Here is a 113,735-nt window from a genome sequence, read left to right on the forward strand (position 1 = left end):
GCGGCGGTGGACCGCCCGGAACCCGGTGGTCCGGTGAACAGCCAGGCATGGGTCATCTTCGAGCCCTGCTCCAGCGCCTCACCGTCGGAGACGGCCGTGACCAACGCATCGGCGTCCCTGGCGGCAGCGGCGAGCTGTTCCCTCACTCGGTCCTGTCCGACCAGGTCGTCCCATACGGTCATGGGTCACCGCCCTTCCGGTGGTGTCGTGCGGGTGGTGCGGAGACGTGCGGCGGCAGCGCCCTGTGCATACCCGTCGGATGCCATCGCCCGTCGGATGCCAGCCCTCGTCTGCCGTCCCTCGTCGGATTCCATTGTGGGGGACGCCACTGACAAGTCCGGCCCGCCCACCCCTCAGGGGCGGACGGGCCGGACTCCGGACAGGTTCCGGTCAGCCGCGCGGACGGCGCCCCCGGCCTCCGGCGGCCCCGTCGCCCTCGTCGTCATGACCGCCGAGCAGCTCGTCCGCCAGGGTCGGCAGATCGTCCAGCGGAGTCTCTTCGGCCCAGTCCGGGCGGGGGCGCTTGCGGCCCGGCCGCTTCCGGTCCGAGGACTCCGCGGCCCGCGGGTCCTCGACCTGCGGCAGCTCCCGGGTGCGCTCGTTCTCGCTCTCCGCGGGCGAGGGCTCAGGGCCCTCGTCCCGGAAGAAGCCCTGGGGCACCCGGTCGGAGGGCTGTTCCCCCCGCACCGGCGGCAGCACTGCCGTCTCGTCCGCGTCCCGGGCGTCCCAGGCGCCCGCGTCCGGACGCCGGTCCGTGACGCGCGGCAGCATCGCCGTCTCGTCCTCCCCGGCGGGAGCCCGGCGGCCGGACGGTGCGTCGCCCTCCGGTCGGGGCGGGTAGGCCGTCGGCACCGGCTGCGTGATCTCGTTCGGGTTCACGATCGGCGTGGGCACCGTGATCTCGTTCTCCGGCACGGACCGCCCGGCGGAGCGCGAAGTACCGGAGGGGCCGGAGGAGTCCGAAGTGGAAGTACCGGAGGAGCCGGAGGAACCCGAAGCACCAGCGGCCCCGAAAGCCCCGGCAGCCCCCGGCCCCGACCGCGATCCCGATCCCGCCGGACCGAAGCCCTCCGAGCGCGAAGACGCCTCTCCACGAGCCGCCTCCCCACGAGCCGCCTCCGCACGCGCAGCCGCGGCACGAGCCGCCTCAGCCCTCGCAGCCTCAGCCCTTGCCGCCTCGACCCGCTCGGCTTCCGCCCGCGCGGCCGACGTACGGGCCGCCGCCTCCTCCTCGGCACGGCGGCGGGCCTCCTCGGCGCGCAGCAGGGCTTCCTCAGCCTTGCGCTGCTTCTCCAGCCGCTGCACCTCGGCCTCCTTGCGGAGCCGCGCCTCCTCCTCGGCCTGCTTGCGCAGACGTTCCTGCTCGGCCTCGCGGACCCGCTCCTCGGCCTCCAGCCGGAGCCGGTCCTCCTCGGCGCGGCGGCGGGCCTCCTCGGCGCGCTGCCGGGCCTCTTCCGCCTGGCGTTCGGCCTCGCGGCGGCGGGCCTCCTCCAGCTCGCGCTGCTTGCGCTCCTCCTCCTCGGCGCGCAGCCGGGCGAGCTGCTCCTGGCGCTCCTTCTCCAGGCGCTCCTCCTCGGCCTTGCGGGCAGCCTCTTCCTCCGCCTTGCGCCGGGCCTCCTCCTCGGCCGCCCTCCGCGCCTCCTCGATGGCCTCGATCTCGGCCTCGGAGAGCGGGAGGACCTGGTCGAGCCGGTGACGTACGACCGTGGTGATCGACTCCGGTTCCTGCCCGGCGTCCACCACCAGGTATCGCGTCGGGTCGGCCGCGGCCAGGGTCAGGAACCCGGACCGTACGCGCTCGTGGAACTCGGCCGGCTCCGACTCCAGCCGGTCCGGCGCCTCCGTGAACCGCTCCCGCGCGGTGGCCGGGTCGACGTCCAGCAGCACCGTCAGATGCGGTACGAGGCCGCTCGTCGCCCACCGCGAGATCCGCGCGATCTCGGTGGGGGCCAGGTCCCGGCCCGCGCCCTGGTAGGCGACGGACGAGTCGATGTAGCGGTCGGAGATGACGATCGCGCCGCGCTCCAGGGCCGGGCGGACGACGGAGTCGACGTGCTCGGCGCGGTCGGCGGCGTACAGCAGGGCCTCGGCCCGGTTGGAGAGACCGGCGGAGGACACGTCCAGCAGGATCGACCGCAGCCGCTTGCCGACCGGGGTGGCCCCGGGCTCGCGGGTGACGACGACCTCGTGGCCCTTGGCCCGGATCCACTCGGCGAGCGCCTCGACCTGGGTGGACTTGCCCGCTCCGTCGCCGCCCTCCAGGGCGAGGAAGAAGCCGGTGGCGGCGGGCGCGACGGCCGGTTCGCCGCCGCGCAGCGCCTCGCTCAGATCCCGGCGCAGCGGCACGCCCGCCCGGTCGTCCGTCTTGGCGAGGACGACGGCGGCGACGGGCAGCAGCAGCGCGCCGAGCAGCATCAGGGTGAAGGCGGCCCCGCCGTGGGCGAAGACGAAGTCGCCCGCGACCAGGCGGTGCTGCCCGATCGCGGCGGCCAGCAGCGGCCCCGCGACCGCGCCGAGCGCGACGAGCACCCGGACGACGGCCTGGAGGTGCTCGGTCGTCCGGGCCTGCCGGAACGCTTCGGTCTCCTGGTCGATCAGGGTGTGCCCGGTGTTCGCGGCGACCCCGGCGGCGTAGCCGGCGAGCAGCGCGATGGCGATCCCGGTCGCCGTGTCCGGCACCAGGCCGAGCGCGAGGAGCGCCAGGCCGGTGACGGCGATGGCCAGCGCCAGCAGGCGGCGGCGCGACAGGGTCGGCAGGACGTGGCGCGCGGTGCGGATGCCGAGGGCGCTGCCGCCGGTCAGGCCGAGGATCAGCAGGGCGAACGTGACGGGCCCGCCGCCGAGGTCGTAGGCGTGCAGTACGGATACGGCCGCGGCCGCGGCGACGGCTCCGGCCACGACGGCGCAGGCGGCCACCAGCAGCGGAACGGCGCCGGTGCGGCCCTTGTCTGGCCCGTCGCCGGTGGCGGGGCGGCGCAGGCCCTCCAGCGGGGAGCGCGGCCGGGGCGTCTGGGTGGCCGGGAACTCCAGGAAGTACAGGGCGGAGATGGAGGCGGAGAAGAGTCCGGCCGCGACATACGACCCCAGGGCCGCCTGGTGGAAGGAGAACCACTCCAGACCCGAGCCGAGGAGGTTGCCGACCAGCGTGGCGGCCAGCAGGACCGCCGCGGCAGCGGGCAGCGCGAGGAAGTTCGTACGGAGGGACAGCCTGCGCAGGGCGTCGTGGTGGTCGGGCAGCGGGCGTACCGCGGCGCCTTCGAGGGGCGGGGCGGGGAGCAGTGCCGGGGCGGCGCTCTCCTTGGCCACGGCCCACAGGCGCTCGGCCGCGCCGGTCACGAAGACGGTGATGAGGACCATCATGAGCGCCTTGTCGGGCATCCAGTCGATCCACAGCGGGGCGATGACCAGGAGCACCAGGCGCAGCCCGTCGACCCCGATCATCAGCCATCGCCGGTCCAGCTTGCCGCCGGGCACCGTGAGCGAGGTCAGGGGCCCCAGGAGTACGGCTCCGAAGAGCAGGGTGGAAAGGATCCGGACGCCGAACACGGCGGCGACGGCGAAGGCCACCCCGCGGTATCCGGCCCCGAATGAGCCCTCAAGGACCGCCGCTTGCAGCGACAGCAGCACCAGCACGAGAAGGGCGAGTGCATCGCCGATACCGCCGACGAGCTGGGCGCTCCACAACCGCTTCAGCGGGGGAACACGCAACAGGGCTCGTACGGCGCGCTCGCGTGAGTCTGCGGCAAGTGTGTCGGAGGTGGGGCTCACGACCGTTGGCTGCTCGGCTCGCGTCATCCGCCCAGCCTATCGGCAGTGGTGCGGTGGCTGTCGGCCCGTCCGAACATACGGCCGCAGACGGCTTCCGGCCACGCTCGTCCCGGGCCTCCGACGCACCGCCGCCCGACACCTGCAGTGAGGTGCCGGGCGGCGGTGGCGGTGCGCGTGCCCGATGGCGGTGCGGGTACGCCGTGACGCGTATGCGGCGGCGGTGGCGGTGGCGGTGTGGGTGCGGAGGTGACGGGCCCCTGTCAGTCGTCCGACGAAGCGGCGGAAGAGGCCGAGGCCGTCTTCTTCGCCGTCGTCTTCTTGGCGGCCGTCTTGGTGGCCGTCGCCTTCTTGGCCGTCGTCTTCTTCGCCGCGGTCTTCTTCGCGGCCGTGGTCTTGGCGGCCGTCGTCTTCTTCGCGGCCGCCTTCTTGGCCGTCGCCTTCTTCGCCGGGGCCTTCTTCGCCGTCTTCTTCTTGGCGGGTCCCTTGGCGCGCTTCTCGGCGAGCAGCTCGTAGCCGCGCTCCGGCGTGATCTCCTCGACGCTGTCACCGGTCCGCAGCGTCGCGTTGGTCTCGCCGTCGGTGACGTACGCGCCGAAGCGGCCGTCCTTCACCACGACCGGCGAACCGCTCACCGGGTCGGTGCCCAGCTCCTTCAGCGGCGGCTTGGCGGCGGCCCGGCCGCGCTGCTTGGGCTGGGCGTAGATCGCGAGGGCCTCTTCGAGGGTGATGTCGAAGAGCTGGTCCTCGGAGGTCAGCGACCGGGAGTCGGTGCCCTTCTTCAGGTACGGGCCGTAGCGGCCGTTCTGCGCGGTGATCTCGACGCCCTCGGCGTCCTCGCCGACGACGCGCGGCAGCGACATCAGCTTGAGGGCGTCGGCGAGGGTGACCGTGTCCAGGGACATGGACTTGAAGAGGGAGGCGGTCCGCGGCTTCACCGCGTTCTTGCCGGTCTTCGGCGTCCCCTCGGGCAGCACCTCGGTGACGTACGGACCGTAGCGCCCGTCCTTGGCGATGATCTGGTTGCCGCTGACCGGGTCGGCGCCCAGCTCGAAGTCGCCGCTGGGCTTGGCCAGCAGCTCTTCCGCCAGCTCGACGGTCAGCTCGTCGGGGGCCAGGTCCTCGGGGACGTCGGCGCGCTGGTGGCCCTCGGCGTCCTTCTCACCGCGCTCGATGTACGGGCCGTAGCGGCCGACGCGGAGCTTGATGTCGTTGCCGACAGGGAAGGAGGAGATCTCCCGGGCGTCGATCGCACCGAGGTCGGTGACCAGCTCCTTCAGGCCGCCGAGGTGGTCGCCGTCGCCGTTGCCCGCGTCGGAGGCCGCACCGGCACCGGAGGTGTCGTCACCGGGCTGCGCCCCGAAGTAGAAACGCTTCAGCCACGGCACGGACTGGGCCTCGCCGCGTGCGATGCGGTCGAGGTCGTCCTCCATACGGGCGGTGAAGTCGTAGTCGACGAGCCGGCCGAAGTGCTTCTCCAGCAGGTTGACCACGGCGAAGGACAGGAAGGACGGGACGAGCGCGGTGCCCTTCTTGAAGACGTAGCCGCGGTCCAGGATGGTCCCGATGATCGAGGCGTACGTCGACGGGCGGCCGATCTCGCGCTCTTCCAGCTCCTTGACCAGCGAGGCCTCGGTGTAGCGGGCCGGGGGCTTGGTGGCGTGCCCGTCGACCGTGATCTCGTCGGCGGACAGCGCGTCGCCCTCGGCGACCTGCGGCAGCCGCCGCTCGCGGTCGTCCAGCTCGGCGTTCGGGTCGTCGGCGCCTTCGACGTACGCCTTCATGAAGCCGTGGAAGGTGATCGTCTTGCCGGAGGCGGAGAACTCGGCGTCGCGGCCGTCGCTCGCCCGGCCGCCGATCTTGACGGTGACGGAGTTGCCGACCGCGTCCTTCATCTGGGAGGCGACGGTCCGCTTCCAGATCAGCTCGTACAGCCGGAACTGGTCGCCGGTGAGCCCGGTCTCGGCAGGCGTGCGGAAGCGGTCGCCGGAGGGGCGGATCGCCTCGTGCGCCTCCTGCGCGTTCTTGACCTTGCCCGCGTACGTACGCGGCTTCTCGGGGAGGTAGTTCGCCCCGTACAGCTGCGTGACCTGGGCCCGTGCCGCGGAGACCGCGGTGTCCGAGAGGGTGGTGGAGTCCGTACGCATATAGGTGATGAAGCCGTTCTCGTACAGCTTCTGCGCCACCTGCATGGTCGCCTTGGCCCCGAAGCCCAGCTTGCGGCTCGCCTCCTGCTGGAGGGTCGTGGTCCGGAAGGGGGCGTACGGGGAGCGGCGGTACGGCTTCGACTCGACGGACCGGACCGCGAAGGAGGAGTCGGCGAGCGCGCCGGCCAGGGCGCGGGCGTTCGTCTCGTCCAGGTGCAGGGTCTGGGCGGACCCGGCCTTCAGCTGACCGTCGGGGCCGAAGTCGCGGCCCTGGGCGATCCGGCGGCCGTCGACCGCGCTGAGGCGGGCGGTGAGCGTCGAGGGGTCGGAGGCGTCACCGGTACGGCCGGTGGCGAAGGTGCCGGTGAGGTCCCAGTACTCGGCGGAGCGGAAGGCGATGCGCTCGCGCTCCCGCTCGACGACGAGGCGGGTGGCGACGGACTGCACACGGCCCGCCGAGAGCCGCGGCATGACCTTCTTCCACAGGACCGGCGAGACCTCGTAGCCGTAGAGGCGGTCGAGGATACGGCGGGTCTCCTGGGCGTCGACCATGCGCTGGTTGAGCTCGCGCGGGTTGGCGACGGCGGCCCTGATCGCGTCCTTGGTGATCTCGTGGAAGACCATCCGGTGGACCGGGACCTTGGGCTTCAGGACCTCCTGGAGGTGCCACGCGATGGCTTCGCCCTCGCGGTCCTCATCGGTGGCGAGGAAGAGTTCGTCGGACTCGGCCAGCAGCTGCTTCAGCTTCCTGACCTGGGCCTTCTTGTCGGCGTTGACGACGTAGATGGGCTGGAAGTCATGTTCGACGTCCACCCCGAGGCGGCGTACCTCGCCGGTGTACTCGTCCGGGACCTCGGCCGCGCCGTTCGGGAGGTCGCGGATGTGCCCGACGCTCGCCTCGACGACGTATCCGGGGCCGAGATAGCCCTTGATCGTCTTCGCCTTGGCAGGCGACTCGACGATGACGAGTCGGCGGCCGCCCTGTGCGGTCTCGCTGGTCGGGGACAACTTCGCTCTTCTCTCCGGTCGACGCTCGATGGGCATCCGGGCAGCGTCGAGACGCTGCCTACGGTGCTGTCGCTGCGGAGTGTGACGGTACAACCCGCCCCCGTGTCAAACGGCAAAAGCCCGCAACGGCCACTCGAACGGTAACCCGACTTCCGCCATTCCTGCCGCCCGGACCGTCGGGTCCGCGCCGCGCGAAGCCCTGACGTACGTGTTTCCGGAGGTGGTCCCGGTACCCGCCGGGCGGCCCACCGCCCCGGGCGCGCCCCGCCGGGGGCGGGGATCAGACGAGCGTGAAGCACCACACGCCGAGGGCGAGGAAAACTACGCCGAAGAGCGTCGTGAGTGCGGTGGAGGCGACGGGGCTCACACCGTGCGCAACCGGCGCGCGGTGCAGAACGCGCGCCCCTGTCCAGATGAGGAGGGCGGTGCCGAACAGCGTCAGAGCCGTCCCGGCGAAGACTGCTGAGACACTCTCCATGTCGTTCCCCTCGTCATGCCCCTCGGCTGTCGTGACCGTCCCGGGGAGGCTGCCACTCCGGGACATCGCCCACACGAACCCCGGGTGAACAGCACTCCCCCGCCGCACGACGCGGCGACGCCTTCGCCTGGGCGGCGCATCCCCATGGCCCCACGGTCCCCACAGCCCCCATGGCCTCCACAGCCCCCATGGCCCCCATGGCCCTCTCCGGCCTGGTGGTCGCGTCCTGGCCTGGCGGTCGCGTCGCATACGTCACATGACGTCGAGGGTGGCGCGCCGTCGGCTGCCCCGATCGAAGACCGCCAGAAGGAGCACGGCGAGCAGCCCGTACCCGGCGCCGACCAGCAGCTCGGTCCCGAGCAGCCCCCGTTGAGGCGGCCGCCCGCGGCCAGCGCGCGGGCGGCTTCCACGGCATGGGTGAGCGGCAGTGCGTCGCCCATCGCCCGCATCCAGTCGCCCGCATCCAGCCGGGGAGCACCTCGCGCGGCACGTTCGCCCCGGTGAGCAGGAGCAGCAGGGATCCGGCCACGTTGGAGACCAGGAAGACGTCCCGGAAGCGCAGCCCGAGCGCGCCCAGCGCCGGCCCGAACGCCGAGCACCCGGCGGCTGCCGCTACGAGCACCGCCCCGAGCCCCGGCAGAGCGCCGACCGGAATCCGCAGGCCGAGCAGGAGCGAAGCGGCGGAGAGGGTGAAGACGCTGATGAGGAGGCCGTTGAGGACATAGGGAAGGGCCCGGCCGATCCAGAGCGGAGCCCGGTGGCGGGGGCTGAGAAGCACCGCTCCCAGGGTCCCGTACCGGCGCTCGTTGGAGACCGCCATCGTGCCGCCGTGGACACACGCGGTGGAGGCGGCGAGCACCATGTTGCCCAGCAGGTAGAAGTGGTCGTCGGCCACCCGGAGCTGACGCCCGAGGAAGACGAAGAAGAGGAGCTGGAGCAGCGGCCCGACCAGCAGGGTTCCGATGAACATGGGCGGGGTCGTCCAGCTGAACTGGGCTCGGTACGAGATGGCTCCACCGACGAGCACGGCGAGCAGCGCGTAGAGCGCCCCGAGGGCGAGGGCGGCGGCCATGGGGACGAGCACGTCAGCGGTACCGCTCGCTCCTCCCGCTCCTCCCCCTCCGTCGACTCCGTCCGGCCCGCCGGAGGTCGCCGCGTGCACGGCCCGCGCCCCCAAGTGGTGGGCAGCGCCCAGGAGACCGGAAGCACCCACTCCGGCAGTACGGTGACCGGGACGAGCATCCCGGACAGCAGCCACACCGGCGCGTCCAGCGGATTGGCCAGGGCGTTGGCGTTGCGCAGCAGGACGAACGTGGCGGCCAGCAGCAGCCCCGTCATCCCCAGGGCCAGTACGCAGACGGGCACGGCGACCAGGAACAGCAACGGGTGCGCGAAGTCGAGCGGTACGTCGAAGAGCACCGCGCCCCACAGGACGGTCGCCCCCATCGCGTACGTCCCGATGACGGCCGTGGCGAGGGTGACCGGCAGCAGCACCAGGGCGAGCGACGTGGGCGAGACCACCAGGGTTTCCAGCGTGCCGAGCCAGCGCTGGTTCTGCACCGCGCCGCCCGAACCGAGCAGCACCGAGGACCAGATGCCCATCAGCCCGGCTCCGACGGCGGCCGACCAGATTCAGGAGTTCGGCGATCCGGCGGCGTTGGTCCCACGGTTCGATGCCGTGGAGCTCGGCGAAGTAGCGGAGATTGTCGAGTGCGGTGAGCCGGTCGTACAACCCTCGGTCGCCGCCGAAGACGTACCGATCCGGCGTCGTACGGCAACGGGCTCGCGCGCCACGTCGTGGCCCAGCACCCGGGCGGTGCCGGAGGTGGGCAGCAGGAGGGTGTTGAGCATCTTGATGGTGGTGGTCTTGCCCGCGCCGTTGGGCCCGAGCAGGCCGAACAGCTCGCCACGCGCCACGTGGAGGTCGATCCCGCGCACGGCCTCGGTCTCGGTGGTGCGGGGCCGCAGGAATCCGGTGCGCGTGGTGTAGGTACGGCGGAGACCGACGGCCTCGATGGCCGGTGCCGCAGGCACGGCTCTGCCAGCTCTGCCAGCTGTGACCGGTTCTGGCGGCTCCAACGGTTCCAATGGCTCCGGCGGCTCCGGCGGCTTGGACAGTCCTGGCGGTTCTGATGGCTGGCATGGCGGTGACGCTAGGAACGCGCCCCGCCCCCGGCCATCAATTCGGGCCCTCCCGAATCGTCCCCGGACGCGCTCCGGGACCGATGTGTCCGAGACCGGTCAGGACACCGCGCGCAGCACGTCCTCACCGGCGAGGAGGGCGAGCAGCGACCGGCCGGTGTCCGTGAGCTGGTAGTAGACGCTGCGGCTGACCCGGTGACGGCTCACCACATCGGCGTCCGCGAGCACCGAGAGGTGCTCGGAGACCGTGCTCGCCGCGAGCCCGAGCCGGTCGGCTATCCCGGCGGTGGTGAGGGGGCCGCCGAGCTGGCGCAGGACCGAGGCACGGCCCCGGCCGAGCAGCAGTCCGAGGCGGTCGCCGCTCTCCGCGCCCGGCTCGGCGGGCCGCTCCCGCGGGGCCCTGGCGCCACGGGCCTGGAAGGAGACGGCGAGGACCTCGGGGTCGTCGGTGGAGTAGAGCCGGCATCCCTCGGCGAAGACGAGCGGGACCAGCAGCAGCCTCCGCTCACCGGCCCCGGTAGTCGGCCTCGATGTGCTTGGTCAGCTCCAGCACCGGGGGCTTCCAGGCGGCGCGGGACTCCAGCCCGGCGAAGAGCGCGTCGACGCCCTCGGTCGCGAAGGTCCGGGCCCGGGCCACCCAGTGCTCGTACGGCCAGGAGGGGGCACGGCGCGGCAGCGCGAGGTGCATGCTGCAGAACGCGTCCCACAGCGGGCTGACAGCGATCCGGGGGCCCCGAGCGTGGCTTCGTCCAGCTCGATCCGGATCACGCCGCCCTCACCCGAGGCCCTCTCTCTTCGTGCCCCCGGCCACCGGCTCCAGGAAGCCCTCCTCGACCAGCAGCCGGATCGCCTGCGGGGTGCGGTCGCGCAGGAGCACCGGGTCCTCGGACATCAACTGCGCGATGGCGTCCAGGATCCGCCCGGCGGGCAGCGAGCCGTCGCACACACCGGCGAACCCGGCGGCCACCGCGTCCACCTTGGTCGCCCGCATCATGCCGCGGTGCTGACGCAGCACCACGTGCTCGGGGTCCTCCGCACCGGGCAGGCCGACCTGCTCCTGGACCACCTCGGCGGCCAGGCTGAAGTGCCCGGCGAGCAGCGCCGCGTCGTCCTGGTCACGGAGGTAGTCCTGGCGGGCGAAGTGGTCCTGGACGGCCCGGCCGAGCGGCTGCTGCACGGCGTGCGGCCACTCCTCGACGACGACCGAGGGATTCCCTGCGGCGGCCGCGGCGGACTTGCGCAGGGTGATCCAGCCGAAGCCGACGGCCTTGGTGCCGCGCGCCTCGAACTCGTCGAGCCACGCCTCGTACCGCTCGGCGTACTCGGCGGGGTCGCTGCGGTGGTCACCGCTGTCCCGCAGCCACAGCTCGGCGTACTGCGTGACGTCCTGGACCTCGCGCTGCACGATCCAGGCGTCACAGCCGGACGGCACCCAGGAACGCAGCCGGTCCTGCCACTCCTCGCCCTCCACGTGCTGCCAGTTGGCGAGGAACTGGGCGTAGCCCCCCTCGTTCAGGTGGTCCCCGGACTGCTGCACCAGCGTGCGGCACAGGTCGTCGCCGCCCATGCCGCCGTCCCGGTAGGTGAGGCGGGCGCCGGGCGAGATGACGAAGGGCGGGTTGGAGACGATCAGGTCGAACGTGTCGGAGCCGACCGGCTCGAAGAGGGAGCCCTCGCGCAGGTCGGCGGGGGCGGCGCCGGACAGGGCCAGGGTGAGCCGGGTGAAGTCCAGAGCGCGGGGGTTGAGGTCCGTGGCGGTGACCCGGGTCGCGTGCTGGGCGGCGTGCAGCGCCTGGATGCCGGAGCCCGTACCGAGGTCGAGGGCGGAGGCCACCGGCGTACGCACGGTGATCCCGGCGAGGGTGGTGGAGGCCCCGCCGACGCCGAGGACGACACCCTCCTCGCGCGAGCCGATCCCGCCCGCACCGCCGACCGCGCATCCGAGGTCGGACACGATGAACCAGTCCTCGCCGTCCGGCCCCCCGTACGGCCGTACGTCGACGCTCGCGCGGACCTCACCGCCCGCACCGCCCTCACCGGTCACCCAGCCGTCCGCGACGCACTCCTCCAGCGGAAGGGCGGCACGGGCCTGCTCCTGGGCGACGGGGCGCTGGAGAAGGAACAGCCGCACCAGCGTGTCGAGCGGCGTGCCGCCCCGGGTGGCCCGCAGGGCGGGGACCGTCTCGCTGCGGGCGAGGGCGGCATAGGCGGGCGCGCCGAGCCGGTCGAGGAGCCCGTCGGCGGTGAAGTCCGCGGCGAGCAGGGCCTCGCGGAGGACGGCGGCATGGTCGGCTGCGGGAAGGCTGGTCTTACTCACGCCACCCATTGTGTCCGGTCCCACTGACAACGGCAGCGGCCCGGACGCTCATCGAGTGTCCGGGCCGCCGCGGAACGCTGGCTACGACTTCTTGTCCGCGGACGCCGAGGCCTCCGGGGACGCGTCCGCGCCGGCGTCGGGTGCCCCGGAGCCCGATGCTCCGGTCGAGGCCGTGGGCTTCTGGCAGCCCTTCTGCTTCGACATGGCGACCCCGACCTCACCGGACTGAAGCTTCTTCAGCGCCTGGTCACCGCTGGTGCTGATCTTGTTCAGCTCGTCGGCGATGCCCTTCAGACCATCGGCGAACTTCGCCTGGTCCTTGGTGTCGAGGGCGTCGACCTGGGTCTTGAGGTCGGCGTACGCCTTGGAGGAGTCATTGAGCTCCTTGACGGCCTCCTTCTGCGTGGTCTCGCCGTCGTCGACCGGCGGCGGACCCGCCGAGTCCACGGCCGCGCCCAGCGACTTGTACGCCTGGGAGATCTGCTGGAAGGCGGCCGAGTCGGTCTTCTGGACATCGGCGGGCTTGCTGTTGTCCGCGGTCTGCTGCTGGATGGAGGCGTTGGCGTTGGCGATCTTCTGCAGCTGGGGCTGGACCTGGTCGCAGACCTTCTTGGCCCAGTCGTTCACCTTGTTGTCGCTGTCGTCGCTGCAACCCGACAGCGTCAGTACGAGTACCGCACCGCCGGACAGTGCGGCTGCAAGCTTCTTGTTCACCGGATTGGTCCCTTCCAAGGCTCTCGGCCCCGGAACTTACACGCCGAGGGGACGACAACCGGGTGACGGTCATCCGATGTGCACGCTTTTGAAGCCATTTGCACCAAGGGGAATGAGGGAGACGCCACTCGGCCCGAGATTCGGACACACGATCGGGAACGTACGGCACCGGGCGAGGCCTCCCACGCGGAGGGGCGGGCGGCGCATCCGCCTGCGCCGCCCGCCCCCGCCCCGGTCGCTCGCCACCCCACGTCACCCGGACGTAGGGCCGACGCGCCCGTCCGTACGGCTCACGGGGCCGCCGCGGGGTCCGGGGCCGGGACCGAGGGGCCGCCGTCGCCCGGAGCCTCGCCATCACCCACGGCGATCCCGCGCCGCTTGGAGACGTAGACCGCCCCGACGATGATCACGATGGCGACGACGGCCACCAGCGCCCGCACCCAGGGACTCGCGTCCACTCCGTAGCTGAACTGCACGATCGCCGGAGCGATGAGCAGGGCGACCAGGTTCATCACCTTGAGGAGCGGGTTGATCGCCGGGCCCGCCGTGTCCTTGAACGGGTCGCCGACCGTGTCGCCGATGACGGTCGCGGCATGGGCCTCGCTGCCCTTGCCGCCGTGGTGGCCGTCCTCGACGAGCTTCTTGGCGTTGTCCCAGGCTCCGCCGGAGTTGGCGAGGAACACCGCCATCAGCGTCCCGGTGCCGATGGCGCCCGCGAGGTACGAGCCGAGCGCGCCGACGCCGAGGCTGAACCCGACCGCGATCGGCGCCAGCACCGCGAGCAGCCCGGGCGTGGCCAGCTCGCGCAGGGCGTCCCGGGTGCAGATGTCGACGACGCGCCCGTACTCCGGCTTCTCCGAGTAGTCCATGATCCCGGGGTGCTCGCGGAACTGCCGCCGGACCTCGTAGACCACGGACCCGGCGGACCGGGAGACGGCGTTGATGGCGAGCCCGGAGAACAGGAAGACGACCGCGGCGCCCAGGACCAGGCCGACGAGGTTGTTGGGCTGCGAGATGTCCAGGCTCAGCCCCAGCTCGCCCGCTCCGGCCCCGACCTCCGCGACGGCCGTGGCGATGGCGTCGCGGTAGGAGCCGAAGAGCGCGGCCGCCGCGAGGACGGCGGTGGCGATGGCGATGCCCTTGGTGATGGCCTTGGTCGTGTTGCCCACCGCGTCCAGGTCGGTGAGCACCTGCGCCCCGGCCCCGGTAACGTCCCCGGACATCTCGGCGATGCCCTGGGCGTTGTCGGAGACCGGCCCGAAGGTGTCCATGGCGACGATGACCCCGACGGTGGTGAGGAGCCCCGTCCCGGCGAGGGCCACCGCGAAGAGCGCCAGCATGATCGACGTACCGCCCAGCAGGAACGCCCCGTAGACGCCGAGGCTGATCAGCAGCGCGGTGTAGACGGCCGACTCCAGGCCGATGGAGATGCCCGCGAGCACCACGGTGGCCGGTCCGGTCAGCGAGGACTTCCCGATGTCCTGGACGGGGCGGCGGTTGGTCTCGGTGAAGTAGCCGGTGAGCTGCTGGATGAGCGCGGCCAGCACGATGCCGATGGCGACCGCGACCAGGGCGAAGACCCTCGGGTCGCCGCCGTGCCCGATGATCGCCTCGTCGGTGACCCCGTCCAGTTCGGCGTACGAGGACGGCAGATAGGCGAAGGCGGCGACGGCCACCAGGGCGAGCGAGATCACCGCGGAGATGAAGAAGCCGCGGTTGATCGCGGTCATCCCGCTGCGGTCGGTGCGGCGCGGGGCGACCGCGAAGATCCCGATCATCGCGGTGACGACACCGATCGCCGGAACCATCAGAGGGAAGGCGAGTCCGGAGTCGCCGAACGCGGCGGTCCCGAGGATGAGCGCGGCGACGAGCGTGACGGCGTACGACTCGAAGAGGTCGGCGGCCATGCCCGCACAGTCGCCGACGTTGTCGCCGACGTTGTCGGCGATGGTCGCGGCGTTGCGCGGGTCGTCCTCCGGGATGCCCTGCTCGACCTTGCCGACGAGGTCGGCGCCCACGTCGGCGGCCTTCGTGAAGATCCCGCCACCGACCCTCATGAACATGGCGATCAGCGCCGCGCCGAGGCCGAAGCCCTCCAGCACCTTGGGCGCGTCGGCGGCGTAGACGAGCACCACGCAGGAGGCCCCGAGCAGGCCGAGCCCCACCGTGATCATTCCGACCACGCCACCGGTACGGAAAGCGATCTTCATCGCTTTGTGCGAGACGGCGGTGAGATCCTTTTCCGGTTCGCCTTCCGCGGGAGTCGCTTCCCGCGCGGCCGCGGCCACTCGCACATTGCTCCGTACGGCGAGCCGCATGCCGATGTATCCGGTCGCCGCCGAGAAAAGCGCGCCCACCAGGAAGAACAGCGAACGCCCCGCGCGCTGCGACCAGTTGTCGGCCGGCAGCAGAAACAGCAGGAAGAACACGACGACGGAGAAAACGCCGACCGTGCGCAGCTGCCGGGCCAGATAGGCGTTGGCGCCCTCCTGGACCGCCGCGGCGATCTCCTTCATGCGTTCGGTGCCCTCACCGGCGGCCAGGACCTGGCGTACGAGCAGTTGGGCGACGACCAGCGCGGCGACGGCGACGGCCGCCACCACGATGATGATCAGCCGGTTGTCGCCGGTGAGTACCGCCGCCGCGAGGGAGACGGATCGGTCGGAAAATGCGGATTCTTGCGTCAGTGCTGCCATTGGGGTGGTGAGGAACTCCGCCATACGTCCTCCTTGACGCTCAGCGCTCAAGACGTGGACGGATTGTAGGGAGCGGAACCTGATCAAAACAGTGGGCGGGAAGAGAATTGATCGCTCTCCCCCCAACGCCGAAAGATCAACGGAGGGATCCTGCTCGAATGCAGTAATGGAGCAAGCGCATTACGCGAAGAGGCTCAAGAAAAAAGGCCCTGCTCAGCAGGGCCTCGGAAAACTGAACACCGCCCGCGGGTCTCCGCCGGGCAAAGGGCTTCGGTTCCCTCAGGGACGCGCCACCGCATCGGCCGTCGGCCAGCTCATGCGGATCACCCCGCCGGCCGCACCGGAGCGGACCTCCACATCGTCGACGAGGCCGCTGATGACCGCGAGGCCCATCTCGTCCTCGCCTTCACCGTCGGTCTCGGGATCGGGCTCGTCCAGCCCCGCCCCGGACCCACCGGCGCCGCTGCGTGCTTTGGACGTGGCGGAGTCGCTGCCGGGGCCGGGAACGCTGTCCCCGACCTCGATGGAGAACGCCTTCTCGTCCTCGGTCAGCGCGACGCTGACCGGATCGGTGATGCCGTGGCTACGGTGCAGCCCCACGGCACGGCTGCACGCCTCGCCGACGGCGAGCCTGACCTCGTCGAGCACCGCCTCGTCGACGCCGGCCCGGCGCGCCACGGCGGCCGCCACCAGGCGGGCCGTCCTGACATGTTCAGGCTGGGCGCTGAAGCGGAGTTCAACGGTGGCCATGCCATCCCCCTCGAACGTTCGAGCGTACGCCTCAGGGGCCCCGGGCTTGTGGCCCGGCACCCCTGCTCTCCTCTTCCGGAAGCCGACAAGGCCGACAGCCGACCCGAAGGTCGACCGCCCGCCCGTCGCGGCCCATGCGCTGCCGCTGCCGGCCTGTTCGCCGCCTGCCGACCGGCCCGGGGGCCGGTCCGCTCCGACCTCAGTCGGTGGCGGCGACAGCCTCGTCGACCGTGGTGTGAATCGGGAACACCTTGGTCAGACCTGTGATCCGGAAGATCTTGAGAATGCGCTCCTGGTTGCAGACCAGGCGCAACGAGCCCTCATGGGCCCGGACACGCTTCAAGCCACCCACGAGCACGCCGAGGCCGGTGGAGTCGAGGAAGTCGACACCTTCCATGTCGACAACCAGGTGGTAGCTGCCGTCATTCACCAACTCGACCAACTGCTCGCGCAGCTTGGGCGCGGTATACACATCAATCTCGCCACCGACCTCGACGACCGTACGGTCGCCACCAGGGCCGGACACATTGCGAGTCGACAAGGACAGGTCCACGGATCCTCCAGCACCTTGCTATCGAGCGGTCGCCCCTCAGTCTCCCCGACGGAGGCCAGGGGACGGATCGCCAGCCGCGATGGCATTCAATCACTTACCAGCAGCCATGCACGACGCCTTGGGAGCATTGTCCGTCACGCCAGTGACACACTCGGTGCCGATGGCCAAGAATCACCGTCCCGGACGACCACCCGAGAGTGGGGACTCGCGCCCCTCTCCCGCCATGATCCTCGACCGGCTCGCCACAGGGGCGGGCCGGGCCGCGCGCATCACTCATACGGAGCACCTGCCCCCACGATCGGGAACCCATGCCATCTGGCCGGATCGCATCCGGCCAGAAGTGATCTCGGCGATCGAAAAAGCCGGAATCGACCATCCATGGGCGCATCAGGCGACCGCCGCCGAGCACGCGCTGGACGGCGAGTCCGTCGTGATCGCCACCGGCACGGCCTCCGGGAAGTCCCTCGCGTACCTCGCACCGGTCCTCAGCACCCTCCTGGACGGCTCCGAGGCCCCGAACGGCCGCGGCGCCACCGCCCTGTACCTCGCCCCCACCAAGGCCCTGGCAGCGGATCAGCGGCGCTCGGTGAAGGCCCTGGCGGCTCCGCTCGGCAATGCCGTCCGGCCCGCGGTCTACGACGGCGACACCCCGGTCGAGGAACGCGAGTGGGTTCGCCAGTACGCGAACTACGTCCTGACCAACCCCGACATGCTGCACCGCGGAATACTGCCCTCCCACCCCCGCTGGTCCTCCTTCCTGCGCGCCCTGCGGTACGTCGTGATCGACGAGTGCCACACCTACCGGGGCGTCTTCGGCTCGCACGTCGCCCAGGTCCTGCGCCGTCTGCGCCGCCTGTGCGCCCGCTACGGGGCGGATCCGGTCTTCCTCCTCGCCTCGGCCACCGCGGCCGACCCCGCGGTGGCCGCAGGGCGCCTCACGGGCCTGCCGGTCCGTGAGGTGTCCGACGACGCGTCCCCGCGCGGCGAGCTGGTCTTCGCCCTCTGGGAGCCCCCGCTGACCGACCTGCACGGCGAGAAGGGCGCCCCCGTACGCCGTACCGCGACGGCCGAGACCGCCGACCTGCTCACCGATCTGACCGTCCAGGGCGTCCGCTCGGTCGCCTTCGTACGCTCCCGGCGCGGCGCCGAACTGATCTCGGTGATCGCCAAGGAGCGCCTCGCGGAGGTGGACCGCTCACTGCCGCAGCGGATCGCCGCCTACCGGGGCGGTTACCTCCCCGAGGAGCGCCGGGCCCTGGAGAGGGCGCTGCACTCCGGCGAACTGCTCGGACTGGCCGCCACCACCGCCCTGGAGCTCGGCATCGACGTCTCCGGCCTCGACGCGGTCGTCATCTCCGGCTACCCGGGCACCCGGGCCTCCCTCTGGCAGCAGGCGGGCCGCGCCGGCCGCTCGGGCCAGGGCGCCCTCGCCGTCCTGGTGGCCCGGGACGATCCGCTGGACACCTACCTGGTGCACCACCCCGAGGCGCTGTTCCAACAGCCCGTGGAGTCGACCGTGCTGGACCCGGACAACCCCTACGTCCTCGCCCCCCATCTGTGTGCGGCGGCCGCCGAACTACCCCTCACCGAAGCCGACATCGCGCTCTTCGGACCCGCCGTGCCCGAACTGCTCCCGCAGCTGGAGGCGGCGAAGCTGCTGCGCAAGCGGGCATCGGGCTGGCACTGGACGCGCCGCGAACGAGCCGCCGACCTCGCCGACATCCGGGGCGGGGGCGGCCGCCCCGTCCAGATCGTCGAGGAGGGCACCGGACGCCTGCTGGGCACCGTCGACGCGGCCGCCGCCCACACCACCGTCCACGAGGGCGCCGTCCATCTCCACCAGGGCCGCACCCACCTGGTCCGGAAACTGGACCTGGAGGACTCCGTCGCCCTGGTCGAGCAGGCCGACCCGCCGTACTCCACCGTCGCCCGCGACACCACGGCCATCAGCGTCCTGGAGACCGACACCGAGGTCCCCTGGGGTCAGGGGCGGCTCTGTTACGGGTCCGTCGAGGTCACCAACCAGGTCGTCTCCTTCCTCCGCCGCAAACTGATCACCGGCGAGGTCCTGGGCGAGACCAAGCTCGACCTGCCGCCCCGGACCCTGCGCACCCGAGCCGTCTGGTGGACCATCACCGAGGACCAGCTCGACGCCGCCCGGATCAACCCGGAGATCCTCGGCGGCGCCCTCCACGCCGCCGAACACGCCTCGATCGGCCTACTGCCCCTCTTCGCCACCTGCGACCGGTGGGACATCGGCGGCGTATCGGTACCGCTCCACCCGGACACCCTGCTGCCGACGGTCTTCGTGTACGACGGCCACCCGGGCGGCGCCGGGTTCGCCGAGCGCGCCTTCCACACCGCCCGTACGTGGCTGACGGCGACCCGTGAAGCCATCGCCTCCTGCGAGTGCGAGGCGGGCTGCCCCTCCTGCATCCAGTCCCCCAAGTGCGGCAACGGCAACGACCCCCTGCACAAACGCGGCGCCGTACGCCTCCTCACCGAACTCCTCCGAGCAGCACCCCCGGAGCCGCCGGCCGGACAGACTGACGGGCAGGCCTGACAGAGGTCTGGCAGAGGTCTGGGGGAAGACTGACGGACAGGTCTGAACGGACAGGCTTGGCGGCGAGGTCTGACGAGTCAGGACGGGAGCAGCGGCCTGACGAGGCGCTTCAGCTCCGCTTCACCGATCGCCCCGATCCGTGCCGCCGCGATCCGCCCCTCCGGGTCGACGATGATCGTGAACGGATAGCCGGTGGTGTTGACGACGCCCTTCGGCAGCCGGAGAAGCTGCCGCCCCTGCGGGTCGTGCAGGCTCGGATACACGAGCCCCGCGTCCCTCTCGAAGGAGCGCGCCGCCCCGACCGAAACGTCCGCGTTGACCCCCACCACCCGCAGGCCCTTTCCCTGCAACTCCTCGTGCACTCGGGAGAGCCCCGGAGCTTCCGCGCGACAAGGGCCACACCACGACGCCCACGCGTTGACCACGACGACCTTGCCCCGCAGCCCCCTCAGGCTGACCTGCCCGTCACCATCCACACGCTCCCCGGACAGCTCGGGCATCGCGACCCGGTCGGCTGGGACATAGGACTTGAGCGGCCCGGGCCTGCGGACGTCGTCCGCCGGCGGCGGGGGTGTCGAGCACCCCGCCAGCGCAGCGAGCAGAAGGGCCGCCGCAATTGAGGCTCTAAGCGTCTTCACACTCGCCGATGATGCCACCGCCTCCCGCATGGCCCGCACGCGGGAGGAGCTGAATACGCCGGTCCGGACCTGGGAGAAGTCCGAGCCCCGGATCGAAAAGGGGCGTCGGGCAGTTCCGTCAGGACAGGCCCCATTCCTGGCGCCCGCGGGCCTTGTTCGATCCGCTGCTCTTCTCCAGATACGGGTGTGAGCCCGCCTTCGTGGACTTCGAGGCGATGACCTTGCCCTTCGACTTGTTGTAGATCTTCGAGCCGCTGAGCGCCCACTGGTGGCTCTTCTTCGCCGAGTTGCAGGTGCTCTGCACCAGACGGCTCTTGGCGCCGACGGCCAGGCACTTCCCGGACTTGTCGTTCTTGATGGTGAACACCGACTTGTTCTTGGAAACTCGCTTCAGCGTCCACCGCTGCGTCTTGTAGGCCTTGGCGCACTTGGCAAGGACCAGTCGCGCGTTGTTCTTCTTGCTGCCGCCCATCGACAGGCACTTGCCCGGCGCCCACACTCGCTCCAGCCGCGTGTGCGCGTACGGGTTCTTCGCCTGCGGGGCCGCCTGGGCGGGCGTCGAAAGCAGCGTCAACGACCCTGCGGCGACTGCGGCCAGCACGAGCGAACTGGTTGATTTGTGCATCGAGGTCCCCCTCCACGAGGAAACAAAGGCTGAGCGCCCGAACCTAGAAGTGAACTCCTCTGTCCACCACGTCTCTTGGGGAGGTGTCCAAAAGTGCATTGCCCCAAAGGGCAATACGCGCGCCCCTCATTCCCTCTACTTCACCCCATGCCATAACGTGTCGCCCGACCATCTCCCTCTCGCCGGGAAGACGAACCGTTGAGCATGCCCAGCAAACGCACAACCCTTCCTCTGGCGGCTGCAGTCGTGGCCGTCGCCGCCGCGCTGGCGTTCGTCGTGACCAAGGAGCCCTACTACGACATCCAGCCGGGTGCCGAGGCCGCCAACCCCCAGTGCGGGCGCATCACGGAGAGCGCTCCCGGCAAGCTGGCAGGGCACGCACACCACGCCACCGAGCTGCCCGGAGTCGCCGTCTGGGGAGACAGCGAGATCATTCTCCGCTGCGGCGTACCCGAACTCGGCCCCACCACAGACCCCTGTTTCGCCGCCGACGGCGTCGACTGGGTCATCGACAGCGCGCGGTCAACCGACACCAGCAAGGTGATCACCACCTACGGCCGCACCCCGGCCACCGAGGTCACTGTCACCCAGTCCCTCAAGGCGCCCGACGAGGTGCTCGTCGAGCTCTCGGCCCTGATCTCGCCGATCAAGCAGACCGCGCAGTGCGTCCAGCCGGACTGATCAGCCTTGCGCCCACACCTGGCACGGCGCGGGCGCAAGACCCTCATCAGGCGGCAGCATGCCCCCGATGGCGGCCGGAAACCTTCGCCGGGTGCCGCGTGCACGACGGATCGGAACACAGCACGTCGTGCGCCAGAACCGACACGATCGCGGCCTGCGTCCGCGTCTCCTGCCCGATCTTGCCCACGATGTTCGCTATGTGCGCCTTCACCGTTCGCTCCGCGATACCCAGCTCCTGAGCCAACTGTCTGTTGCTCAGGCCCATACCGAGCAGCAGAAGGACTTCCTTCTCCCGGCCGGTAAGGCTCTCCAACCGCCATGCACCGCTCCTGGGATCACGTCCCGTGCGCAGGTATGGACAGGTCGCGTCTCCCGCCTCGGACCGTGTGGTCATTCCGGTCCTTCCTGATCCCCGTCCCTTCCAGCAGACCCCCGTGGCCTGGTGGCAACGGAGACCGACTATCAGAGTACCGCCCGCTCTGGCGTAAACACGGTCGACACGAGATCCACAAGTCCGGTTCACACACGCCGCATTGCCCTTTGGGGAGGGTCCCTTTCGGGTCATGCCTGAAGGGACAATGTCGCCCGCCCACCCGCCTCCATAACCTCGTTGAGGATCACGTGCCACCAACCCTGCGGGAGCCCAGACAAGCCGGTCACCGACCCCGAGGGCCGCTTCCACATGTGCAACTCGCCTTCCCTGTACGGCGACCGAGGCGGCAAGGCGCGCGATATCCACCTGACACGAGAGGAAGATCACCCTCCCATGCCCATACAGGCACGGCTCCGCACCGGCATCCTCACGGCCACCGGAGCGTCCCTCCTCATCGGCAGCCTCACCGCCGCGGCACCCGCCCCGGTCCAGCCGAGGGCTGCCGCCTCTTCCGCCGAAGCCGTCTTCGTCCTCGACGCCGACAGCGGAAGGTTCGGTGCCACGAGGGCCCTTCGGAGCGCCCGGGGCGGCAGCAGCATCCAGACCGTCAAGAACTACATCGGGACCGCCACGGATACCCAGGTTCTCACCCTCGGTAACCAGCGGGCGGTCGCCGACAACACCCTCGCTTCCTCGCCCAACAAGGCAGAGCGCGCTGCCTGGGCCGCCTCGTCCACGTTCGTCGACCTGTCCTGGCCGGATCTCGGCGCCACCCGTTACACGGTGTACCGCGACGGCATCGAGATCGGTGAGGCGACCGGTCACAGCCTCCGTGACACCGCCGTCACCCCGGGCTCCGAGGTCTCGTACACCGTCGTCGGGGAAACCAAGGGAGGCGTCGGCCACACCTGGGGGCTGAACGCCACCGTGCCCACCGACGACGACCCCGCCACGCTCGCCGCCACCGCGCGGCAGATCGAGGCCAAGGCGAAGAAGTACTCCAAGACCACCGTGGTCTGGCGGTCTTTCATCCGCCAGAAGTGGGCCACCGTGCCGAAGAAGCTCAGCTCGGTCTCCGGCTGCAAGTACACCTCCGGCTACAAGTACGCCGGTGACAACCGCGGGTACTCCAAGAAGATCACCGGGCCCGCCTTCCGGGCCGGGGTCCGGGGTGTCATCCACTGGAACAAGTCCTCGTACGACCTGTTCCCCAAGACGGGATGGACCAAGGTCTACAAGGCCAAGTCCGGGAAGTTCGTCGCCAAGCGCAAGGCCAGTACGAAGAAGATCGACTTCCGTGCGATGACGAAGCACAACGGAAAGACCCGTGCCGTACGCGGCACGATCGAGGCCACCGACCCGTTCTGCCCCTCGTCCGGGCTCCGCCGAGCCGGGGTCGGGGCCACCTTCGACATGCGCCTGGCCCGCAACGGCGACTTCTACGCCACCGGCAAGTACCGCAAGGCGCCGGATCACGAGCTGTACCTGTTCGGCCACCGAGGTAAGAAGCACTCCACCAAGGTCGTGCACCGGTCGAAGGGTGGCAGCCTTCTGTGCCTGTCCCAGCCGATGTGCGAGCGCGGCACCATCGGAAACAGCGGCGGTTACTGACCCCACCGGCCCACCCCCACCCCACAACCCCAACGGAAGACCCCGGTGGGACGATGAAGCGGGACAGGACGCCACCCGGCGTCCTGTTCGAAAGGGGTAGACGTGACTGTCACTTTGCGTGGCGCTCTCTCGTACGCGCTGACCGTAACCGTCGTGTCCTGGCTGGTCGGACTGGGCGTCGAGCTCGTACTGCTGGTCCTCTCCGACGGGCACGACGACTGGAGTGCCGGGAGAGCGGCGGACCCGTGGGAGTTGGTCTTCCCGGTCGCCGCCGTCGTGGCCCTGACCTCCGCCCGCCGCTTCCTGCAGCCCCTTCCGCGCTGGCGTGTGATCGTGACCGACGGACTCCTCTACACAGCCGTCCTGTTGCTGTGTGGAGGAGTCACCGCATGGGCCGCCGGGGACGAAGTACCGGTCGACAGCGCGTTCGTGACCGGCATCTTCGCTCTCTTCAGCCTCCAGCTCCCCGCAGCGTGGGGGCTGTCGGGCTGGCGCTCGGGGAACCTGGAGGTCGTGGTCGCACCGGCGCTCACGGCGGAGCAGCCGAGCCGTCCCACCGGATGACGCCGTGAGAAGGCTCGCGGCCGAATCGACGCGGGCGAACCTGCCGACCATCACCGCGTCGAGAGCAACCGGAGGACCTGCCCGGGCCCGGACAGCGGGCTTGTAGGGCCCGAAGCCCGACCGGGCGACCACATCGGCGATTTCCCCGTGCACCGCGCAGCGGACGAGCACGGCGTTCTGTGCCAGGGCCACCCTCCGGGCCGCCCCGCAGGCGGCCTCCACGCCCTCCAGCGCCCGATCCGCAGCGGCGAGGGCCGCCAAATCCGCTGCACCGCCCGCCTGGTGACGTGCGGCCACGGCCTGCCCCAGGGCGAGTACGAGTGCGAACACCGTGCACAGGGTCGCTGTGGTCACAGCCACCCACACCGTCGCCATCCCTCGATCCCTCCTCTGCGACCGCACCCCATCCGGCCACCCGCCCCGGGGCCTCGTCCAACGCCGGGCCAGGAGCCGGAACTGGGCCCCCCGAAGCGGAGCGTGGCACCGAACCGGGCCCCGGCTCCGACGCCTGAACCCGCTCCCGTGCCAGCACGGGCGCCAGCTCGGGAGCGGGCCACGACGCCGGCAGCGGTCGCGGGCCCGGCCCAGAACCCAGCCGCGCTCCCGGCCCAGACTCCAGCCGCGGCCCCGGGCGTCGTCGCGGTCACAACCCTGGGCCAGGATCGGGCCAGTCCCCCGGCCCGGGCCCCGCGCCTTGCCCCGGCAGCGCAGCCACCACCCCCGGACCTTGACGTACGTCGTCTTCATGGCCCAGCACTCCCCACCGTGTCCTCGGCCAGGGCAGCCGCCTCGGCACGCAGCGTGAGAGCCAACGCGCCCGGGCCCGGGGTCGGCGCCTCCACCCGGACGCGCCACAGGTCTCCCGCCCTCGACACCTCGACGCGGGCTCCGCCGGGCGCAGCGTCCCGCGCGGCTGCCAGCACCGCCGCCTCCGGCTCCGAACGTGCCGCGGCCCGCGCCCCCGCCCGCGCCGCGTCCACGCACCGGATCTGGTCCGAGGCCGCCACCAGCGCCCAGAGCAGCGCCATAGCGAAGGCCACCAGCACCGGGATCACCACGGCCGCCTCGGCGGTCACCGCCCCACGATCCCGGCGCCTGGAGGAGGTCAGGCTCCGAACGACGCTCCTGTCGCACATCCGTTCCGGGCTCCGCCGCCCGGCCCCCTTTCGCCCCTCGCACCGGTGCCGTTCTCCGGCGGTGGCCCCACGGCCGCATCCGGCCCCGCCCTCAGAACTTCGCACCGAGCGCGTCCTCGACCAGGGACTGCATGGCCGACAGCACCGGCCCGCTGTTGACCACCTTGTAGAGCACCGCGGCGAAGGCGCATGCCGCGATGGTCCCCACCGCGTATTCGGATGTGGTCATCCCGCGATCCGACCGGCCGAGCCTCCCCGACCACCGTGCGGTCCACTTCGTCTGCCGGTCCGACAGCCACATCGACGGCCGCGTTCGACACAGTGCGCCGACGGCCCGGTCCCAGAACTTCGTTTCCATTTCATCCCCCGATGAGCATCGATATCGAGTGGGTGCCCGAACGGAACACCCATGAGTGATGGCTGAGCTGACAGGCCGAGGCTTCGCTGGTGACAACCAAGCCGTGAACCGAGTCACGCGTTGGCCCACCGACCTCCCGGGCCACCGACCCACCGGCCCCGCAGGACCCGTGGGCACTGCTGGCCCTGTGGGCCCCACCGGCCCCGCATGACCGCAGGACCGCGGAGCGACCGAGCCGGATCTCCCTAACCGGCCCCGAGCAGTCCGCCTGCCAGCCCGATGATCACCGGCGCCACCCCGACCGCCAGGAAGGCCGGGAGGAAGCAGAGCCCGACCGGTGCGGTGATCAGCACCCCGGCCCGTTGCGCCCGGGCCACGGCCGCATCGGCCCGCTCGGCCCGCATCGCCCTGGCGAGTGCGGCGACCGGCTCAGCGGCCGGCGCACCTGTCGATCCGGCCCGGTGCAGACAGCGGGCCAGCGAAACCGCACCCGGTATCTCCCCGAGGCGGCTCCACGCCTCGGCCGGTTCGCCACCGAGGCGGATCTCGGCGGCGGTACGGGCGAGCCGGTCGCCGACCGGGCCGCCGATGGATTCGCCGACCGCCTCCGCCGCCTCCCGGGGGCCTGCCCCGACAGCGATACAGGCCGCCAGCAGATCCGCGGCGAGCGGAAGCTGCCCGGCGATCACGGCTTGCTCCTGGTGAGCCCGGCCCGAACGTTGGCGGGTCCGGCTCCACCACCAACGCCACATCCCGTACGCCGCAGCCAAACCGACAGCGCATCCCATCGCGCCGCCCACCAGGATCCATCCGGTCAGCCAGACCCCGGCAGGCGCCGCCCACCGCCCAACACCGCCGCCGTCCCCGATACCCCCGGCACTCCCAGCACTCCCGGCGGGACCGTCCCCGCCGCTCGTCCTGATCGATGCGGTCACCCGGCTCCACCACCCGGCTCGTGCGCCCGGGGCCGTCCCCAGCAACAAGGCGCCCCGTCCGCGAACGGCTCGCTCCCGGCGCCCGACGGCCCACACAAGCCCCGATAGCACTGCCGCACCGAACACTGCCGCCGCCATCCCCAGGCTGTGGAGAACTTCCCCGCCCATCACACTCACGTCGCCTCCCCTCCGCGTACGATCCGGCAGGCCCAGAACAGTCCGGCCGCCTCCAGGAAGCCGCCCACTGCCAGACAGACCAGTCCGACCGGAGAGTGCAGCAGCACACGCAGGGGCTCGGCTCCGAGCGCTGCTCCCAGACCCAGGCCCGCGACCGGGAGCAGCGCCAGGACCACGACGGTCGACCAGGCTCCCGCCAGCTGGGCCCGCAGAGCTTCCCGTCGGCGCCGGTCCTCCCGCAACGCCGTCTCCAAGCGGTCGAGCCCGGTCGCCAAACCGGCCCCACCGTCGACGGCCACCCGCCAGCACGCGGCCATCCCGGACAGCCCTTCAAGCCCCGCCTCTTCCGCCGCCTGCCGCAGCGCCCTCGGCACATCACCCCCGAATCGCGCCGCCGCCAGCACCGCGGCCTCCGCCTCCCCCAGCCACGCACCGGGGCGGGCACTCACCGACGTACCTCCGTCCGCCACACGGTCGCGGCCCGCCGCCTCGCAGTCGCGCAACGCGGCCAGCAACGCCTGCCCCGGCTCCTGACCGGCCCGAAGCTCCCCGACCACGGCTCCGCACAGCGACGCCACCGCGTCCGCCCTGCGCTCCCTCTCCCTCCGTCCGGCCCGACCGCGCAACCACCGCCGCACCACTGGAACCGCCACGGCTCCAGCGACCAAGGGCAGCACCGAGCCGCCCAGCACAGCGAGCAGCACCGCGATCGGAACGCACCACCACTCCCGACGACGCCCGGTCAACTCCCGCAGCCGCTCACAGGCCTTGGGCAGCTCCGTCCACCGGCTCCACGACCGGTGCGGCTCGGGCCGAGCGCCCACGAACAGCACCCGCGCCCGCCGGGCCCCCGGGTCCCGCATCATGGCGAGCCACACCGCAGAACCGGCGCATAGGGCCGCCATGTGGGTCGCCTGGACCGACGTTCCCCCCGTCACAGCACACCACCGACCAGCGACCTCAGCCGCTCCCATCCCCGCTCCGGTACGAAGCCGTCGACGCCCCAGGCCAGTGCGGGGACCGTGACGACCAGCCCCGCCTGGTCCCGGTCCAGAACGTGCACCTCGGCGATCCGCCGTTGCCCCGAGCGGTCCCGCACGAGGTGTACGACCACCGAGAGCGCGGCCGCCAACTGGCTGTGCAGGGCGACCCGGTCGAGACCGGCCGCGGTCCCCAGCGCCTCCAGTCGAGCCGGAACGTGCTCGGCCGCGTTCGCGTGGACCGTGCCGCATCCTCCTTCGTGGCCGGTGTTCAGGGCCGCCAGGAGTTCGAGAACTTCGACGCCCCGCACCTCGCCGACCACCAGCCGGTCGGGGCGCATGCGCAGCGCCTGCCGCACCAGGTCCCGCAGTGTCACCTTCCCTGCCCCTTCCTGGTTGGCGGGGCGGGACTCCAGGCGGACCACGTGCGGGTGATCCGGCCGCAGTTCGGCGGAGTCCTCGGCGAGCACGATCCGCTCGTCCGCCCCGACCGCACCCAGCAGACTGGCGAGGAGAGTGGTCTTGCCCGCCCCCGTCCCTCCGCTGATCAGATACGAGAGCCGGGCCTCGACCAGGCACCGCAGAATCCGGTCGCCGCCCGGCGGGACCGTGCCCGCCTCCACCAACTCCGCGAGCGAGAAGGCCCGCGGCCGCACCACCCGCAGGGAGAGGCAGGTCGAGCCGACCGACACCGGAGGTAGCACGGCGTGCATCCGGGTGCCGTCCGGCAACCGTGCGTCCACCCACGGCCGCGCGTCGTCCAGCCGCCGGCCCGCCACCGCGGCGAGGCGCTGAGCCAGTCGCCGAACCGCCGCCGCGTCCGGGAAGGTGACGCCCGTCAGCTGGAGCCCGCCGCCCCGGTCCACCCACACCCGGTCCGGCGCGGAGACCAGCACATCGGTCACCGCCGGGTCGGCGAGCAGGGGTTCCAGCACTCCCGTGCCGATGAGTTCGCCCCGCAGCTCCGCCGCCGCCCCCAGCACCTCGGCATCGCCCAGCAGCCGCCCCTGGGCCCGCAGAGCGGCCGCCACTCCGGCCGGGGTGGGAGCGGCACCGCTGCGCGCCAGCCGCTGCCGTACGGCGTCGAGCAGCGCCTCGGTCATGACGCGCCTCCCCCGGCCGGACCCGTCGCGGCGCCGGTGTCTCCTGCGGCCGCCGCCTGCTCCCAGAAGGCCGCGCAGAAGCGGGCCAGTGGACCGCGGGCGTTGCCGCCGGGCGGGGTGCCACTGTCCTGGGAGGCGAGAAGCCCTGACTCCAGGGGCAGTTCGCCGATGAGCGGGAGCCCGACGGCCTGGGCCACCCACTGCTCGTCCAGGCCTGCCGCATACGGTCCGCGGGGCACGACGCGCAGGTCGTCCAGCACCATTCCGGCCAGGGAGGCCACACGTTTGGCCGCTGCGACGGCTCGCAGTTCGCCCGGTACCACGAGCAGACCGAGATCGAGCTGAGCCAGGGCTTCCGCGACACCCTCGTCGACCCTTCGCGGCAGATCCACGACGACCACGCCGCCGAGCCGACGGGCGGCGGCCAGCACCGCTCGCATGGCCTGCGGCGGGATCACCACCTCGTCGTCACGGCCCCAGCTCAGCACCCGCAGCCCGTGGAGGGCGGGCAGCGAGTCCTCCAGGGCTCCCCCACCGAGGCGCCCCTTCGAATGGGCGAAATCAGGCCACCGCATACCTTCGCTGCGCTCCCCGCCGAGCAGGACGTCGATCCCGCCACCCAAGGGGTCGGCGTCGATCAGCATCGTGCGCCGCCCCGATCGGGCCGCGCTCACCGCGAGGGCGCAGGCCAGCGTGGACGCGCCGGAGCCGCCCCGTCCGCCCATCACGCCGACCGTGAGCGCGGACTTCCCCACCCCTTCGGCCGCATTGGCGATCTGGTCGACGAGCCAGCCCTCGGAGTCGGGCAGCCGCAGCACGTATTCGGCCCCGATCTCCACCGCACGCCGCCACACGTCCGGGTCGTCCTGGTCCCGCCCGACCAGCATCACCCCCCGCCTGCGGCCGGCGCCCCGGCATCGCACGGCGGCGTCATCCCCCACCAGAACCATCGGAGCCCGCTCCCAGCCACCCCGTCGCCCGGGCGGCCCGTGGTGGACTTCCGGCTCGGCCCCCGCTGCCGCGCACAGCCGCAGCAGGTCGTCGAGCAACTCCACGTCTTCCGTCACGATCAGCGGGCCTCCACGCCGCCCTCCGGCGACCGCCGCCCCTTCTTCCGCCAGGGATCCAGCCACGATCTCCGCCCCCTTCTCACTGCCCCTTCAGTGCGGTTCGCGACGATCTCGGAGCGTTTCCGAGATGCGCGATTCCGGCACCCGCGGACTTCGCGGGTGGAATCAACGTGCAGCACAACGGAAAAGCGTGTGGATCTTGCTGAAAAACTGTGGACAACTTCGACCTTGTGAATATCTCCGTCACCCATACCAGCGACTTCCGGAGAGCAGCCCATCCGTTACACACTGTGACGGGACGAGGCGCGCATCGGCGTCTCGCACGATCAGGCCGATGACGGCCGGATGGGAGGCTGAAGTGGATCCCGCCCGTGAAATGCGTCCGGACATGCGACGACCCCCGCCGGGGGGGAGAGCGGGGGTCGTCCCCACGGCCGACTCGGGGGGGGAGGAGTCGGACCGGGTTAGCACGGTCGCGAACGATCCGTGACTTCCATGGTGTACCCGAGGGCCTTCTCAGGCAAACCCACGCGCCGGATTTTACGCCGAATGGTGGGCCCCTATGCTCAGCGTTGTGGAAAACCGCTTCTCGCCGCGCACAGCAGCCTTCTTTGACCTGGACAAGACGGTCATTGCGAAGTCTTCGACGCTGACCTTCAGCAAGTCCTTCTACCAAGGCGGACTGATCAACCGCCGCGCCGTACTGCGCACCGCGTACGCACAGTTCGTGTTCCTTGCCGGGGGCGCCGATCACGACCAGATGGAGCGGATGCGTGAATACCTCTCCGCCCTCTGCAAGGGATGGAACGTCCAGCAGGTCAAGGAGATCGTCGCCGAGACCCTGCACGACCTGATCGACCCGATCATCTACGACGAGGCTGCCACCCTCATCGAAGAACACCACATGGCAGGACGCGACGTGGTCATCGTATCGACCTCGGGCGCGGAAGTGGTCGAGCCGATCGGGGAACTGCTCGGCGCCGACCGCGTCGTCGCCACACGCATGGTCGTCGGCGACGACGGCTGCTTCACGGGGGAGGTCGAGTACTACGCTTACGGGCCGACCAAGGCCGAGGCCGTGAGGACCCTCGCCGCCTCCGAGGGGTACGACCTCTCGCGCTGCTACGCCTACAGCGACTCGGCGACCGACGTACCGATGCTGGAATCGGTCGGGCACCCGCACGCGGTCAACCCGGACCGCGCGCTGCGCCGCGAAGCGACCCTTCGCGAGTGGCCGATTCTCGTCTTCAACCGCCCTGTCCGGCTCAAGAAACGCCTGCCCGCGTTCTCACTGCCACCCCGCCCTGCCCTGGTGGCAGCGGCCGCGGTCGGTGCGGCCACGGTCACGGCGGGGCTGGTCTGGTACGCCAACCGCCGCCGCACCGCCGGAGCGGCCCTGCCCGGGTGAACCCCGAGCGAGACCCCTCCGGCGAGACCCTTCCGGGGGCCGGACCCTCGCCAGAGAAAGGCCCGCCCGATTCGCCCTTGATTGAACCTAAAAGTAAAGAAGTGGGGCCAGGGGTTTCCCTTCCCCTGGCACTGGAGTAGAAAGGACTCAACGGCCCGCGAGACCAAGGACATCCGCGAGGATGACCTGTGACGCAAGACGGCCCCACGGACCGAGCACGAAAGTCGAGCACCCACGCGACGTCGACCCGTCGATTACGGGCCAGCCGCACCAGGTGACGGGCAAAGCACCCGACCTGATGGGCATATATCGAGGACGCTTGGTAACTGGGCGGACGTGCCAGCGGCGGTACCGCACCTCGGTACCGCCGCAACCCTTGCCCGGGGCGCCGTCACCCGCCCGGGCCCCTGCCGCCCGACCGGACGCCGCCTACGCCGCGCCGCGCTGCAAGGCCTCGCACACCGCCGTCGACTCGCGTACACCCAGCTCGACCGCCCGCCCGCAGTGCGCGATCCAGGCGGCCATCCCCTCCGGGGTCCCGGCCGTGTAGCCCTCGAATGCCGCGACGTAGGCCGCCCGACCCTGTTCCGCATGCCCCACCTCGGCCGGGCAGATCGACTTCGGGTCCAGCCCGCTACCGATCAGGACAATGCGCTCGGCGGTGCGAGCGACCAGGCCATTGTGGGAGCCGAAGGGGCGCAGCGCGAGCAGCTCACCGTGCACCACGGCGGCCGTGACCAGGGCGGGAGCCGTACCGCCCGCGATGATCAGCTGAGAGAGCCCTTCCAGCCGTCCGGCAACCTCGTCGGCATCGGGAAGCGGCGCCTCGATCAGCGGTTCGTCGACGGATTCACCCGCCAGCCTGGGCCGGCCCACCGCATCGTCGGGGGTCGCCCCGCCGGCCGCCACCAGATGCAGCCGGGCCAGTACCCGCAGCGGCGACTGCCGCCAGATGGAAAGGAGTTGCCCCGCTTCCGCGGTGAGCCGCAGGGCGGCACCGACCGTGCGCGCCTCGCCGTCACCACGGAAGTCGGTACGCCGCCGCACCTCCTCAAGATTCCAGTCGGCACCGGCCAGCGCGGCCGATCCACGGGAACCCCGCAGCGCGGCTTCGGCCGTGACCTCGTTGCTGCGGCGCCGCATGACTCGGTGACCGTAGACGCGGTCGACGGCCTTGCGTACGGAGTCCACGGCATCGGGCACTCCGGGCAGAGCGCCGAGCGCGGCGAGCGGGTCTGAGGCAGTCGTACTCATAAGTAGCGAGGCTACGCGCCCACCCCACCCGGACCACCCTCAAGTGGCCTTCTTCACGAACTTCGGCAACACAAAGAAATCATGCCGCTACCCTAGGTGAACATGAAGATCGCTTTCGTCGGGAAGGGCGGCAGCGGAAAGACCACGCTGTCCTCGCTCTTCATCCGCCATCTCGCCGCCAATGAAGCCCACGTCATCGCCGTGGACGCCGACATCAACCAGCACCTGGGGGCCGCACTCGGCCTGGACGAGGCGGAGGCAGCCGCACTGCCCGCCATGGGTGCGCACCTGCCGCTCATCAAGGACTACCTGCGTGGCACCAACCCGCGCATCGCCTCCGCCGCGACGATGATCAAGACGACTCCCCCCGGCGAGGGTTCACAGCTGCTGCGGGTCCGCGAGGACAACCCGATCTTCGATGCCTGTGCGCGCACGGTCCGGCTCGACGACGGCGACATCCGGCTGATGGCGACCGGCCCCTTCACGGAATCCGATCTCGGAGTCGCCTGCTACCACTCCAAAGTCGGGGCCGTGGAACTCTGCCTCAATCACCTGGTCGACGGCCCGGACGAGTACGTCGTGGTCGACATGACCGCGGGCTCGGACTCGTTCGCCTCGGGGATGTTCACCCGCTTCGACATGACGTTCCTGGTCGCGGAGCCGACCCGCAAGGGGGTGTCGGTGTACCGCCAGTACAAGGAGTACGCCCGGGACTTCGGTGTCGCGTTGAAGGTCGTCGGCAACAAGGTGCAGGGCCCGGACGACCTGGACTTCCTGCGCTCGGAGGTCGGCGACGACCTGCTGGTGGGGGTCGGCCACTCCGACTGGGTACGGGCGATGGAGAAGGGCCGGCCGTCCCGGTTCGAGCTGCTGGAGGCCGACAACCGGATGGCCTTGCAAACCCTCCAGGACGCCGCCGAGGATTCGTACGAGCTCCGCGACTGGGAGCGCTACACGCGGCAGATGGTGCACTTCCACCTGAAGAACGCCGAGAGTTGGGGCAACGAGAAGACCGGAGCCGACCTGGCCGCCCAGGTCGACCCCGCCTTCGTGCTCGACGAGCGGCGCGTCGGGGCGGGCGTCGCCGTCGCCGCACCCGCCTGACCCGTCACACCGCCCGAGTACGCCGCAGCGGCCCCCGCAGCGCCTGGGCCGCCTGCCCGGCCCCGCCGCCCTCCGGGGCGGGCAGGGGGCGGGTGGGCCGGGCGGGGGGGCCAGGTGAGCCGGGCGGCGGGCGGGGGCCAGGGCGGGCTGGGTCTCTACTCCCTGCGCTCTCCCTTGCCCGCCGTCTTGCTCGCGGGCGATGCGGCAGCGGGCTGGGCTCCCAGGTAGGACAACCAGCCCCCCTGCGGCGCCTGACCGACGCCGAGCGTCGTGAGCTTGGCCAGCACGTTCGGGTCCTGCGCATCCAGCCAGTCGGCGAGCTGCCGGAAGGACACGCAGCGCACGCCCTCCTTGGTGCACACCCTCGCGATGGTCTCCTCGATGGCGCGCATGTAGGTGCCGCCGTTCCAGGACTCGAAGTGGTTGCCGATGATCAGCGGTGCCCGGTTGCCGTTGTACGAGCGGTCGAAGGCCTGGAGGAGACCGTCCCTCATCTGGTTTCCCCAGAACTCGTGCTTCGACGGGTCGCCCTGCGTGGCCGTACCGGACTGGTTGACCATGAAGTTGTAGTCCATCGAGAGGGTCTCGAAGGCGCGGCCGGGCATCGGGACGAGCTGGAGCGGGATGTCCCAGACGCCGTTCTTCTTCTTGGGCCAGACCTGGTTGCCGACGCCGCTGGAGTCGTAGCGGAAGCCCATGTCCCGGGCCGCGGCGACCATGTTCTTCTGCCCTTCGAGGCAGGGAGTCCGGGCGCCGATCAGTTCCTTGTCGTAGTCGAAGGGGAGCGGGGCCTCGTCCTTCAGCTCCGGAGCGTTGCTCTTCCAGCTCTTGACGAAAGCTTTCGCCTGCTCGATCTCGCTCCTCCACTCCTCGACGGACCAGGTCCCGACGCCGCCGTCCGCACCGCAGAAGTGTCCGTTGAAGTGGGTGCCGATCTCGTTGCCGTCCTTCCAGGCGGCACGGACCTCGGCGAGGGTGTTGCGGATGCCCTCGGTGTCGTTGAAGCCGATGTCGGAACGGCCCGGCGCGTGCTGGGGCGGGTTGTAGAGGTCCCGCTTCTCCTCCGGCAGCAGATACACACCGCTGAGGAAGTACGTCATGGTGGCGTTGTACTTCTTGGCCACGCCGCGGAAGTGGGAGAAGAGCTTCTGGCTGTCCTCCCCGGCCCCGTCCCAGGAGAACACCACGAACTGCGGAGGCTTCTGACCGGGCGCCAGGCGTTCGGCGGTCGGGATCTTCGGCTGAACCCCGGTGAAGGCGGTGGATCCGTCCCCGATGAGCTTGACCGCGTTCTTCGGGGGAGCCTCGGGTGCGTTCTCCTTGGCACCGTGCGCCCCCTTCTCCGCGCCGGCTCCCGCTCCCCCGGCCGCGGGCCCTCCGGACCCGGCGCCGGAACAGCCCGCGAGTACGGCGGCCACAGCCGTGGCCATGACGCCCAAGGCGATCCTCTTCGTGGCGGCCATCATCCGCCCACCCTCTTCCTTGCAGGTTCGTTTGCGTCGAAGTGCCGACACGGCGAGGTCAAACTCGCACACGGTTCCGGACAGCAAGGGCGACAGGCCGAATGAAAAGCTGCTTATTCGCTGGGACGGATGACGTGCTGGCCCGATTGCGTGGGCGGGCGCGCGGGTGGGCCGAACCGCGCCGGCGTCTGAACCGGAGGGACCCCGGGGCCGTGAGACCTGGTGACCCCGGTCCACGCCGCACGGCAGGAGCACCGCACGGCAGGCCAGGGCGACTTTGCGCCACACCTCGCGGATACGCGTCGTAAAGCCGTCCTGACCAGCGGAGCGGGATCATGCTTCCATACACGAAGACACAGGTCTAAACCAATTCCCGGCAGACACTTGTCACCCGGCCTCGCGCCTGATGAGCTATGCGCCGGGACACAACGGACACCCTGGGACTGGGAGAAGTCGTGAGCAACGAGAGCCTGGCCAACCTGCTTCGGGAAGAGCGGAAGTTCGCTCCGCCTGCCGAGCTGGCCGCCAACGCCAACGTCACCGCAGCGGCGTACGAGCAGGCCGAGGCGGACCGGCTGGGCTTCTGGGCCGAGCAGGCCCGCCGCCTGACGTGGGCCACCGAGCCGGCCGAGACCCTCGACTGGAGCAACCCGCCCTTCGCCAAGTGGTTCGCGGACGGCAAGCTGAACGTCGCGTACAACTGCGTGGACCGCCACGTCGAGGCGGGCAACGGCGACCGGGTCGCCATCCACTTCGAGGGCGAGCCGGGCGACGGCCGCGCCATCACCTACGCCGAGCTGAAGGACGAGGTCTCCCGGGCCGCCAACGCGCTCACCGAGCTGGGCGTCGGCAAGGGCGACCGGGTCGCCGTCTACCTGCCGATGATCCCCGAGGCCGCCGTCGCGATGCTGGCCTGCGCCCGCATCGGCGCCACGCACTCGGTGGTCTTCGGCGGCTTCTCCGCCGACGCCATCGCCGCCCGCATCCAGGACGCGGACGCCAAGGTCGTCATCACGGCCGACGGCGGCTACCGCCGCGGCAAGCCCTCCGCGCTCAAGCCCGCGGTCGACGACGCCGTGTCCCGTATCGACAGCGTCGAACACGTCCTCGTGGTCCGCCGCACCGGTCAGGACACCGCCTGGACCGAGGGCCGCGACGTCTGGTGGCACGAGATCACCGCCCGGCAGTCCGCCGAGCACACCCCGGAGGCCTTCGAGGCGGAGCAGCCGCTGTTCATCCTCTACACCTCGGGCACCACCGGGAAGCCGAAGGGCATCCTGCACACCTCCGGCGGCTACCTCACGCAGGCCGCGTACACCCACCACGCGGTCTTCGACCTCAAGCCGGAGTCCGACGTCTACTGGTGCACCGCCGACGTCGGCTGGGTGACCGGCCACTCGTACATCGTCTACGGGCCGCTGGCCAACGGCGCGACCCAGGTCATGTACGAGGGCACGCCCGACACCCCGCACCAGGGCCGCTTCTGGGAGATCGTGCAGAAGTACGGCGTCACGATCCTCTACACGGCGCCGACCGCGATCCGTACGTTCATGAAGTGGGGGGACGACATCCCCGCGAAGTTCGACCTGAGCAGTCTCCGGGTCCTCGGTTCGGTCGGTGAGCCGATCAACCCGGAAGCGTGGATGTGGTACCGGAAGAACATCGGCGCCGACAAGTGCCCCATCGTGGACACCTGGTGGCAGACCGAGACCGGCGCGATGATGATCGCGCCGCTGCCGGGCGTGACGGAGACCAAGCCGGGCAGCGCCCAGCGCGCGCTGCCGGGCATCGCCGCCACCGTCGTGGACGACGAGGCGAACGAGGTTCCGGACGGCGGGGGCGGCTATCTCGTGCTCACCGAGCCGTGGCCGTCGATGCTCCGCACCATCTGGGGCGACGACCAGCGGTTCATCGACACCTACTGGTCGCGTTTCGCGGGCAAGTACTTCGCGGGCGACGGTGCGAAGAAGGACGAGGACGGCGACATCTGGCTGCTCGGCCGGGTCGATGACGTCATGCTCGTGTCGGGCCACAACATCTCGACCACCGAGGTCGAGTCGGCCCTCGTCTCGCACCCCTCGGTCGCCGAGGCCGCCGTGGTCGGTGCGGCCGACGAGACGACCGGCCAGGCCATCGTCGCGTTCGTGATCCTGCGCGGGAGTGCGACCGCCTCCGACCAACTGGTCGCCGACCTGCGCAACCACGTCGGGACGACCCTCGGCCCGATCGCCAAGCCCAAGCGGGTGCTGCCGGTCGCCGAGCTGCCGAAGACCCGGTCCGGCAAGATCATGCGCCGTCTGCTGCGCGATGTCGCCGAGAACCGCGAGCTGGGCGACGTCACCACGCTCACCGACTCCTCGGTGATGGACCTGATCACGACCCAGCTGCCGTCCTCGTCCTCCGAGGACTGAGAGAACCCTCCTCCTTACGGCTCCGATGGGCATCCGGCGACGCGCCGGGTGCCCATCGGCGTCTGCGGGGACGATCAACGGGTATGGGTTGAAGCACCCCAGGTAGAGTGGGCGCTTGCAGTCATAACGTCATACAGATATCCACAGGGGCGCCGGGAAGTCTGGTCGGCACGTGTCACCAGCCATGCCGTTTTCGCTGTACTGATCCGGAGGACTCCTTCGTGGCCGCGCCAACCCCTACCCCCACCCCTTCCCCGCCCCGCCGCACCCTTCTCGGCCGACTGCCGCTCCCGGAGCGGAGCTACGTGGCCGAGGCACTGCGTACCGAGACCGTCGGCGGTGTCCTGCTGCTGCTCGCCGCGGTCGCGGCACTCATCTGGGCCAACACCTTCGGCAGCTCGTACGACTCTGTGAGCAAGTTCCACTTCGGCCCGGGCTTCCTCGGACTGGACCTCTCCGTCGCGCACTGGGCGGCTGACGGGCTGCTCGCCGTGTTCTTCTTCGTCGCAGGCGTCGAACTGAAGCGCGAGCTGGTCGCAGGTGAGCTCCGCGACCCCAAGGCCGCCGCCCTGCCGGTGGTGGCGGCGCTCTGCGGCATGGCCGTGCCCGCCCTGGTCTACACACTTACCGTGGTCGTCGGCGGTGGCTCCCTGGCCGGGTGGGCCGTGCCGACCGCCACGGACATCGCCTTCGCGCTCGCCGTCCTCGCGGTGATCGGCGCCTCGCTGCCTTCCGCGCTGCGGGCCTTCCTGCTCACCCTGGCCGTCGTCGACGACCTCTTCGCGATCCTGATCATCGCTGTCTTCTTCACGTCGGACCTGAACTTCCTGGCTCTCGGCGGAGCCGTCCTCGGCCTGGCCGCCTTCTATCTGCTCCTCCGCTTCGAGGTCCGAGGCTGGTATGTGTACGTTCCCCTCGCCCTGACCATCTGGGGCCTGATGTACAACAGCGGCGTCCACGCCACCATCGCCGGTGTCGCCATGGGCCTGATGCTGCGCTGCAGCCGCCGCGAGGGCGAGGACCACTCCCCGGGCGAGCACATCGAGCACCTGGTCCGCCCGGTGTCGGCCGGGATCGCCGTACCGCTGTTCGCCCTCTTCGCGGCCGGGGTCTCCCTGAGCGGCGAGGCCTTGGCCGGCGTCTTCACCCGGCCCGAGACGCTCGGCGTCGTCCTCGGACTCGTCCTCGGCAAGACCTTCGGCATCTTCGGCGGTACGTATCTCGCCGCCCGCTTCACCAAGGCGGAGCTGAACAAGGATCTGGCCTGGGCTGACGTCCTCGCCCTCGCCTCGCTGGCCGGAATCGGCTTCACCGTCTCCCTCCTCATCGGCGAGCTCGCGTTCTCCGACGACCCGGAGATGACCAACGAGATCAAGGCCGCTGTCCTCATCGGTTCGCTGCTCGCGGCCCTGCTCGCCACTGTGCTGCTCAGGCTGCGGGTCCGCCGGTACCGCGCCCTCTATGAGGCGGAGGAGCTGGACGAGGACGGATCCGGGATCCCCGACATCTATGAACAGGGCGATCCGGGGTACCACCTGCGGATGGCCGCGATCCACGAGGAGAAGGCGGCTGAACACCGCCGTCGCGCCGAACAGGCGGGGGCAGCGGGCAATGAGCCGGAGAGTCCGGCATGATCTGACATCGGATGTGTCGGAGACGGAGAGGGAGTCAGGGATGAGCGACCCCGGCAGCTACGTGAGCAGCGCGGACCGCAGCATCGGGCAGCTGGTCGCCTCGGCGACGGCTGAGATGTCCGCGCTGGTGCACGACGAGATCGCCCTGGCCAAGGCGGAGGTGCGCCAGGACGTCAGACGCGGGGCGATCGGCAGCCTGGCGTTCATCATCGCGGGCGTGCTGGCGCTCTTCTCGATCCCGGTGCTGAGCTTCGCCGCGGCGTACGGGATCCACAACCTGGGCGTCGGGCTCGCCCTGTCGTTCCTGATCGTGGGCGGGGCGTTCATCCTGCTGGGCGTTTTGCTGGCGTTCCTGGGCATCAGGAAGTTCAAGAAGGTCAAGCCGCCGCAGAAGTCCATCGCCTCCGCCAAGCAGACCGCCGCCGTCCTCCAGAGTGCCAAGCCGCACCCGCGGGCGTCGGTAGAGGCCGCCGCGATCATCGAACGCTCCTCCGGCAGCAGCCTGGCGAAGCAGGCCGCCGAGAGCCGGTCCGGTCGGGATGAGGCCGACGCTGTGGGACGCTCGTCCACATGACGGTTCCCGATTCCAGCGCAAGCGGTCCGACGGAGAGCGGGGCAGCGGCCCCGCCCGACCGGGCCGGTTCGGCGGGCCTGCCCGCCACCGGGGGCCCCGTACGCATCGACGGCCCCTGGACCCACCGTGACGTGGCGGCCAACGGGGCGCGGTTCCACATCGCCGAGGCGGGCGACGGACCGCTGGTGCTCCTGCTGCACGGCTTCCCGCAGTTCTGGTGGACCTGGCGCCACCAGCTGACCGCGCTCGCCGACGCGGGCTTCCGGGCCGTGGCGATGGACCTGCGCGGGGTGGGCGGCAGCGACCGGACGCCGCGTGGTTACGATCCCGCCAACCTGGCCCTCGACGTCACCGGGGTGATCCGCTCCCTCGGCGAGCCCGACGCGGCCCTGGTCGGCCACGACCTGGGCGGCTACCTCGCCTGGACGGCCGCTGTGATGCGGCCCAAGCTGGTCCGCCGGCTCGCCGTCTCCTCCATGCCCCACCCGCGCCGCTGGCGCTCCTCGATGCTGTCCGACTTCGCGCAGACCCGGGCGGGCTCCTACATCTGGGGCTTCCAGCAGCCGTGGCTGCCGGAGCGCAGGCTCGTCGCCGACGACGCAGCCCTGGTGGGCCGCCTCATCCAGGAGTGGGCGGGCCCCCGGAGCCCGGAGTTCCCCGACGAGAAGACCCTGGACGTCTACCGGCGGGCCATGAGCATCCCCTCCACCGCCCACTGCTCCATCGAGCCGTACCGCTGGATGGTGCGGTCGATGGCGCGACCGGACGGGGTCCAGTTCAACCGGCGGATGAAGCGGCCGGTCCGGGTGCCCACGCTGCACCTGCACGGTTCGCTCGATCCGGCGGTCCGCACCCGCAGTTCGGCGGGGTCCGGGGAGCATGTCGAGGCGCCCTACCGGTGGCGACTTTTCGACGGTGTCGGGCACTTCCCCCACGAGGAGGACCCGATCGGCTTCTCCACCGAACTCATCAACTGGCTCAAGGATCCTGAGCCCGACCGGTAGCCCGCCGCCCGGCCCGGGCACAGGTGTCCGACGAACAGCCAATTGCCTGCCGCATAGGCCAATTGGCTGACTCGCCGACGATTACCGACCTTGGACCACGGGCAGACGTCGAGGTATGGGCTGGACGCACGACTTCACTGCCGAAGCACGCAACCGCCGCTCCGCCGCGACACCCGGTGTGGGCACTCATGAGGGGGGCGGCCCCAGCGGCCGGGTGCACGATGTGCATGACCTTCGCCATCGCCGGCTCGGTATTCCGCGCATCCTCCGCCGCCGGGCCCGCTGGGTCTCGGCCCGGCTGCGCCACCCCCGTAACTGACACCCACGCGGATGTGCCGGACGCCCTCTGGAGGGCGCGGCTAAAGGGCGCAGCCCTCGCTGTCGACCTGCTGGTTGGCCGTACGTCCGATCTCGATGTCCTCGCGGATCTCGTCGGCCGTCAGCGCGTAGCCGGTGTCCGGGTCGTCGAGCGACTTCGCGAACACCACTCCGTACACCTTTCCGTCCGGAGTGAGCAGCGGTCCGCCCGAGTTGCCCTGACGCACCGTCGCGAAGAGCGAGTAGACGTCGCGGCGGACGGTGCCCCGGTGGTAGATGTCCGGGCCGTCGGCCTTGATGCGGGCGCGCACGCGGGCGGAGCGCACGTCGTACGCACCGTTCTCCGGGAAGCCCGCGACGATCGCGCTGTCGCCGGTCTTCGCGTCCCCCTTCGTGCCGGTGAACTCCAGGGGCCTGGCCCGGAGGCCGGGGACGTCCAGGACCGCGATGTCGCGCTGCCAGTCGTAGAGGACGACCTTCGCGTCGTACAGCCGTCCTTCACCGCCGATCTGGACGGTGGGTTCGTCGACGCCGCCGACGACATGGGCGTTGGTCATGACCCGGCGCTCGGCGAAGACGAAGCCGGTCCCTTCGAGGACCTTGCCGCAGCTCGGGGCCGTACCCACGACCTTGACGATCGACTTCTTGGCGCGCGCGGCGACCGGGCTGCCCACCAGCGCCGGATCGGGGGCCTTGACCTCGGTGATCGGCTCGTTGGCGAACGGGCTGAAGACCTGCGGGAAGCCGTTCTGGGCCAGGGTGGAGGAGAAGTCCTTGAACCAGTTGGGCGCCTGTTGGGGCATCACCCGGTCGACCCCGAGCAGGACCGAGGAGCTGCGGACCTCCTTGCTGACGGTCGGCACAGCGGTGTTGGCGAGCAGCAGGCCGATCAGCCAGGCCACCATCAGCATGGCCACCACATTGACCAGGGCACCGCCCGTCGCGTCCAGGGCGCGCACGGGCGACCAGGTGATGTAGCGGCGGAGCCTGTTGCCCAGGTGAGTGGTGAAGGCCTGGCCGACGGAGGCGCAGACGATCACGATGACGACCGCGACGATGGCGGTAGTGGTGGAGACCTCGGACCCCTCGGTCACCCTGTCCCAGATGATCGGCAGCAGATAGACGGCGATGAGACCGCCGCCGAGGAAGCCGATCACCGACAGGATGCCGACGACGAAACCCTGGCGATAGCCGATGACCGCGAACCACACGGCGGCGAGCAGCAGCAGGATGTCGAGCACGTTCACCGTCTATAGCCTCGCAGTTTCGTCACCTGGCCCGTCGGTGGTGACGGGGTCCGGGCCGGGCCCGGTACAGCGCAGCAGAGAGTCAGCGTGTCATGCGCGCCAGTCGAGCGGCACCTGTCTGGACCTGTCCCACGGGCGTTCCCAGCCCGCGTAGTGCAGAATCCGGTCGATCACTCCGGCCGTGAAACCCCAGACCAGAGCCGATTCGACCAGGAATGCCGGACCCTTGTGCCCACTGGGGTGCACGGCCGTGGCCCGGTTGGCGGGGTCCGTGAGATCCGCCACGGGAACCGTGAAGACCCGGGCCGTCTCGGCCGGGTCGACCACCCCGACCGGGCTGGGCACGCGCCACCAGCCGAGCACGGGCGTCACGACGAAGCTGCTGACCGGGATGTACAACCGGGGCAGCACACCGAAGAGCTGTACGCCCCGGGGGTCGAGCCCGGTCTCCTCCTCGGCCTCACGCAACGCCGCCCGCAGCGGTCCTGTGGTGGCCTGGTCGCCGTCCTCGGGGTCGAGCGCACCGCCGGGGAAGGAGGGCTGCCCGGCGTGCGAGCGCAGGGTCCCCGAGCGCTCCATGAGCAGCAGCTCGGGCCCGCGCTCCCCGTCCCCGAACAGGACCAGGACAGCGGACTGCCGGCCCGCCCCGCTCTCGGGCGGCAGGAAGCGGCTCAGCTGCTGCGGCCGGACGCTGCGCGCGGCACTCGCGACCGGGTCGAGCCAGGCGGGCAGCCCGTCGGTGGTCACGGCGAGGGCCTCGTCGGGGACTCCGCCGCCGGTCCGCGTCGCGCCTTGTGCCTCCGTGTCCGTGTCCGTATCCGTGTCTGTATCCGTGTCCGTGTCCCTGTCCCTGTCCGTATCCGCGTCCGCGTGCGTCTGCGTCTGCGTCATAGGCACCCCCGTCGTCTCACAACGCCTGTCGTCGGCCATTTCGTTCCGAGCCGTTCCGTCCTGAAGGAGTGCGGTGCCGCCCTGGGCTGTCCGGAAGGCGTGGCCCTCACCCGGCTCCCAGCGCGGGTGCGGGCTTGCCCGGGTAGTCGGCGGGCGGACTGAGCCGCTGGCCCGGATAGCCGCCCATCTCGTACTTCAGCAGCTTCCTGGCCTTCTCCGGATCGGTCTCGCCCTCCCCGTACGACGGGCAGAGCGGGGCGATGGGGCAGGCGCCGCAGGCGGGCTTACGGGCGTGGCAGATGCGGCGGCCGTGGAACACCACCCGGTGCGAGAGCATCGTCCACTCGCTCTTCGGGAAGATCCCGGCGACCACCGCCTCGACCTTCACCGGGTCCTCCTCGTCCGTCCACTTCCAGCGCCGCACGAGGCGGCCGAAGTGCGTGTCGACAGTGATTCCAGGGACGCCGAAAGCATTGCCCAGAACGACATTGGCGGTCTTGCGGCCGACCCCGGGCAGCTTGACGAGATCCTCCAGCCGCCCCGGGACCTCGCCGCCGAACTCGTCCCGGAGAGCGGCCGAGAGGCCGAGCAGGGACTTGGTCTTGGCCCGGAAGAACCCGGTCGGCCGGATGATCTCCTCCATCTCCTCCGGCACGGCCGCCGCCATGTCCTCCGGCGTGGGATAGGCGGCGAACAGCGCGGGAGTCGTCTGGTTGACCCTCAGGTCGGTGGTCTGGGCGGAGAGGACCGTGGCCACGAGGAGCTCGAAGGGGTTACGGAAGTCCAGCTCGGGATGGGCGTACGGATACACCTCGGCGAGCTCGCGGTTGATCCGGCGCGCCCGGCGGACCATCGCGAGGTGCGACTCCGCCTTCGGCTCCTTGCGCGCTGTCGCCGCCTTGGCCGTAGCTGCTTCGGCCGAAGCCGCCGTGGCGGGTTTGGCAGGCTTGGCGGGCGTTGACGATGACACTGCGGACCTCCTGGCCGACTTCCGGAGGGGTCCCCCCGGCTCTCCGGGGGAGCCATTCGCGGCATTCTCCGGGCTCGACCGGGGCTGTTCGCCCACAGCTGAATCACGGTCCTTCAGCACCCCGTCAGCCCCCTCGGCCTGCGCTCTCCCCGGCATTCTGGACACCCGGCCAGCCTAGAGCCAGCCACCGACAACCACCCCTGACACCGCATATCCACCCCCGATCGGCCCCCTGCCGTAGGGTCCGGCACGCCCGTGCGTCAAACTGGTTTGTGATTGATCGCACTGTTTTACCGTCCGGCATGATGGGGACCACGGTTCCCTGGACAGGCCGACAAGGAGAGAACTCGTGGACGACGTTCTGCGGCGCGCCCCGCTTTTCGCGGCGCTCGATGATGAGCAGGCCGCGGAGCTCCGCGCCTCGATGAGTGAGGTGACCCTCGCGCGCGGAGACGCGCTGTTCCACGAGGGCGACCAGGGTGACCGCCTGTACGTGGTCACCGAGGGCAAGGTGAAGCTCCACCGCACCTCACCCGACGGGCGCGAGAACATGCTGGCCGTGCTCGGCCCCGGCGAGCTGATCGGAGAGCTGTCGCTCTTCGACCCGGGCCCGCGTACGGCGACCGCCTCCGCACTGACCGAGGTCAAGCTCCTCGGCCTCGGCCACGGCGACCTCCAGCCCTGGCTGAACGCCCGGCCCGAGGTGGCCACCGCGCTGCTGCGCGCGGTCGCCCGACGGCTGCGCAAGACCAACGACCAGATGTCCGACCTGGTCTTCTCCGATGTGCCGGGCCGCGTCGCCCGTGCCCTCCTGGACCTGTCGCGCCGCTTCGGCGTGCAGTCGGAGGAAGGCATCCACGTCGTGCACGACCTCACCCAGGAGGAGCTGGCCCAGCTGGTCGGCGCCTCCCGCGAGACGGTCAACAAGGCCCTCGCGGACTTCGCGGGCCGCGGCTGGCTCCGCCTGGAGGCCCGCGCGGTCATCCTGCTGGACGTGGAGCGGCTGGCGAAGCGCTCGCGCTGACCCCGTGCGCCGACCCGCGACCCGCGTGATGTGAAGCTCGCGCTGACTCCGTGAGCCGACGCGCGTGATGTGAGCTGGCACGAGGGCCCCGCCGACCGGAGTACGCACCGGTCGGCGGGGCACTCGCGTTCGGGCGGTCTGCCCCTCAGATCAGCCCGTGCTCGCTCAGGTACTCCAGCTGTGCCCGTACCGACAGCTCGGCGGCCGGCCACAGGGAGCGGTCCACGTCGGCGTACACCTGGGCCACCACCTCCGACGGCGTACGGTGCCCGGCCTCCACCGCCGTCTCCACCTGGGCCAGCCGGTGCGCGCGGTGGGCCAGGTAGAACTCCACGGCCCCCTGCGCGTCCTCCAGCACCGGCCCGTGGCCCGGCAGCACCGTGTGGACGCCGTCGTCCACCGTCAGCGACCGCAGCCGCCTGAGGGAGTCCAGGTAGTCGCCGAGCCGCCCGTCCGGGTGGGCGACCACCGTCGTACCGCGGCCGAGGATCGTGTCGCCCGTCAGCACCGCCCGGTCGGCGGGCAGATGGAACGAGAGCGAGTCCGCGGTGTGCCCGGGCGTCGGGACCACGCGCAGCTCCAGGCCGCCCGTGGTGATCACGTCGCCCGCCGCGAGGCCCTCGTCGCCCAGTCGCAGCGCCGCGTCCAGGGCCCGTACCTTCGTCCGCGTCAGCTCCGCGAACCGGCCCGCGCCCTCCGCGTGATCGGGGTGGCCGTGCGTGAGCAGCGTGAGGCCCACGCGCCGCCCGGACCGCTCCACAGCCTCGATCACGGCCGTCAGGTGGACGTCGTCGAGCGGCCCGGGGTCGATGACGACGGCGAGATCGGAGCCGGGCTCGGCGACGATCCAGGTGTTCGTACCGTCGAGGGTCATCGCGGACGGGTTCGGCGCCAGTACGTTGACCGTCCGGGCGGTCGCGGGTCCGGAGGTCACGGCTCCGCGCGGCTGTCCGGGGAGGGCGGCTGCGTCGGTCATGCCGCACCCCCGTCCTCGCCCGCCGCGGGTTCCTCGCCCGCCGTGGACACGTGCTTGGTGAACTCGTCGTGTCCGGGCCAGCTCAGCACCAGCTCATCCCCCTCCAGGCGGGCCTGCGCGAGTACGGGAGTCAGATCCTGGACGTCCGCCGCCCCGAGCGCCCCGGAGGCCGTCCTGAACGGCGTCAGGGCCCGCAGCGTCGACACGGTGGGCGGCATCATCAGCAGCTCGCCCGCGTCGTAGCGGCGGGCGGCCTCCGCCGGAGCGATCCACACCGTACGGTCCGCCTCGGTGGAGACGGCACGGGTGCGCTGCCCCTCGGGGAGCACGGCGACGAAGAACCAGGTGTCGTAGCGGCGCGGTTCGAACTCCGGGGTGATCCAGCGCGCCCAGGCGCCCAGCAGGTCCGAACGCAGCACCAGGCCCCGCCGGTCCAGGAACTCCGCGAAGGACAGGTCGCGGGCCACCAGCGCCTCGCGGTCGGCCTCCCAGTCCGCCCCGGTCGTATCGCTGACCACGCTCCCGGCGGTCGGCCCGGCGAGCAGGACGCCCGCCTCCTCGAAGGTCTCGCGCACCGCCGCGCAGACGATGGCCTGCGCCTCGGTGACCGACGCGACGCCGAGCCGGGCGGCCCACTGCTCCAACGAGGGCCCGGCCCACCCGATCAGCCGGTCGTCGTCACGCGGATCGACTCCGCCACCCGGATAGGCGTACGCGCCTCCGGCGAAGGCCATGGAGGTCCGGCGGCGCAGCATGTGCACGACAGGCCCGCGCCCCGCGCTCCGCGCCCCCTGATCACGGAGCAGCATCACCGTGGCGGCCCGCCGGGGCTTCGCGGGCGTCAGCTCACCGGCGGCGAGGGCCCGGATCCGGTCGGGCCATTCCGGGGGGTACCACTGACCTTGGGACATGGCCGGAGGCTATCCGGAACCGCGCCGATGTTCGAGAGGCGCCGTGATCACCACAGCGGCCCGACCGGCCCCGTACACACACGATCCCGCCCGGTCGCGGGGACCGGACGGGATCAGGAGGCACATCGGAAGGTGCGTACGGCTCAGGCCTCGACGAGCTCCACCTGGACCTCGACCTCGACCGGGGCGTCCAGCGGCAGTACCGCCACGCCCACCGCGCTGCGGGCGTGCACGCCCTTGTCGCCGAGGACCGCGCCCAGCAGCTCGCTGGCACCGTTGATCACGGCGGGCTGGCCGGTGAAGTCGGAGGCCGAGGCGACGAAGCCCACCACCTTCACCACACGCTTGATCCGGTCCAGGTCACCGGCGACGGACTTCACGGCGGCGAGGGCGTTGAGCGCGCAGGTCCTCGCGAGCTCCTTCGCCTCGTCCGGTGTGACCTCGGCGCCGACCTTGCCGGTGACGGCGAGCTTGCCGTCCACCATCGGCAGCTGGCCGGAGGTGTACACGTACACGCCGGACTGCACGGCCGGCTGGTACGAGGCCAGCGGCGGCACGACGGCGGGCAGGGTCAGCCCGAGTTCGGCGAGCTGCGCCTCGACAGCGCCCGCCACTACGCCTTCTCCCGCTTCAGGTAGGCCACGAGCTGCTCGGGGTTGTTCGGGCCGGGAACGACCTGGACCAGCTCCCAGCCGTCCTCGCCCCAGGTGTCCAGAATCTGCTTGGTCGCGTGCACGAGAAGGGGCACGGTCGCGTATTCCCACTTGGTCATGGGCCCGACTGTAATGCCTCGCACGTACGGTCCCGTGCGTAGCCCGGGGCTGGACTGGTTAGGCTCGAATACGTGAGCAGGTTCCAGGTCGTCAGCGGCAAGGGCGGTACCGGTAAGACCACGGTCGCCGCCGCCCTCGCGCTCTCCCTCGCGACCGAGGGCAGGCGCACCCTCCTCGTCGAGGTCGAGGGCAGGCAGGGCATCGCCCAGCTCTTCGATTCCGACGCGCTCCCCTACGAGGAGCGCAAGATCGCCGTAGCGCCGGGCGGCGGCGAGGTGTACGCGCTGGCGATCGACGCCGAACGCGCGCTCCTCGACTACCTCCAGATGTTCTACAAGCTCGGCGGCGCGGGCCGGGCGCTGAAGAAACTCGGCGCGATCGACTTCGCCACCACCATCGCGCCCGGCGTCCGGGACGTCCTGCTGACCGGCAAGGCCTGCGAAGCCGTACGCCGCAAGGACAAACAGGGCCGGTTCGTCTACGACCACGTCATCATGGACGCCCCGCCGACCGGCCGCATCACCCGCTTCCTCAACGTGAACGACGAGGTCGCCGGGCTGGCGAAGATCGGCCCGATACACAACCAGGCGCAGGCCGTGATGCGGGTCCTGAAGTCCCCGCAGACCGCGGTCCACCTGGTGACGCTCCTGGAGGAGATGCCGGTCCAGGAGACCGCGGACGGCATCGCCGAGCTGCGCGCCGCCGAACTGCCCGTGGGCCGCGTGATCGTGAACATGGTCCGCCCGCACCTGCTGGACGAGGACGCCCTGCGCACCGCGGCGGGCGGCCGCCGCAAGGAGATCGCCAAGACGCTGACCCGGGCCGGAGTGACCGGTTCCGCCGCCCTCGTACGCCCTCTGGTCGAACAGGCGGCCGAGCACGCCGAGCGCGTCGGCCTGGAGCGGGAGCAGCGCGCGGTGCTGGCCGGACTCGGCCTGCCGACGGCGGAGCTCCCGCTGATCGGCGACGGGGTGGACCTGGCCGCGCTGCACGTTCTGGCCACGGAGCTCCGTAAGCAGGGCGCGGGGGAAGAGGGAGACGTATGACAGCGGGCACACCCGGCACGGATGCGGCCGGACTGGACAGGGACGCGCGCCCGGGCACCGGTACGTCCCCCGGCACGGACACGGATACGTCCACGGACGTCGATACCTCCACGGACACGGACACTGGCACTGGCACTGGCACGTCCCCGGACATCGATACGTCCCTGGACACGGACGCGCTGCTGGACGACCCGGGCATCCGGATCGTCGTGTGCTGCGGCTCCGGCGGGGTCGGCAAGACCACGACCGCCGCCGCCCTCGGCGTACGGGCCGCCGAGCGTGGCCGGAAGGTCGTCGTCCTCACCATCGACCCGGCCCGCCGCCTCGCCCAGTCCATGGGCATCGACCGGCTGGACAACGTCCCCCGGCGGGTCGACGGCATCGCGGGCGACGGCGAACTGCACGCCATGATGCTCGACATGAAGCGGACCTTCGACGAGACCGTCGAGGCGCACGCGGACGCCGAACGGGCCAGGGCGATCCTGGAGAACCCCTTCTACCAGTCCCTGTCGGCCGGGTTCGCCGGTACGCAGGAGTACATGGCGATGGAGAAGCTCGGGCAGCTGCGGGCGCGCGACGAGTGGGACCTGATCATCGTCGACACCCCTCCCTCGCGCTCCGCGCTGGACTTCCTGGACGCGCCGAAGCGGCTCGGTTCGTTCCTCGACGGGAAGTTCATCCGGCTGCTGATGGCGCCCGCGAAGGTGGGCGGCCGGGCCGGGATGAAGTTCCTCAATGTCGGTATGTCGATGATGAGCGGAACGCTGGGCAAGCTGCTCGGCGGCCAGTTCCTGCGGGACGTCCAGACGTTCGTCGCCGCGATGGACACCATGTTCGGCGGCTTCCGCAGCCGCGCGGACGCCACGTACAAGCTGCTCCAGGCGCCCGGCACGGCCTTTCTCGTGGTCGCGACGCCGGAGCAGGACGCGCTGCGCGAGGCCGCCTACTTCGTGGAGCGGCTGGCTGCCGAGGACATGCCGCTGGCCGGTCTCGTCCTCAACCGCGTGCACGGCAGTGAGGCTTCACGGCTCTCCGCCGAACAGGCCCTGGCCGCCGCAGAAAATCTTGACGACGCCCGCATTGTGGATCAGAGGGCCGGGAAAGCTGGCCTTGGTGACCAGCAAGCCCCCGACCCGGCCGTCACCGCTCCCGACACGACCGAGCCGCCCCACAAGAACGACGGGAACCACGAGAAGCACGACGGGGACCGCACAAAACACGAGGGCCAGGACCACGAGGACCACGAGAACATCGCGGGCCCCGGGACCACCTCTGCCGAGGAACTGACGATCGAGGAACTGACGTCAGGTCTGCTGCGCCTGCACTCCGAGCGCATGCAGGTCGTGGCCCGCGAACGCCGTACACGCGACCGCTTCGCGGCCCGGCACCCCGAGGTGCCGGTGACCGCTGTGGCGGCGCTGCCCGGCGATGTGCACGACCTGGACGGCCTCCGGGCCATCGGCGACCGCCTGGCGGCCGGTTCCGGTTCCGCCCCGGCTCCGGCCGGAGCGGCGTAGGCGCTTGAGCCGGAGCGGCGCAGGCGCTTGCCGAAGGCGGCGCGGGTGCGCCTGCCCCGGAAGGCCGCCTACCCCACAGCGGCGTACGTCTCGTGCAGCTCCTCGTCCTCCAGCCCGATGACTCCGGGCAGAATGCCGGTGGACCGCTCGTACTCGCTACGTGCGGTCTCCAGCAGTCGGCGCCAGGACGTGACGGTCGGCCGGCGGCGCAGCAGTGCGCGGCGCTCCCGTTCCGTCATTCCACCCCACACGCCGAACTCGACGCGATTGTCCAGCGCGTCGGCCAGGCACTCGGTCCGCACCGGGCATCCGGTACACACCGCCTTGGCCCTGTTCTGCGCTGCCCCTTGTACGAACAGTTCATCCGGATCGGTAGTGCGGCAGGCTGCCTGCGCACTCCAGTCGGTTACCCAGCCCATGCCGGCGCCGTCCTCTCCCGAATCGAGGCTCCCCCACGGCGGTAGCGGCATATTCACCGCTGCCAGTTGAGGACGTTACGGAAGGTGGGGACAGCACAACACCCCCTTCGGGCCCAATCTTGAATGGTCCGAACGGACTATGCGTATGCGGCAGATCACCCAGGGGAGTGATGCGAGGACATGAGCGACTATCGCCACCAAAGCGGGACAGTCCACTCAAGTCGCAACGGACTTTCGACGACATTCGGGGCGATTCGGGAGCGCCACGATGCGTGTGTGAAAGGCGATGTGGCTGCGCATCGGCCAGGGGAAGAATGACCAGAAGACGCGCATGGGGCTGCAGGGGGCTTGATACGGAACCGGACTGCTGTGACAGTTGAGAGCAGCTTAGGCCAAGGCCTATACGCGTGTCCGGCGAATGAGAACGTAGGCTGCCCCCATGCCAAAGACGCGCTCGGGCGGGGGTCTCACCACGACCCAGCAGGCCGCCAAGTTCCTCGGTGTCGCCGCGCTCTCCGGAGCTGTGCTGGCAGGCATCGCGCTGCCCGCAGCCGGAGCGCTGGGGCTCGCCGCAAAGGGGACGGTCGAAGGGTTCGACGAGATCCCCTCCAACCTCAAGACTCCGCCGCTCAGTCAGCGGACCACGATCCTGGACCGCGAAGGCGGCGCCATCGCGACGGTCTACTCACGTGACCGCACGGTCGTCCCGCTCAAGGACATCTCGCCCTACATGCAGGACGCGATCATCGCGATCGAGGACTCCCGCTTCTACGAGCACGGGGCGGTCGACCTCAAGGGCATCCTGCGGGCGTTGAACCGCAACGTCCAGGCGGGCGGGACCGCGCAGGGCGCGTCGACGCTCACCCAGCAGTACGTGAAGAACGTCTTCGTCGAGGAGGCGGGCGACGACCCGGAGAAGGTCGCCGAGGCCACCCAGCAGACGCTCGGCCGCAAGATCCGCGAGCTGAAGTACGCGATCCAGGTCGAGGAGGAGCTCGGCAAGAAGAAGATCCTGGAGAACTACCTCAACATCACGTTCTTCGGGCAGCAGGCGTACGGCGTCGAAGCCGCGTCCCAGCGCTACTTCTCCAAGCACGCCAAGGACCTCAAGCTGGAGGAGGCCGCGCTGCTCGCCGGCCTCGTGCAGTCACCGAGCCGCTACGACCCGGTCAACGACACGGAGGAAGCGACCAAGCGCCGCAACATCGTCCTGACCCGGATGGCCGCGGTCAAGAGCATCTCGCGGGCCGAGGCCGAGAAGGCCATGGAGAAGCCCGTCAAGCTGAAGGTCTCCCGGCCGAAGAACGGCTGCATCACCGCCGTCAGCGGCTCCGGCTTCTTCTGCGACTACGTCCGCAAGACGATCCTGACCGACCCCGCCTTCGGCAAGACCGACGAGGAGCGGGCCAAGCTCTGGAACCTCGGCGGTCTGACCATCCGGACGACGCTGGACCCGCGCACCCAGAAGGCGGCCAACGAGGCCGCCACCGCGAAGGTCAACAAGGACGACAAGTTCGCGGCATCCGTGGTACAGGTCCAGCCGGGCAGCGGCAAGATCCTCTCCATGGGCCAGTCCCGCCCGTACGGCCTGGACCAGACGCAGAACGAGACCGTGCTCAACCTCGCCGTCAGCAACAAGATGGGCGGCAGCACGTACGGCTTCCAGGTCGGCTCGACGTTCAAGCCGTTCACCGCGGCCGCGGCGCTGGAGAAGGGCATCAGCCCGGCGACGACGTTCACTACGGACTGGAAGCTGACGGTGAAGGAGCGGGACTTCCGGAACTGCACCGGCTCCCCGGCCGGTTACGCGGACTGGAATCTCGTGAACGAGCTGAAGTCCGAAAAGGGCACCTGGGACATGACGAGCGCGCTCGGCAAGTCCATCAACACCTACTTCGCGCTGCTGGAGCAGAAGGCCGGCCTCTGCGAGACCGTGGAGATGGCCAAGAAGGTCGGCTACGAGCGCGGTGACGGCAAGAAGATCGACGAGTACCCCTCGATCACCCTCGGCGGCGAGGTGAGCACCCCGCTCTCCATGGCCGGCGCCTACGCGGCGTTCGCCAACCGGGGAACGTACTGCACGCCGATCGCCATCGAGTCGATCACCGACCCGAACGGCAAGAAGCTCGACGTCCCCCGGACGCAGTGCTCACGAGCGATGAGCGAGAAGACCGCGGACACCATCAACCAGATGCTCAAGGGCGTCGTCGAGGACGGCACCGGTACACAGGCCGGGCTGAGCGACCGGGACAACGCGGGCAAGACCGGTACGACCAACGACCGCAAGGACGCCTGGTTCGTCGGGTACACGCCGAACCTCTCGACCGCGGTGTGGGTGGGCGACGACATCGGCGAGAAGAGCTCGATGTTCAACGTCACCATCGGTGGCCAGTGGTACCCCAAGGTCTGCGGCGGCTGCCTCCCCGGCCCGATCTGGAAGATCGCCATGACCGGCGCACTGGACGCGTCCGAGACCCCCTCCTTCAACCCGGTCTCCGTCCCCCGCGCGAAGGAGAAAGAGGACAAGGAGAAGGGCGACCGCGACCGGAACCGGGACCGGGACCGGGACCGCGGGAACGAGGACCGCGGGAACGAGGACCGCGAGGACGACAAGCCCGGCCGTGACGACCCGTTCCCCGGCATCGAGCTCCCGGAGAGCGTGATCGGCGGACCGGGCGGCGGCGGACCGCGCGGGCAGGGCAACGGCTCGGAAGGCCCCTGACCCGTACGCGTACGCACACAGGAAAAGCGGTGGGGCGCCCCGGTCACGGACCGGGGCGCCCCACCCTTTTCTGTTCCGGTTCTGTTCCGGCCGCGAACCTCAGCCCGCGAGGAGCTTCTTCACCGCGGCGGCCACCCGGCCGCCCTCCGCGAGCCCGGCGACCTTCGGATTGACGATCTTCATGACGGCGCCCATCGCGCGCGGCCCCTCGGCGCCGGCGGCCTTCGCCTCCTCGACGGCGGACGCCACGACCGCGTTCAGCTCGTCGTCGCTGAGCTGCTTGGGGAGGTAGCTGTCGAGCAGCTCGCCCTCCGCCTTCTCCCGCTCGGCCTGCTCGGTCCGGCCGCCCTGGGCGAAGGCCTCGGCCGCCTCACGGCGCTTCTTCGCCTCCCTGGCGATCACCTTCTGCACCTCGTCGTCGGAGAGCTCACGCGCCGACTTGCCGCTGACCTCTTCCTTGGTGATCGCGGTGAGGGTGAGCCGAAGGGTGGACGAGGTCAGCTCGTCACGCGCCTTCATGGCCGTGTGGAGGTCTTCCTTGAGCTTGGACTTGAGCGTGGTCATGCCGCGATTGTGACAGGTGCGGGGCCCGGGCCGCCCACGGGTTTTCCGCCGCCTCCAGCGGTTTTCCGCTCACCGTGCCGCTTCTGCGACGATGGACGCATGCGCGCACGCTACGGAGTACTCCTGAAAGTCACGGCAGTCGGCGCGGCGGTCGGCGCTGCCGGACTCGCCTACGCCGCCGGATTCGAGGCCCGCTCGTTCCGGCTGCGCCGGGTCACCGTTCCCGTACTCCCGCACGGGGCCCGCCCGTTGCGCGTGCTCCAGGTCTCCGACATCCACATGGTGAGCGGTCAGCGCAAGAAGCGCGCCTGGCTCCAGTCGCTGGCGGGCCTGCGCCCGGACTTCGTGGTGAACACGGGCGACAACCTGTCCGACCCGGACGCGGTGCCCGAGGTGCTGGACGCGCTCGGCCCGCTGATGGAGTACCCCGGGGTGTACGTCTTCGGCTCCAACGACTACTACGGCCCCAGGCTGCGCAACCCTGGCCGCTACCTCCTGGAGAAGATCCAGGGCAAGCACGGCCTCAACGGCAACGAGCCCGCGGTCGGCGTCGTCCACAACCCGTGGGAGCCGATGCGCGACGCCTTCGACGAGGCGGGCTGGCTGGACCTGTCGAACACCCGGGGCCGGCTCAAGCTCGACGGCCTGGAGCTGGCGTTCACCGGTCTGGACGACCCGCACATCAAGCGGGACCGTTACGCCGAGGTCCAGGGCGGACCGGAGGCCGGCGCCGACCTCTCCATCGGCGTGGTCCACGCCCCGTACCTGCGCTCCCTGGACGCCTTCACCGCCGACGGCTACCCCTTGATCCTGGCGGGCCACACCCACGGCGGCCAGCTGTGCATCCCGTTCTACGGGGCCCTGGTCACCAACTGCGACCTGGACACCGACCGGGTGAAGGGCCTGTCCAGCCACACGGTCGGCGACCAGCGCGCCTACCTCCACGTCTCCGCGGGCTGCGGCACCAACCGCTACACCCCGGTCCGCTTCGCCTGCCCGCCCGAGGCCACGCTGCTGACGCTGACCCCGAAGGCCTGAGCGGCGCCTCAGGGCTGTCCCGTATCCCTATCCCTGGTGGATCGGCCGCGCGGCGTCGGATGCGGTGCTTCGCGAGGCGGAGGGACGTCTGATACGGGATGCACGGGATGCATTCGGGCGTTCCGACAACGCGGCGAGGCTCCGTAGCTGCTGTCGTACGCCCGCCAGGGATCAGTCGTGCGCCCGCCAGGGATCGAGGGACAGCCCTCAGGGGGCGATGCCGGTCGGCGAGCGACGAATCGCGGGGGTCTTCCCACCCGCATACGGTACGAATCATGACCGCCCCCAGGACCGCCCTGCTCCCCCGCCCCCGGGCGGCAGAGGTGCTCCCGGCGCCCCCCGGCACCCCGCCCCGCCGATGGACCGCCGCCCTGTGCGCGCTGGTGTGCGCGACGGGAGCCGCGGGCCCGCTGACCGCCCTGGTGACCGGGGACCGCGCGGCAGCCCTGACGCACTTCACCCCCCTGGCGAACCTGCTGGTGGCGGGAGCCTTCGGCTGGTCGGCCGTACGCGCCTGGCGGGGCGGCCGACCGCTGCCGCCGAGGCTGTCCGGCGGGGTGCTCCTGCTCGTCGCGGTGAGCGCGCTGATGTACCACCTGGTGCTGGTCAACTACGCCCCCGATCCCCCCGGGCCCCCCACGAGCCTCCTGCTCCACACGGTGACCCCCATCACCGTGGCCGCCCACTGGCTTCTGCTGACCACGCCCCGCACCCTGCGCCTGGCCCACATCCCCCTGTGGCTCCTGGCCCCCCTGGCCTACCTGGCCCTCACCCTGGCCCGCGGCGCCCTGCTCTCCCCCGGCAGCCGGGCCCGCTACCCGTACCCGTTCCTCGACGTCGACACGTACGGCTACGCCGGAGTCCTCACCCAGGCCACGGCCCTGGGCCTCCTCTTCGCAGCCCTCGGCGTCCTGCTCACCGCCGCGGACCACCTCCGGCCGAACACGGCGGGGTGGCTCCAGGCCCGGAGAAACCGGATTTCGCCTCCGGCCGCTGGTGGGCTAAAGTAATCGATGTCGCCGGGAGTCCGGTGGACATCGGGGTGTAGCGCAGCTTGGCAGCGCGCTTCGTTCGGGACGAAGAGGTCGTGGGTTCAAATCCCGCCACCCCGACAGCTGAAACACCAGGTCAGGGGCCTGATCCGCGAGAGCGGGTCGGGCCCCTGACAGGTTTCTGGAGATCGTTTGGGAGAAACCGAGAGAGGATCTTGGTCGGGCTCTCCCAGGGGGTGACCGGTAAGGACGTCTCAAGTGCGGCGGCTGAGGGCACTCGGACCTGCGCGTTCGCGAATCCAGCCTCGCGGTCGTCCGGGAACGCCATGCAGCCCACCTCAACCGCCTCTGAAAATCACGACACACGGCAGTCCATCACTCAGCGCGTCCCCACGACCACGCCCGCGCGCTCGCCCCTCGCGTGCGGGCCTTGCGGGAGGGGCGAGCGTGGTCGCGGGAGCGGCTCGCCAAGGAAGTCGGCATCGCCGTAGAAACGCTGGCCCGGCTTGAGGGCTAGGGAGCGATCGAGCCGGGATTCTTCACCGTCGGAGCGATCGCCGAGGCACTTGAGATCTCCCTCGACGAGCCCGAACGCTCTCACCGAGCTTGCCGCGGAGAGGCATCCCGCACTCCCATGCCGAAGCAGCGGCCCACGGGGCCTCGTGCCGACATAGGCATCCGTAACACTGCGCCATGCCGCCCAAGGGGGCGCCCGGCAGTGACGCGGGATGGCCATCGACAGCGCGCCTGTGAGGCTCGGATGCACCTTGGGGGCTCGTGAGGTCAGCAGGCTCGCCGCCCCCTGCGGTGTGTCCGGCGTACCGGGCGGCGGAGACATCTCCGCCACCCGGCTGCGGCGATGCTGCGTCAACAACACCCCGCCGAGGGGTCCTGGTCCGGGTCGAGGCACAAGAAGCCCTGGAGCGCCGCGTGTTGTTCACACTCCACCGACGCTAGGGAAATGATGGCCTGCGGCGGGCTAACTACGCAACGCCTCAATGGACACCAAGGGGCAGAGAAGGGCACCTGACCAGCCGATTTACACGAAGACCGAGTTCTTCAATTTGGGCTTTACGCTCCATTTCTCGAAGAACCAGGGCGTCGATTCTTCATCTTTCGTCTGAAGGGCTACCCCCTGTCGCCCTCGCCGGTAATGATGTTCGCGGCAGGGCATCCAGCGTCAACTGGACCCTGTTGGCTCAACTTGGCTCAACTTTGTCCGGGTCGAGGAGCTGGTCGTCGCTGACGCGAGGGCCTAGCTCCGTATTAGGAATCGAGAACTCATGGCCATCATCCGTTCCCGAGCTCTCTCTCACGGGGAGCCTGCCTTCAGGCGCTATGTCCGTCAGGGTTCCGTGGCTGCAGCCCTGTGTATACGCAAGCCTCCAGCCGCCGCAGCCATTCTGGCTTTGGTGCTTGCGGGAGTGAGCTTGCTGGTCATGATCGGCTGCACACCTCACGTCGCTGTCGCGACGGTGGCGGCCAGCGGGATCGTCGCCGCCGACCTTCGCCTGCGCCTGTCCTGACCACGGTGGGCGCCGGGTACGCCCGGCGCCCCGTCTCCAACGAAGGGAGGATGACCAGCCTTGGCACGTCCCAACAAAGAACTGCCCGATGAACCAAGTTTTCCGTGTGTGGCGCTCGCTGTCGAACTGCGAGCGGTGCGGAAGCGCGCCGGCCTGAGCCTCAGCCGCCTATCACAGTTGTCGGGACTGTCGACCGGCACACTGTCAATGGCACAAGGCGGAGTCAGCGTGCCCAGCGAAAAGACACTCAAGGCGTTCGTCGAAGCCTGTGGCGAGACGGACACGACTCCGTGGCTCGTCCGACGCGAGTCCGCCCTGCGTGGGGGACGTCCGGCATCGGCAGGTCCACGCACCAAGCGCATGGCTCACGACGACCGCATCCGTCCCGCGTGGCGTGGAACATGGCTGCGATGGGACAGGACCGGCAAACTGACCCCTCCTTCGCAGGCCACGGGTCCTCGAGCACTGCCCTTCTGGCTGTCCGGGCTGCGCGCCTACCGGTCGGTGTCGTTCCGCGCGATGGCCCGAGAATGCGGCTACGCACACTCCACACTTGCCGCGATGGCTGGTGGACATCAGCCGGTGACGGTACGTGGGCTGCTGGCCTTTCTCGACGCGTGCCGGGTGACGAGCTTCATGGAGAGGGTCGAGTGGCTGGATCTTTTGGAACGCACCTGTACGAGCCCTCGTCGCCGCCTTGATGCTGCGCGCGAACAAGTGCGTTTGCGTACTCTGATGTCCGGAAGAATCCCGGCTGCCTCCGGCACTGTGGCTCCCGGCCAGCAGGAAGAGGGCGACGGCAGTGCGCGCGACTGGCCGGAGCTGCCGAGGCCCGCGTGGCCGAGGCAAAGGGCCGTACACGTCGACCGGCACCTTCTCAAGGTCGACTTGCAAGCGCTGAACCGTTACTACGGTGCGCAGTTCGTTCCCCTGCTCGCACGCCATACGGGCATCAGTGTCACGACCTTGCAGCGCTACCTGCGCAATGAAGTGGGCTTTCTCGGTGCCGACCAGATGAACCGGCTGGCAGCTGCCTTGGTGAGGCTGGGAAACACGCCACCGCCCCGAGATCACCTTCATTCCGTCCTACTGCCCTTGGCCGACTGGGATCAGCGCCCCGCGCAACCTCGCCGCAGGCTCATCCCCTCACAGGCATAGGCCGGGAGTCCGGCCGCCCTGGGAGCCAACGCGCTCACGAATCCCCCGCCACGCCAACCGAGAGCAATCGAGACCTTGCCTCTGACCAACGCAAACTCCACCCGCGCTGGCAGCATCAGCGGCCGAACCCCATTCGGGACGAAGAGGTCGTGGGTTCAAATGAGGTCGTCGGAACGCCCGGCGTTGATGCGGGACCACTGGGGGATGGGGCGCCCATTGCTGCGCATGGGGTGCTCGGGGGGTACGTCCTTGTCCTGCGGCCAGCCCGGAGGTGAGTCCTCCCACTGTTCCTGGCGTCCGTACACGGTGAGGTCCATGAGCGCGTAGCTGTAGTCCATCACCTCCACGCCCCGCAGCGTCGTCCAGTACGTCTCGTAGACGCGGTCCCCGTCGCGCAGGTAGCAGACCACGTGCATCATGCCGACGCGGCGTCCGACCAGGAGCTCGTCCTTGGACGGGAGGGCCGAGTACCACGGCATGTCCCAGCCCATGAACTCCCGGTAGCGGCGGCTCTCCTCGTACGGGCCCTGGCAGAGGACCGCGTAGGTGATGTCGCGGGAGTGCAGGAAGGACAGCTCCTGGACCTGGTTGGTGACCCACGTGCAGCCCTCGCACTGGTCGGCCGCGGTGTGGCCTTCGTGCCACATGAAGTAGTAGGCGATGAGCTGCCGACGCCCTTCGAACGCGTCGAGCAGAGTGACCGTGCCGTCCGAGCCGGTCAGTTCGAGGTCGGCGGCCACCTCGACCATGGGCAGTCGGCGCCGAGCCGCGGCGATCGCATCGCCCTCCCGGGTGTACTCCTTCTCGCGGAGCCGCAGGCTGTCCAACTGGGCCTGGAAGGAGGCCCGGTCGGCCACCGGCGGCAGCGCCGGTGCGCGGTCGGGGTCCGCCGTGCTGCTGTTGCGCTCGGTCACGATCGTGTCCCGTCGTCGTACACCATCGGTCGCCCTCGGTCAGCCGAGGGCTTCCCTGATCCGCACCAGACGAGTTTTCCAGGAGATGCCGGTCCGATCCAGTTGCCTGGGCGTTGCGGCGAACCGCGGGGGCCTGGACCCCCTGGAGTGCCCCGCGTCGACGCGGGGCATCGGACGGACCGCCAGGGTGCACCCCGTGCCCGGGGGCGGACTCCGTGCGCAACTCGTTCGCCGGGATCGTCACCGCCTCACCGCCGTCACCGCCTCACCGCCGTCACATCGTGGCCCCGGTCGAGATCGAGTCCGGCCTCACCGGCTCGTGTCACTCGTGAGTCGCGAGGCTGCCGAGGAGTTGGTCATCTACATCGGGGGGGGGACCGCGACGGTCCGAGTGAAGTTGACCAACGTCCGCATCGACCGGTCGAGCGCTCCTCAGTCCGGCCGGGCGCCCCTCAGCCCGGAGTGAGGAGCGCTCCTTGTCCTTGCACCCGGACCTGCCAAACAGCCATTCGGGCATATCAAAAGACTTCTCGCGCGGGCGTGCGCGGTGGGTACAGCAAGCTGCTAGAAACTGGTTCGCTCCCTTCAACCACCCACTCAACCCCCCACACTTTGAAGGGCTGGCAGCCATGTCAGTACGAAGGATCTGGGCATCCCTCTCCACTCTGGCGCTCGCCGCCGTGGCCACTCTCGGCGTCGCCGGTCCCGCTTCCGCCACGGAGTCGGCGGCTGACCCCGCCGCCGCGGGCGGCTATGTGGCACTCGGCGATTCCTACTCCTCGGGCGTCGGCGCCGGGGACTACCTCTCCGACAGCGGTGACTGCCGACGCAGCACCAACGCCTACCCGCACCTCTGGGCGGCGGCGAACTCCCCCGCCTCGTTCGACTTCGTCGCCTGCTCCGGAGCGACCACCGCCTCGGTGGCGGGCAGCCAGCTGCGCGCACTCAACGCATCGACGTCACTGGTCAGCGTCACGGCCGGGGGCAACGACATCGGGTTCGCCGACGTGATGCAGGACTGCCTGCTGTCGAGCGAGGCCGTATGCCTCGACAGCGTGGACGCCGCTGTCTCACGGATGAACAACTCCCTTCCGGGAAACCTTGATTCGCTCTACGGCAGTATCCGCGACCGCGCCCCGCAGGCCCGGGTCGTGGTGCTCGGATATCCGCGCTTCTACCAGCTGTCCGGCAACTGCGTCGCCGGACTGACCGAGGCCGAGCGGGCCGCGATCAACAACGCGTCGGACGTGCTGAACGACGTCCTCGCCAAGCGGGCCGCCGACGCCGGATTCGCCTTCTCCAGCGTGGTGGACGAATTCACCGGGCACGAGCTGTGCTCCGGCGACGCCTGGCTCCACAGCGTGACCGTGCCCGTCTACCACTCGTACCACCCCAAGGCCGTTGGGCAGTCGGGCGGCTATCTGCCCGCCTTCCACTCGGCGGTGTAGGTCCGGCCACCGCACGGAACAGCCGTATGGCAAACAGCCGTGCGGCGGGACAGCAGTGCGGCGGGCGACCGGTGGGCCGCCGTTCTCAGTAGCGCTCGACCAGGTGCTCGCGGCCTGCCGGTGGTTCGTACGACTCGGGCCAGAAGTCCGTCACCCCTGTGATCAGCCCCTGTGCGTCGAAGGTGAAGAAGTGGATGGCGTCCAGCTCCTGCGGCCCCTCCCCCGTCTCCTCCGATCCCTCCCCTGTCACGGTGAACCCCGTCCGAGCTGCGGCCTGGCGGCCCTCCGCGTCGGCGACGATCCGCTCGACCCGGACGTGCCAGTCACCCGGATACTCCTGGTTGAACCGGAGGTACCGCTCCTTGCCGCGGATCCGCTCCCGCGTCTGCGGCAGGTCGTAGACCACGTCGTCGGCGAGTGTCGCGGCGAACGCGTCCCACTCACGGGCTTCGGCCGCCGCCCAGAACCTCTCCACCGCCGCGCGCAGCCTGCCCGTTCCGATGGTCCTGCCTGTCATGTCGGTCATGGGATCGAGTGTGACCCCCACCACTGACAATCACCCGGGAGACAGCTGCTGAGCTGTGGTTATGACCGAGGCCCCGTGGGGCGCGAGGCCTTGATCGAGTACATCAGCGGGATCCGCGGCCGGTCCGCGGGGAAACGGTAGAGGCCGTCCGGATGGCGCTCCAGCGTGCCGAACCGCGCGAAGAGTGAGGCGTCGTGCTCGTGGAGGAACTCGATCCGCAGGCCCGCCGCCACGAGGGCCGTCACCACCTCGCCCACCGGGTGCTGCCACTCGACGCTGCGGTTGTGCACCGTGGGGGCGTCGAAGTCCGCGTACGTCCCCGGCGTCTCGTCCACCCAGGCCTCGCGGCTGAAGTAGTCGTCGGTGACCACGGAACCCGTCGCGTCGTCCAGCACGTCGGTCAGCGGATGGAACTCCGCGAGATAGAGGAACCCGCCCGGGGCGACCAGTGAGGCGGCGGTCTCCGCCCAGCGCACGATGTCCGGCAGCCAGTTCAGCGCGCCCACGCCCGTGTAGACGATGTCGTACGCGGGGTCGGGGACGGCTGCCGGCGCGTCGTACACGTCGGCGGCGACGAACGCCGCCCGGTCCGGCCCCAGCCCCAGGGACCTGGCCAGCCCGCGGGCCGTCTCGACGGCGGGCTCGGAGAAGTCGAGGCCCACCACCTGAGCGGCGCCGTGCCGGGCCCAGGACAGGGTGTCCAGCCCGATGTGGCACTGGAGGTGCAGCAGGGTCCGGCCCGTGACGTCGCCGACCTCCGCGAGCTCGAAGGCCCGCAGCGCGTCCTTGCCCGCCCGGAACGCCTCCAGGCCGTAGAAGTCGCTCGCCACATGGATCGGCACGCGCTCGTCCCAGCGCGCGCGGTTGGCCGCCTGCCAGTCGTCCGGTGTCGGGGAGTACATGGGCCGAAAGCTACCCGTGTGCCGACAGGGATGCGAGTGGTTATCCACAGGCCGGGGGGGCTCGGCGGACGGGTTGTCCACAGGGTCCCCGGCGGGGCGGCCGATCGGGTTGGATGGAGGGCATGAGCGAATCACCGAACGTCTCGACCAGGCCGGAGCTCTCCACCACGCCGGAGTGGGAGCAGCGGTTCCGCGCGCCCCGGGTGTCCCTGCCCGACTGGGCCGAGGACGCGCCTGACCGCTCTCTGTTCGTGTCCAACGCCACCGGGACCTATGAGCTGTACGCGTGGGACCGGGTGAGCGGCAGCCAGCGCCAGGTCACCGACCGGCCGAACGGCACGACCGACGGTGTGCTGACGCCCGACGGCGAATCCATCTGGTGGTTCAGCGACACCGACGGCGACGAGTTCGGGGTGTGGATGCGCCAGCCCTTCGGCGGCGGGGAGGACGAGCCCGTCGCCCCGTCTCTCACCCCCTCGTATCCGGCGGGCCTCGCCATCGGGCGGGACGGTTCGGCGGTGATCGGCCGCTCGACCGACGAGGACGGTACGACGATCCACCTGGTGCGGAAGCCGGGTGGGGGCGGGGGTGCCTCGGAGTCGGTGGAGGCAGTGGAGATCTACCGGCACCGGGAGTCAGCGGGCGTCGGCGACCTCTCCCACGACGGGACCCTGATCGCGCTGGAGCACACCGAGCACGGCGACGCGATGCACTCGGCGCTGCGCGTGGTGCGCCCGGACGGCTCCACGGTGGCCGAGCTGGACGACACCGAGGGTGGCACGAAGGAGCTGGGGCTCGCGGTACTGGGGTTCGCGCCGGTGGCCGGTGACAGCCGGCTCCTCGTGGGGCACCAGCGCCGGGGCCGCTGGGAGCCGATGATCTGGGACCCGGTCGCGGGCACGGAGACCGCGCTCGCCGTCGATCTGCCGGGCGATGTGGGCGCCGAGTGGTATCCGGACGGCTCCGCGCTGCTCATCGAGCACAGCTTCGAGGCCCGTAGCGAGCTGTGGCGGTACGAGCCGGGGGCCCCGGCGCCCGTGCGCGTGGAGACCCCCGCCGGGACGGTGTCGGGTGCCACGGCCCGCCCGGACGGGACCGTGGAGTATCTGTGGTCCTCGGCCGCGCAGCCGCCGGTGGTGCGGTCGACGAGCGGTGCGGTGGTCCTGGACCCGCCGGGCGCGAAGGCTCCGCCGTCGGTGCCCGTGGAGGACGTGTGGGTGGAGGGGCCGGGCGGCCGCATTCATGCCCTCGTGCAGAAGCCCGCCGCCGGTGACGGCCCCTTCCCCACGGTCTTCGAGATCCACGGCGGGCCGACCTGGCACGACAGCGATGCCTTCGCCTCCGGCCCTGCCGCATGGGTGGACCACGGCTTCGCGGTCGTCCGGGTCAACTACCGGGGCTCGACCGGGTACGGCCGCGCCTGGACAGACGCGCTGAAGCACCGGGTCGGCCTGATCGAGCTGGAGGACATCGCGGCCGTGCGGGACTGGTCGGTGAAGTCCGGGCTCGCGGACCCGGAGCGGCTGGTCCTGGCCGGCGGTTCGTGGGGCGGCTATCTCACCCTGCTCGGCCTCGGCACCCAGCCCGACGCCTGGGCGCTGGGCCTGGCCGCGGTGCCGGTCGCGGACTACGTCACGGCGTACCACGACGAGATGGAGGCCCTGAAAGCGATGGACCGCACGCTGCTGGGCGGCACGCCGGAGGAGGTCCCCGAGCGCTTCGAGGCCTCGTCCCCGCTGACGTACGTCGACGCGGTGCGCGCCCCGGTCTACATCTCAGCGGGCGTCAACGATCCGCGCTGCCCCATCCGTCAGGTGGAGAACTACGTGGACCGCCTCGCGGCCCGCGGCGCGGTGCACGAGGTCTACCGGTACGACGCCGGGCACGGCTCGCTGGTCGTGGAGGAGCGGATCAAGCAGGTCCGGCTGGAGCTGGAGTTCGCTCTGAAGCACCTGGGGGGCGGTGACATCTTGGGGGCGTAAGGGCCGGATAAGAAGGCGCGCGTAGGCGGACCCCGCTCCGGGGTACCGGAGCGGGGAACCGTACCTTGGAGGGGTGTACCGGTTCCTGCTGACCCCGCGATGGTGGGGGATCAACCTCTTCGTCGTGCTGGCCATCCCGTTCTGCGTGTTCATGGGCACCTGGCAGCTCGGCCGCTTCGAGGACCGTGTGCAGTCGCACGAGCAGGCGACGAAGCAGCCCGACCCGAGCACCCGGACCGCCGAACCGCTGGACGAGCTGCTGCCGGTCGACAAGGTGACGTCCGGCCGCCCGGCCATCGCCAGGGGGACGTACGCCGACCAGTTCCTGGTGCCGGGCCGTGAGCTGGACGACCGCCAGGGCTTCTACGTCCTGAACATGCTGCGTACGGACAGCGGCAAGGCCCTTCCGGTGGTACGGGGGTGGCTGCCCGGTTCCGCGAGCGGTGCCCGGGTGCCCGCCGCGCCGGAGGGCGAGGTCACGGTGACCGGCGACCTCCAGGCGTCCGAGAACATCAACAGCGACGGCGTCAACGCGCGGGGAGGGCTGCCCGAGGGCCAGCTCGGCATGATCAGCGCCGCGACCCTGGTGAACCTCGTCCCGTACGACGTGTATGACGCGTGGGTGACGCTTCCCGAGGCCGAGGCAGGCGGCGCGGGCGGTGAGGGCGGTGCTATGGAGCCGGTGCCCGCGGCGGCCCCGCAGGGCAGTGGCCTCGACCTCAAGGCCTTCCAGAACCTGGGGTACACGGGCGAGTGGTTCGTCTTCGCCGGGTTCGTGCTCTTCATGTGGTTCCGGCTGCTCCGCCGCGAGGCCGAGGCCGTCCGCGACGTGGCGCTCGGCCTCGTCCCGGAGACGGAGGACGGGCCGGCTCCGGAAGGCAGCCCGGCGCCGGAGGACCCGTCGGCCGAGGAAGCCGTGAAGGCCTCGTCGGTGCCAGGGCCCTCGGAGTCCCTGGAGTCCGCGGAGGGCGCCGCCCCGAAGGCCCGGAAATCGTCGGAAGGCGCGGCTCCGTAGCCCCGGGAATCGTCGGAGGCCTAAAGGCTGTTCCCGGACGAGGGCTGTGCCCGGACGAGGGCTGTCCCGGGGCGACCGCGAGGCCACCTACGGCCCAGGCCTGAGGGCTGTCCCGCAATCCCTGGTGGATCAGCGCGCGGCGTCGGATGCGGTGCATCGCAAGGCGGAGGGACGTCCGCATACTGGATGTATGCGGGCGTTCCGACAACGCGGCGAGGTGCCGTAGCTGTCGTCGTGCGCCCGCCAGGAATTACGGGACGGCCCTCAGGACGTGGCGAGGATGCCTGTGCGGTAGATCGTGCCGGAGCAGGCGTTGGGGATCTTCGTCTCCGCGGTGGGCGCGCCCGTCTCCGGGGTGTGCGTCACGGAGACGCTGCCCTCTTCCGTGCCCTCGCCGTCGTCCTCGCGCAGTGACTGGGTGTCCGTGCCGGACTGGCCGGAGCCCTCGCTCACGGACCCGCCCGCGCCGTCCGCCGACGGGGTGGGGCTCGGTGAGGGACCCACGGTCGGACAGGTGTCCGTCGGCACCCAGGCGAACTTCACCTCGTACGCCATGGACGGCTTCAGCCGCACCGTGCCCGGCTCCTGCGAGGGGTCGGGCAGGCCGGGGGCCGCGTCGCCCGCCGCGTGCTGGATCACGTCGATCTTGAGCGGGTCCGCCGCGCCGAGGGCGGTGAAGCCGACGGTGCCCTTGCTGCTGACCGCGCATTCCGAGCGGGACACGTTGGCGATCTTGAAGCTGCCGTAGACCGTGCCGTCGGCGTCCGGCGCGTCGGTCCGCGCCGAGGCGACGCCGAGCTGACCCGGGTCGCAGACGGGCAGGGCCGCGAGCCCGGTGCGCGGGGAGTCGGGCACCTCGCCGCCGGTCGCGGTGGCGTCCGGGTCGCTGCCCAGGCCCGGGGAGGGGCTCCGGGGCGGGTCGGGCTCGCCGACACCGCCCTCGCTCTGGCGCTCCGTGGGCGCCGCCGCGACATCGCCGCGCTCCGCGGGGCCCGTATCGGCCCCGTTGCCGCCCTGGGCCTGCTCGCCGTGTCCGGCGATGGCGGGGACGGCGGTGGACGAGCTGTCGGTGGCGGCGACGTGGACGAAGGCGGGGACGGCGGTGCCGATCAGCAGGGCCGCCGCGGCCGCTCCGACGACGGCCTGCCGCCGCTTGGCCCGGCGGGCGGGGACGGCTCGGTGCAGACGGTCGAGGGTCCCCTCGGAGGGTTCGAGCTGCCCCACTGCCCCCTGGAGCAGCCGACGCAGGGCGACCTCGTCCACCTCCTCCGGCTCGGTGCGCTCGTCCCGAGCGGATGCGCCGCGCCGCCGGGCGAAGAGTTCGGCCACGGTGCCCGGGCCGCTCCCGCCGTCGGCGCCCTCCTCGGCCGACCGCGCGGCCGGCGCCGGTTCCGGAAGCTCGCTCTGCCCGGGCTCCGCGCTCTCGTCGTGCGGGCGCTCCGGATCGTTGTGCGGAGTCGTCTCCGGCCCGTCGTTCACCATTCCGTTTCCCGTCGGCTCATTCTCGTGCCTGCGCTCGGGCCGGAAGTCGGGCCCGCTCATTTCTGGGCCTCCATCACGACGCGCAGCGCCGCGATGCCCCGGGAACCGTACGCCTTGACCGACCCCAGTGAGATGCCCAGCGTCTCGGCGACCTGGGCCTCCGTCATGTCCGCGAAGTACCGCAGCACGAGCACCTCGCGCTGGCGCCGCTGGAGCCCCTTCATGGCCTTGATCAGCGCGTCCCGCTCCAGCTGGTCGTACGCGCCCTCCTCCGCGCTCGCCATGTCCGGCATCGGCTTGGAGAGCAACTTCAGCCCGAGGATGCGGCGGCGCAGCGCGGAGCGCGAGAGGTTGACGACGGTCTGGCGGAGGTAGGCCAGGGTCTTCTCGGGCTCACGGACCCGGTTGCGCGCGGAGTGCACGCGGATGAACGCCTCCTGCACCACGTCCTCGCAGGACGCGGTGTCGTCCAGCAGGAGGGCGGCGAGGCCGAGCAGGGAGCGGTAGTGGGCGCGGTAGGTCTCGGTGAGGTGGTCGACCGTGGTTCCAGCTGCCACCGTCTCGTCAGCGCCCCCGCGCTGCGCGGGCAGTTGGGCCGGTCGCGCGGCGGGCATGGGCGCGATCACCGGCATACCGCCGGGCACGCGGGGCCGCCGGAGCGGACGCACGGACGCGCCTCGCAACGGGCCCACCACTGTGATGTCGAGAACCTCTGCCACGCCTGTTGGACACACTGCCCCCCGTCAGGGTTGTACGCGGACCGCGCCACGTTCAGCTCTGTGCGACATGCCCTCATACGTACCCGCTCTTCCCCAAATGCCCCGTAATAGCGTCCGGCCACGCAAGAAGTGACGGCTTAGACGCCGCCCAGCCGACATGCGGTTGCAGAGGGCCGGGAGATCATCGTCGGATACGACAACGCCCCAGCTCAAGAGGTTCAGACCAGCAAATTGCTCATAGAGCGTTCACAGATCCTACAAAACAGGTTCGATCATCCTCGGGGAAATTCAGCAGCCACGGATTCAGCGATCTGCGCCACATTCAAAGCGGCACCTTTTCGGAGATTGTCTCCGCAAAGGAACATTTCCAGGGCGTGCGGATCGTCCATCGAGCGCCGGACCCGGCCCACCCAGGTGGGGTCGGTGCCCACCACATCGGACGGGGTCGGGAAATCCCCGGAGGCCGGGCTGTCGAACAGCACCACGCCGGGTGCGGTCGCGAGGATCTCGTGGGCCCGGTCGACGGCCACCTCGTTCTCGAAGCGGGCGTGGACGGACATCGAGTGGGTCGCGACGACGGGAACGTACACGCAGGTGGCGGTGGTCTTGAGATCGGGCATCCCCAGGACCTTGCGGCACTCCTGGCGGATGGCGATCTCCTCGGAGGACCAGCCGTCCCCGGCATCCGTACCGGCCCACGGCACGACGTTCAGCGCGACGGGGGCGGCGAACGGGCTCCCCGCCGTGCCCTCCCGGTCCCCCAGGGCGCGGCGTACGTCGCCGGGCTGGGTGCCCAGCTCCGTACCGGCCACCAGGGAGAGCTGTTCGCGCAGGGCGGCGACGCCGTCCCGGCCCGCGCCGCTCACCGCCTGGTAGGAGGAGACGATCAGCTCGCGCAGCCCGAACTCGGCGTGCAGCGCGCCGACCGCGACGATCAGCGACAGGGTGGTGCAGTTCGGGGACGCGACGATGCCGCGCGGCCGGAGCCGGGCGGCATGGGGGTTGATCTCCGGGACGACCAGCGGTACGTCGTCGTCGAGCCGGAAGGCCGCCGAGTCGTCGACGACGACGACACCCTTGGCGGCGGCGATCGGGGCCCAGCGGGCGGACACCTCGTCCGGCACCAGGAAGAGGGCCACGTCGATGCCCTCGAACACGTCCTCGGCAAGCGCGAGCACCTCGCTCTCCTCGCCGCGCACGACCAGCTTGCGGCCGGCCGAGCGCGGCGAGGCGACGAGTCTGACCTCGCCCCAGACATCCGCGTGCTGCGAGAGGATCCGGAGCATGACACCGCCGATCGCCCCGGTCGCACCGACGACCGCGAGCGAAGGGCGGTGCTCGGTCATCGGCCGGTGCCTCCGTAGACGACGGCCTCGTCGGAGTCGCTGTCGAGCCCGAAGGCGGTGTGCACGGCGCGCACGGCCTCGTTGACGTCGTCGGCGCGGGTGACCACCGAGATGCGGATCTCGGAGGTCGAGATCAGCTCGATGTTGACGCCCGCGTCGGACAGCGCCTCGAAGAAGCCCGCCGTGACACCCGGGTTGGTCTTCATGCCCGCGCCGACGAGGGAGATCTTGGCGATCTGGTCGTCGTAGCGGAGCGAGTCGAAGCCGATGGCGGCCTTGGTCCGCTCCAGGGCGTCGATGGCCTTGCGGCCCTCGGCCTTGGGCAGGGTGAAGGAGATGTCCGTCAGGCCGGTCGACGCGGCGGAGACGTTCTGCACCACCATGTCGATGTTGACCTCGGCGTCCGCGATGGCGCGGAAGATCGCGGCCGCCTCGCCCGGCTTGTCCGGGACGCCGACGACGGTGACCTTGGCCTCCGAGACGTCATGGGCGACTCCGGAGATGATCGCGTGCTCCACCTTCTGGTCCCCTTGCGGCTCGTTGCTGACCCAGGTTCCGCGCAGTCCGGAGAAGGACGAGCGGACGTGGATCGGGATGTTGTAACGGCGTGCGTACTCGACGCAGCGGTGCAGCAGCACCTTGGAGCCGGACGCGGCCAGCTCCAGCATGTCCTCGAAGGAGATCCAGTCGATCTTCTTCGCCTTCTTCACGACCCGGGGGTCCGCGGTGAAGACGCCGTCGACGTCGGTGTAGATCTCACAGACCTCGGCGTCCAGCGCGGCCGCCAGCGCGACGGCGGTCGTGTCCGACCCGCCGCGGCCGAGGGTGGTGATGTTCTTGCCCTCCTGGCTCACGCCCTGGAACCCGGCGACGATGGCGATGTTGCCCTCGTCGATCGAGGTCCGGATGCGGCCCGGCGTGACGTCGATGATGCGCGCTTTGTTGTGGACCGAGTCGGTGATGACACCGGCCTGGCTGCCCGTGAACGACTGGGCCTCGTGGCCCAGGTTTTTGATCGCCATCGCCAGCAGGGCCATGGAGATCCGCTCACCGGCGGTCAGCAGCATGTCGAATTCACGGCCGGTAGGCATCGGAGACACCTGCTCGGCGAGGTCTATCAACTCGTCCGTCGTGTCGCCCATCGCGGACACCACGACAACCACCTGGTTGCCGTTCCTCTTGGCGTCGACGACTCGCTTGGCGACCCGCTTGATGCCCTCGGCATCGGCTACGGAGGAGCCTCCGTACTTCTGCACGACAAGGCCCACGTGCGCTCCTCGCTCAGTCATTACTGCGGTCGGCTCAGTTTAACGAGCAGCCCGGAATCGACCCGTCCATACCAGATGATGAGATGTCCCGCTCATCACCCGGTACGGCGTGTCGTTCCGAACCGCTCGTAGGGGGCTGTTGCCCCGTAGGCCCCGGAGCACTCCCGTTTGTGTCCCAGCCCACACCGTCCGCCCGGAAAGCGCGAGCCGGGACACGTCCCGCTACGGCAACTGCTGGATCTCCGGTTCGGACAGCACACCCTCGTAGGCGTACACGCTGTCCACCACGCCGCGCAGCTGCTCGCCCCACCCGTCGGCCGTGCGGCCCCGGCCGAGCTGGAGCCCGCCCGTGCTCTTCCAGGCGGCGTCGAAGTCCGCCGTGCCGCCCTCCGCGTACTTCACCCCGTCGAGGTAGAACGACACCTGCTTCGCGGAGGCGTCATGGACGACGGTCACCCGGTGGCCCGCCCCCATGCCGCCGTCGGGCCATTCGATGCGGCTGAGCACGGTCTCCGGCGCACCCGGCTCGTCGGCGTGCGACATCACCAGGTCCCAGCTGGAGTTCTCCGGGTCGAAGCGCACCTTGAAGGCGTCGCCGTGCTCGCCGCCCTGGGAGATCGCCGTCATCGGCGCCGCCGGGTTGTCGTCGGCGAGCCGGACGCGGGCGCTGACGGTGAAGCTCCCGGTGGTGTCGACGACGGGCGCGTCCGTGGCGGCGTGGCCCGAGACGCCGTCGAGGCGGAGGTGGCCGTCCCCCTCCAGCGGCCAGTCCTGGGAGCACTCCAGGTCCAACGGGTCGCACGGCTCGTCGAGGCGGAAGACCGAGGCCCCGGCGCCCAGCTTCAGTGGTGCTCCCCCGCCCGTCTCCGGGGCGAGGCCGTCCGGCGCGGCGTCGAGCGCCCAGTGGCCGAGCTGCTGCGCGGCACGGGTGGCGAGGGCCGTCAGCTCGTCCGGCACGACGATCCGGTCGTACGCCCGTACGTCACCGATCTCGCCCTGCCAGCGGTCCCGGTAGCCCCGCGCCCCGCGCGCCCGGCCGATCTGGAAGTCGCCCTCGCCCGCCACGGGGGCGGCGGCCGTCTCCTCGCCGACCGCGCGGCCGTTCACGTACAGCCGGGCCGTGCCGGTCTCCGCGTCGTACTGGCCGAGCACATGGGCCCAGCCGCCGGTCTCGGGCAGCCCGCCCGTGACCTTCGCCCCGCCGACGGAGAACGACCAGGCGGGTCCCGTCCCGGCCCGGGTCAGGCCCAGCGTGAAGGCGCGTGCCGTGCCAGCGTCCTGCGAGAGGACCGTACGGGTGCCGTCCACGCGCGCCGGCCGCACCCAGCCGCCCACCGCGAAGTCCTTCGCGGTGTCGACGACGACCGGCGCGCCCGGGGTCAGGAAGCCGTGGCCCGATCCGTCGAGCGAGGCGGTGGAGGTGAGCGGGGTGCCGGAGGGCGCGGGCGCGCCGAACGTGACGCCCTTGCCCGCCCGGGCCGCGGTGCCGGTCTCCGCGGCGGCCGAGCGGGAGCCCGCCGCGTCGGCGAGCTTCCACCGCGCCACCGGGGCGGGCCCCGCGCCGATCAGGAACGTGTGGTCGGTGCGCGGACCACGGTTGCCCGCCCGGTCCTGGGCCTGCACGGAGAGGGTCTGCCGGCCGGTCCGCTCCGGCAGGAAACGGATCTCGGCCGATCCGTCGGGCCCGGCCTCGACGGTCTTCTGCGGCCCGCCGATGAAGGAGTAGGCGTAGGAGACGACGTCCTCGGCCTGCGCCGTGACGTGGAAGGTCCCCCGGACACCGACACCGGGCCGCCAGACGTCGTCGTCCGGGTAGTCGGCGGAGGTGACGGCCGGGGCGTCGGGCAGGGTCCGGTCGTAGACGAACTCGCAGGGCGCGCCCGCTCCTTCGCTGCTCCAGGCCGATGCCCCGTCGTCGTTGGCGGCGCGCACCCGCCAGGACACGACGGTGCCGTCGGGAACGGTGCTCGGCAGCTGCCAGCTGAACGGGGTGGTGTCGCCCTTCGTGGCGGTGGTCAGGGACACGCGCTCCTCGGCGCCGCCCTCGCCCTGCCACCACGCCTCGAACTCGCCCCGGACCCGGCTCGCTTCACCCGGCTGCCCGCCCCCGGGCCCGTAGAGCCGCGCCGTCACCTGCGGAACGGTCGGCACGTACGGACGGTCCTCGCCGGAGACGCACGCCGCGCCGCCCGTCTCCAGATCGGCGACCAGCGGCTGCTTCGGCGGGAGCCCGCCCGCTGCCGCCAGTACGGTGCCCGGCGTCGCCAGCACCGTCCCGGCGGCGATCACCACCGCGGTGGCCGCGCGTCTCGCTCGCCCATGTCCTGTACGTCCCGCCATGCGCGTTCCCCTCCCCTGTTCGGCCCTCGAAGATCAGTGATCAAGGGCTGGGGGAGATTAGCAATCAGGTCCGTCGGCCCGCCATGAATATCGGGCCGGTACGCGGGAGAACGGGCAGCTCAGCCCACGGAGACGGGCTCCACGTCGACGGCCGGGAGGTCGACGGCCGGGAGCAGGGGCTACTTCACCGGCCGCAGCCCCAGTGGCCCCGCGATCTCCTCCAGCATCACGCGGCCCGCCTCCTCGGCGAGGTCCTCCTCGCCCGGGTCCTGGTCGGTGTCCAGGCCGTCCAGTTCCTCCAGGGGCTGGCCCAGGCGGATGTGGGCGACCAGGGACTGGAGGGCGCGCAGGCTGGCGGAGGCGGTGGAGCCCCAGTTGGAGAAGTACGAGAACTGCCACCACCACAGCGCCTCGGCCGTGCGGTCGGCCTCGTAGTGGGCCAGGCCGTGGCCGAGGTCGGTGACCAGGTCGGCGAGGTCGTCGGAGATGCGGTGCGGGACGGGGGCCTTGCGGGGCTCGTACGGGTCGAAGACCTCGGAGTAGACGTCGATCGGCTCCAGGAGCGCCGCGAACCGCTCGCGCAGGCCGTCCGCGTCCGGCTCCGCGCCGAGGTCCGGTTCGTAGCGCTCGTCGGGCAGGACGTCCTCGTACGCACCGAGGCGGCCGCCCGCGAGCAGGAGCTGCGAGACCTGGAGGAGAAGCACCGGAACGGCTTCCTCCGGCTCCTCGACCCTGGACACCTCGGTGACCGCGACGATGAACGTCTTGATCTGGTCCGCGATCTGGACGGCGAAGTCGCCCGGGTCCTGCGTGACGGAGTTCAGCGTGGCGTCAGACATCGAGGGGACCTCCCGTGGGCGCGGTCACAGACGGTGAAGCGGACGACAGTGCGTAGGAGCGGGGCCGGGATCGGGGGCGTACCACCGCGGGGTCAGACATCCAGCAGCCGCCTCCCCTCGAACGCGCGGCCCAGAGTGACCTCGTCGGCGTACTCCAGATCGCCGCCGACCGGCAGACCGCTGGCCAGCCGGGTCACCTTCAGACCCATCGGCTTGACCATCCGCGCCAGATACGTCGCGGTGGCCTCGCCCTCCAGGTTGGGGTCGGTCGCGAGGATCAGCTCCGTGATGGAGCCGTCCGCGAGCCGGGCCAGCAGCTCACGGATGCGCAGATCGTCCGGGCCCACTCCCTCGATGGGACTGATCGCCCCGCCCAGAACGTGGTAGCGGCCCCGGAACTCACGCGTCCGCTCGATCGCCACGACATCCTTGGGCTCCTCGACGACGCAGATGACGCTCTCGTCGCGGCGCGGATCCCGGCAGATCCCGCACTGCTCCTGCTGCGCGACATTGCCGCACACGGCGCAGAACCGGACCTTGTCCTTGACCTCCAGGAGGGCGTGGGCGAGCCGGCGTACGTCCGTGGGCTCGGCCTGAAGGATGTGAAAGGCGATCCGCTGCGCGCTCTTGGGACCGACGCCGGGCAGCCTGCCCAGTTCGTCGATGAGGTCCTGAACAACGCCTTCGTACAACGGAACGCCTTTCTATGCTTCCTGCTCCGTACCGTAGTGGGTACGGGTCGGTACCAGTAGGGCCCGGACCTCTGGGAGTCCGGTCAGGACGGCGTCAGAACGGCAGGCCGGGGATGCCGCCACCGCCGCCCAGGCCCTGCGCCAGCGGGCCGAGCTTCTCCTGCTGCAACGCCCGCGCGTTCTCGTTGGCCGCCTGGACGGCCGCGACGACGAGATCGGCGAGCGTCTCCGTGTCCTCCGGGTCCACCGCCTTCGGGTCGATCACCAGGGCGCGCAGTTCGCCGGAGCCGGTCACGGTGGCCTTCACGAGGCCGCCGCCCGCCTGTCCTTCGACCGCGGTCCTGGCCAGTTCCTCCTGGGCCGCGGCGAGATCCTGCTGCATCTTCTGGGCCTGCTGGAGCAACTGCTGCATATTGGGCTGGCCACCACCGGGAATCACGGTCACTCCTGGCATTTCGACGACAAATGTTTCGGTATGCCGAGCCTACGTGCTCCCCGGTCGCCGCGCTCCACCCACCGGCGACCAACTCTTTCGGGTGAGATCCCAGGACCGCCGTGAGGGCTCCTATACCTGACCAGCGGCCCCGCCCAGGCGGTAATCCCGCGATTTCGGCCCCCCAGCCCACCATTCGGCGGTAGGAAGGGCATGCGCATCGGCGCACGAGCGCACATGTCCAGTGACGCAGAGTTACACCACGGGAGCCGTCCCGTCCGTCAGAGTGCAGAGGAGTGCCCCGGTGAGTCAGCCGGAGATGCAGCCCGAGGGGCCGCCCCGCAAGGAGTCCGATGCGGGATCCGGTGAGAACGGAGCGGATAGTTCCGCTACCGGGAACGGGGCCAGGACCGCAGACAGCGCCACCGGCCGCGCCGGGGGGCGCGATCTGACCGGACGCCCCTTCCCCCTCGGCGACTGGGGCGAGCCCGCCGAGCGGCTGGACGAGCTCTACCGCTGGGTCGAGGCCGGGGCCCTGGACACCGCCGACTGGTACCTGAAGGACCGGATCTGGAAGCGCCGGGGAGCGCGGGCCCTGCGGACGGGCACCGCCGCCGGGGTGATCGCCGGGGCGGCCCTCCCGCTGCTCGATCTGACCGGTGCGCTGAGCGGCTCGGCCGGGTGGGGCTATCTGTCACTGCTCCTCGGCGCCGCCTGCATGGCCTGCGACCGGTACTTCGGCCTCACCTCCGGCTGGATAAGGAACCTCGCCACGGCCCAGGCCGTGCACCGGCGGCTCCAGGTGCTCCAGTTCGACTGGGCCTCGGAATGCGTACGGGAGATGCTCGGGCCGACCGAGGGCACGGCCAGCGAGGCGGCGGAGCGGTGCCTGGGGGTGCTGCGGAGGTTCTCCGAGGACGTCACCGAGCTGGTGCGGTCGGAGACGGCGGACTGGATGGTCGAGTTCCGGGCCGGGCCCGCGCCGATGGGCATGCAGGCGCTGGTCACCGGAAGCGCGGGGGGACGGGCGGAGTCGGGGGCGGCGCCGGGGCGGTTCTCGGTGCCGTCGGTGGCGGCCCGGCCGAACATGCCGCGGCAGCGGCCTCCGGAGCCGGGGGCACGGTGAGGTGAGGTGAGGTTGCTTCGGGGACGCCACCTCCGGCCCCCGGGCCTCGATCGCCGGACGGACTGGAATGTGGCGCCCCCGCCCCCTGCCCCCTCGCCCGCGGGTGAGGCGCACGGGCCGGGTCCCCAGCCCCTTGCGGTCAGCTGAAGATGATCATCGAGCCCTGTGCCAGGCTGCGGGTCGCCGCCGCGTGGAGGCCCAGCCAGACGTGGCGTTCCCGGGCGAACGGGCTGTCGTCGTAGGGGATCGGGTCCGCCGGCTGCTCCAGGGCCGTGGGGCCCGCGGGTGGCTGCGGGGCGGCCGGGGGGTTGCCCGGGTCGATGCCGATGGACGGGGCGACGAACTCCAGCTCCCGCAGCAGCCCGTGCGCGGAGCCCAGCGGCCCGCCGCCCGCCAGGAGCGCGTCGTCGGAGAGCGGCGCCGGGAAGTCCACTGGGACGTACGCCCCGGCGTGGTCGTAGTGCCAGACCAGATGCGACTGCTGCGCGCCCTGTTCGAACATCTCCAGCAGCTGCTCGTAGTCACCGTCGAGACCGGCGACCGGGGTGACGGCGAGGCCGCTCAGCTGGAGCAGATAGGCGCGGCGCAGAAAGTGCAGGGCGTCGTAGTCGAAGCCCGCCACGGGGGCGACGTCCCCCGTGAGGCCCGGCATGTACGCGTAGACGGGGACGGGCGGGAGGCCCGCGTCGTTCAACGCCTTGTCGTAGACGGCGATCTCTTCGGCGAACGGATTGTCGGCGCTGTGGCACAGCACGTCGACGAGGGGGACCAGCCACAGGTCACAGGCCACGAAGTCTCGCTCTCCAACGGGTTCGGGCGATCGTCGGGACAGCGTAATGCGGGCGGAACCTCACGCACAGTGCCCCGGGGGGAACGGAGAGACCGGAGGGCCGTGCAGAGCCTGCCGCGCGGTACACCGGCCGGCGGCCCGACCCGCGACCCGACTCGGGGCCGCGCAAGGCCCGCAGGGCCCTCAAGGCCCGCAGGGCCCTCAGGGCTCACCGCCCCTGCGCCTCCAGGCGGTCCGCCCAGGCCAGTGCGTGCGCGTAGTAGGAGTGCAGGGTGGCGTGGACCTGCTCGTGGTCGCCCCGGGCGATGGCCTCGACCAGTTCCTCGTGACCGTCCCACAGCGCGCTCTCCTCCGCGCCCTCACCGCTCTCGCCGCTCTCGCCGCGTAGCCGGTGCACGGCGAACATCCAGGCCTGGACGCGGAGTTTGGTGAGGAAGTCGGCGATGTAGGGGTTGAGCACGAACTGACCCAGCTCCCGCCAGAACCGCAGGTCGTACCCGATCAGTACGTCCAGGTCGCCGCCCTTCGCCGCGCGGACCGCCTCCGCCGCCCGCCGCCGGATCGAGGCGAGGCTGTCGGGCCGGACCGCGACCCGGGCGGCGGGGTCGCGGAAGAGGCCCTCGACGACGAGGGCCCGGGCCTCGGTCATCGCACGGTAGTCGGCGACGCTGAACTCGCGGACCTGGAACCCGCGGTGCTGGTCGGAGGCGAGGAGCCCCTGCGCGGAGAGGTCGAACAGGGCCTCGCGGACGGGCGTCGCGGAGACCCCGTACTGCACGGCGATCTGCTTGACCGTGAACTCCCGGCCCGGCGGGAGACGCCCTGCGAGCACCTCGTCACGCAGCGCGTCGGCGATCTGCTGGCGCAGGGTACTGCGGGTCACACCTCCACTCGGACCCATACCGGTTCCTCCCGTTCGTCCCTGTTCATCCCCTTCGGCCAGTCGTTCCCGGTCAGGGTCAGTCACCTTAGGGCTCGGGTCACCTTAAGCCAGGGCCTCCGCCGTGCCCGTTTCCGGGCACGGCGGAGGCCGACTGGGGGCACTTCCGAGGCCGATGGCGTACGGAAGCGGATCGTCCGGTTACCTGGCGTACGCGCCGGTCGGGTATGCGGGCGCTACACCGTGTGCTCGTCGGCCACGGAGAGCGCGATGTCCAGCGCCGCGAGGCCCTCCTTGGCCTCGGCCTCGGTGACGTTGCAGGCGGGGACGGCGTGGGTCCGGTTCATGTTGATGAACGGCCACAGCCCCTGCTTCTTGGCCGCCGCGCCGAAGGCGGCCATCGGGGCGTTGGCCTCGCCCGAGGCGTTGTACGGGACGAGCGGCTCACGGGTCTCGCGGTTGCGGACCAGCTCCAGCGCCCAGAACGCGCCGAGACCACGCACCTCGCCGACGGAGGGGTGGCGCTCGGCGAGTTCGCGCAGGCCGGGGCCGAGGACGGTCTCGCCGATCCGGGCCGCGTGCTCGACGACCTTCTCGTCCTCCATCACGCCGATGGTGGCGACGGCGGCGGCGCAGGCCAGCGGGTGGCCGGAGTAGGTGAGGCCGCCAGGGTACGGGCGGGTCTCGAAGGTCGCGGCGATCTCGGCGCTGATGGCGACGCCGCCGAGCGGTACGTAACCGGAGTTGACGCCCTTCGCGAAGGTCAGCAGGTCCGGCACGACGTCGAAGTGGTCGGCGGCGAACCAGGCGCCGGTGCGGCCGAATCCGGCCATCACCTCGTCCAGCACGAAGACGATCCCGTAGCGGTCGCAGATCTCGCGGACACCCGCCAGATAGCCGGGCGGCGGGGTCATGATGCCCGCCGTGCCCGGGACGGTCTCCAGGATGATCGCGGCGATGGTGGCCGGGCCCTCGAAGGCGAGGGTGTCCTCCAGGTGCTGGAGTGCGCGGGCGCATTCCTCGGTCTCGTTCGCCGCGTGGAACGGGGAGCGGTAGAGGAACGGAGCCCAGAAGCGGACGACGCCCGCCGAGCCGTTGTCGGAGGCCCAGCGGCGCGGGTCGCCCGTGAGGTTGATCGCGGTGGAGGTCGCGCCGTGGTACGAGCGGTAGGCGGAGAGCACCTTCGTACGGCCGGTGTGCAGCCGGGCCATGCGGATGGCGTTCTCCACGGCCTCGGCACCGCCGTTGGTGAAGAAGATCTTGTCCAGGTCGCCCGGGGTGCGCTCGGCGATGAGGCGTGCGGCCTCGGAGCGCGACTCGACGGCGAACGCGGGCGCGAAGGTGGCGAGCTTGCCCGCCTGCTCCTGGATCGCGGCGATCACGGTCGGGTGCTGGTAGCCGATGTTGGTGTAGACGAGCCCGCTGGTGAAGTCGAGGTAGCGGTTGCCGTCGTAGTCCCAGAAATAGGACCCCTCGGCGCCGGCGACGGCGAGCGGGTCGATGAGGCCCTGGGCGGACCAGGAGTGGAACACGTGCGCGCGGTCCGCGGCCTTCACGGCCGCACCGGCCGCGGGGTCGGCGTACGGGGCATGAGGGGCATGAGGGGTCATGCGGTGAGCGTAGGCGCCGGTGGGGGCGGTCTCCATGGCCACCTTGTATGACGTGGGGCGTGGAGGTCGGCAGGGTGTCGGGTCCGGGCACCCTCCCTCGATTGACAGCATGCTGTCGTCATGACAGGCTTCTGTCATCTACTTCGGGAGGCCGTCATGTCCAGCAGCGGAGCTGTGGTCCATCTCGCCGTGTACGACACCCTCGCCGACTGGGAGACCGGGTACACCACCGCCTTCCTCGCCCAGAACGGCTACCGGGTGCGGACCGTGGGACCCGAGCGGGAGCCGGTCACCACCATGGGCGGACTGCGCGTGCAGCCCGATCTGGCGCTGGCGGAGCTGCGGCCCGAGGACAGCGCGCTGCTGATCCTCCCCGGGGCCGGGCTCTGGGACGCGGGCGACGACCTGGCGCCGTTCGCCCGTACCGCGCGCGCCTTCCTCGACGCGGAGGTGCCGGTCGCGGCGATCTGCGGGGCGACGGCGGGACTGGCCCGCGAGGGGCTCCTCGACGACCGGGCGCACACCAGCGCGGTCTCCTTCTACCTGGCGGCGACGGGGTACGGGGGCGGCGCGCGGTACGTGGACGCGGACGCGGTGACGGACGGCGGGCTGATCACGGCCGGGCCGACGGAGCCGGTGGCGCTGGCGCGGGAGGTGTTCGGGCTGCTGGGGGTGTACGGGCCGGAGAAGCTGGGGGCCTGGTACCGGCTGTTCCATGACTCGGACCCGAGTGCGTACGAGGTGTTGGAGGGTGAGTGAGCGCGCGGGGGAAGTCCCGTCCCAGCAGGAGTTGTTGAGCCGGGCCGCGCTGACGGTGTTCCGCCTGAACGGGCAGTTTCTCGCCGTGGCCGCCGAGTTGGCCGAGCCGGGTGGCCTTACGGCGGCCCGGTGGCAGGTGCTGGGGGCCGTGCTGCCCGAGCCGTTGCCGGTGGCGGGGATCGCGCGGGCGATGGGGATCACCCGGCAGAGCGTGCAGCGGATCGCGGACCTGCTGGTCGAGCAGGGGCTCGCGGAGTACGCGGAGAACCCGGCCCACCGCCGCGCGAAGCTGTTGCGGGTGACGGGGGCGGGACGGGACGCGGTGTCCCGGATCGACCCGGCCCATGCGGAGTTCGCCGCGCGGCTGGCGGAGGAGCTGGGGGCGGAGGGGTTCACGGAGGTGGTGGGGGCGCTGGAGCGGCTGTCGGGAGCGGTGGAGGCTTTGACGGCCGCGCATACGTAACGGCCGCGCATGCGTATGGGTCTGGGCCCGGAGCCGGAGCCGGAGCCGGGGGTGGAACGGGGGCCGGAGCCGGGGCTGGAGCGGGGCCTGCCCCTGCCTCTGCCTCCGGCGCGGAGCCGGGTCACCGGCCCAGCCCGTCCGGCGCTCAGGACGGGCGGGAGTGCGAGCGCCGCATGCGGGCACGGCGGGCGGGCACTGCGTGCGGGCCTGGCGGGCGGACACCGCAGGTGCGCCCGGCGGCGTTATCCTCGTGCGGGCCGCACGGGGGAGGAACGCACCATGGACAAGCTCGGGGCCGAGGACCCGCACCGCATCGGCGCGTACAGGCTCCTCGGCCGCCTCGGCGAAGGCGGCATGGGGCAGGTCTTCCTCGCCCGCTCCGACCGCGGCCGCACCGTCGCCCTCAAGCTCGTCCGCCGCGAGCTCGCCGAGCGGCCCGAGTTCCGCGCCCGCTTCCGCCAGGAGGTCCACGCGGCGCACCGGGTCGGCGGGGCCTGGACCGCCCCCGTGCTGGACTCCGACACCGAGGCCCCGGTCCCCTGGGTCGCCACCGGCTACGTCGCCGGACCCTCCCTCCAGCGCATCGTCTCCGGCCGCCCCGGCACCCCCGTCGCGGCCTCGGGGGCGTACGGGCCGCTCCCGGTGCGTTCCGTCCGGTTCCTCGGCTCCGGGCTCGCCCACGCCCTCCAGCACATCCACGGCGCCGGGCTCATCCACCGCGACCTGAAGCCGTCCAACGTCCTCCTCACCATCGACGGCCCCCGGGTCATCGACTTCGGCATCGCCCGCGCCCTGGACTCCGTGCCCGACGGCGACCTGACCCGCACGGGAGCGATCGTCGGCTCGCCCGGGTTCATGGCCCCGGAGCAGGTGCGCGGCGAGCGCGTGACCACCGCGTGCGACGTGTTCTGCCTCGGGTCCGTCCTCGCGTACGCCGCTTCCGGCCGCCTGCCCTTCGGCTCGGCGGACAGCGGCGGGCCCCACGCCCTGATGTTCCGGATCGCCCAGGAGGACCCGGACCTGACCGGCGTACCGGAGGAGCTCGCCGACGTCGTACGGGACTGTCTGGCGAAGGACCCGGCGGCCCGGCCCGGTCCGGACGAGATCCTGGAGCGCCTGGGCGGGGCCGAGGCGGACGAACCCTGGCTCCCCGGCACCCTCATCGCCCAACTGGGCCGCCATGCGGTGGAGCTGCTCGACGCGGAGGACCCGGAGGCCCCGGCCGCCCCGCAAGCCCCGGCCGCCCCGCAAGCCCCGGCCGCCCCGCCAGCCCTGACGGCCGCCCAAGCCCCTGTGGCCCCGCCGGCCCCCGCGGCTCCGCCCCCCGCCTCAGCCCCGCCGCACCCGAACCCGCTCCCGTACCCCCATCCCCGTCCCCAGCCCCAGCCCCAGCCCCAGCCGCCCCCGTACTCCCACCCGCACGGCCCTACCGCCGAGCAGCCCTTCTCCCCCGCCTACTTCACTCCCGCGCCCCCTCCCGCCCGGGACCGCCGGTCGGCCGGGGCAACCGCCGCGCTGATAGCCGTCGCCGTGGTCGTCGCGACAGGCGCGGGCGGGTCCGTGTACGCGTTCATGAAGGACGGAGGCATGGGCACCACCGTCTCCCCGGGCTCGTCCTCCTCGGCCGACGCGAACGGCCCGAGCAGCACGAACGGCACGGACAGCGCGAACGGCGACATCGGAAGCAACGGCGGGAACGGGGGCAGCGGAGGCAGCGGCACCACCGACAGCGAAGGCGCCGTCCCCCGCGTCTACCTCGGCACCTGGTCCGGCTCCATACCCGGCGGCCAAGGCCCCTCCACCCGTACGCTGACCATCCGCCAGGGCGACATCGGCGACCCGGTCCTGTCCCTCACCGCCGAGGGCCCCCTCTCCTCCGGCTCCACGTACCACTGTGAGTTCAGCGCACGCCTGGCCGCCCGCCCCACCGCCGAGGGCCCCGTCCGGATCGGGCCCTCCGCCGTCTCCTCCGGCGAACCGGCCACCTCCTGCTCCCCCGGCAAAGCCACCGAGCTGACCCTGCTCCCGGACGGCACCCTGCGCCGGACGGTGACCGGCACGGGCGAGAGCCTGACCTACACCAAATCGGATTGAGCTACACCCGGTCGGCTTGACCTGGACCGGCGCCATGCCCCGCCTGTTCCCACCATGCCCCCCCCTTGGCCCGCCACCCTCTCCTCCTCCCTCCACCCTGGCACTCAACTCAGTAACGCATAAGCCGCGTTGAACAGGATCAGCGTGTGCACGAACCGGTGCGCGCACGTCGGCCGGTACCGCCACATCAGCGGCCAGGTGTCACCCCCGAGCGCCGGTACGGGTACGTAACTGACCCGGCCTGTCGCCCCGTTGAACGTCGACACCTCGCGCGGCCACGGGCGTCCGGCCGTGGAGCCCGCCGGTACGAGGAAGTACACCCCGCGCCGCCCGTTCGACTCGGTGACGACCGGGCCCGGTTCGCCCCCGACCAACTCCTCCATCAGGTCGGCCAGCCGCCGCCCCTCGTCGCCGTCGACGCGGACGGCGTCGAATTGCACGCCCGCCTTGCGGAGCTGGAATCCGGAGTCCGGAATCCACTCGATTTTCAGCCCACGATTCGGTGCATTCACAGGACGATTGTGGCGCTCGTCGCCTAGCGTTCTCCCTACCTGCCGAGGTGCGTCGCATAGCCGTTGACCTGCACCGACTTCGCTGAAGCCGAGTTGAGTTCGACGGTATCGAGTAGTGACCGGTTGAGTTCGGTTGAGTCGAAAAGAGATCGCGTAATGGCGAGTGCAGAGAACAAGGAATCCGCGAGCCCGACCGCCCAGATGGTGGCGGAGATCGCTCGCACGCTACGCATCCAGCGCGGGTGGACACAGGAGCAGGAGGGCAAGGAGCTCGGCTACTCGGCGGCGGCGGTCAGCGCGATGGAGACCTGCGCGCAGCCCGCCAGTGACGCCATGCTCGTCGAGCTGGAACGGGTCTTCGGCAACGGCACCGGCATCTTCACGACGGCCCGGCGGTACATGCGGATGGAGCGGCTGCCTCAGCAGTTCCAGGACTACGCGCTGCTGGAGGAGGCCGCGATCAGCCTCCAGCTGTTCGTCACCAACGTCGTCCACGGGCTGTTCCAGACGGAGGCCTACGCCCGGGCGCTCATCGGTGGCGGATATCCACCGCTCTCCGACGAGCGCGTGGAGGAGCTGGTCCAGCTGCGGCTGGCGCGCACGGCCCTCTTCGACCGGGACCCGCTCCCGATGATCGAGATCATCATCGACGAGGCCGTCCTGCGCCGCGTCATCGGCAACGAGGAGATCATGCGGGAGCAGCTGCTCCATCTCGTGGAGTGCGCACGGCGGCGCAATGTCACGCTGCTGGTGCTGCCGCTGGACGCCGGGAAGTACGGGGAGTACGACGGTGGTCGCGGCTCGATGAGCCTGCTGGAGACTCCCGCGCATGAGCATCTCGTCTATCTGGAGCCGCAGGACGAGAGCCTGCTGATCAGTGACCCGGCAAAGGTGAGCGTCTACGCGCAGCGCTATGCGAAGATCCGGTCACAGGCCCTGGGTCCTCGTGAATCGCTGGACCTCATCATGCGGTTGGCAGGAGTGAAGGAATGAGCAGCACCCTCCGATGGTTCAAGTCGAGCTACAGCAGCTCCAGCGGCGGCGAGTGCATCGAGGTCGCCTTCGACTGGCGCAAGTCCTCCTACAGCAGCGAGAGCGGCGGCGAATGCGTCGAGGTGTCCGCCGCCTGGCGCAAGTCCTCCCACAGCAGCGACAGCGGCGGCGAGTGCGTCGAGGTCGCCGCCTGCCCCCACTCCGTCCACGTCCGTGACTCCAAGGTGCCCGACGGGACCGCCTTCGCCGTCGCGCCGGACGCCTGGTCGGCCTTCCTCACCTGGGCGGAATGAGCGGGCACAGCAGGACCCACGGTGTGCGCCCGCAGAACTCGTGCGGGCGTGTCACCGGCAGGCCTTGCACGGCGATACGGGCCGCGCCCCATCGGTGACCGCGACAGCGCTCGCGGTCCTCTTCAGTTCCGTCGCCCGTCACGAAGTGACGGCATCACATGCCGTCAGGCCCAGGTTCAGGTCCGTGCCGGGGTCCAGATCCAGGTCCTTCCTCCGCAGTGCCAGCCACAGGTCGTAGCGGGCGCTGGGGGGCCGGAGCAGTGAGCGCTGGAGCACGGTCTCCAGCCGGGTGAGGCGCTTGCGGGCGCCGGGGACGGAGATGCCCAGCCGGGCGGCCGTCGGGCCGAGGCGGCCCTCGCACTCCAGCCAGGTGCGCAGGGTCTCCTCTGCGCCCCGGACCTCCTGGACCGGGGCCAGTTGCTGTTCGGCCCACTCCCGTACGGAAGGGCGGCGCAGGACCTCGTCGAGAGCCTGCGCCGCCTTTGCCGTACCCGGGGCGGTGCCGGTGCCCGCGCCTGTTCCGATACCCGTGCCTGTGCCGTCCGCGTACGGGGCGGGCTCGGCGGTGCAGGCCGGGGCGGGGGTGGCGCGGATGCGCAGGGCGAGGTCGAGGGCGGCCTGGTCGGCGAGGCGGTGCAGGTCGAGGCCGAGCAGCTCGCCGATGAACCGGACGCGGGCGGCCAGGGTGTTGCGGTGGATCTTGAGGTGGTCGGTCGCGTGCGACGAGAAGGCCAGCCAGGAGGCGGCGGTGGCCGCCAGCTCCTGGCTCACGGGGTCCTGGGCGCGGCGGGGGACGTGGGTCAGGAGCGGGGCGAGCAGGGCGTCGGCCCACTGCCGCCCGGCGCGGCCGACGACGAGCGCCGCCTCCGGCGATACGCCGAACCTCGCATGACGGGAAGGCAGTTCGCGGGCCACGGCGAGGGCGTGGAAGGCCTGGCGGTAGCCGGTGGCAGTGTCGGCGAGCGGCACCGGTTCGCTGACACCGACCACGCAGTCACCGACCCGGGCGGCGACGGCCTCGTCGATGGGGACCCGGCCGGTGGCGGCCCGGTCGGTGGCGGCCCGGTCGGTCGTGACCCGGTCGGTGGCGGTCCCCCGCGGCGCCTCGTCCGCGGGCATCACGAGGATCAGGTGGCGTACGTAGACGGGGCACCGCACGATCCAGGACCGGCCGCCGTCCGCCTCCGCGCAGACCCGGGCCACCTCGTCCCGCCCGTCGCCCGAGCACTCCACGACGCACACCCGCACCGGGTCGGGGAGCCGGGGGCGCAGCGCACCGGCGACCTGCTGGGCGATGGAGAGCTGGCCCGTCATCAGCAGGTGCAGCACCGCCTCCCGGCCCCGCGACTCGGCGAGGTCCACCCGGCGCCGCTTGCGCTCCAGCGTTTCGGCCTGCCAGCACAGCTCCAGCGCCAGCACCACGTCCGCCAGCAGCGTGGCGAGTCCGGCGGCGACGGGCCGGGGCGTGACGACGGCGAGCACGGGGGCGGTACCGGGGTCGTCGGTATGCAGGGGGAAGAGGAGGGCGGTGTGCTCGCCGGTGTCCAGGGAATACGCCTGGGCCCCGCGCTCGGTCAGGGCCGTCGTGCCCTCGGCGAGCAGCCCTGCGACATCGGGGACGACCGCCCCCGCCGTACGCGCCGCCGCGTGCAGCACGGTCCCGTCCGGTCCGACGAGGCCGGCCCAGCCCTCGGCCCGGCCGGAGAGCCAGCGCAGCAAGGCGGGCGTGCCGCCGCTCCGCACCAGCCGGTGCATCCGCAGGAGGTCGTCGGCCCGCTCACGCACTCGCACGTGTTCCCCCGTTGCCTGTTGTCCGTTGCCTGCTTGGCCGCTTGGCTGCTTGGCCGCTTGGCCGCTGCCCGGTCGGTGTGACTGTGCGGACTGATACCTCCGCGGCCGTCCCACTGGGCATATTGAATCTCCCGGTCTTCCTACCCCGCGATCTATGGTCCGAACGTGCTCGGGCACGTCCTTCGGGGACGACGGCAGCGGCTCACGGGGGTGGTCGCTGTCGTCGGTGCCCGGCCTCATGGCCTTCCCGTCGACTCGTGCCCGGGGCCGATTGTCAGTGGTGCCTTCTAGCGTGGTCGGTGTCGGCTTCCGAGGAAAGGCACCACCGTGGAGTTCCGTATCGAGCGCAGCGCTCTGACCGACGCCGTGGCCTGGGCGGCCCGCGTCCTGCCCGTGCGCTCACCCGTTCCCGTGCTGGGCGGACTGCTGCTGGACACGGAGGGCGACGGCGTGGGCGGGCGGCTGCGGATCTCCGGGCTCGACTACGAGGCGTCCGCGCGCATCGATGTGAGCGACGCCGAAGTCCTGCGGCCCGGCAGGGTGCTCGTGATGGGGCGGCGGCTGCTGGACATCTGCAAGGTGCTGCCCGAGGGGCCCGTGGAGTGCGCGGTGGAGGGCTCTCGGTTCACGGTGTCGGGAGGGGGCGCCCGGTTCGGCCTGTCCGTGCTGCCGTTGGCCGACTATCCGGCGCTGCCCGCGCTCCCGCAGGTCCGGGGAGCGGTCGACGCGGAGCTGTTCGCGGCGGCGGTCGCCGATGTGGCGGTGGCCGCGGGGCGCGATGACACTCTGCCCGCGCTCACCGGCATCCGGCTGGGGCTCGACGGGGAGGCGGGGACGATGACGCTCGCCGCGACCGACCGGTACCGCTTCGCCGTGCGGACGCTGCCGTGGAAGGCCACCGCCCCCGGCGAGAGCGCCGATGTCATCGTCTCCGCCCGCCGGTTGACCGAGATCGCCCGCTCGCTGGGGCGGTCCGGGCTGGTGAGCGTGGCCCTGGACGCCGGTTCGGCGGGCTTCGAGCACGCCGGGATGCGGACCACCGTGCGTCTGCTGGAGGGCCGACTGCCGCGCCACGAAAAGCTGTTCGCGATGCAGGACCCGGCCGTGGCGGTGGTGGACCGGGCCCGGCTGGTGGAGGCCGTCAAGCGGGTCTCCGTCGTCGCCGACGGGGACAGTCCGGTGCAGATGACCTTCTCCCGTGCCGATGCCTCGGTCCTGCTCCAGGCCGGTTACGAGGACGATGTGGCGTCCCAGCGGGTGCCCGCCACGCTGGAGGGCGCCGAGGAGATGGTGGTGGCCTTCAACCCGGCGTATCTGGCGGACGCACTGGCCGCCTTCGAGGAGCCGTCACTGCGGCTCCTGCTGCTGGGGGCGGGCCAGCGCGCGATGATCACGGGCGGGACGGGCGGGGCGGACGGGACGGGCGGGGCAGACGGGACGGACAGGGCGGACGGGACGGGCACGGACGCCCACCGACACCTGCTGATGTCGGTGCGGCCACAGTTGATCTGACCGGGCCCGCCGGGGCTCCCGGTTCCCGTAGCTCGCGTCGCAGGGGGGCCGCGCCCTGTCCACGAGCGCGCCGAGCGCGCCGATCGTGCCGACCGCGCCCCGGACGCCGGACGCCGGAACGGGGGGTGCGTCCGGCGCGAGCCGGGCACACCCCCCGCACGGATGGGGACACGGGTGGATCAGAGTCGGGCAGGTCCGGGCAGGTCCGGGCAGGGTCAGCAGCTCAGATTGCAGGGTCAGCAGCTCAGGTTGGGGCCGGTGGTGGTGCCGAGGAACTGGGTGAACTGCGTGAACTTGTTGATGCGGCTCTGAACCTGTGCCGGGTTGCCGCCGTTGCACTCAAGCGTGCCGTTGATCGACCGGATCGTCTCGCCGAAGCCAGGCCCGTTGACGATGGCGTTGTGGCCCGTGATCGTGCCGGGGCCGGTCTGCGTGTTCCAGTACCAGAGGGCGGTCTTCCAGGCGATCGCGGAGTTCTGCTCCACGAGGTAGGGGTTGTTCAGCAGGTCGATGCCCAGGGCGTCACCGGCCGCCTTGTAGTTGAAGTTCCAGCTCAGCTGGATGGGGCCGCGACCGTAGTAGGCGGCCTGTCCGGCCGGGCAGCCGTAGGGTCGGCCCGCGTCGCAGTAGTGCGGGTAGTTGGCCTCGTTGATTTCCTTGATGTACACCAGCGCGCCGGTTTCGTGGCTGACGTTCGCGAGGAAGGCCGCGGCCTCCCGCTTCTTGAGCTCGTCGCTGCCGGTGTTGGCGAAGGCCGGGTAGGCGCCCAGGGCGTCGGTGAGGCCCTGGTACGTGTAGAAGGCGTTGCGGTTCGGGAACATCTGGTTGAACTGGGCCTCGCTGACGACGAAGCCGTCGTTCTCCCCCGGATCCTCACCGCCCCCGTCGCCGCAGGCGCCCTGGTCGGCCCAGACGTCCGAGCTGCCCGGGGTCTCGTTCTGGGTCCACCACTTGGCGGTGTAGTTGCGGCCGTTGTACGAGGCGGACTGGCCGCCCGTGTAGACGGAGGACGAGCTCCACGCCGTGGCGCAGGCGGCGGCCTGTGCGGTGGCGGCGGGAAGGATGACGAGCGCCGCGACAAGCGCGCCCAGCGCGACCAGCACACTCAAGACACGTCGGATCACGTGATCACACTCCTTGGATGCGGCGCGACGTCCGGCCGTGCGCCACCGTGGGGGTGACCGACACTCAAGCGAGAATGGTCTGAACCTGTCAAGGTCTAGACCATCCTTGAGGGTCGCTCCGGCTCCACCGGCATCGCCCGCCACCACCTGCGGCCACGCCTGTGCGGCCACGCCAGGATGCCCTCAACAGCCCGGATTCCGGACGGAGTCCATCCAGAACACCCCGCGAACCATGACGGAAGTGGACGAGAAAAATCTTCGGCCCTGTCCACCATGCGGACGGGCGGCCTGCCGGCCTGGCGACCCGTCGGCCTGGCGGGTCGCACGGTCGGGCGGGTCGCACGGTCGGGCGAGCTGATCACTCGTTAGTGAGTTTCCCCGCCCCCGGCCCTCGCCCCTGGAAACACTCGAAGAAGCACACGAAGCACGGCACCCAAGAGGACGGCACGAGCACGGGCCGCCCGGACATACTGCGGCTGGGGGATGGCGTGGAGCGCGAGACGGAAACACGCAGGGGCGGGCCGGAGGAGCAGGCGATTCTGCTGGCGGCGGGCCTCGCGGACCTGGCCGTGACCACGCTGGGCTCGGCCTTCGCCCGAGCACGGGGGCTGCTGCGAAGGTCGGACGCGGCCGAGCTGGCGGCCGAGGCCGAGCGAGACCTGATCGCGCGCGGTCGCATCGCTCTCGACCGGTACGCGGCCGTGCCCCCGGCCCATCTTGAGGTGCTGGCCCGCCACGTGGTGGCCCAGCGGCCAGCGAGCGGCCTCCGGGTGCCGGGAGCACAGCCGTCCCGTGACAGTGACGGTGCCTGAGGTGCGGGAGCCAGGCACACTCAAGGACCGGGTGGATGAGGTGCTGCACCGCTTCACCGCCGAAGAGGCCGCTCAACTCGTCGCGATCGACAGCTCCCTGGGCCCGGTGGCCGACGCGGTGGAGACGGCGACGGCGGACGGCAAGCGGCTGCGGGCGGCGTTCTGCTACTGGGGCTGGCGCGCGGCCGGGCAGCCCGACAGCGATGCCCTGGTGCGGGCGGCGGCCTCGATGGAGCTGGTGCACGCGGCGGCCGTCGTCCACGACGACCTGATCGACGAGAGCCCGCTGCGACACGGGCGGCCCACTGCGCACACCGCCCTGATCGGCGCGGTCGAGCACCACCCCGACACCGCTCTGGCCGCCCGGTCGTTGGCGATGCTGGCCGGGGACCTGCTGATGTCGCTGGCCGGACAGCTCTTCGTCACCAGCGGCCTGCCCGCCGCCTACCTCGGCCGGGCCCGCCCGCTCTGGGCCGCGCTCGCCCGGGAGCTGGTCGCGGGCCAATGCCTGGAGATCCTGCACACCGGGTCCCCCGCCCCCTCCACGGCAGCCTCGCTCAAGGTCATCCGCTACAAGACCGCCAAGTACACCGTGGAGCAGCCCCTGTTGATCGGCGCGCTGCTGGGCGGGGCCGGTGAGCGGCTGCGCGGCGGCTGCTCCGCGTACGGGCTGCCGCTGGGCGAGGCGTTCCAGCTGCGGGACGACCTGCTGGGCCTGTTCGGGGACCCCGCGCTCACCGGCAAGGACGGCTCCGACGACGTACGCGGCCACCGGCCCACCGCCCTGCTCGCCGAGACCTGGCGGCTGGCCGGGGCGGACGACCGGGAACACCTGCGCGCTCTGCTCGCGCCCGGCCACGGCCTCCCGGCCTCCGACGCCGCCGAGGCCGTGCGCGAGGTGATGCGTCGCCTCAAGGCCCCCGACCGCATCGAAGACATGATCACCGCCCGGGTCGAGGAGGCGCTGCGCGCGCTCGACGAACTGGACCTGCCCGCCCCCGCCGCCACCGCGCTCACCGGCCTGGCCCACTCGGTGGCCGTCCGCCGTTCCTGACCGGTAACAGCGCGGCACCGGGCCCCGCAGCAACGGAGACCAAGGAGCACCGCCATGACCCACACCGAGGCGTCGGCCCACACCGAGACGTCGTCCTACACCCGCGCGTCGCTGGACGTCCTGCGGCAGAGCGGCGACGAACTCGCCGACGCCACGGTCGCCACCCTCTTCGAGCGCGGCGAGGTAGGCACGTTCAACACCCTGATGCGGTACGTCTCCACCGCCGGAGCCCCTCTCCCCGACGGCCTGCCCGACGTGGCCCGGGAGTACCTCAACGCCACGGCAGCCCCGCCGTCCTGGGTGGACTGGGGCGAGATGGAGAAGGCCCGGCTGTTCTTCATCGACAACAACGTGCACATCTCCACCGCCCTCGCCTTCGCCTCCATGCCCGCCTGCTACGTCGTCCCGCACGTGGCGAAGCTGCTGTCGGCGACGCACGGGCTGAACTACCCGTCCAAGCGGATGGCGGAGACCGGCCAGTTCACCGTCTACCTGATGCGACCCGACGCCTTCGAAGCCGGCAGCCGGTTCATCCCGGCGGCACAGAAGGTACGCCTCCTGCACGCCTCCATCCGCCACCACCTGCGGCGCGAGGACGCCTGGGACACAAGGAGCGCGGGGGTGCCGATCTGCCAGGAGGACATGATCGGCGGGCAGATGTTCTTCTCGCTGCTGGTGCTGGACAGCCTGCACCGGCTCGGCATCCACATGTCCGAGGAGGGCGCGGGCGCCTACTACTACGCCTGGCGGGTGGTCGGGGCCATGCTCGGCGTCGACCAGGACACCGTGCCCAGGACCCTGGCCGAGGCCCGTGAGTTCCTCGACCTCTACATGATCCGGCACATGGGCCCGTCGCCGGAGGGCGCGCTGCTGACCCGGCAGCTCATCGACCTCTACGAGGAGGTGGTCCCCGGCACCTTCCTCGACCCGATCGTCTCCGCCCTCATCCGCCATCTCGTGGGCGACACCTGCGCGGACTGGCTGGAGGTGCCCCGCACCCCCTGGGACACCGTCGCCAAGGCCGTCCCGCACGTGCTCGGCGTCCTGGAGACCATCGAGGACCGCTCCCCACTGGGCGCCTGGGCCCTGGACCGGGTCGGGCACCTCACCACCGTGCTGGAGCTGTCATCCCTGACCCGGGGGCGCGTCATGCACTACGCCATCCCCGAGCACCTCAGGAAGGAGTACGGCGTCCCGTCCGGGCCCGCCCGCACCGGCCGCTGGAGCCCACCGGCGGCGACCGTGCCGGGGCCCAGGTAGGGAGGGACTGGCCGACCGCCTACGCCGAGGGCCCCGGATCGGTGAGGATCCGGGGCCCGGCGGTCGCCCAAGGGGCAGGTGCTCCTACAGGAACGAGTTGATCTCGATCGTCTCGGTGCGGCCGGGGCCGACGCCGATCGCGGAGATCGGGGCGCCCGACATCTCCTCCAGGGCCTTCACGTAGGCCTGCGCGTTCTTCGGCAGGTCGGAGAAGGTCTTGGCCTTGGTGATGTCCTCGGACCAGCCCGGCAGGGTCTCGTAGATCGGCTTCGCGTGGTGGAAGTCGGTCTGGCTGTACGGGAGCTCCTCGACGCGCTTGCCGTCGATCTCGTACGCCACGCAGACCGGAATCCGCTCCCAGCCGGTGAGGACGTCCAGCTTGGTGAGGAAGAAGTCGGTCAGTCCGTTGACCCGGGTCGCGTACCGCGCGATCGGGGCGTCGAACCAGCCGCAACGGCGGTCACGGCCCGTGGTGACACCACGCTCGCCGCCGATGCGCCGCAGCGCCTCGCCGTCCTCGTCGAACAGCTCGGTCGGGAACGGACCGGCGCCCACGCGCGTCGTATAGGCCTTGAGGATGCCGATCACGCGGCTGATCTTCGTCGGGCCGACGCCGGCACCGGTGCAGGCGCCGCCCGCGGTCGGGTTCGACGAGGTGACGAAGGGATACGTGCCGTGGTCGACGTCGAGCAGGGTGCCCTGGCCGCCCTCGAAGAGGACGACCTTGCCCTCGTCGATGGCATCGTTCAGGATCAGGGTCGTGTCGGCGACGAACGGCTTGATCTGCTCCGCGTACTGGAGCATCTCCTCGACGATCCGGCCGGCCTCGATCGCCCGCCGGTTGAAGACCTTGGCCAGAAGCTGGTTCTTCTGCTCCAGGGCCGCTTCGACCTTCTGCTCCAGGATCGACTCGTCGTAGAGGTCCTGGACGCGGATTCCCACCCGGTTGATCTTGTCGGCGTACGTCGGACCGATACCCCGGCCCGTCGTACCGATCTTGCGCTTGCCGAGGAAGCGCTCGCTCACCTTGTCGATCGTCACGTTGTACGGAGTGATCAAATGAGCGTTGCCGCTGATCAGAAGCTTGGACGTGTCGACGCCTCGCTCGTTCAGACCGCTCAGCTCGGAGAGCAGGACCGCCGGGTCGACCACGACACCGTTCCCGATGACCGGGGTACAGCCCGGCGACAGGATTCCGGAGGGGAGGAGATGCAGTGCGTACTTCTGGTCGCCCACGACGACCGTGTGACCGGCGTTGTTTCCGCCTTGGTAACGCACGACATAGTCCACGGATCCACCGAGGAGATCGGTGGCCTTCCCCTTGCCCTCGTCACCCCACTGAGCACCGAGCAGCACAAGTGCGGGCACAGGCGTACACCCCTTCCGGGCGGGGCATGTCCAAGGTCAGGGGGCGTACGTCAAGGTCGTACCTGCCGCACGACGATGTACGGCAAAGCCTGAGCCGTCGAACCGGGTGCCCCGGAATAGACGAAGCCCCTGGCGCAATAGCGCAAGGGGCTCTTGCACCAAGATGCTACCCGAGGAAGGACCGAGGTGTCGGCTGCAGAGCCCCCCGGCGACGGCGGCGACCAGCTCCTGGTGGTCATCGACCCGGTTGCCCGCCGGACCGACGGCGAGTCCGTGCGTATCGCGAAGGACGTGCTGAGCGCCGGTTCGCACGCCAAGATCTGCCTTCCGGACACCCCCGAGGAGTTCGCCCGGGCCCTTTCCCGCCGGGGTCCTCGCCGCCCCGTGGTGGTCGGTGACGACCACGCCCTGCTGCGCGCCGTCGCCCAGCTGCACCGCGAGCGGGAGCTCGCCCGGGGCGTCCTCTCGCTGATTCCCGTCGGCGCGGCGCACGCCCTGGAAGTGGCCCATGCCCTCGGCGTGCCCCGGGGCGCGGTGGCCGCCGCGCGGACCGCGCTCGACGGGGCGGTGCGGCGGCTCGACCTGCTCGTGGACGACAGCGACGGCGTCGTGCTGGGCCGGCTGCGCATCCCCGCCCCGGCGCCGCCGCCCGGCTCGGGGGCCCCGCACTCGGGCGTCACGGCCGTCTGGGACACCTGCCGCTCCCTGATGACGTCCCTGGTCCGCCCGGCCCCGGTCGCCGCCGCCCACCCGGTCACGCACCGGCTGCGCATCGAGGCGGACGGGGTGCTCCTGAGCGACCTGGACACGCCCGTGCGGGGCGTCTCGGTGACCTCCCAGGGCGACGCGGGCCTGGTCGACGTCGTCGTCCGCACCTCGGACGGCGAGGACGTCACCGTGGAGGCCAAGGCCGTCACCGTCTCCGGCGCGGACTTCCGCTACCGGGCCGACATACAGACCGGCGGCCCTGTCCGTACCCGGACCTGGACCGTGCGGGCGGGCGCCTGGGGGCTGATGCTGCCGCCCCCGGCGAGCGCGGACGGGACGACAGGCGCACGCTGAAAGGAGACGACCGCGGACGTCCCCGGAGGTGACCGTCATGACCAGGATCGCTGTCGGATGGCACATCGACCTCGAATTCGAGGAGGACAGCCATCGCACCCGTGCGGCGGCGCTCGTCCGCCTCTCCGACGGAACAGAGGTACGCGCCCACGGCTACGCCAGCCGCCACCCGTCGGACGAGGACCAGCAGCGGGTCGGCGAGGAGATCGCGGGAGCGAGAGCGCTCAACGAACTGGCGATGAAACTGCTGACCAAGGCGCACGAGGAGATCGACGAGGCGTCGGGCAGGACGTCGTACCCCCTGACCTAGTTCCGGGGGCGCTGTCCCCGGGGCCGCGCTCCTCGATCGCCGAGCGGCTTGAAAGGGAACCGGCCCGGCCCCCCGCCGCGTCCCCCCTGGCATGAACAGCACGGACGCCCGACGGGACGCCATAACCGGCACCGCCGGCTGCCTCTTCGCCGTGATCGGCACGCTCGCGGGCATCATGGTCTGGCTCCCGTACGGCAGGAGAGGCCTCTTCGGCGCCTTCGAGAGCCAGACCAACCCGGACGTCTTCTGGCTGGGCCTGCCCGTCATGGCCGTCGGCGGGGCCGCCGCCGCCCTGGCGGTCTTCGCCGTCGTACGGGGCCGGTGGCGCGCGGCGCTCGGGCTGCTGGCGGCCGTCGCGGGGATCGCCGCGTTCGGGTACGGCTTCGACGTCCTGACAGGCCCTCAGGCGTTGGAGGACTGCGGACCGCCCTGCTGAAGGCACCGGGGCGCAAGGCCCGTGGGCACGCAGTGGGGCAGAGCCCACCGGCTGTGTGCCTACACCTCCACCACCAGTTCCTTCAGCCCCCGGATCACGTACCCCGGGTGCCACTCCGGTTCCGCCGCCAGTCGCATCCCGGGCGCCTTGCCCAGCAGTTCCCCGAAGGAGGCGGCCAGCTCCAGCCGGGCCAGCGGGGCGCCCAGGCAGTAGTGGATGCCCGCGCCGAAGGTGATGTGCGGGTTGTCCGGACGGGACAGGTCGAGCGTGTCCGGGTGCGCGAACCGCTCCGGGTCCCGGTTGGCCGAGCCGAACAGCAGCGCCACCTCAGCCCCGCGCCGGATGACCTGGCCGTCGATCTCGATGTCGTCCAGCACCCAGCGCTCGAACATCTGCAACGGGGTGTCGTAGCGCAGGAGCTCCTCGATCGCGGTGGGCAGCAGCGCGGGGTCGCCGCGCAGGGCGGCCAGCTGTTCCGGGTGGTGGAAGAGGGTGCGCCAGCCGCCCGCCGTGGTGTTCACCGTCGCCTCGTGGCCCGCGTTCAGCAGCAGCACACACGTCGAGATCATCTCCTGCTCGCTCAGCCGCTCCCCGTCGTCGTGGGCGGCGATGAGCGCCGAGATCAGGTCATCGCCGGGGGCCTTGCGGCGCTCGGCGATGAGCCCGCGCAGATACGCGGAGAACTCCTCCGACGCCCGGACGGCGGCCTTCGCCGTCTCCTCGGACGGGTTCAGCTCGTACATCCCGCAGATCGCCGCCGACCAGGGCCGCAGCGGCCCCCGGTCCGCCTCGGGGACCCCGAGCATCTCGGCGATCACGGCGACCGGAAGCGGCTCCGCGACCTCTGCCAGCAGGTCGCCACCGCCCTTCGCCACGAACGCGTCGACCAGCCCGGCCGCCAGCCGCCGTACGGTCGGGGCGAGGTTCTCGACCGTACGCGGGGTGAACGCCTTGGAGACCAGGCGCCGGATACGGGGGTGGTCGGGCGCCTCCAGGTCGAGCATCCCCTGACCGTTGAGCGTGGTGAACGGCTCGTGTGCGGCGGGCGGCGGGGTGCGGCCGAACTCCTCGTGGCTGAAGCGGTGCAGATACGTACGGCCCAGGCGGCGGTCGCGCAGCAGCGCCGATACGTCGGAGTGGTGCGGGATCAGCCACTGCCCGGTCGGCTCGAACCAGTGCGCCCGGCCGGTGGCTCGCAGGGCGGCGTAGGCGGGGTAGGGGTCGGCGACGAACGCGGGAGACCAGGGGTCGAATGACACGTGCATGACCCGACGCTACCCGCGTCCGCCACCACCGCAAGAGGGTCCGGCCCTGCCCGGTCCCGGAATCCTGCCCGGCCCGGTCCCACGGTCCTGCCCGGTCCCACGGTCCTGCCCGGTCCCTACCCCGGGGTGACCAGCCGTGCCTCGTACGCGAACACCGCCGCCTGGGTGCGGTCGCGCAGGCCCAGCTTCACCAGGATGCGGCTGACGTGCGTCTTGATCGTGGACTCGGCGACGATCAGGTGCGAGGCGATCTCCGCGTTGGACAGGCCCTGCGCGATCAGGACGAGGACCTCCGTCTCGCGCTCCGTGAGGTCCCCGACGCGGGCCAGGGCGGGCGGCCGGGGGGCCTCCGCGAGCTTGGAGAACTCGGTGATCAGCCGCCGGGTGACCGTCGGGGCGAGCAGCGCCTCGCCCGAGGCCACCACCCGCACGCCGTCCGCGAGCTGCCGGGCCGAGGCGTCCTTGAGGAGGAAGCCCGAGGCCCCGGCCCGCAGCGCCTGGTACACGTACTCGTCGAGGTCGAACGTGGTCAGCACCAGGACCTTCGCGTCGGCGTCCTGCGCGACGATCTCGCGGGTGGCCTCGATCCCGTTCAGCTCGGGCATACGGATGTCCATCAGCACGACGTCCGGGCGGAGGGCGGCGACCTGGGCGACGGCCTGCCGCCCGTCCACCGCCTCCCCCACGACGGTGATCCCGGGCATCGCGTTGAGCAGGACCGAGAAGCCCTCGCGGACCATCATCTGGTCGTCGACGATCAGCACCCGGATATCGGTGTCGCTCATGCGCGGACGTCCCGTTCGATGACGACCGTGTCGGCGTTGCCGGTCGTGTCGCGGCCGGTCACCCCGCTGCCCGCCGCGTCCCGTGTCTCCGGCTCCTCGGACAGCGGTACGGGCAGGAACACCGCGATCTCGTACCCTCCGTCCGCCGTCGTCCCGGCCGTCATCTCGCCGTTCAGCATCGCGACCCGCTCCCGCATCCCGGTGATCCCGTGCCCGGCCCCCGGCGAGGGCTTGACCAGACCGCGCGGGGGTCCGTTGACCACGCGCAGTCCGAGCCCGCCGAGGACATAGCCGAGCTCGACCCTGGCGGAGGCGCCCGGCGCGTGCCGCAGGCTGTTGCTCAGGGCCTCCTGGACGATCCGGTACGCCGACAGCTCGACGCCCTGCGGCAGCTCGCGGACGGCCCCGGTGATCACCTTCTCCGTCTCCAGGCCCGTCTCGCGGACGTTGTCCAGGAGTCCGTCGAGCGCGGCGAGGGTGGGCTGCGGGGCGTCCGGGGCCTCGTAGTCCTCCGCCCGTACGACTCCGAGGACGCGGCGCAGCTCGGTGAGGGCGGCCACGGCGTTCTCCCGGATGGTGACGAAGGCCTGCTCCAGCTCCGGCGGCGGGTTCTCGACCCGGTAGGGGGCGGCCTCGGCCTGGATCGCGACGACCGACATGTGGTGGGCCACCACGTCGTGCAGCTCCCGGGCGATCGTGGTGCGCTCCTCCAGCAGGGTGCGCCGGTCGCGCTCGACGGCGGTGACGGTGCGCTGCACGGTGACCTCGCGCTCGGCGTCACGCCGGATCTGGACCACGGCGACGACGAGCAGCGCGAAGGCGGAGAGCGTCGCCAGGGGCGCGGTGAGGGCCGGGTCGCCGCCCTCCAGCAGCATCCCGAACAGCAGGGTCAGCAGCCACATCCAGGCGGCGGTGCGGGGCCGGGTCCGGGCGGCCACGACCACCATGACCACCACCTGCGCCGCGAAGGCGCTCGGCGCCCACAGCTCGCCGCTCAGCACCCCGCAGAAGACGGTCGCCAGCATCGAGGCCCAGAACGCGGCGACCGGCCTGACGAGAGTCATCGCCACCGCTGTCGCGGGCACCAGACCCATCAGGAAGCGGAACTCCCACTCGGCGAAGCCGATCATCATCACCACGAAGGCGGCGAAGAGCACCAGGGCGTGCGGGGCCCAGACGACGCCCTTGCGCAGCCCGCCGGGCAGCCGCCGGATCAGCCGTCCCTCGGGGTTCAGCGGCGGCATGGGGCGGTAGGCGAGCGCCTGGCGGAAGAGGTCCTCCCGCAGGCCGTTCATCGCCCCTTCGGCGGCCCGGAACTCCGGGCCCTTGATCTTCGTCTGGGTCTCGGTCACGTTCCCACGGTAGGCGGCGGCGGACGGCGGGTCGTCAGCACCGATATGGATTCGGCGGGGTCCGTCTCAAGGACTACCCCGCCTCCACCGCACTCCGTCCGGAGCCCCGGAGCCCCCTTCGGCTACGCCCTCGCCCGGAAGTGCTCCGCGTGCTCCCGCGCCCACTGCGCGAACGTCCGCGCCGGCCGTCCGGTGACCTGCTGGACGGTGTCGGTCACGGTCCGGCCCTCGGGCGGGGTGTCCCGGTAGACGTCGATCAGGAACCCGATCACGTCCTCCGGCATCCCGTTGGCCCGCCACGACTCCAGCGCCTGCTCCTCGGTGAGCTCGACCAGCTCGATGCCCGCGCCGCGCGCCGCCGCGAGGGCCGCCACCTTGTCGCCGACGGTCAGCGCCTGCGGACCGGTGACCAGGTACACCTGGCCCGCGTGACCGTCCTCGGTGAGCGCCACCGCCGCCACCGCGCCGATGTCCGACTCGTGCACCATCGCGCTGAGCCGGCCGACGTACGGTTCGCGCACCACGCCCTCGGCCCTGACTCCGGGCGCCCACTCCAGGGCGTTCGCCATGAACTCCACCGGCATCACGACCGTCCAGGCCAGCCCGCTCGCGCGGACCGCCGCCTCCATCGGGGTCTCCCCGCCCCCGTTGAGCACGGTCACCCGCCGCACGCCCGCCTTCCGGGCCAGCGCGAGGATCTCCCCACCGGTCTCCAGCGGTGCGAAGAGGGCCCCGCCGAAGGTGATGAGGTGCAGCCCGGTCACGTCGTCGAGCGCGGACTCCAGGGACGCCGGGTCCGTGAGGTCGCCCCGGACGACGTCGACGCCCTCGGGCAGCTCCGCCCGCGCCGGGTCGCGGGTCAGGGCCCGGACGTGCTCGCCGCGCTCCAGCAACTGCTCGACCACACGGCGGCCGACCGTTCCCGTGGCCCCGGTCACCAGGATCGTCATGGGGTTCTCCTCAGCTCGGTTCGGTACCCGTACGGTTCGCGCCATTGGCCTCACGCCCGTTCGGTTCGACAACAACCAAGCTAGAGATCCTTGCGGACACCTTCTGTCCGCAACTGCGATCGCTGTGCGATCCGCCCGCGCCCCCTTCGTCACCAGGCCAGTTGCGTGATCTCCTCCGCCACGATCGCGCAGGCGTCGGCGGCCGGGTCGATCAGCGGGAAGTGCCCGACCCCGCCGAGGAGCGTCAGCCCGACCGTCTCGCCGGACTTCGCCGCCGCGTCGACGTACGCCTCCGACACGGCCTGCGGTACGACGATGTCCTCGACACCCTGGACGATCGCCGTGGCGATCCCGGTGGGCAGCAGGGCCGCGGGGTCGGCCTGGGCGATACGGTCGTCCGACTCGCCGCCCTCCCCCAGCAGTTGGCTGAACGCTCCGCCGCAGACACCCAGCTCCACGGCCTTGGCGAAGTCCGCGATCGGGGCCAGTGCGACGACCCCGCGCAGGGGCGGCGGGGCAGGCAGGCGCCACGGCGACCCTTCGGGCAGTACGTGCCGTGCCGCCGCCCAGAGCGCGAGGTGCCCGCCCGCCGAGTGCCCGGTGACCACGACGCGCCGCACGTCGGCCTCCGGCAACTCCTGTGCCGCCAGGGCCGGTACGGCGTCGAGCGCGGCGGCCACGTCGTCGAAGGTGTCCGGCCAGCGCCCCGCGACGGGGTCCGCGCCGAGGTCCGTGCCGGGCGCCCGCCCCGCGTCGGCCTCAGCGCCGCGCCGGTACTCCACGCTCGCCACGGCGAACCCCCGGCGGGCCAGGAAGTCCGCGAGCGGGGAGACATGGGCCCGGTCGTACGGAGTCCGCCAGGCGCCGCCGTGCAGGAGGACGACGAGGGGGGCGGCGGTGCGGCCGTCGCGCGGGGCGTAGAAGTCGATGACCTGGTCGGGGTGTTCGCCGTAGGAGGCGGTCCGGTCAGGGGCGACCTCGGGATGCGCGAACGCCGATGCGCTCTCGGCCTCGTCCCGATCACGCGCGGCAGAATCCGACATGCTGCTCAACCGTCCTATGCCTGTGACTGTGCCAGTGCCTATGCCTGGGTCAGGTGCCCAACTGGGCTGACCTGCGGGGACGGTATCAGCACTCGGTACCGTCCCCACCCGGCCGCACCCCGCGTTGACAGCCCGTCAGGCCGCCTTCGGCTCCGCTGTCTCCGCGAGCACCTCGGCCAGCACCCACGCCGCCTGTTCCGCGTCGGCGAACCCCACGTACAGCGGGGTGAAGCCGAACCGCAGCACATCCGGCCGCCGCAGGTCGCCCACGACGCCCCGCTCGATGAGGCGGCGCATCACGGGCCCGGCGTCCGCGCAGCGCAGGGCGACCTGGCTGCCGCGTTCGGCGTGCGCGGCCGGCGTGACGGAGGTGACCCGGCCCGCCGGAACGTACGCCTCGACGCACTCCAGGAAGAAGTCCGTCAACGCGAGGGACTTGGCCCGCACGGCGTCCACCGACACCCCGTCCCACACCTCCAGCGCCGCTTCCAGCGTGAGCATGGAGACGATGTCGGGCGTGCCGACCCGGCCCCGCGCGGAACCGTCCGCCGGGGCGTAGTCGGGGGTCATGCCGAACGGGTCGGCGTGCGAGTTCCACCCCGGCAACGGGGAGTCGAAGGCGGCCTGGTGGCGCTCGGCGACGTACAGGTACGCGGGCGAACCGGGGCCGCCGTTCAGGTACTTGTACGTACAGCCGACCGCCAGGTCCACCCCGTGCTCGTCCAGCCCGACGGGCAGCGCGCCCGCGCTGTGGCAGAGGTCCCACACCGCCATCGCGCCCGCCGCGTGGACGGCGGCGGTCAGTCCGGGCAGGTCGTGCAGCCGGCCCGTGCGGTAGTCCACCTGGTTGAGCAGGGCGGCGGCCGTACGGGGGCCGAGCGCGGCCGGTACGTCGGCGGGTGCGACGGGCACGATCCGGTGGCCGGTCAGCCGCGCGGCGGAGGCCGCGATGTACCCGTCCGTGGGAAAGGTCGTCGCGTCAACCAGGATCTCGTCGCGTCCCTCGCCCGCGAGGCGGCCCGCCGCGACGACCGCCTTGAAGACGTTCACGCTGGTCGAGTCACCGACGACGATCTGGCCTGCGGCGGCCCCGACGAGCGGGGCGATCCGGTCGCCGATCCGCTCGGGGGCGGTCCACCAGCCGCTCTCGTCCCAGGACCGGATGCGCAGCTCGCCCCACTGCCGGGTGAGGACGTCCTGCACCCGGGCGGGTACGTGGACGGGCAGCGCGCCGAGGGAGTTGCCGTCGAGGTAGACGCCTTCGTCGAGGGCGAAGAGCCCCCGCCGGTCGGCGAGCGGGTCGGCGGCGTCGAGCTTCAGCGCCCGCTCGCGGAGCGTGTCACGGGAGGTCTCAGACATGGCTGCGCGCCGTCCACAGCTCGGGGAACACGTTCTTCGTGGCGCGCTTCTCCAGCCAGGCCACTCCGGCGGAGCCGCCGGTGCCGGTCTTGGAGCCCATCGCCCGGCGGGTGGCGACGAGGTGGTCGTTGCGCCATCGCCAGACGAGCTCGCCGACGTCGGTGAGCAGCTCACCGAGGCGCACCAGCTCGTCGTTCTGGTCGTCGGAGGCGTAGATCTCCGCCCACACGGCCTCGACATCGGGCGACGGCTCGTAGCGCTTGGTCAGGTCCCGGCCGACGACGGCCTCGGGGATGGCGTACCCGCGCCGGGCCAGCAGGGCGAGCGTCTCGTCGTAGAGGCTGGGCTCCCCGAGCGCCTTCTCCAGCTCGGCGTACACGCGGGGCGCGCCCCGGTGCGGCACCAGCATGGACGCGGACTTGTCGCCGAGCAGGAACTCCATCCGCCGGTACATCGCGGACTGGAATCCGGAGCCCTCGCCGAGCGAGCCCCGGTAGGAGTTGAACTGGGCGGGGGTGAGTCCGGCGAGCGGCCGCCAGGACTCGTTCAGCGCCTCCAGCTCGCGCAGCGAACGCTTCAGGGCGTCACGCGCGACGGGTATGCGGTCCTCGCGCAGGGCGCGGGTGGCGGTCTCCCACTCGTGGACGATGACCGTGAACCACAGCTCCATGACCTGGGTGGTGACCAGGAAGACCATCTCGCCGGGGTCGTCCGAGCGGAGGTGCTGGAGGTGGGTCAGGACATCCGCCTGGACGTAGTCCTCGTACGGAGTCGTTCCCGCGAAGTCCAGGTACGGGGTGTCCGCACCGGTGGCTTCGGGGTCGGGGTGATTCGTCGACATCGCTGTCTCCTCGACACGAGCTTCCGGGTAGCGGTCCGCCCCTTCCGTGAGGTGATGGAGCTCCGGTCCCCTGCTCGCATACTAGGGCCTCCCTTCGGACCAGGCCGGATCAGGGAGCGGGGTCCGATGCGTGCAGCTGCAAGGCGGAGGAGGGAGTCGTGGCGGAGCCCTGCCGACCGACGACAACGCCGGAGGGGCCCCTCCCTGCTCCAGCGAAGCCGAGAGCTTGGGGGAGCGCGTGCCGGACCCCGCGAGCCCGGCCTGGTCCGAAGGGAGGCCCCGGGCCGGACCCGCGCTGTGTGAGCGTCGGGCCCGGCTCCGGCGTGCGCGGCCGGGGTCAGCTCAGGATGTCGGCGGCGGTCGGCGAGGAGTCCCGCAGGAACGTCGAGCAGCGCTCGTGCTCCGCGGTCTCGCCGATCGACCCGGCGGCCCGTGCCAGGGCGTGCAGGGCGCGCAGGAAGCCGCGGTTCGGCTCGTGCTCGAACGGTACGGGGCCGTGGCCCTTCCAGCCGGCCCGGCGCAGGGCGTCGAGGCCGCGGTGGTAGCCGGTACGGGCGTACGCGTACGACTCGACGACCCGGCCGCCCTCGAACGCCTCGTCGGCGAGCTGCGCCCAGGCGAGCGAGGAGGTGGGGTACTTCGCGGCGACCTCGGCGGGCGGGGTGCCCGCGGCGAGCAGCTCGCGCGGCTCCGGGTCGTCGGGGAGGTGGGTCGGGGCAGGGCCCCCGAGCAGGTTCTCGTGGATGGACATGGCTCAAGTGTGCCTGCCGTCACGCCCCGGCGGGACCGCGCCCCGGTCGCCGCGGGGAGGGCTGCTCCGGTTCCAGGGGCGGGGCGGCGACCCCGCAGTGCACCGCGCACTCGGGCCGCTCGCCCCGGACGGCGGCGGCCGCCGGGGTGCGGACCGTCCACCAGGCGATGACCGCGCCCGCGACCAGCAGCCCGGCGCACATCGGCATCGCCCGCCGGAAGGTCGCGGCGAACTCGCCCGCGTCCCGGTACGCCTCCGGCCCCATCCCGGCGAGCAGCGGCAGGGCGGCCACCGCGATCAGCCCGGCGGCCCGTGCGGCGGCGTTGTTGATGCCGCTGGCCAGCCCGGCCCGCCCGGTGTCCACGGCGGCCAGGACGGTCGCCGTGAGCGGCGCGACGACCACGACGAGCCCGGTGCCGAGCACGAGGACGGCGGGCAGCACCTCGCCGACGTACGAGCCGAAGGAAGCGCTGCCCTGCCCCACCCGCAGCATCAGGAGCATCCCGGCGGCGGCGAGCAGCGGGCCCACCGTGAGCGGGACGCGCGGCCCGATCCGCCGCCCCAGCTCACCGGCCGAGGCGGAGAAGAGCAGCATCAGCACGGTGGTGGGCAGCAGGGCGGTGCCCGCGCCGAGCGCCGAGTACCCGGCGACCACCTGGAGCTGGATCGCGGCGAGGAAGAAGAAGCCGCCGAGGGCCGCGTAGACGCAGAAGGTCACCAGGTTGACCGAGGTGAACAGCCGGGAGCGGAAGATCGAGGGCGGCAGCATGGGGTCGGCCCGCTTCCGCTCCACCCGCACGAACGCGGCCCCCAGCAGCACCCCGCCGACGGCCGACCCGATCACGAGCGGGGATGCGCCCCGCTCCGGCGCCTCGATCAGCGCGTACGTCACCCCGGCCAGCGCGAGCGCCCCGAGCACGGCCCCCAGCACGTCGAACCGGCCGTGCGCCGCCGGATCGCGCGACTCCGGTACGTGTCGGAGGGCGACGGGCACACAGACCGCGGCGAGCGGCAGGTTCAGCAGGAACACCCACCGCCACCCGGGCCCGTCGACGAGCCACCCGCCCACGAACGGCCCCACGGCCGCCCCGACCCCGCCGAACCCGGACCACAGCCCCACGGCCCGGGCCCGGTCGTCGGGGTGGAAGCTCGCCTGGATGAGCGCCAGGGACCCCGGTGTGAGCAGCGCCCCACCCACCCCTTGCAGGGCCCGGGCGGCGATCAGCACTCCCGCGTTCGGCGCGATCCCGCAGAGCAACGAGGCCGCCGCGAACCACACCACCCCCACCACGAACACCCGCCGCCGCCCGTACCGGTCCCCGAGCGCCCCGCCGAGCAGGATCAGCCCGGCGAGCGTGAGCATGTACGCGTTGACGGTCCACTGGAGCGCGGCCAGATCGGTGCCGAGGTCGGCGCCGATGCGGGGCAGGGCCACGTTGATGACCGTGGAGTCCAGCATCGCCATACCGGACCCGAGCACGGTGGTCAGTACGACCCACCGCCCGACCGGCGAGGCGACACGGATCTCCCCGGACGTCTCCCCGGGCGCGGAGGCAGCAGCAGCCATGGGGCCAGCTTCCCCCTCGGCGCCCCTGCCCGCACTCCGCGCTCCCGGGCCCCGAAGCGGAGGCGCTGCTCCCGGGCCCCCGCTCCTCAATCGGCGGAAGGGCTCGACTCCGTGCTCCTCACCGCCCGCACCAACGCCTCCACCCCCAGCGCCGCCTTCCCCCGCGGGCACCCCACGTTCAGCCGGACGAACCCGGGCGCCCCGTAGACGGACCCCCTCATCACCGCCACCTTCTCCCGCTCCACCAGCACCCGCTGCAACGCGTCCTCGTCCACCCCCAGCGGCCGCAGGTCGATCCACGCCAGGTACCCGGCCTGCGGCGGCACCCACCCCAGCTCGGGCAGCGCGGCGCCCAACCGCTCCGCGACGTACGCCAGGTTCCCCGCCACGTACTCCCGTACCGCGTCCAGCCACGCCCCGCCCTCCCGGTACGCCGCGATGTGCGCGGTCAGCGACAGCACGGCCGGGGAGGCCAGCCCCTCCGCCGTCTCCATCCGCCGGAGGAACTCCGCCCGGTCCGCCGGATCGCCGACGAGCCCGTACGAACCGGTCAGCGCGGGAAAGTTGAAGGACTTGGACGCGGAGGTGACGACCGCCCAGCGGCCCGCGCCCCCGCCCTCGCCCACCACCCGCGGCCACGGCACATGGACCTGTCCCCCGTGCACGAAGTCCGCGTGGATCTCGTCGCTGATCACCGCGACCCCGTACCGCTCCGCGAGCGCCGCCGTCCGGGCCAGCTCGCCGGCCGTCCACACCCGGCCCGTCGGGTTGTGGGGCGAGCACAGCACCAGGACCTTGGCGTCCGCCCGGGCCAGCTCCCGCTCCAGCGCCTCCTCGTCGCCCACCGGCACCCCGCGCAGCTCCCGCCCGAGCCCGGTGATCGCCTTGCGGAAACCGTCGTAGGCGGGGGTGTGGACGACGACGCCCTCCCCCTCCTGCGTCCACATCTGGAGCAGCTGGGAGAGCTGGCTGAGCACGGACGGGCCGTAGACGAGCTGCCCGGTGTCGATGTCGGTGCCGTACCGGGTGGCGTACCAGTGGGCTATCGCGGAGCGGAAGTCCTCCTGCTGCCAGGTGGTGTAGCCGAACACCCCGTGCTCCAACCGGGCCCGGAGCGCGTCCAGCACTTCGGGGGCGGTGGCGAAGTCCATGTCGGAGATGGTGAACGGCAGCAGGCCGTCGGCCCCGAACCGGTCGGCGACCCCGTCCCACTGGACGCACCACGTGCCCCGGCGGTCGACGACGGTGTCGAAGTCATAGAGCGCGGCCACGACGGGCCCTCCTTCTCCAGGTGATCCCGGTACAGCAACGGGCCCGGCCCCCCGAAGAAGGAGGACCGGGCCCGGCGCCGTACGTCGGTGACGACGGATGGTTACTTCAGCTTCGTACCGGTGGAGCGCAGGTTCGCACAGGCCTCGGTGACGCGCTGGGCCATACCGGCCTCGGCGGCCTTGCCCCAGGTGCGCGGGTCGTAGGTCTTCTTGTTGCCGACCTCGCCGTCGACCTTCAGGACACCGTCGTAGTTGCGGAACATGTGGTCCACGACCGGGCGGGTGAAGGCGTACTGGGTGTCGGTGTCGAGGTTCATCTTCACGACGCCGTTCTCCAGCGCGGTGAGGATCTCCTCCGCGGTGGAGCCGGAGCCGCCGTGGAAGACGAAGTCGAAGGGCTGGCTTCCGGCGGCCTGGCCGTACTTGGCGGCGACGCCCGACTGAAGGTCCTTCAGCAGCTCGGGGCGGAGCACGACGTTGCCGGGCTTGTAGACGCCGTGGACGTTGCCGAAGGAGGCGGCCAGCAGGTAGCGGCCCTTCTCGCCCAGGCCGAGCGCCTCGGCGGTGCGCAGCGCGTCGTCGACGGTCGTGTACAGCTCGTCGTTGATCTCGTGCGTGACGCCGTCCTCCTCACCGCCGGTCGGGGTGATCTCGACCTCAAGGATGATCTTGGCGGCGGCGGCCTTGGCCAGCAGCTCCTGGCCGATGGCCAGGTTGTCGGCGAGGGTCTCGGCCGAACCGTCCCACATGTGGGACTGGAACAGCGGGTTCAGACCCTTGGCGACACGCTCCGCGGAGACGTCGAGCAGCGGACGTACGTAACCGTCCAGCTTGTCCTTGGGGCAGTGGTCGGTGTGCAGCGCGATGGTGACGTCGTACTTCGCAGCGACGATGTGCGCGAACTCCGCCAGGGCGACCGCGCCCGTGACCATGTCCTTGTTGTGCTGGCCGCCCAGGAACTCCGCACCGCCGGTGGAGATCTGGACGATGCCGTCGCTCTCGGCCTCCGCGAAGCCGCGCAGGGCGGCGTGCAGGGTCTGGGACGAGGTCACGTTGATGGCCGGGTAGGCGAACTTGCCCGCCTTTGCCCGGTCGAGCATCTCGGCGTACGCCTCGGGGGTTGCGATGGGCATCTGACCGCTCCTTGGGATGTGCGGGTGTGCAGGCTGGTCCCTGACCTGGGGGCGACGTCATCGTCGCCCCCATCTTCCCAGACTCTCCCTCCGACTCCACCCGGCGGACCCGGTTGGATACGGGACGGTTACGGGTCAGGGGTGGACGGTTTCACGTGAAACCGTCCACCCCTGACGAAAACCGCAGGTCACACCCTGGTGGGGCGAGGCTCAGGCGAGGCCCAGGTCCGCCACCGAGTAGACGTGGACATAGGGCAGACCGGCCTCGGCGATCGCCGGGGCGGCCCCGCGCTCGACGATCACGGCCACGGCCACGACCTCGCCGCCCGCCTCGCGCACCGCCTCGACGGCGGTCAGCGGCGAGCCGCCCGTGGTCGAGGTGTCCTCGACGACCAGGCAGCGGCGGCCCTTGACGTCGGTGCCCTCGATCCGGCGCTGCATCCCGTGCGCCTTCTGCGCCTTGCGGACGACGAACGCGTCCAGGCTCCTACCGCGCGCGGCGGAGGCGTGCAGCATCGAGGTGGCGACCGGGTCGGCGCCGAGCGTCAGCCCGCCGACGCAGTCGTAGTCCAGCTCGGCGGTGGCGTCGAGCATGACCTGCCCGGCCAGCGGCGCGGCGGTGCCGTCCAGCGTGACCCGGCGCAGGTCGATGTACCAGTCGGCTTCCAGACCCGAGGAGAGGGTCACCTTGCCGTGCACCACGGCCTTGTCCTTGATCTGCTGGAGCAGCTCAGCGCGTACGTCAGTCATGTCCACGAGGGTAAGCGGTGCCGGAATCCCTGCTCGCACACCCGGCCGCGAACCGGCTCAGAGCCGGACCCAGCTCCAGGTCGTCGTGGTCTCCAGCGGGTCGATCGGCGTGACCAGCCGGGGTGCGGTGTTCAGTCCGTTCGGCGGCCCGGACTGCGGCTCCACACAGACGGCCTCGTCCTGCTCGTCGTAGACGACCACCCACTCGCTGCGGCTCTTCACCGTCAGCTCCAGCTGCCCCGGCCAGGTGAGCTTCACATCGACGCCGTCGGGCATCCCGAAGCAGTCGTCCCACGGCCCCGGGACGGGGTCGATGCGGCGGCCGGTGGGCAGATGGTCCGCGCCGCGCTCCTCCTGCCAGGCGGCGTCGAAGGAGAGCTCGGCATCCCGGCCGCCGATGCTGCGGTGGAACCAGGGGTGCCAGCCCGCCTGTGCCGGGAAGGAGTTGCCGTACGTCTCCACGGCGAGGCCCAGCGTCAGCCCGTCCTCGGTCAGCTCGAAGGTCTGCGTCACCCGGCCCTCGTACGGCCAGGGCTCGGCGAGGTCGTAGTAGAAGGACGCCCGGCCCTCGTCCGCGTCGGCGGCCGTGTGCGCGGTGTGCCAGGAGGTGTCCCGGCCCGTTCCGTGGATGGCGTGCGGCGGGGAGTTCAGCGGCAGCTCGTGGAGCGCGTCGCCGTTGCGGAACTGCCCGTTCGCGGTACGTCCGCACCAGGGCACCATCGGGAAGCAGCCGTACCGCTCACCCTGGCGCAGCAGTTCGGCGCCCCCGATCCGCAGGCTGCTGATGCGGCAGCCGTGTACGGGGTCGACGGTCAACTCGGCGTCGCCGGCACTCAGCCTGACGTTCTCTTCGCTCCTGCTCACCCGACGACCCTACTGGCGGCTCACGTCCTGCGGCGCCGCAACGCCCGGCCCAGCACCACGGCGGAGGCGAGCGCGAGGGCGGCGGCCGGGGCGGCCCAGCGCAGGGCGGTACTCGCACCGCCCGCCTCCGGGGAGGGCACAGGGGCGTAGCGACCGCGCGGGGGCGCGTGGTCGACCTCCTCCGCGCTGCGCCCGATCATGGTGCGGCGGGCGTGCGCGGCCTCGGCGGGCGGCTCGTCCGGGACGGTGAACTCCACCCCGGCGACGGGGTCGAGCGCGGGCGGCGGCACGGGCGAGTCAAAAACGGACCCGTCTTCGTCCCGGTCCTCGGCGCCGGTGTCGGCGTCGGACACAGCCCCGGACCCGGCTTCGGCGCGGGGCTCGGCCGCGTCCCCGGCCTCCTCTCCCGCGGTCTCCTCGTCGCCCGCGAGCCCCTCGGCGGCCGCTCCGCCGTCCTCGGCCCGCGCCGCCAACGACTCCGTCACCAGCTGCTGGGTGAAGCGGTCCAGGAGCCGGTGGGCGGCCGCGAGGGCCGCGCCCTCCTCCAGTTCGACCAGTCGGCCGTCCCCGCTCGCCGTGCCGCTGTACGTGAGGGCCGTCCCGCCGTCCGCCTCCGTGAGGGCGATGTTCAGGGCGAGCTTCACCGCACCGGTCCCCCGGACCTCCACGCCCTCCCCGGTGACCGAGAACCGCTCACCGCCCGCCGTCTCCGTACCCTCCGGGCCGGAGAGCTTCAGCTCGCCCCGGTAGGTGATGGTGTGGCCGCCGGCCCGGAACTTCAGCCGGCCCGCCAGGGGCGATGCCGAGGCGTCGGCGTCCTGCTGGAGGGCGGGGACGCAGCGGGCGACGCGGACGGGATCGCCCAGCGCGCGCCGCAGGGCCGGGACGGGAACCGGAACGTGCACCTCATGCTCCATGCCAACCGAGCCTAATCGGCCACGGCCCGGACGTCAGCGCTTCCGCCCGCCGAACGGCGCCCCCGTCCACGGAAACCCCTGCCCTCCGCCTCACACGTCACAGTCCTCACACGTCCTCACACACCCTCACACGTCCTCCCAGTACCTCGGGTGGACCAGTGTCGACGGGGTCCGCCCCGGCAGCCGTGCGGCGTCCGCGGCCCGCGCGCCCTCCCGCAGCTCCCGGCCCCCCAGCGACCGCAGCGCGGGCCCCCCGGCGGCCAGCGCGAGCTGCGGCACCTCGTCCGGCCCCGCGAGGAGGAAGCCCCAGTCCTCCGGGCCGTGGCCCTCGCCCCCGACCCGGTCCGGGCTCGCGGCGAAGCCGGCGTACCGGCCGGTGATGCGGTACGGGCGGGTCGCGAGGCCGGCCGCGCGGACGGAGGCCTCCACCGTCCAGTAGGTCTCCGGGCGGCCCCCCATCGGCCCGGCGTGCACCGCGAACCGCCCGTCCGGGGCGAGGGCCTGGGCGATCAGCCCGTAGAACTCCGCGGAGTACAGCTTCGTACTGGCGGTGATGCCCGGGTCCGGCAGGTCGGAGATCACCACGTCGTAGCGCGCGCGGTCGGCCCGCAGCCAGGTGAAGGCGTCCGCCGCGACGGCAGTGAGGCGCGGGTCGCGGTAGGCGTGGTCGTTGAGGCCGGAGAGGGCGGGGTCCGTGCGGGCCAGTCGGGTGACGGCGGGGTCCAGCTCGACGACGGTGACCGAGCGGACGTCCGGGTAGCGCAGGACCTCGCGGGCGGCCAACCCGTCGCCGCCGCCGAGGATGAGGACGCGGGCACGGGGCCCGTTCATCGCGGGGTGGACCAGGGCCTCGTGGTAGCGGTACTCGTCACGGGCGCTGACCCGCAGGCGGCCGTCGAGATAGAGGTCGAGGGAATCGCGGTCCGTGCCGGTCAGGACGAGCTCCTGCACCCCCGTCTGCACGGCGACCCGCACCTGGTCCCCGTATACGGCACGCCGCGCCGCCCGCTCGAAGTCGCCGACGAGCACCGTGGCGGTGCCCAGGACCGCGATCACCGAGACATTGACCAGGACGAGAAGCCACCGGCAGCGGGAGCTGAGGTCGCGCCGGAACACCCACAGGATCAGCGCGCCGCCCGCCGCCGCGTTCACCACGCCGGTGAACAGGGCGCCGGTCAGCTGCCCCAGCATCGGCAGCAGGAGGAAGGGGAACGCGAGCCCCCCAACGAGCGCGCCCACATAGTCGGCGGCGAAGAGGTCGGCGACAGCCCCGCCCGCGTCCTGCCGGTCCACGCGCTGGATCAGCGTCATCAGCAGCGGGATCTCGGCACCGATCAGCACACCGATCGCCAGGGAGAACCCGACCAGGGCGTACCGCGATTCGCCGAGCCAGGCGAAGGAGGCGTACAGGACCAGCGCCGAGGAGCCGCCGATCAGGGCGAGAGCCGCCTCGATCAGCCCGAACCCGACCGCGGCGTGGCAGCGCAAACGTTTCGCGAGGAGAGAGCCGATACCCATCGCGAACACCATCACGGAGAGCACGACGGAGGCCTGGGTGACCGAATCGCCGATCAGATACGAGGCCAGCGCGACCAGTTCGAGCTCGTAGACGAGACCGCAGGCGGCGCAGATGAAGACAGCGGCCAGCACCAGGAACCGGCCGGTCCTCGGCCGCACGGGAAGCCGCTCCGCGCCCCCTCGTAGCGACACCTGCTGGTCGATCATGCTGCGAACGCTACGTCACTGCACGATCGCTGTTTGTCACCCACAAGGGTGTAAGTGCCGCTTCACCGGCACGTCTGCGGCTCAGGCCGCGGTCGCGGGAATCCGCACCCCCACCCGGGTCCGGGTCACCACCAACTGCCCCTCCTGCGGGTACGCGTGCCAGGTGCGCCACCGCACCTGGCCCTCGGCGCGGTGGGCGAGCATCGCGGTGAAGGCGTACGGGCTGCCGGGGAAGGTGCCCGCCAGACCGTGCGGGTGGTCGCTCACCAGGGCGAGCAGCTCCTGTGCGCGCCCCGCGAACTGGCCCTGGGTCAGGGTCTCGACTCGGGCCGCGAATTCGTACTCCCATTCCCCGAGCCGCTTCGCGACGCCGAGGGGCAGAGGGGTGCTGCTGCCGGGCATGCAGGCGACGGTCTCGGAGCAGACTCCGCGGTCCTCCTGAAGGAGGACCTGGTGGGAGGCGCCGAGCAGTCGCAGCTGGAGTTCCGCGCCGTCGAGCTGGAGGTCGAGGACGGCGAGGGCGGGAAGCGGCTCCCGGCCCAGCGTCCAGGCCAGGTCGGCGGCGCGGGTATCGGAATAGGCCGTCTGGAGGGTCGTGAGCATGGGTCGGCTCCGCAAACACACATGGACACATGGACAGCGGGGCGCCCCTGTATTACTGCGCGTGGAGGGAAGGGGAACGCCCGATCTGGTCCAACTGGGGTCCGAGGGCTGAATGTTCTCTTCCACGAGGGAATCACGAAGTACGCCGCACTCACAGCGTTTTCGCCCAACTTGCCGTGGTTTCCATCCCCTCGGGGGCAGCACGGTTCAACTGTTCAACCGAACACGTCCGCGTCGCGCAACGAAAAGGCGCCCGGAGGGAGTTCGACCTCCGGACGCCCGGATCCGGGTCACTGTCGGTGACTGCCGGACGGACCGCTCAGCCGCGGCTCAGCTGCCACCGCCGCACCCGCCGCCACCGCCACCGCCGCCGCCGCCGCCGCACGAGGAGCCGCCACCGCACGAGTGACCGCCCGAATCCCCGCCCGAATCCCCGCCCGAGCCGCCGACCCAGGCCCCGCCCGTGCCGTTCCCGCCGTTCGCGCCGGACGTACCGCCTCCGCTCCTGCGCACCAGGAACACCAGTCCCCCCATGACCACCGCCGCGATCAGCACCACGAAGACCATGCCGTTCACCCGCCTTTCTTCCCCCGAAGCGAGGTTCCCCCGTCGCTTCCCCGTTGTCCGTTGTCCGTTGTCCGTTTTCCGTTGTTACCGCGTGCCGGTTGCCCGCGTGACAGGGGCATGCCCCAGCCTGCGGAAGCGAAAGCAGACTTGAGCAACTCCAGAGCTTCGGCACAGGATGGCGCCCATGACACAGGGACGACCGACCCAGGGAAACCCCGCAGCGGGACGGCCGCTGCTCAACCGCCGCCTCTCCGCGTTCGGCACGACGATCTTCGCCGAGATGTCCGCGCTGGCCCTGCGGACCGGCTCCATCAACCTCGGCCAGGGCTTCCCCGACACCGACGGCCCCGAGGAGATCCGGGAGGCGGCGGTCCGGGCGCTGCGCGCCGGGCACGGCAACCAGTACCCGCCGGGCCCCGGCATCCCGGAACTGCGCAACGCCGTCGCCGCCCACCAGGAGCGCTTCTACGGCCTGACCTGGTCCCCGGAGACCGAGGTCCTGGTGACGACCGGCGCCACCGAGGCGATCGCCGCCTCCCTGCTCGCCCTGCTCGAACCGGGCGACGAGGTCATCGCGTTCGAGCCGTACTACGACTCGTACGCCGCGTGCATCGCGATGGCGGGCGCGCGACGCGTACCGCTCACCCTGCGTGCCCCGGACTTCCGCCCGGACCTCGACGGACTGCGCGCCCTGATCACCCCGCGCACCCGCCTCCTGCTCCTGAACACCCCGCACAACCCGACGGGCACGGTGCTCACCCCGGACGAGCTGGCCGGGATCGCGGCCCTCGCGGTGGAGCACGATCTGCTGGTCGTCACCGACGAGGTCTACGAACACCTGGTCTTCGAGGGCGCGCACCACCCGATCGCCGCCCTGCCCGGGATGCGCGAGCGCACGGTCTCCATTTCGAGCTCGGGCAAGACGTTCTCGTACACCGGCTGGAAGATCGGCTGGGTCACCGGGGACGCACCGCTGGTGGCGGCGGTGCGCTCGGCGAAGCAGTATCTGACGTTCGTCAGCGGGGGCCCGTTCCAGTACGCGATCGCCGAGGCGCTCGCGCTGCCCGACACGTTCTTCGCGGACTTCCGCGCGGACATGCGGCGCAGGCGCGACCTGCTCGCCAAGGGCCTGCGGAGTGCGGGCTTCCGGGTGTACGAGCCGGAGGGGACGTACTTCATCACCACCGACATCGCCCCGTTCGGCGACGAGGACGCGTACGCCTTCTGCCGGGCGCTGCCCGAGCGCTGCGGGGTGGCGGCGGTGCCGAACTCGGTCTTCTACGACGATCCGGAGGCGGGCCGCAGCCAGGTCCGTTTCACCTTCTGCAAGAGGGACGACGTGCTGGAGGAGGCGGTGGAACGGCTGGGACGGCTGGGCTGAGCAAGGCACGGGGGCGGACCGGCCCGGATACGGAAAGGGCCCCGGAGCGGGCGAGTGAAACCGGGCACGGGGACGGACCCGCCCGGATACAGCAAGGCCCGGGAGGCGGTCGTGATGACCGCCTCCCG

The 113,735-nt window shown here is 71.4% G+C and carries 104 protein-coding genes, 1 tRNA gene and 2 pseudogenes (1 of these 107 cut by a window edge); 37 read left to right on the top strand and 70 right to left on the bottom strand.

The genetic code is table 11. The features are described 5' to 3' along the window. The 14 genes and pseudogenes from ACZ5WC_RS08510 to ACZ5WC_RS08575 form a co-directional block, all read right to left on the bottom strand. On the bottom strand, positions 1-182 hold the start of the coding sequence (locus ACZ5WC_RS08510; protein ID WP_468540102.1) for a DNA polymerase III subunit delta'. 1,024 nt of this gene lie to the left of the window's left edge; the window shows 182 of its 1,206 coding nt (coding positions 1-182); the start codon lies at positions 180-182; its stop codon lies beyond the left edge, outside the window. Positions 183-390: 208 nt separating this feature from the next. Continuing rightward, a complete protein-coding gene (gene tmk / locus ACZ5WC_RS08515; RefSeq protein ID WP_468540103.1) occupies positions 391-3,795 on the bottom strand; it encodes a dTMP kinase in 3,405 nt (1,134 codons plus the stop codon). A gap of 233 nt (positions 3,796-4,028) precedes the next feature. Then, positions 4,029-6,920 (bottom strand): type I DNA topoisomerase, encoded by a 2,892-nt coding sequence (gene topA, locus ACZ5WC_RS08520; protein WP_468540104.1) that lies wholly within the window; start codon positions 6,918-6,920, stop codon positions 4,029-4,031. A 280-nt stretch (positions 6,921-7,200) separates the two neighbouring features. Beyond that, complete coding sequence (locus ACZ5WC_RS08525) at positions 7,201-7,398, bottom strand: hypothetical protein (protein ID WP_468540105.1); 198 nt, start codon at positions 7,396-7,398, stop codon at positions 7,201-7,203. A 13-nt stretch (positions 7,399-7,411) separates the two neighbouring features. Next, positions 7,412-8,482: an ABC transporter permease gene (locus tag ACZ5WC_RS08530; protein ID WP_468540106.1), complete on the bottom strand. Its 1,071-nt coding sequence runs from the start codon at positions 8,480-8,482 to the stop codon at positions 7,412-7,414. A 146-nt stretch (positions 8,483-8,628) separates the two neighbouring features. Further along, a pseudogene (locus ACZ5WC_RS08535) lies at positions 8,629-9,000 on the bottom strand (ABC transporter permease); the annotation flags it as partial. A gap of 30 nt (positions 9,001-9,030) precedes the next feature. Further along, positions 9,031-9,432: an ATP-binding cassette domain-containing protein gene (locus ACZ5WC_RS08540; RefSeq protein WP_468540107.1), complete on the bottom strand. Its 402-nt coding sequence runs from the start codon at positions 9,430-9,432 to the stop codon at positions 9,031-9,033. Positions 9,433-9,639: 207 nt separating this feature from the next. Continuing rightward, on the bottom strand, positions 9,640-10,038 hold the full coding sequence (locus tag ACZ5WC_RS08545) for a helix-turn-helix domain-containing protein (RefSeq protein ID WP_468540534.1): 399 nt from the start codon (positions 10,036-10,038) through the stop codon (positions 9,640-9,642). 7 nt (positions 10,039-10,045) lie between these two features. Continuing rightward, positions 10,046-10,228, bottom strand: a complete 183-nt coding sequence (locus ACZ5WC_RS08550; protein ID WP_468540108.1) for a hypothetical protein — start codon at positions 10,226-10,228, stop codon at positions 10,046-10,048. An 87-nt stretch (positions 10,229-10,315) separates the two neighbouring features. Further along, complete coding sequence (locus ACZ5WC_RS08555) at positions 10,316-11,857, bottom strand: DUF7059 domain-containing protein (RefSeq protein WP_468540109.1); 1,542 nt, start codon at positions 11,855-11,857, stop codon at positions 10,316-10,318. Between the two features lie 81 nt (positions 11,858-11,938). Next, on the bottom strand, positions 11,939-12,571 hold the full coding sequence (locus ACZ5WC_RS08560; protein WP_096622951.1) for a small secreted protein: 633 nt from the start codon (positions 12,569-12,571) through the stop codon (positions 11,939-11,941). Positions 12,572-12,861: 290 nt separating this feature from the next. After that, on the bottom strand, positions 12,862-15,291 hold the full coding sequence (locus ACZ5WC_RS08565) for a sodium-translocating pyrophosphatase (protein WP_468540110.1): 2,430 nt from the start codon (positions 15,289-15,291) through the stop codon (positions 12,862-12,864). 255 nt (positions 15,292-15,546) lie between these two features. After that, positions 15,547-16,017 (bottom strand): ATP-binding protein, encoded by a 471-nt coding sequence (locus ACZ5WC_RS08570; protein ID WP_468540111.1) that lies wholly within the window; start codon positions 16,015-16,017, stop codon positions 15,547-15,549. 199 nt (positions 16,018-16,216) lie between these two features. Further along, entirely contained in the window at positions 16,217-16,570 is a 354-nt protein-coding gene (locus tag ACZ5WC_RS08575) for an STAS domain-containing protein (RefSeq protein WP_003967428.1), read from the bottom strand. Between the two features lie 79 nt (positions 16,571-16,649). Here ACZ5WC_RS08575 and ACZ5WC_RS08580 point away from each other — a divergent pair, with 79 nt between their 5' ends. Beyond that, positions 16,650-19,133 carry a DEAD/DEAH box helicase gene (locus ACZ5WC_RS08580; RefSeq protein ID WP_468540112.1) on the top strand — a complete coding sequence of 828 codons (2,484 nt, stop codon included), beginning with the start codon at positions 16,650-16,652 and terminating at the stop codon, positions 19,131-19,133. 77 nt (positions 19,134-19,210) lie between these two features. Here the strand turns inward: ACZ5WC_RS08580 and ACZ5WC_RS08585 are convergent, their stop codons facing one another. Together ACZ5WC_RS08585 and ACZ5WC_RS08590 are read right to left on the bottom strand one after the other, a co-directional pair. After that, entirely contained in the window at positions 19,211-19,633 is a 423-nt protein-coding gene (locus ACZ5WC_RS08585; RefSeq protein WP_468540113.1) for a TlpA family protein disulfide reductase, read from the bottom strand. 256 nt (positions 19,634-19,889) lie between these two features. Next, complete coding sequence (locus tag ACZ5WC_RS08590) at positions 19,890-20,396, bottom strand: RICIN domain-containing protein (RefSeq protein ID WP_468540114.1); 507 nt, start codon at positions 20,394-20,396, stop codon at positions 19,890-19,892. Between the two features lie 246 nt (positions 20,397-20,642). Here ACZ5WC_RS08590 and ACZ5WC_RS08595 point away from each other — a divergent pair, with 246 nt between their 5' ends. Next, on the top strand, positions 20,643-21,077 hold the full coding sequence (locus ACZ5WC_RS08595; RefSeq protein ID WP_468540115.1) for a DUF3515 family protein: 435 nt from the start codon (positions 20,643-20,645) through the stop codon (positions 21,075-21,077). Between the two features lie 46 nt (positions 21,078-21,123). On the opposite strand, the gene ACZ5WC_RS08600 is transcribed toward ACZ5WC_RS08595, so the two are convergent. After that, a complete protein-coding gene (locus ACZ5WC_RS08600) occupies positions 21,124-21,471 on the bottom strand; it encodes a helix-turn-helix domain-containing protein (RefSeq protein ID WP_468540535.1) in 348 nt (115 codons plus the stop codon). A 372-nt stretch (positions 21,472-21,843) separates the two neighbouring features. Between ACZ5WC_RS08600 and ACZ5WC_RS08605 the strand changes: the two genes are divergently transcribed. Both ACZ5WC_RS08605 and ACZ5WC_RS08610 read left to right on the top strand, forming a co-directional pair. After that, positions 21,844-23,061 carry a hypothetical protein gene (locus ACZ5WC_RS08605; protein ID WP_468540116.1) on the top strand — a complete coding sequence of 406 codons (1,218 nt, stop codon included), beginning with the start codon at positions 21,844-21,846 and terminating at the stop codon, positions 23,059-23,061. Positions 23,062-23,163: 102 nt separating this feature from the next. Beyond that, positions 23,164-23,625, top strand: a complete 462-nt coding sequence (locus tag ACZ5WC_RS08610) for a hypothetical protein (protein ID WP_468540117.1) — start codon at positions 23,164-23,166, stop codon at positions 23,623-23,625. An 84-nt stretch (positions 23,626-23,709) separates the two neighbouring features. Here the strand turns inward: ACZ5WC_RS08610 and ACZ5WC_RS08615 are convergent. The 7 genes and pseudogenes from ACZ5WC_RS08615 to ssd form a co-directional block, all read right to left on the bottom strand. Then, positions 23,710-24,372: pseudogene (locus ACZ5WC_RS08615) on the bottom strand (Rv3654c family TadE-like protein); the annotation flags it as partial. After that, the gene (locus ACZ5WC_RS08620; protein WP_468540118.1) at positions 24,369-24,761 is read right to left on the bottom strand and encodes a TadE family type IV pilus minor pilin; all 393 of its coding nucleotides are present in this window, start codon (positions 24,759-24,761) and stop codon (positions 24,369-24,371) included. The pseudogene ACZ5WC_RS08615 and the gene ACZ5WC_RS08620, both read right to left, overlap by 4 nt. 91 nt (positions 24,762-24,852) lie before the next feature. After that, the gene (locus ACZ5WC_RS08625) at positions 24,853-25,119 is read right to left on the bottom strand and encodes a DUF4244 domain-containing protein (protein WP_468540119.1); all 267 of its coding nucleotides are present in this window, start codon (positions 25,117-25,119) and stop codon (positions 24,853-24,855) included. A 245-nt stretch (positions 25,120-25,364) separates the two neighbouring features. Next, entirely contained in the window at positions 25,365-26,192 is an 828-nt protein-coding gene (locus tag ACZ5WC_RS08630; RefSeq protein ID WP_468540120.1) for a type II secretion system F family protein, read from the bottom strand. A gap of 35 nt (positions 26,193-26,227) precedes the next feature. Continuing rightward, complete coding sequence (locus tag ACZ5WC_RS08635) at positions 26,228-27,136, bottom strand: type II secretion system F family protein (RefSeq protein WP_468540121.1); 909 nt, start codon at positions 27,134-27,136, stop codon at positions 26,228-26,230. Positions 27,137-27,165: 29 nt separating this feature from the next. Next, complete coding sequence (locus ACZ5WC_RS08640; protein WP_468540122.1) at positions 27,166-28,314, bottom strand: TadA family conjugal transfer-associated ATPase; 1,149 nt, start codon at positions 28,312-28,314, stop codon at positions 27,166-27,168. After that, positions 28,311-29,447 (bottom strand): septum site-determining protein Ssd, encoded by a 1,137-nt coding sequence (gene ssd, locus ACZ5WC_RS08645; RefSeq protein ID WP_468540123.1) that lies wholly within the window; start codon positions 29,445-29,447, stop codon positions 28,311-28,313. The genes ACZ5WC_RS08640 and ssd overlap by 4 nt, the downstream gene beginning before the upstream one ends. A gap of 499 nt (positions 29,448-29,946) precedes the next feature. Here ssd and ACZ5WC_RS08650 point away from each other — a divergent pair, with 499 nt between their 5' ends. Continuing rightward, positions 29,947-30,792 carry an HAD family hydrolase gene (locus ACZ5WC_RS08650; protein ID WP_096622925.1) on the top strand — a complete coding sequence of 282 codons (846 nt, stop codon included), beginning with the start codon at positions 29,947-29,949 and terminating at the stop codon, positions 30,790-30,792. A 429-nt stretch (positions 30,793-31,221) separates the two neighbouring features. On the opposite strand, the gene ACZ5WC_RS08655 is transcribed toward ACZ5WC_RS08650, so the two are convergent. Beyond that, positions 31,222-32,046 (bottom strand): Fic family protein, encoded by an 825-nt coding sequence (locus ACZ5WC_RS08655; RefSeq protein ID WP_468540124.1) that lies wholly within the window; start codon positions 32,044-32,046, stop codon positions 31,222-31,224. A 102-nt stretch (positions 32,047-32,148) separates the two neighbouring features. On the opposite strand from ACZ5WC_RS08655, the gene ACZ5WC_RS08660 reads away from it, so the two are divergent. Then, a complete protein-coding gene (locus ACZ5WC_RS08660; protein WP_468540125.1) occupies positions 32,149-33,150 on the top strand; it encodes an ATP-binding protein in 1,002 nt (333 codons plus the stop codon). Between the two features lie 155 nt (positions 33,151-33,305). Here ACZ5WC_RS08660 and ACZ5WC_RS08665 read toward each other — a convergent pair whose 3' ends face one another. Then, a complete protein-coding gene (locus ACZ5WC_RS08665; protein ID WP_468540126.1) occupies positions 33,306-34,616 on the bottom strand; it encodes a polysaccharide deacetylase family protein in 1,311 nt (436 codons plus the stop codon). Between the two features lie 410 nt (positions 34,617-35,026). On the opposite strand from ACZ5WC_RS08665, the gene acs reads away from it, so the two are divergent. The 5 genes from acs (at position 35,027) to ACZ5WC_RS08690 (ending at position 40,555) form a co-directional block, all read left to right on the top strand. Further along, positions 35,027-37,024 carry an acetate--CoA ligase gene (gene acs / locus ACZ5WC_RS08670; protein ID WP_468540127.1) on the top strand — a complete coding sequence of 666 codons (1,998 nt, stop codon included), beginning with the start codon at positions 35,027-35,029 and terminating at the stop codon, positions 37,022-37,024. 221 nt (positions 37,025-37,245) lie between these two features. Beyond that, positions 37,246-38,658 (top strand): Na+/H+ antiporter NhaA, encoded by a 1,413-nt coding sequence (nhaA, locus tag ACZ5WC_RS08675; RefSeq protein WP_468540128.1) that lies wholly within the window; start codon positions 37,246-37,248, stop codon positions 38,656-38,658. 40 nt (positions 38,659-38,698) lie between these two features. Continuing rightward, positions 38,699-39,232, top strand: a complete 534-nt coding sequence (locus tag ACZ5WC_RS08680; protein WP_468540129.1) for a phage holin family protein — start codon at positions 38,699-38,701, stop codon at positions 39,230-39,232. Further along, positions 39,229-40,236 (top strand): alpha/beta fold hydrolase, encoded by a 1,008-nt coding sequence (locus ACZ5WC_RS08685; RefSeq protein ID WP_468540130.1) that lies wholly within the window; start codon positions 39,229-39,231, stop codon positions 40,234-40,236. Before ACZ5WC_RS08680 ends, ACZ5WC_RS08685 begins: the two co-directional genes overlap by 4 nt. A 115-nt stretch (positions 40,237-40,351) precedes the next feature. Beyond that, on the top strand, positions 40,352-40,555 hold the full coding sequence (locus ACZ5WC_RS08690) for a hypothetical protein (RefSeq protein ID WP_096622907.1): 204 nt from the start codon (positions 40,352-40,354) through the stop codon (positions 40,553-40,555). 40 nt (positions 40,556-40,595) lie between these two features. Here the strand turns inward: ACZ5WC_RS08690 and ACZ5WC_RS08695 are convergent, their stop codons facing one another. The 3 genes from ACZ5WC_RS08695 to nth all read right to left on the bottom strand — a co-directional run bounded on the left by ACZ5WC_RS08695 (position 40,596) and on the right by nth (position 43,545). Continuing rightward, on the bottom strand, positions 40,596-41,801 hold the full coding sequence (locus ACZ5WC_RS08695; RefSeq protein ID WP_468540131.1) for a MarP family serine protease: 1,206 nt from the start codon (positions 41,799-41,801) through the stop codon (positions 40,596-40,598). 90 nt (positions 41,802-41,891) lie between these two features. Next, on the bottom strand, positions 41,892-42,692 hold the full coding sequence (locus ACZ5WC_RS08700) for an NUDIX hydrolase (RefSeq protein WP_468540132.1): 801 nt from the start codon (positions 42,690-42,692) through the stop codon (positions 41,892-41,894). 106 nt (positions 42,693-42,798) lie between these two features. Further along, the gene (gene nth / locus ACZ5WC_RS08705; protein ID WP_069735622.1) at positions 42,799-43,545 is read right to left on the bottom strand and encodes an endonuclease III; all 747 of its coding nucleotides are present in this window, start codon (positions 43,543-43,545) and stop codon (positions 42,799-42,801) included. Between the two features lie 466 nt (positions 43,546-44,011). On the opposite strand from nth, the gene ACZ5WC_RS08710 reads away from it, so the two are divergent. Next, positions 44,012-44,686 carry a Crp/Fnr family transcriptional regulator gene (locus ACZ5WC_RS08710; RefSeq protein ID WP_003967450.1) on the top strand — a complete coding sequence of 225 codons (675 nt, stop codon included), beginning with the start codon at positions 44,012-44,014 and terminating at the stop codon, positions 44,684-44,686. Positions 44,687-44,831: 145 nt separating this feature from the next. On the opposite strand, the gene ACZ5WC_RS08715 is transcribed toward ACZ5WC_RS08710, so the two are convergent. The 4 genes from ACZ5WC_RS08715 to ACZ5WC_RS08730 all read right to left on the bottom strand — a co-directional run bounded on the left by ACZ5WC_RS08715 (position 44,832) and on the right by ACZ5WC_RS08730 (position 47,345). Then, positions 44,832-45,662 carry an MBL fold metallo-hydrolase gene (locus ACZ5WC_RS08715; protein ID WP_468540133.1) on the bottom strand — a complete coding sequence of 277 codons (831 nt, stop codon included), beginning with the start codon at positions 45,660-45,662 and terminating at the stop codon, positions 44,832-44,834. After that, entirely contained in the window at positions 45,659-46,573 is a 915-nt protein-coding gene (locus tag ACZ5WC_RS08720) for an NUDIX hydrolase (RefSeq protein ID WP_468540134.1), read from the bottom strand. The genes ACZ5WC_RS08715 and ACZ5WC_RS08720 overlap by 4 nt, the downstream gene beginning before the upstream one ends. A 143-nt stretch (positions 46,574-46,716) precedes the next feature. Continuing rightward, a complete protein-coding gene (locus ACZ5WC_RS08725; protein ID WP_073874577.1) occupies positions 46,717-47,187 on the bottom strand; it encodes a RidA family protein in 471 nt (156 codons plus the stop codon). Further along, positions 47,187-47,345: a DUF4177 domain-containing protein gene (locus ACZ5WC_RS08730; protein ID WP_003967454.1), complete on the bottom strand. Its 159-nt coding sequence runs from the start codon at positions 47,343-47,345 to the stop codon at positions 47,187-47,189. The genes ACZ5WC_RS08725 and ACZ5WC_RS08730 overlap by 1 nt, the downstream gene beginning before the upstream one ends. Before the next feature lie 72 nt (positions 47,346-47,417). Here ACZ5WC_RS08730 and bagA point away from each other — a divergent pair, with 72 nt between their 5' ends. Next, complete coding sequence (gene bagA, locus ACZ5WC_RS08735) at positions 47,418-48,392, top strand: ATPase BagA (RefSeq protein WP_468540135.1); 975 nt, start codon at positions 47,418-47,420, stop codon at positions 48,390-48,392. Continuing rightward, the gene (gene bagB / locus ACZ5WC_RS08740) at positions 48,389-49,909 is read left to right on the top strand and encodes an ATPase BagB (RefSeq protein ID WP_468540136.1); all 1,521 of its coding nucleotides are present in this window, start codon (positions 48,389-48,391) and stop codon (positions 49,907-49,909) included. The genes bagA and bagB overlap by 4 nt, the downstream gene beginning before the upstream one ends. A 68-nt stretch (positions 49,910-49,977) precedes the next feature. Here the strand turns inward: bagB and ACZ5WC_RS08745 are convergent, their stop codons facing one another. Further along, complete coding sequence (locus tag ACZ5WC_RS08745) at positions 49,978-50,328, bottom strand: WhiB family transcriptional regulator (RefSeq protein ID WP_006126397.1); 351 nt, start codon at positions 50,326-50,328, stop codon at positions 49,978-49,980. Between the two features lie 439 nt (positions 50,329-50,767). Here ACZ5WC_RS08745 and ACZ5WC_RS08750 point away from each other — a divergent pair, with 439 nt between their 5' ends. Then, complete coding sequence (locus ACZ5WC_RS08750; RefSeq protein ID WP_468540137.1) at positions 50,768-53,050, top strand: transglycosylase domain-containing protein; 2,283 nt, start codon at positions 50,768-50,770, stop codon at positions 53,048-53,050. 99 nt (positions 53,051-53,149) lie between these two features. Here ACZ5WC_RS08750 and ACZ5WC_RS08755 read toward each other — a convergent pair whose 3' ends face one another. Continuing rightward, positions 53,150-53,614, bottom strand: coding sequence for a GatB/YqeY domain-containing protein (locus ACZ5WC_RS08755; RefSeq protein WP_096622891.1), 465 nt, complete (start codon positions 53,612-53,614; stop codon positions 53,150-53,152). 99 nt (positions 53,615-53,713) lie between these two features. On the opposite strand from ACZ5WC_RS08755, the gene ACZ5WC_RS08760 reads away from it, so the two are divergent. The 5 genes from ACZ5WC_RS08760 to ACZ5WC_RS08780 all read left to right on the top strand — a co-directional run bounded on the left by ACZ5WC_RS08760 (position 53,714) and on the right by ACZ5WC_RS08780 (position 58,328). Continuing rightward, positions 53,714-54,652, top strand: a complete 939-nt coding sequence (locus tag ACZ5WC_RS08760) for a metallophosphoesterase (protein WP_468540138.1) — start codon at positions 53,714-53,716, stop codon at positions 54,650-54,652. 275 nt (positions 54,653-54,927) lie between these two features. Next, a complete protein-coding gene (locus ACZ5WC_RS08765) occupies positions 54,928-55,662 on the top strand; it encodes a Pr6Pr family membrane protein (RefSeq protein WP_468540139.1) in 735 nt (244 codons plus the stop codon). A gap of 28 nt (positions 55,663-55,690) precedes the next feature. Continuing rightward, positions 55,691-55,764: transfer RNA gene (locus ACZ5WC_RS08770), tRNA-Pro, on the top strand. A gap of 1,163 nt (positions 55,765-56,927) precedes the next feature. Continuing rightward, the gene (locus tag ACZ5WC_RS08775; RefSeq protein ID WP_468540140.1) at positions 56,928-57,170 is read left to right on the top strand and encodes a hypothetical protein; all 243 of its coding nucleotides are present in this window, start codon (positions 56,928-56,930) and stop codon (positions 57,168-57,170) included. A 60-nt stretch (positions 57,171-57,230) separates the two neighbouring features. Then, entirely contained in the window at positions 57,231-58,328 is a 1,098-nt protein-coding gene (locus ACZ5WC_RS08780; RefSeq protein WP_468540141.1) for a helix-turn-helix domain-containing protein, read from the top strand. 155 nt (positions 58,329-58,483) lie between these two features. On the opposite strand, the gene ACZ5WC_RS08785 is transcribed toward ACZ5WC_RS08780, so the two are convergent. Then, positions 58,484-59,242, bottom strand: coding sequence for a DUF899 family protein (locus ACZ5WC_RS08785; protein ID WP_468540142.1), 759 nt, complete (start codon positions 59,240-59,242; stop codon positions 58,484-58,486). A gap of 629 nt (positions 59,243-59,871) precedes the next feature. On the opposite strand from ACZ5WC_RS08785, the gene ACZ5WC_RS08790 reads away from it, so the two are divergent. Then, entirely contained in the window at positions 59,872-60,690 is an 819-nt protein-coding gene (locus ACZ5WC_RS08790; protein ID WP_468540143.1) for an SGNH/GDSL hydrolase family protein, read from the top strand. 85 nt (positions 60,691-60,775) lie between these two features. On the opposite strand, the gene ACZ5WC_RS08795 is transcribed toward ACZ5WC_RS08790, so the two are convergent. Further along, complete coding sequence (locus ACZ5WC_RS08795) at positions 60,776-61,216, bottom strand: nuclear transport factor 2 family protein (protein ID WP_468540144.1); 441 nt, start codon at positions 61,214-61,216, stop codon at positions 60,776-60,778. Positions 61,217-61,275: 59 nt separating this feature from the next. Further along, positions 61,276-62,118 carry a class I SAM-dependent methyltransferase gene (locus tag ACZ5WC_RS08800; RefSeq protein ID WP_468540145.1) on the bottom strand — a complete coding sequence of 281 codons (843 nt, stop codon included), beginning with the start codon at positions 62,116-62,118 and terminating at the stop codon, positions 61,276-61,278. Positions 62,119-62,231: 113 nt separating this feature from the next. Between ACZ5WC_RS08800 and ACZ5WC_RS08805 the strand changes: the two genes are divergently transcribed. Next, positions 62,232-64,100: a S9 family peptidase gene (locus ACZ5WC_RS08805; protein WP_468540146.1), complete on the top strand. Its 1,869-nt coding sequence runs from the start codon at positions 62,232-62,234 to the stop codon at positions 64,098-64,100. A gap of 73 nt (positions 64,101-64,173) precedes the next feature. Further along, on the top strand, positions 64,174-65,115 hold the full coding sequence (locus ACZ5WC_RS08810; protein WP_468540147.1) for an SURF1 family protein: 942 nt from the start codon (positions 64,174-64,176) through the stop codon (positions 65,113-65,115). Positions 65,116-65,379: 264 nt separating this feature from the next. Here the strand turns inward: ACZ5WC_RS08810 and ACZ5WC_RS08815 are convergent, their stop codons facing one another. The 8 genes from ACZ5WC_RS08815 to ACZ5WC_RS08850 form a co-directional block, all read right to left on the bottom strand. Beyond that, positions 65,380-66,657, bottom strand: a complete 1,278-nt coding sequence (locus ACZ5WC_RS08815) for a hypothetical protein (protein WP_468540148.1) — start codon at positions 66,655-66,657, stop codon at positions 65,380-65,382. Beyond that, a complete protein-coding gene (locus ACZ5WC_RS08820) occupies positions 66,654-67,229 on the bottom strand; it encodes a SigE family RNA polymerase sigma factor (protein ID WP_468540536.1) in 576 nt (191 codons plus the stop codon). Before ACZ5WC_RS08820 ends, ACZ5WC_RS08815 begins: the two co-directional genes overlap by 4 nt. 359 nt (positions 67,230-67,588) lie before the next feature. Then, on the bottom strand, positions 67,589-68,662 hold the full coding sequence (locus ACZ5WC_RS08825; RefSeq protein WP_468540149.1) for an aspartate-semialdehyde dehydrogenase: 1,074 nt from the start codon (positions 68,660-68,662) through the stop codon (positions 67,589-67,591). After that, complete coding sequence (locus tag ACZ5WC_RS08830) at positions 68,659-69,930, bottom strand: aspartate kinase (RefSeq protein ID WP_311120207.1); 1,272 nt, start codon at positions 69,928-69,930, stop codon at positions 68,659-68,661. Before ACZ5WC_RS08830 ends, ACZ5WC_RS08825 begins: the two co-directional genes overlap by 4 nt. Positions 69,931-70,152: 222 nt before the next feature. Next, positions 70,153-72,270: a LamG domain-containing protein gene (locus ACZ5WC_RS08835; RefSeq protein WP_468540150.1), complete on the bottom strand. Its 2,118-nt coding sequence runs from the start codon at positions 72,268-72,270 to the stop codon at positions 70,153-70,155. 179 nt (positions 72,271-72,449) lie between these two features. Continuing rightward, complete coding sequence (locus ACZ5WC_RS08840) at positions 72,450-73,109, bottom strand: DUF5063 domain-containing protein (protein WP_468540151.1); 660 nt, start codon at positions 73,107-73,109, stop codon at positions 72,450-72,452. A gap of 92 nt (positions 73,110-73,201) precedes the next feature. After that, a complete protein-coding gene (gene recR, locus ACZ5WC_RS08845; RefSeq protein WP_363202092.1) occupies positions 73,202-73,801 on the bottom strand; it encodes a recombination mediator RecR in 600 nt (199 codons plus the stop codon). Positions 73,802-73,895: 94 nt separating this feature from the next. Then, positions 73,896-74,240 carry a YbaB/EbfC family nucleoid-associated protein gene (locus ACZ5WC_RS08850; protein ID WP_468540152.1) on the bottom strand — a complete coding sequence of 115 codons (345 nt, stop codon included), beginning with the start codon at positions 74,238-74,240 and terminating at the stop codon, positions 73,896-73,898. Positions 74,241-74,538: 298 nt separating this feature from the next. Here ACZ5WC_RS08850 and ACZ5WC_RS08855 point away from each other — a divergent pair, with 298 nt between their 5' ends. Continuing rightward, positions 74,539-75,360, top strand: coding sequence for an SLATT domain-containing protein (locus tag ACZ5WC_RS08855; RefSeq protein WP_468540153.1), 822 nt, complete (start codon positions 74,539-74,541; stop codon positions 75,358-75,360). A gap of 139 nt (positions 75,361-75,499) precedes the next feature. On the opposite strand, the gene ACZ5WC_RS08860 is transcribed toward ACZ5WC_RS08855, so the two are convergent. The 3 genes from ACZ5WC_RS08860 to ACZ5WC_RS08870 form a co-directional block, all read right to left on the bottom strand. Beyond that, positions 75,500-76,150, bottom strand: coding sequence for a hypothetical protein (locus ACZ5WC_RS08860; protein WP_468540154.1), 651 nt, complete (start codon positions 76,148-76,150; stop codon positions 75,500-75,502). Positions 76,151-76,358: 208 nt separating this feature from the next. Beyond that, positions 76,359-77,051 (bottom strand): GntR family transcriptional regulator, encoded by a 693-nt coding sequence (locus ACZ5WC_RS08865; RefSeq protein ID WP_468540155.1) that lies wholly within the window; start codon positions 77,049-77,051, stop codon positions 76,359-76,361. Between the two features lie 215 nt (positions 77,052-77,266). Further along, positions 77,267-78,640: an aminotransferase class III-fold pyridoxal phosphate-dependent enzyme gene (locus tag ACZ5WC_RS08870; RefSeq protein WP_468540156.1), complete on the bottom strand. Its 1,374-nt coding sequence runs from the start codon at positions 78,638-78,640 to the stop codon at positions 77,267-77,269. Positions 78,641-78,796: 156 nt separating this feature from the next. On the opposite strand from ACZ5WC_RS08870, the gene ACZ5WC_RS08875 reads away from it, so the two are divergent. The 3 genes from ACZ5WC_RS08875 to ACZ5WC_RS08885 all read left to right on the top strand — a co-directional run bounded on the left by ACZ5WC_RS08875 (position 78,797) and on the right by ACZ5WC_RS08885 (position 81,956). Continuing rightward, positions 78,797-79,399 carry a type 1 glutamine amidotransferase family protein gene (locus tag ACZ5WC_RS08875; protein WP_468540157.1) on the top strand — a complete coding sequence of 201 codons (603 nt, stop codon included), beginning with the start codon at positions 78,797-78,799 and terminating at the stop codon, positions 79,397-79,399. Continuing rightward, complete coding sequence (locus ACZ5WC_RS08880) at positions 79,392-79,862, top strand: MarR family winged helix-turn-helix transcriptional regulator (protein WP_468540158.1); 471 nt, start codon at positions 79,392-79,394, stop codon at positions 79,860-79,862. The genes ACZ5WC_RS08875 and ACZ5WC_RS08880 overlap by 8 nt, the downstream gene beginning before the upstream one ends. Before the next feature lie 279 nt (positions 79,863-80,141). Next, positions 80,142-81,956, top strand: a complete 1,815-nt coding sequence (locus ACZ5WC_RS08885) for a serine/threonine-protein kinase (protein ID WP_468540159.1) — start codon at positions 80,142-80,144, stop codon at positions 81,954-81,956. A 104-nt stretch (positions 81,957-82,060) separates the two neighbouring features. Here the strand turns inward: ACZ5WC_RS08885 and ACZ5WC_RS08890 are convergent, their stop codons facing one another. Beyond that, positions 82,061-82,468, bottom strand: coding sequence for a hypothetical protein (locus tag ACZ5WC_RS08890; protein WP_468540160.1), 408 nt, complete (start codon positions 82,466-82,468; stop codon positions 82,061-82,063). Between the two features lie 156 nt (positions 82,469-82,624). On the opposite strand from ACZ5WC_RS08890, the gene ACZ5WC_RS08895 reads away from it, so the two are divergent. Then, the gene (locus ACZ5WC_RS08895; protein WP_468540161.1) at positions 82,625-83,461 is read left to right on the top strand and encodes a helix-turn-helix domain-containing protein; all 837 of its coding nucleotides are present in this window, start codon (positions 82,625-82,627) and stop codon (positions 83,459-83,461) included. Beyond that, positions 83,458-83,754 carry a DUF397 domain-containing protein gene (locus ACZ5WC_RS08900; protein ID WP_468540162.1) on the top strand — a complete coding sequence of 99 codons (297 nt, stop codon included), beginning with the start codon at positions 83,458-83,460 and terminating at the stop codon, positions 83,752-83,754. Before ACZ5WC_RS08895 ends, ACZ5WC_RS08900 begins: the two co-directional genes overlap by 4 nt. Positions 83,755-83,892: 138 nt before the next feature. Here ACZ5WC_RS08900 and ACZ5WC_RS08905 read toward each other — a convergent pair whose 3' ends face one another. Further along, positions 83,893-85,509 carry a helix-turn-helix domain-containing protein gene (locus ACZ5WC_RS08905; RefSeq protein WP_468540537.1) on the bottom strand — a complete coding sequence of 539 codons (1,617 nt, stop codon included), beginning with the start codon at positions 85,507-85,509 and terminating at the stop codon, positions 83,893-83,895. Positions 85,510-85,872: 363 nt separating this feature from the next. Between ACZ5WC_RS08905 and dnaN the strand changes: the two genes are divergently transcribed. After that, the gene (gene dnaN, locus ACZ5WC_RS08910; RefSeq protein ID WP_468540163.1) at positions 85,873-87,057 is read left to right on the top strand and encodes a DNA polymerase III subunit beta; all 1,185 of its coding nucleotides are present in this window, start codon (positions 85,873-85,875) and stop codon (positions 87,055-87,057) included. Between the two features lie 236 nt (positions 87,058-87,293). Here the strand turns inward: dnaN and ACZ5WC_RS08915 are convergent, their stop codons facing one another. Beyond that, positions 87,294-88,181 (bottom strand): glycoside hydrolase family 19 protein, encoded by an 888-nt coding sequence (locus ACZ5WC_RS08915; RefSeq protein ID WP_468540164.1) that lies wholly within the window; start codon positions 88,179-88,181, stop codon positions 87,294-87,296. 488 nt (positions 88,182-88,669) lie between these two features. Between ACZ5WC_RS08915 and ACZ5WC_RS08920 the strand changes: the two genes are divergently transcribed. From ACZ5WC_RS08920 to ACZ5WC_RS08930, 3 genes are read left to right on the top strand one after another with little or no spacing between them, the layout of a single operon-like run. Continuing rightward, positions 88,670-88,993 (top strand): hypothetical protein, encoded by a 324-nt coding sequence (locus ACZ5WC_RS08920; protein WP_468540165.1) that lies wholly within the window; start codon positions 88,670-88,672, stop codon positions 88,991-88,993. Between the two features lies 1 nt (position 88,994). After that, complete coding sequence (locus ACZ5WC_RS08925) at positions 88,995-90,047, top strand: polyprenyl synthetase family protein (protein WP_468540166.1); 1,053 nt, start codon at positions 88,995-88,997, stop codon at positions 90,045-90,047. A gap of 54 nt (positions 90,048-90,101) precedes the next feature. Beyond that, positions 90,102-91,307: an oxygenase MpaB family protein gene (locus ACZ5WC_RS08930; protein ID WP_468540167.1), complete on the top strand. Its 1,206-nt coding sequence runs from the start codon at positions 90,102-90,104 to the stop codon at positions 91,305-91,307. Between the two features lie 84 nt (positions 91,308-91,391). Here ACZ5WC_RS08930 and ACZ5WC_RS08935 read toward each other — a convergent pair whose 3' ends face one another. Further along, entirely contained in the window at positions 91,392-92,675 is a 1,284-nt protein-coding gene (locus tag ACZ5WC_RS08935) for an adenylosuccinate synthase (RefSeq protein WP_096622774.1), read from the bottom strand. Positions 92,676-92,861: 186 nt separating this feature from the next. Here ACZ5WC_RS08935 and ACZ5WC_RS08940 point away from each other — a divergent pair, with 186 nt between their 5' ends. The 3 genes from ACZ5WC_RS08940 to ACZ5WC_RS08950 all read left to right on the top strand — a co-directional run bounded on the left by ACZ5WC_RS08940 (position 92,862) and on the right by ACZ5WC_RS08950 (position 94,483). Continuing rightward, positions 92,862-93,737 carry a diacylglycerol kinase family protein gene (locus ACZ5WC_RS08940; RefSeq protein ID WP_468540168.1) on the top strand — a complete coding sequence of 292 codons (876 nt, stop codon included), beginning with the start codon at positions 92,862-92,864 and terminating at the stop codon, positions 93,735-93,737. A 37-nt stretch (positions 93,738-93,774) separates the two neighbouring features. Then, a complete protein-coding gene (locus ACZ5WC_RS08945; RefSeq protein WP_096623023.1) occupies positions 93,775-94,047 on the top strand; it encodes a DUF1876 domain-containing protein in 273 nt (90 codons plus the stop codon). Positions 94,048-94,138: 91 nt separating this feature from the next. Beyond that, positions 94,139-94,483, top strand: coding sequence for a hypothetical protein (locus ACZ5WC_RS08950; RefSeq protein ID WP_468540169.1), 345 nt, complete (start codon positions 94,139-94,141; stop codon positions 94,481-94,483). A gap of 59 nt (positions 94,484-94,542) precedes the next feature. On the opposite strand, the gene ACZ5WC_RS08955 is transcribed toward ACZ5WC_RS08950, so the two are convergent. From ACZ5WC_RS08955 to ACZ5WC_RS09035, 17 genes are all read right to left on the bottom strand, one after another. After that, on the bottom strand, positions 94,543-95,748 hold the full coding sequence (locus tag ACZ5WC_RS08955) for a cytochrome P450 (RefSeq protein WP_468540170.1): 1,206 nt from the start codon (positions 95,746-95,748) through the stop codon (positions 94,543-94,545). A 116-nt stretch (positions 95,749-95,864) separates the two neighbouring features. Further along, positions 95,865-96,533: a response regulator gene (locus ACZ5WC_RS08960; protein ID WP_468540171.1), complete on the bottom strand. Its 669-nt coding sequence runs from the start codon at positions 96,531-96,533 to the stop codon at positions 95,865-95,867. Beyond that, a complete protein-coding gene (locus tag ACZ5WC_RS08965; RefSeq protein ID WP_468540172.1) occupies positions 96,530-97,885 on the bottom strand; it encodes a sensor histidine kinase in 1,356 nt (451 codons plus the stop codon). The genes ACZ5WC_RS08960 and ACZ5WC_RS08965 overlap by 4 nt, the downstream gene beginning before the upstream one ends. 122 nt (positions 97,886-98,007) lie before the next feature. Beyond that, positions 98,008-98,835, bottom strand: coding sequence for an NAD(P)H-binding protein (locus ACZ5WC_RS08970; RefSeq protein WP_468540173.1), 828 nt, complete (start codon positions 98,833-98,835; stop codon positions 98,008-98,010). Between the two features lie 149 nt (positions 98,836-98,984). Then, entirely contained in the window at positions 98,985-99,878 is an 894-nt protein-coding gene (locus tag ACZ5WC_RS08975; protein WP_468540174.1) for an alpha/beta hydrolase family protein, read from the bottom strand. A gap of 135 nt (positions 99,879-100,013) precedes the next feature. Then, positions 100,014-101,237, bottom strand: coding sequence for a kynureninase (gene kynU, locus ACZ5WC_RS08980; RefSeq protein ID WP_468540175.1), 1,224 nt, complete (start codon positions 101,235-101,237; stop codon positions 100,014-100,016). Next, positions 101,230-102,078 carry a tryptophan 2,3-dioxygenase family protein gene (locus ACZ5WC_RS08985; RefSeq protein WP_468540176.1) on the bottom strand — a complete coding sequence of 283 codons (849 nt, stop codon included), beginning with the start codon at positions 102,076-102,078 and terminating at the stop codon, positions 101,230-101,232. Before ACZ5WC_RS08985 ends, kynU begins: the two co-directional genes overlap by 8 nt. A gap of 337 nt (positions 102,079-102,415) precedes the next feature. Beyond that, positions 102,416-102,829 (bottom strand): DUF3151 domain-containing protein, encoded by a 414-nt coding sequence (locus ACZ5WC_RS08990; protein WP_096622754.1) that lies wholly within the window; start codon positions 102,827-102,829, stop codon positions 102,416-102,418. A gap of 19 nt (positions 102,830-102,848) precedes the next feature. Continuing rightward, the gene (locus tag ACZ5WC_RS08995) at positions 102,849-104,396 is read right to left on the bottom strand and encodes a DHA2 family efflux MFS transporter permease subunit (protein ID WP_468540177.1); all 1,548 of its coding nucleotides are present in this window, start codon (positions 104,394-104,396) and stop codon (positions 102,849-102,851) included. Between the two features lie 86 nt (positions 104,397-104,482). Beyond that, complete coding sequence (locus ACZ5WC_RS09000; protein WP_468540178.1) at positions 104,483-105,667, bottom strand: MalY/PatB family protein; 1,185 nt, start codon at positions 105,665-105,667, stop codon at positions 104,483-104,485. Between the two features lie 101 nt (positions 105,668-105,768). Next, on the bottom strand, positions 105,769-106,800 hold the full coding sequence (gene fbaA, locus ACZ5WC_RS09005) for a class II fructose-bisphosphate aldolase (RefSeq protein ID WP_468540179.1): 1,032 nt from the start codon (positions 106,798-106,800) through the stop codon (positions 105,769-105,771). A 210-nt stretch (positions 106,801-107,010) separates the two neighbouring features. Next, complete coding sequence (pyrE, locus tag ACZ5WC_RS09010) at positions 107,011-107,550, bottom strand: orotate phosphoribosyltransferase (protein ID WP_468540180.1); 540 nt, start codon at positions 107,548-107,550, stop codon at positions 107,011-107,013. 57 nt (positions 107,551-107,607) lie between these two features. After that, entirely contained in the window at positions 107,608-108,414 is an 807-nt protein-coding gene (locus tag ACZ5WC_RS09015) for an aldose epimerase family protein (protein WP_468540181.1), read from the bottom strand. A gap of 20 nt (positions 108,415-108,434) precedes the next feature. Beyond that, positions 108,435-109,331: a CoxG family protein gene (locus ACZ5WC_RS09020; RefSeq protein WP_468540182.1), complete on the bottom strand. Its 897-nt coding sequence runs from the start codon at positions 109,329-109,331 to the stop codon at positions 108,435-108,437. 126 nt (positions 109,332-109,457) lie between these two features. Then, the gene (locus tag ACZ5WC_RS09025) at positions 109,458-111,056 is read right to left on the bottom strand and encodes a polyamine aminopropyltransferase (protein WP_468540183.1); all 1,599 of its coding nucleotides are present in this window, start codon (positions 111,054-111,056) and stop codon (positions 109,458-109,460) included. An 81-nt stretch (positions 111,057-111,137) separates the two neighbouring features. Continuing rightward, complete coding sequence (locus ACZ5WC_RS09030; protein WP_311120234.1) at positions 111,138-111,659, bottom strand: DUF2617 family protein; 522 nt, start codon at positions 111,657-111,659, stop codon at positions 111,138-111,140. A 330-nt stretch (positions 111,660-111,989) separates the two neighbouring features. Next, entirely contained in the window at positions 111,990-112,235 is a 246-nt protein-coding gene (locus ACZ5WC_RS09035; protein WP_468540184.1) for a hypothetical protein, read from the bottom strand. Between the two features lie 175 nt (positions 112,236-112,410). Between ACZ5WC_RS09035 and ACZ5WC_RS09040 the strand changes: the two genes are divergently transcribed. After that, positions 112,411-113,607 (top strand): pyridoxal phosphate-dependent aminotransferase, encoded by a 1,197-nt coding sequence (locus ACZ5WC_RS09040; protein ID WP_468540185.1) that lies wholly within the window; start codon positions 112,411-112,413, stop codon positions 113,605-113,607. Positions 113,608-113,735: the final 128 nt, after the last annotated feature.

The sequence above is a fragment of the Streptomyces sp. NPDC033165 genome, from assembly GCF_055577965.1.

Bases quoted from the DNA above. Each gene is read 5' to 3' on its own strand.
- ACZ5WC_RS09025 (WP_468540183.1), bottom strand. From the start codon at position 111,056: ATGATCGACCAGCAGGTGTCGCTACGAGGGGGCGCGGAGCGGCTTCCC.
- ACZ5WC_RS08700 (WP_468540132.1), bottom strand. From the start codon at position 42,692: ATGACGCAGACGCAGACGCACGCGGACGCGGATACGGACAGGGACAGG.
- ACZ5WC_RS08755 (WP_096622891.1), bottom strand. From the start codon at position 53,614: ATGACCACGCTCAAGTCCAAGCTCAAGGAAGACCTCCACACGGCCATG.
- ACZ5WC_RS08550 (WP_468540108.1), bottom strand. From the start codon at position 10,228: ATGCACCTCGCGCTGCCGCGCCGTGCCCCCTCCTGGCCGTACGAGCAC.
- ACZ5WC_RS08690 (WP_096622907.1), top strand. From the start codon at position 40,352: ATGGGCTGGACGCACGACTTCACTGCCGAAGCACGCAACCGCCGCTCC.
- ACZ5WC_RS08970 (WP_468540173.1), bottom strand. From the start codon at position 98,835: ATGACGATCCTGGTGACCGGGGCCACGGGAACGGTCGGCCGCCGTGTG.
- ACZ5WC_RS08950 (WP_468540169.1), top strand. From the start codon at position 94,139: ATGAACAGCACGGACGCCCGACGGGACGCCATAACCGGCACCGCCGGC.
- ACZ5WC_RS08930 (WP_468540167.1), top strand. From the start codon at position 90,102: ATGACCCACACCGAGGCGTCGGCCCACACCGAGACGTCGTCCTACACC.
- ACZ5WC_RS08590 (WP_468540114.1), bottom strand. From the start codon at position 20,396: ATGCACAAATCAACCAGTTCGCTCGTGCTGGCCGCAGTCGCCGCAGGG.
- ACZ5WC_RS08985 (WP_468540176.1), bottom strand. From the start codon at position 102,078: ATGTCGACGAATCACCCCGACCCCGAAGCCACCGGTGCGGACACCCCG.
- ACZ5WC_RS08750 (WP_468540137.1), top strand. From the start codon at position 50,768: ATGCCAAAGACGCGCTCGGGCGGGGGTCTCACCACGACCCAGCAGGCC.
- ACZ5WC_RS09020 (WP_468540182.1), bottom strand. From the start codon at position 109,331: ATGGAGCATGAGGTGCACGTTCCGGTTCCCGTCCCGGCCCTGCGGCGC.
- ACZ5WC_RS08835 (WP_468540150.1), bottom strand. From the start codon at position 72,270: ATGGCGGGACGTACAGGACATGGGCGAGCGAGACGCGCGGCCACCGCG.
- ACZ5WC_RS08975 (WP_468540174.1), bottom strand. From the start codon at position 99,878: ATGTCGGATTCTGCCGCGCGTGATCGGGACGAGGCCGAGAGCGCATCG.
- ACZ5WC_RS08795 (WP_468540144.1), bottom strand. From the start codon at position 61,216: ATGACCGACATGACAGGCAGGACCATCGGAACGGGCAGGCTGCGCGCG.
- ACZ5WC_RS08745 (WP_006126397.1), bottom strand. From the start codon at position 50,328: ATGGGCTGGGTAACCGACTGGAGTGCGCAGGCAGCCTGCCGCACTACC.
- ACZ5WC_RS08885 (WP_468540159.1), top strand. From the start codon at position 80,142: ATGGACAAGCTCGGGGCCGAGGACCCGCACCGCATCGGCGCGTACAGG.
- ACZ5WC_RS08760 (WP_468540138.1), top strand. From the start codon at position 53,714: ATGCGCGCACGCTACGGAGTACTCCTGAAAGTCACGGCAGTCGGCGCG.
- ACZ5WC_RS08865 (WP_468540155.1), bottom strand. From the start codon at position 77,051: ATGGGTCCGAGTGGAGGTGTGACCCGCAGTACCCTGCGCCAGCAGATC.
- ACZ5WC_RS08765 (WP_468540139.1), top strand. From the start codon at position 54,928: ATGACCGCCCCCAGGACCGCCCTGCTCCCCCGCCCCCGGGCGGCAGAG.
- ACZ5WC_RS08660 (WP_468540125.1), top strand. From the start codon at position 32,149: ATGAAGATCGCTTTCGTCGGGAAGGGCGGCAGCGGAAAGACCACGCTG.
- ACZ5WC_RS08870 (WP_468540156.1), bottom strand. From the start codon at position 78,640: ATGACCCCTCATGCCCCTCATGCCCCGTACGCCGACCCCGCGGCCGGT.
- ACZ5WC_RS09030 (WP_311120234.1), bottom strand. From the start codon at position 111,659: ATGCTCACGACCCTCCAGACGGCCTATTCCGATACCCGCGCCGCCGAC.
- ACZ5WC_RS08685 (WP_468540130.1), top strand. From the start codon at position 39,229: ATGACGGTTCCCGATTCCAGCGCAAGCGGTCCGACGGAGAGCGGGGCA.
- ACZ5WC_RS08635 (WP_468540121.1), bottom strand. From the start codon at position 27,136: ATGGCGGCCCTATGCGCCGGTTCTGCGGTGTGGCTCGCCATGATGCGG.
- ACZ5WC_RS08680 (WP_468540129.1), top strand. From the start codon at position 38,699: ATGAGCGACCCCGGCAGCTACGTGAGCAGCGCGGACCGCAGCATCGGG.
- ACZ5WC_RS08875 (WP_468540157.1), top strand. From the start codon at position 78,797: ATGTCCAGCAGCGGAGCTGTGGTCCATCTCGCCGTGTACGACACCCTC.
- ACZ5WC_RS08665 (WP_468540126.1), bottom strand. From the start codon at position 34,616: ATGATGGCCGCCACGAAGAGGATCGCCTTGGGCGTCATGGCCACGGCT.
- ACZ5WC_RS08600 (WP_468540535.1), bottom strand. From the start codon at position 21,471: ATGACCACACGGTCCGAGGCGGGAGACGCGACCTGTCCATACCTGCGC.
- ACZ5WC_RS08815 (WP_468540148.1), bottom strand. From the start codon at position 66,657: ATGAGCGGGCCCGACTTCCGGCCCGAGCGCAGGCACGAGAATGAGCCG.
- ACZ5WC_RS08630 (WP_468540120.1), bottom strand. From the start codon at position 26,192: ATGGCGGCGGCAGTGTTCGGTGCGGCAGTGCTATCGGGGCTTGTGTGG.
- ACZ5WC_RS08900 (WP_468540162.1), top strand. From the start codon at position 83,458: ATGAGCAGCACCCTCCGATGGTTCAAGTCGAGCTACAGCAGCTCCAGC.
- ACZ5WC_RS08525 (WP_468540105.1), bottom strand. From the start codon at position 7,398: ATGGAGAGTGTCTCAGCAGTCTTCGCCGGGACGGCTCTGACGCTGTTC.
- nth (WP_069735622.1), bottom strand. From the start codon at position 43,545: ATGGTCCGCCGGGCGCGCCGGATCAACCGCGAGCTCGCCGAGGTGTAT.
- ACZ5WC_RS08990 (WP_096622754.1), bottom strand. From the start codon at position 102,829: ATGTCCATCCACGAGAACCTGCTCGGGGGCCCTGCCCCGACCCACCTC.
- ACZ5WC_RS08805 (WP_468540146.1), top strand. From the start codon at position 62,232: ATGGAGGGCATGAGCGAATCACCGAACGTCTCGACCAGGCCGGAGCTC.
- ACZ5WC_RS08800 (WP_468540145.1), bottom strand. From the start codon at position 62,118: ATGTACTCCCCGACACCGGACGACTGGCAGGCGGCCAACCGCGCGCGC.
- ACZ5WC_RS08730 (WP_003967454.1), bottom strand. From the start codon at position 47,345: ATGACCAAGTGGGAATACGCGACCGTGCCCCTTCTCGTGCACGCGACC.
- ACZ5WC_RS08570 (WP_468540111.1), bottom strand. From the start codon at position 16,017: ATGGCCACCGTTGAACTCCGCTTCAGCGCCCAGCCTGAACATGTCAGG.
- ACZ5WC_RS08945 (WP_096623023.1), top strand. From the start codon at position 93,775: ATGACCAGGATCGCTGTCGGATGGCACATCGACCTCGAATTCGAGGAG.
- ACZ5WC_RS08790 (WP_468540143.1), top strand. From the start codon at position 59,872: ATGTCAGTACGAAGGATCTGGGCATCCCTCTCCACTCTGGCGCTCGCC.
- pyrE (WP_468540180.1), bottom strand. From the start codon at position 107,550: ATGACTGACGTACGCGCTGAGCTGCTCCAGCAGATCAAGGACAAGGCC.
- tmk (WP_468540103.1), bottom strand. From the start codon at position 3,795: ATGACGCGAGCCGAGCAGCCAACGGTCGTGAGCCCCACCTCCGACACA.
- ACZ5WC_RS08995 (WP_468540177.1), bottom strand. From the start codon at position 104,396: ATGGCTGCTGCTGCCTCCGCGCCCGGGGAGACGTCCGGGGAGATCCGT.
- ACZ5WC_RS08585 (WP_468540113.1), bottom strand. From the start codon at position 19,633: ATGCCCGAGCTGTCCGGGGAGCGTGTGGATGGTGACGGGCAGGTCAGC.
- ACZ5WC_RS08720 (WP_468540134.1), bottom strand. From the start codon at position 46,573: ATGTCCCAAGGTCAGTGGTACCCCCCGGAATGGCCCGACCGGATCCGG.
- ACZ5WC_RS08625 (WP_468540119.1), bottom strand. From the start codon at position 25,119: ATGGAAACGAAGTTCTGGGACCGGGCCGTCGGCGCACTGTGTCGAACG.
- ACZ5WC_RS08840 (WP_468540151.1), bottom strand. From the start codon at position 73,109: ATGTCTGACGCCACGCTGAACTCCGTCACGCAGGACCCGGGCGACTTC.
- ACZ5WC_RS08640 (WP_468540122.1), bottom strand. From the start codon at position 28,314: ATGACCGAGGCGCTGCTCGACGCCGTACGGCAGCGGCTGGCGCGCAGC.
- ACZ5WC_RS08960 (WP_468540171.1), bottom strand. From the start codon at position 96,533: ATGAGCGACACCGATATCCGGGTGCTGATCGTCGACGACCAGATGATG.
- ACZ5WC_RS08580 (WP_468540112.1), top strand. From the start codon at position 16,650: ATGGCATTCAATCACTTACCAGCAGCCATGCACGACGCCTTGGGAGCA.
- ACZ5WC_RS08905 (WP_468540537.1), bottom strand. From the start codon at position 85,509: ATGCACCGGCTGGTGCGGAGCGGCGGCACGCCCGCCTTGCTGCGCTGG.
- ACZ5WC_RS08895 (WP_468540161.1), top strand. From the start codon at position 82,625: ATGGCGAGTGCAGAGAACAAGGAATCCGCGAGCCCGACCGCCCAGATG.
- ACZ5WC_RS08565 (WP_468540110.1), bottom strand. From the start codon at position 15,291: ATGGCGGAGTTCCTCACCACCCCAATGGCAGCACTGACGCAAGAATCC.
- ACZ5WC_RS08775 (WP_468540140.1), top strand. From the start codon at position 56,928: ATGGCCATCATCCGTTCCCGAGCTCTCTCTCACGGGGAGCCTGCCTTC.
- acs (WP_468540127.1), top strand. From the start codon at position 35,027: ATGCGCCGGGACACAACGGACACCCTGGGACTGGGAGAAGTCGTGAGC.
- ACZ5WC_RS08620 (WP_468540118.1), bottom strand. From the start codon at position 24,761: ATGTGCGACAGGAGCGTCGTTCGGAGCCTGACCTCCTCCAGGCGCCGG.
- ACZ5WC_RS08825 (WP_468540149.1), bottom strand. From the start codon at position 68,662: ATGACCGAGCACCGCCCTTCGCTCGCGGTCGTCGGTGCGACCGGGGCG.
- ACZ5WC_RS08655 (WP_468540124.1), bottom strand. From the start codon at position 32,046: ATGAGTACGACTGCCTCAGACCCGCTCGCCGCGCTCGGCGCTCTGCCC.
- bagB (WP_468540136.1), top strand. From the start codon at position 48,389: ATGACAGCGGGCACACCCGGCACGGATGCGGCCGGACTGGACAGGGAC.
- ACZ5WC_RS08820 (WP_468540536.1), bottom strand. From the start codon at position 67,229: ATGCCGGTGATCGCGCCCATGCCCGCCGCGCGACCGGCCCAACTGCCC.
- ACZ5WC_RS08715 (WP_468540133.1), bottom strand. From the start codon at position 45,662: ATGACCGACGCAGCCGCCCTCCCCGGACAGCCGCGCGGAGCCGTGACC.
- ACZ5WC_RS09040 (WP_468540185.1), top strand. From the start codon at position 112,411: ATGACACAGGGACGACCGACCCAGGGAAACCCCGCAGCGGGACGGCCG.
- fbaA (WP_468540179.1), bottom strand. From the start codon at position 106,800: ATGCCCATCGCAACCCCCGAGGCGTACGCCGAGATGCTCGACCGGGCA.
- ACZ5WC_RS08955 (WP_468540170.1), bottom strand. From the start codon at position 95,748: ATGCACGTGTCATTCGACCCCTGGTCTCCCGCGTTCGTCGCCGACCCC.
- ACZ5WC_RS08650 (WP_096622925.1), top strand. From the start codon at position 29,947: ATGCTCAGCGTTGTGGAAAACCGCTTCTCGCCGCGCACAGCAGCCTTC.
- kynU (WP_468540175.1), bottom strand. From the start codon at position 101,237: ATGTCTGAGACCTCCCGTGACACGCTCCGCGAGCGGGCGCTGAAGCTC.
- ACZ5WC_RS08605 (WP_468540116.1), top strand. From the start codon at position 21,844: ATGCCCATACAGGCACGGCTCCGCACCGGCATCCTCACGGCCACCGGA.